Genomic DNA, 111,599 nt, shown 5'->3' on the forward strand with positions numbered 1-111,599 from the left:
GGCGAGGCATGATCGCGGAAAGCGCGAACCATCCTCGCCCGTTCGTATTTTCTGGGGGTGCAACCCCCAGACCCCGCCCGGCGAGGCTCCGCCCCCCGAGACCCCCCGCCTCACACCTCCAGGCCCCCCACCCCAAAGGCCTCACCACCTCACGCCACCCGGCTCACCATGACCGCCCACGAGGCCCGTGGCCCGGACAGTGATCAGCCCGCGGGCGAGTATGTGGACGCCAGATCGCGATTTCGCCGATCGAGCGCGCTGCTGCCCGGCCTGCAACCCGGGCTGCTGCCTACGGCTGAACGCCCCGCGGTCCCACCCGCGGCGACCGTGATCGACGAGAGCGGTCACAGAGCTGCACCCGCGCGGCCGGAGAACCGCAAGCGCTGATCAAGCCTGGGCAGCACGCCCCCGATTCGCCCGTACTCGTGCCGCACGATCGATCATGCCGCGGCCCGGCCTCCGGTAGTGCCCCTACCGCTTGCCGACGGTGTAGGTCAGGTGGGTCACCCGGCTCGAGGCGGCGGTGCGGACCTGGTTCAGGGCCAGGCGGTCGGGGTCCACACGGTCGAACAGGCGGATGCCGGTGCCGAACAGCACCGGCGCGAGCGTGACCGAGAACTCGTCGACCAGGCCGGTGTCCAGGTACTCCTGGATCGTCTCGCCGCCGCCGGCGATGCGGACGTCGCGGTCGCCGGCGGCCTCGCAGGCCTGGTCGAGCGCGCTCTCGATGCCGTCGTTGACGAAGTGGAAGGTGGTGCCGCCCGGCCGCTCCCACGGGTCACGCTCCTCGTGGGTCACGACGAAGACCGGGCTGTGGAACGGCGCCGCCTCCGGCCATGCCTGCTCGCCGAGGTCGAACATGCGCTTGCCCATGACGCTCGCGCCGGTGCGCTCGTACGTCGCCCGTGCGATGTCGTTGTCGAGTCCTTCCTCGCCGCCCTCGCCGAGCTCGAGGTTCTCCCGGAACCAGCGCTGCGGGAACAACCACGCCTGCAGTTCCGACCACTTCGACATCCAGCGCCTGACGCCGGGGTCGTCCTGCTTCTCGGGCGAGAAGGCGTCCTCGGCCGGCACGGCCTCGGGTGCCATGAAACCGTCGAGCGACATCGTCACGCTGAAGAACACCTTCCCGGCCATCAGCTCGCCGCTCCCTTCGGGGTGGTCTCGATCCGGCCGGTGTCGTTCCGGCTGAGATCGGCGACGTACGCCGCCAGGTTGCGCAGGGTCTGCTCCCCGCCCTCGACCGCGTGGTACTTCTCCACCGCCTCGTCGCGGAGTTCCTTGGTGGGGAACACCGTGCGCATCACGAGGCGGGTCTCGTCGCCGGCCTGCTCGAAGGCCAGGACCGACTCGAAGGCGTCGGGGTCGTCGCGGGACTCGCCGTGCAGCAGCGCGATCCGCTCCGGCGGGACGATCTCCCGCCAGGTGATCCACTCCTGGTAGTCGGTCCCGTCCGGCCCGTGCATCACGAAGTCCCAGGCCCCGCCGACGCGGAACTCGAAGGACCGCGTGCTGGTGGAGAACCCCTCCGGTCCCCACCACCGCGACAGGTGCCGGACCTGCGTGAACGCTTCGAACACCAGCTCCCGTGGTGCGCTGATGACCCGGGACATCACGATCTCGCGGTCCGCGGTCGCGTGTTCGGGCTCGCCGCCGCTACTGGTCGTCGCCATCCGGTGGTTCCTCCCGCCTCGCCTGTTCCAGGTTCTGCACGTACTCGTCCAGCCGGTCGAAGCTCCCGCTCCAGAACCGCTCGAAGCCGCCCAGCCACTCGTGCACCGGCCGCAGCCCGCGGGCGTCCAGGCCGTACAGCCGCTGCTTGCCCGCCCCGCGGACCCGCACCAGCCGGACCTCCCGGAGCACCCGCAGGTGCTTGGACGCCTGCGGCTGGCTCATCCCCAGATCCCGCGCCAGCTCGGTCACCGGACGCTCGCCGCCCCGCAGCAGGACCAGGATCTCCCGCCGCTGCGGCTCGGCGATCGCGTTGAACGCATCCGAGGTCGTCGCCGCTCGTGCCACGGTCGCCATCATATGCCTATATCGGAATGCGTCAACGCCTCGTGGTCACCGGCCACGGCGCATCGCCACCGGAGGGCCGGAGGTCAGCCCTGCGCCCTCGTGTTCTGGAAGGCGGCGATCTTCCAGTCGTCCCCCTCCCGCACCAGCAGGAAGGAGACGACCGACGCCCGGTCCGGCGTCATCCCCTCCTGCCCCGGGGGGCGGGTGCCTCCGGCGGCGAGCACGTGGGCGACGCCGCCGCCCAGGTACCGGACGGGGACGGTGGCCGTCGGCGGCTCCATCCGGAAGCCGCGCAGCGGGCCGGCGAAGAGCGCGCGGTGCCCCTCCTCGATGGCTGTGCGGCCGCGCACGACCGTGCCGTCGAAGATCACGTAGGTGGCGTCGGGGGTGAACAGGTCTGCGTAGGCGGTGGCGTCGCCGTCGTTCCAGGCGGCGGCGAGGCGGGTCAGGGTGTCCTCGACGGACGTGGGCATGCCGGGTTCCTTCCGGTGAGTGCGGGATGGACGCGACGCGAGGCCGTACGCTCACCGGTGCAGTTCCCGTGGAGCGCGGCTCGGGTCGCCGAAGCGGTGGTCCGGGCGGGGGCGGGGCAACGCCGCCGCCCGGGCCGTTCTCGGCTACGTCACGGGCGGCACCTCCAGCTCCCGGATGTCGGCGGGCCAGTCGAGCCGGCCGCCGTCGAGGTCGGCGACGAGTGCAGCGACCCAGTCGCGTTCGGCCGAGAGGCGGGCGATCTCGAACTCGGCCTCCACGAGCAGCAGGCGCGGGAGCCCCGACACCCCGGCGAGCGCCGCCCGCACGTCGTCGACCCGCCGCTCCAGCTCGGCCCGGCGCACGTCGAGCGCCGCCCGTGCCTGCGACACCTGCAGGCAGCCGAGGAACGACAGCGCGGCGACGAACAGGGTGGAGTCGGGGTCCGGGTGCTCGAGCAGCCGCCGCACCCGCTCCGCCAGCTCGGCCCGGCCGGTGTCGGTGAGGCCGTACACCGTCCGTTCGGGACGTCCCTCCGCCCGATCGGTGCGCACCACCTCGATCAGCTCGGCGCGCAGCAGCCGCTCGACGGCGTGGTACATGCTGCGCGGCAGCCCGGTCACGAAGTCCTTGTGCGTGTCGACCATCAGCCGGTGCATCTCGTACGTGTGCCGCGGCCCCGTCGTGAGCAGGGCGAGCACCGTGAGCGACGGGAGGTCCCGGTCGGCGCGCTGCAAGGACATCCACGCCTCCTAGTGCAGTCTGCAGTATTGCATTCTGCACTAGAGGCTGTCACCCCTTGACGTAGGACAGCTTCTCCGCGACCCGCCCCCCTCGGACGGCGAACAGGTCCACCCCGCGAACGTGCCCGTCGCTCCACTCGTACCGCCACCGCTGCACGACCCGGTCCCCCGCCGCGAACAGCTCCTCGGCGGTGAAGAGGGCGTTCGGTGCTCCGCCGAACAGCGCCTCCCACGCCGCCCGCACCTCGGCGGCCCCGGTGTGACGGCCGCCGTCCGGGGCCGTGGTGTCCTCGAAGACGCAGTCCGGCGTCATCGCCGCCATGATCGCGTCGACGTCCTTCGCGCCGAACGCGGCGTTGAAGCGCTGCACCGCCGCGAGCGCCGGGCTCCGGCCGAACATCGCGAGCAGCTCGTCCTGCGGGCTCGCGGAACCCGGGAGCGCGGCCCGCGGCCCGATGACGCCGGCCTGCCGGTAGAGCGGTTCGACCGGCGCGAACCACTCGCGGACGGTCGCGACCGCGTCCGCGTCGAGCGCGGTGTCGTCGCCGAGCGCCTGCCCCAGGTCCCAGGCGTGCACCAGGTGGTCGGCCGCGAGCTGCATGACGTACTCGCGACCCGGGACGTCGCCGAACGACAGGTGCACGGTCCGGGTCAGGGCGTCGTCGGGCTCGACGGCATCGACCGCACGCGGCACCGCGTCGTCCACGGCCGCGATCGGGTCGGCCCCGAGGAGGTCGCCGGTGAACCGGTCGCCCACCTCGGCGATCGTCGCGCCGCCGAGGAGGGGCGGGGCCCACCGCTCCTCCTCGACGAGGTGCCGGACCAGCATGCGGACGTCCCAGTCCGCGCACGGGGTCGGGGCGGCCCAGCGGTCGCCGACGCGGTGGACGCGCGCGGAGAACTCCGCGGAGGCGCGCCGGTACAGCTCGCGGGCGTCGAGAGTGGCCATGGAGGTGTCTCGGAGCCAGCCTGTGAGACGTTATGGCTGATCAGCAGGCCGTCTTGTAGAAGTACTGCGACTTCGAGTCCATGTCGGCCTGGGTGATCGCGACCAGGTCCGTCTGGATCTCCCGCTCCACCGGCTTTCCCTCGATCGCCGCCACGACCTGATCCACACCCTCGCGTCCGATCGTGGCCGGGTCCTGGGCGATCAGCGCGGCCACCTCACCCGAGCGCATGGCCTCGACCTGGTTCGGGCTCGCATCGAACCCGACGAGGCGCACCTGGTCGGTCTTGCCCGCGTTGCGCAGCCCGGTGGCCGCCCCCTCGCCGGTGTTCAGGTTGGTGGCGAACACGGCGGCGAGATCGGGGTCGCTCGACAGCTTCGCCGACACCTTCTGCGCCGCCACCGAAGGCTGGTTGTCGGTGTACTCCTGGCCCACGTAGGTGATGCCGGGGTGGCCCGCGATCTCCTCCTCGAACCCCTTCGCCCTGGCGTCGGTGGTGGACGTGCCCGCCTTCGTGTTGAGCACCATCACCTTGCCCTTGTCACCGATCAGCTGCGCCACCGTCTGCGCCGCGAGCCGCCCGCCCTGCTCGTTGTTCGACGACACGGTCGAGAGGGCCACCGACTCGTCCTGGAGCCTGGTGTCCACCTCGACGACCTTGATGCCGGCGCCCTTGAGCTGGGTCATCGGGTTGGCGAGCGCGACGTCGTCGGTGGGCGCGATCAGCACACCGGCCGGGCGGGTGGCGAGCACGCCCGTGACGATCGGGGTCTGCAGGGCCGCCTCGAACTGGTCGGGGGCCTGCGTGCTGAGCTGGTACCCCAGCTTGGCGGCCTCCTCCTGGGCGCCGCACTGCATCGAGATGTAGAACGGCTCGGCCTTGACCCCCGGCAGGAGCACCAGGTTCTTGTTGGCGGGGGCCTCGCCGCCCCCGCCCGAGTTCTGACCGATCGTCCCGCTGCTCCCGCAACCGGCCGCGAGCAGCGCAAACGCTGCCGCGACCACCGCAATACCCACCCGCGTGCGCCTCATCGCAGGCCTCGGTGCGCTCGGCCGGCGCTTCGCGCAGGCGCTGTGACACTGGTTCGCTCGCTCACTGCGCTCCTCCTCACCCGCGGTCCCTGGACCGCCGCCGGACCTGGTCGAACCACACGGCGGCCACCAGCACTGCGCTGATCGCCACCGGCTGCCAGAACTGCTGCACCCCGACGATGACGAAGCCCTTCGTCAGCACCGCGGGGATGAACACGCCGATCACCGTGCCGAAGACCGTGCCGACGCCGCCGAACAGGGAAGTGCCGCCCAGCACCACCGCGGCGATCGCGTTGAGGTTGTCCGTCGAGTGCCCGCTGATCGTGGTGGTGCCGAAGTAGGCGAGCGACATGAACCCGGCGAGCCCCGCCAGCAGCCCGACGCCCGTGTAGACGCGCACGAGGTGGCCGCGCACCGGGATCCCGGCCCGCCTGGCCGCCTCGGCGTTCGACCCGACCGCGAACGTCCGGCGGCCGAACCGGGTGGTGTGCAGCAGCCAGGCGCCCGCCAGCGTCACGACGGCGGCGAGCGCCACCATGTGCGGCACCTGCAGGGTCTGCCCGAAGCCCAGCCCGTCGCGCAGCGCCTTCGGCACCGTGCGCACATCTACGCCGTCGGTGATCAGCTGGGCCGCGCCGAGCGCGGCGCCGAAGGACCCGAGCGTGACGATCAGCGGCGGGATCCGCGCCATCGCGACGAGCAGGCCGTTGAGCAGGCCCCACACGCCGCCGCCGACGACCGCGGCGACCAGGCCGGCGAGCACGACCCCCGGGCCGGCGTCGGACGCGTCCCCTCCGCTGAGCGACTCCATCAGGGTGGCCGCGACGACCCCGGCGAACACCAGGACCGACCCGACGGACAGGTCGATGCCGGCCGTGATGATCACGAACGTCATCCCGACGGACAGCACGAGCAGCACCGACGCCTCGATCAGGAGCGTCTGCAGCGTGAAGAGGGTGGGGAACGCGTCCGGGCGCAGCGCGCTGAACAGCACGCACAGCACCACCAGCACCAGCGCGATCCAGAACGTCGACGCGGCGACCATCCGCTGGACCAGCGACCGTTCCGCGGGCTCCCGGACCTCGGTCTCGGTCACCGCTCCTCCTCCTGGGTGAGCGCACCCGTCATGGCACCGACCAACTGCTCGAGCGTGACGTCGGACGCCGTGAACCGGGCGACGCGCGCGCCGAGCCGCAGCACCTCGATCCGGTCGGCCACGGCGAGCACCTCGGGCATGTTGTGGCTGATCAGCACGACCGCGATGCCCGTGTCGCGCACCTTGCGGACGACGTCGAGCACCCGCTCGCGCTGCACGACCCCGAGCGCGGCCGTCGGCTCGTCGAGGAACACCACGCGGCTGGCCCACACGACCGAGCGGGCCACGGCGACGCTCTGGCGCTGGCCACCGGACAGCGACCCGATCGGCACGTCGATGTCCTGCAGGGTGACGCCGAGGCGCGAGAACTGCTCCGCCGCCTCGCGGCGCATCGCCGCCTTGTCGAGCATGCCGAGCGCGCCGAGCAGCCCGGGGCGGCGCAGCTCGCGGCCGAGGAACAGGTTGGCGGCGGGATCGAGGTCGGGGGCGACGGCGAGGTCCTGGTAGGCGGTCTCGATGCCGTGCGCCCGCGCGGCCGTCGGTGAGTTCAGCACGACCGGCGCACCGTCGATGAGGATCTCCCCCGAGTCCGGCTGCTCCACGCCGGACAGGCATTTGACCAGCGTGGACTTGCCCGCCCCGTTGTCGCCGATGAGGGCCACGACCTCACCGGCCGCGAGGTCGAACGACGCCCCGCGCAGCGCCTGCACCGAGCCGTAGCTCTTGCGCAGGTCGCGCGCCTGCAGCAGCGGGGATGCCCCGTTCCCCGATCCGGTCACGCGCGCCCCCTGGTCCTCGATGATCCGGCGCCCTAGCTTGGACCTCCCGAGCCGTTCTGTCGATCATTCGACCGGTTCGACGTATGACGGTGACGTGCCTCCTCCACCGTCAGCGGCCCGGCGAGCACGCGGCGCCGGGGGTCCACGGCTCGCCGTACCCGGCCTCGAACCGCGCATCCGTCGTGGCGTTCTCCTCGTCACACGATCTACGACCTCGCGGACCGGCGGATGCCTGGGTGCAGCGGGTCCGGGAGGATCATGGTGACGAGAGGAGCCGTGATGGCCGCGGCCGATGCCACGCAGAGCACCGGCGCGCCGGCGTGGCCGCGGGTCGCGCACGCGCTGGCGCCGGCCGGGGTCTACCTCGGCATCAGGGCGGTGGGCGTCGCCGTGCTCGCCCTCATGGCCGGTGGGTCGCGGCTGGTGCCGGAGCTCACCAGCTGGGACGCGGCGTGGCTGCTCGCGATCGCCGAGCACGGCTACGGCGGTGTCCCCTCCGACATGCTCGACGCGTTCGGCAACCACGCGCCGGACACCCCGCTCGGCTTCTTCCCGGGGTACCCCGCGCTCGTCGCCGCCGTGGGCGTCCTGGCCGGCGGCAACCTCGCCGCCGCAGGCCTGCTCGTCGCCGCGGTGGCCGGCGTGGCCGCCGCGTACGGGACGACCCGGATCGGGGAGCTGGTGCCCGGCGGGTCCCGCCGCACCGGGCTGCTGCTCACGGCGCTGTTCGCGGCCACGCCGATGAGCGTCGTGCTGTCGATGGCCTACACCGAGGCCCTCTTCTGCGCAGTGGTGGCGTGGGCGCTGGTCGGCGTGCTGCGCGAGCAGTGGCTGCTCGCCGGGCTCTGCGCGGCCGCCGCCGGGCTGGTGCGGCCCACCGCGTCCGCCGTCGTGGCCGCGGTCGGGCTGGCCGCGCTCGCGGCCGTGCTCGCCCGGCGCGGCGGGTGGCGTCCCTGGGCGGGCGGCCTGCTCGCGGGCAGCGGCGTCCTCGGCTACCTCGGTTGGGTCGCCGCCCGGACGGGCGCGCTCGACGGCTGGTTCCGCATCCAGCGTGGCGGCTGGGGCTGGTACCTCGACGGCGGCGCCGCCACCGCCCGCTACCTCGGCGGCGTGCTCGCCGGGGGCGAGCGCGTGTTCGACGCCGTCACGGCGGTGGCACTCGTCGGCAGCCTCGTCCTGCTCGGCCTCATGGTGACGCAGCGGACGCCGTGGCCGCTGGTCGGGTACGCCGCGTTCGCGCTGCTGCCGGTGTGGGGCACCCACGGGCTGATGAACGCCAAGCTGCGGCTGCTCGTCCCGGCGTTCGTCCTGCTGCTCCCGGTGGCGTCCGGCCTGGCCCGGCGCCGGCCGGGCACCGCCGTAGCGGTGGTGGTGGCCGCGACGCTGGCATCGGCCTGGTTCGGCGGCTACGCCCTGACGATCTGGCGGTACGGCATCTGAATCCGGGGTCGGACGAGGGCCCCGGCGCTCGGACTGCGGGCACGCCGGCTGAGCTCGACCGGCCATCTCGCGCCGCCGGGCCCGTCGCACCCTCCGGTCACGGCGTCGCGCCGGCCGCGTCCCATTCCGGGCTCTCGACGAAGTGGACGTCGTACTGTTCATGGACCCGGGCGACCTCGCCGTCCGGCAGGTTCCCGCGCAGGATCTCCGGCAGTAGTCGGAAGTAGCCGAACCGCTCGACGCCGGGCACCAGCGTGATGAACAGGTCCGCGAACGTGTCCGGGCTCGCGGCGAACGCATGCCGTACCCGGGCCGGGATCACCACGTAACCGCCCCGGTCCACGGTGACCAGCTCGGTCCCGACCAGCATCCGCAACGCCCCGTCCAACACGTAGAAGGCCTCCGCGGATCGCTCGTGGTAGTGCGGCTTGGTGCCGGGTGCCCCGGCCTGGAGGTAGAGCCGGTTCGCGCCGAGCAGCCCTCCGGTGTGGCTGCCGTCCGCCAAGAGCCACAGCGTGGGGCTCTCGACGGTCTCCGCGTCCCTCGCCTGAATCACCCATGCGTCGTTCGACACCGCGACCCCCTTGGTTGAAGCCTTCAACTACCTTACGAGATTTAGTTGAAGATCTCAACTGTTACGCTCTCCGGGTGACCGAGTGGCTGGACGCGGAGCAGCAACGCGACTGGCGAGCGTTCATCGAAGGATCGATCCGGTTCATCGACCTGCTCGACCGGACCCTGCGGGAACAACACGGGCTGACCTTGGCGGACTACGAGATCCTGGTGCGGCTCTCGGAGGCGGAGGGGCAGTCGATGCGGATGGCCGAACTCGCGGCGCTGGCGTACTACTCCCGCAGCAGGCTCTCCCACTGCATCGGCGGCCTGGAGGCACGCGGACTCGTCAGACGGGAGCGGAGCGCCGAGGACAAGCGCGGCGTGCTCGCCCGGATCACCGAGACCGGGTGCGCGACGCTGCAGCGCGCCGCGCCGGACAACCTGCGCACGGTGCGGGAGCACTTCGTCGATGTGATCGAACCGGAGGACCTGCGGGCCGTCGGCCGCGCGCTGCGCGCGGTCACCGACCGGCTGCGGTGACGCCGCGTTGCGGCGGCTACGGCCGAGACCCGCAGAACGCGGCCGTCATCACTCGCGCCCCTCGACCCGGGTGGGCTTGCGCGCCCGGAGCGAGCCCGCGTGCGCGGTGATCGTGGGGTCCTTCCGGGTCTTGATCAGGCTCGCCACCGTGACGATCACCAGCACGCCGATGATGACGCCGAGGCTGACCGGCGTGGTGATCTCGGGGACGGCGGTGGAGATGTCCTCGTGGGCCCAGTGCAGGATCAGCTTGATCCCGATGAAGCCGAGGATGATCGCGAGCCCGGTGGACAGGTAGACGAGCCGGTCGAGCAGGCCCTTCACCAGGAAGTACAGGGCACGCAGGCCGAGCAGGGCGAACGCGTTGGCCACGAACACGATGTAGGCCTCGGAGGTGACGCCGAAGACCGCGGGGATCGAGTCGAGCGCGAACAGCAGGTCGATGCTGCCGATGGCGACCAGCACGATGAACAGCGGCGTGGCCATCCGGCGCCCGTCGACGCGCGTGACGAGCCTGCCCCCGACGTACTCGTCGGTGATCGGGAGCACCCGGCGGGCCGTGCGGACGACCGCGTTGTCCTCGACGTCCGGGTCCTCGTCGCGGTGCCGGAACAGCTGCACCGCCGTGTAGATCAGCAGGACCCCGAACACGAGGAACATGAACGAGAACAGCGACAGCAGGGTGGCGCCGAGCGCGATGAAGATCCCGCGCATGATCAGCGCCAGGATGATGCCGAAGGTCAGCGCCTTGTGCTGGTGCTCCTCGGGCACCGCGAACGTCGTCATGATGATCACGAAGACGAACAGGTTGTCGACCGAGAGGCTCTTCTCGACGATGTAGCCGGCGAAGTACTGGGTGCCGAAGTCGGCGCCGTGGGCCATCGCGAACCAGACCCCGAACGCCACCGCCACCAGGACGTAGAAGACCGACCACGCGGTGGCCTCCCGGAAGCCGACGCGGTGCGGCCGCGCGGCGGCCAGCACCAGGTCGAGCGCGAGGAGCAGCACGACCACCCCGATCGTCCCCGCCCAGGTGAGCCCGCTGATCTCGAGCACGCGTTCCTCCGCCTCGTCCCATTACCCGCCCTTTACCGAACGAGCGTAGCGGCGCTCCGGTTCCGCATCGGCGGACGCTACCGGGGGAGGCTCGCCCCGACCGTGTTAGTCGCCCCTCCGGGTGGGTAGGCCCGGAGCGCCGCCGTCCGGTGGCGCACCCACTCGAGGAGGAACCATGGCTCTCGACGACGACGACATGACCACCACCGGTGGCGGTGGGACCGAGGGTCCGGCGGACGCCGGTGCGAGCGGCGGCACGCCAGGTGTCCACGACGGCGCCGCCGACGGCGGCGCGGAGGGACCGGCCGACGCAGGCGCGGGTGGCACCCCGGGTGTCGAGGACGGGGGCGCCGACGGCGGCGCGGAAGGGCCCGCCGACGCGGGTGCCGGCGGCGGTACGCCGGGCGTCTCCGACGGAGGCGCGGACGGAGGCGCCGACAGCGGTGCCCGCTGAGCGGACCGCACATCCGGCCGGGCGCGCCGACGAGGTGCGCCCGGCCACCCCGCTCAGCCGCGTCACCGGCCTCGCCGCGGCCGAGTTCGCCGAGCGGCACTGGGGACGCACGCCGCTGCTGGCCAGGGGCCGCGACCGCGACGGGTTCCGCGACCTGCTCGACCTCGACGGCGTCGACGAGCTGCTGTCCCGCCGCGGGCTGCGGACGCCGTTCGTGCGGCTGGCCCGCGACGGCGCGGTGGTCGACTCCCGCTCGTTCACCGGCCCCGGCGGTGTGGGCGCGGAGATCGCCGACCAGGTCCGCGACGACGCAGTGGCGGCGCTCTTCGCTGACGGCACCACGATCGTGCTGCAGGCGCTGCACCGCACGTGGCCCGCCGTCGGCGAGTTCTCCACCCGGCTCGGCGCAGAGCTCGGGCACCCGGTGCAGGCCAACGCCTACGTCACCCCGCAGCAGTCGCGCGGGTTCTCCGCCCACTACGACGTGCACGACGTGTTCGTGCTGCAGCTCGCAGGCAGCAAGCACTGGACGGTGCACGCGCCCGTGCACCCCCACCCGCTGCGCGACCAGCCGTGGAACGACCACGCGGACGCGGTCGCAGCCCGCGCCCGCGACGACGCTCCGGCCCTCGACGCGGTCCTCGAGCCCGGAGACGCGCTCTACCTCCCTCGCGGCTGGCTGCACGCGGCCACCGCGCTCGGCGGCGTCTCGGCGCACCTGACCCTCGGCGTACACGTCGTCACGCGGTTCGCGCTGGTCGAGGCGCTGATGGCCGTCGTGGCGAAGGACCCGCGGCTGCGGGCGTCGCTGCCGCTCGGGATCGACGTGGCCGACCCGGCCGCGCTCGCGCCGCACCTCGAGGCCGTGCGCGCCGCGCTCGCCGGCGCGCTGGCGGGCGTCGACGCCGATGAGGTGGTCCGGCACGCCCGGCGCCGGGTGTGGCAGGGCGGGCGGCCGGAGCCGGTGGGCCCGGTCGCGGCGGCCGCGTTCGCGGCGGGCCTCGCCGTGGGCGACGTGGTCCGGCTGCGGACGGGCCTGCGCCACCGCCTCGTCCCGTGCGGGGAGCGGGTGCTGCTGGAGCTGCCCGACCGGCGGGTCGACCTGCCGGCCGCGTGCGCGGAACCGCTGCGCGCGCTGCTCTCGGCAGAGGCGTGTCTCGTGGGTAACCTCCCCGGGATGGACGAAGCCGACCAGCTGGTGCTGGTGCGCCGCCTCCTCCGGGAGGGCGTGCTGGTGCCGGCGTCGCGGGCGTGACGACGCCGTGACGGGCCCCTGGCCGCGTTGCTCGTTCGCCGCCCAGGCGGCGGGCGACCCGCTGGAGGGCACAGCACCGCCCGGCGACCGGTGGCTGCTCGTCGAGCACCCGGGACCGTGGCCCGCGCAGGCGCTGGCCGCGCTGCCGGTCGCGGTGGCGGCCGAGCTGGCCGACTGGGCGGCGCGGGCACGGGCCAGGGTGGTGCTGGTGCGCCGGCCCGGACGGGCGCGTACCGGCGGGCCCCGTCGCTGGTTCCGGGTCGACGCCCGGCCGGGCCGGGAGGCGGTGCTGACGGGCACCTACGCCACCGAGTCGCGGCTGCCGGCCGTCGTCGACGCGCCCGGCGAGCCGTACGACGGGCCGCTGGTTCTCGTCTGCACCCACGGCCGGCACGACACCTGCTGCGCCGTCCGCGGCCGCCCGGTGGCCGCCGCGCTCGCCGCCGAGGACCCCGAGGCCGTCTGGGAGACCACCCACGTGGGCGGGTGCCGCTTCGCGCCCGCCGTGGTGCTCCTCCCCCACGGCTACGTGCTGGCGGGCCTCGACCCGGCCGACGCCCCCGCGGTGGTCGAGGGCTACCGCCGCGGCCGCCTCGAGCCGCGCGTCGTGCGCGGACGGTCGGCGCTGCCGCCCGCGGTCCAGGCCGCGCAGCACCACGCCCGCATGGCCACCGGCGCCTTCGGCGTGGACGACCTGCGTCTCGTGCACGTCACCCGCGACCGGGGCCCGGACGGCGGCACGGACTGGCACGTCGAGCTCGCCGACCCGGACTGCTCCGTGCTGCTGCGGGAGCGGTTCGTCGACACCGGGCGCCCGCTCACCTGCGCGGCTGCCCACTCCGGCCGGATGCGGGTCTTCGACGCCCGCAAGATCGGCCACGAGGAGCAGGAGCGGGCGGGCGCCGAGGCGGACGCGGGCGCGATCGCCGTCCAGGGCAACGCGTCGAACCGCGCGGACCCCGACCGGCCGTGATCCACGACCGGCTGAGACCCACGTCCTACCGGCGATCCCGGCGCTGGTGCGGGGACCACGCGGCGGCACGTGCAGCGGAGCCTCATCACCTCGTGCGGGTGATGCGCGCGGTCACGACGAGCCCGAAGACCGGGCCGCCGATGTCGAGCCGGACCAACACACGGACGAGCGCACGGAGGTCGCCGAGTGCAGATCCGAGAGTTGGAGCAGGCAGCCGCTGACTTCGAACGCACCTGCCGGCCGACTCTTCCGAACACGGGAAGCGCAGGGCGATCTCCATCCCTCACGGGGCGCCGGTGGATGGCACCCGGCGATCCCCTCGCAGCGACGGCCCACGCCCTGAGGAGCGCCGACTGCGGACTGCTCGTCGAACTGGTGCATCCGGTACGCGGCGGTGCTCCTGGTGACCGGCAGGCATTCCGAGCTCCGCCGGGCGCTCGTCAGGCTGGGTGAGCGAGTCGTCGAGAGCGATCCCTGGCTCACCCCCTGCTCCGCGTTGATCCGCATCGAGGACGGGGACACGACCGGATCCTGGCCCGAGGCCGACATCCGGCGCGCTGGTGAGCTGTTCCCCGCTGAACCCGATCCGCGGCTCGCCGTTCTCCGCTCCGTCGCCGAACTGTTCGCCGCGGCATCCGCCGCCGACCTCGCTGGCGATCTCCACTCGCTCGACGACGGGCCGGGACGGTTCGACGCCCCGGGGTGGAGCGCTCTGGCCCTCGTGAGCATCGGTGGCGGGCCCTTCTCGCCGACGCCGCCCCGGAGGCGGCGTCGACGGTACTGGAAGCTGCGCTCGACCTCTCGCGTCGGCACGGCTTCCGCTACCTCGAGATGGAGTGCTCGGCGCTGCTCGCGGGCGCGGCCGGCGTCGCCGGGGACCACCGGACGATGACGGCAGCGGCGACCGGGACCGTCGCATCAGGGACCACCCACGGATGGGATCGATCGCCCTGGTCGGCCTCCGCGCGATGGATGCTCGCCTACTCCGCGCTGATGCGGGCCGAGCCGGTCGAGGCGCGCCGCTACGCGATCGAAGGGCAGCGCCGGGGCGCGACCGCGCTCCGGCCACGGCTCGTGTTCGCGCTGCGGGCCGTGCAGGGCGCCGCGCTGTTCGACGCGGGTCGGCAGCGCGAGGGGCTGCAGCGGATGCAGCAGGCGAGGGCCGACCTCGGGGCCCTCCCGTTGAGCGCCGGACAGGCAGCCTCGCTGGCAGCGCTGGAGCACCACGCGGCGGTGGTGCTCGGCCGGTCGGCCGAAGCCCGCGCCGTCGTCGACTGGCTCTCCGACCGCGCCGACGTGCCGGGGGAAGTACTGCTCATGCGAGCGTGGGCCGAGCTCTCGGCGGGGCGGGGTCAGGCTGCGCGCGCGGACGTCGAGCCCATCCTGGCCGGCACCGTCGCATCGGTCCTGCCGCACACCCTCGTCGAAGCGCAACTGGTGGAGGCAAGTGCCCACCTCGCCGGCGGCGAGGCGCAGGCCCGGATGCGGATGATCTACCGCAAGCTCGGGGTGCGCAGCAGGGCGGAATGCCGTGACCACGGCATTCGAGCGCGGGCTGCTGCGCTGAGCGATCGTGCTCAGTCCGAGTACCACACCTCGGCGAGGTCGACGGCGGCCAGACGCTGGTCGGCGGCGATCCGCTCGAGCGCCGACGCGAGCCTCAGCGACAGATCGACGACGACCTCGGCCAGGCCGTCGATCTCGGCCTCGGCGAGAACGGCAACGGCCACGTTCCGCGCCGCGGACTCGCCTCGCCCCCGGTCGTCGGCCAGCACTGCTCGTACCATGTCGTAAGCTCGCCTTCGGGCGTAGAGATCGATGGACTCGCCCCTACCCGTCCTGTCCTCGCTCACGCGCTGCTCCTCCGGCGCCGGCCGGATATAGCTCGATCGTGTGCCTGCAGCCCCCGAGGCTCCAGGCATCGTAACTCAGCGTACCCACAAAGCAACCGGAGGGCCACGGATTGCGATTCACCATCCGTCGGGTCGGGTGAAGAACAGCTCGGCCGCGCAGACTACAGTCTGCCCGGCCACCCGGTCGAAGACGGTAACGCCCCCCTGCCGTCGGCTTGAGGAGCACGAGCGTGGATCATCCGCCCCCAGAGGCACATTCCCAGCGGAACCTCCTCGATGCCATGCGCGCCGTGCTGTCCGATGACCACAGCTACGAGCGCGGACTGACCGTCCTGCGGGATCTCGTGGACCAGATAGCGGGGAACGAGGGCGCAGCCGGACTCTGCGACTTCGCCGTGGCGCTGTCGCTCGGCCTGGCGGAGGCGCTCGAGCGGATCGCCCAGGATCAGGAGCTCGCCGCAGCGGACCTCGCAGAGATCTGGTTCACGGACTGACGACGGACCGTCACCTCGAGCAGGCACATCCGTCGATCCCCGGGAGCGGAACGTCAGTCCGGCAACCGCTGCAGGGAGACCACTTCCAGCCCCATGGCGCTGCAGAGCGCGAGCAGATCACACAGCTCGGACTGCTCGGCCACCTCGCCGAACACGATCGTCTGTGGAGGGACGAGGCGGACGTCCATCCTGCAGAACGCGCCTCGAGCACGCTCGGAGAGACGGCCGTTCACCCGGACTTCGTACCGCGCATGCACCATCGACCTCGCCTCCTTCTTGCCCGCGCCGGGCGCTGGGGGCCAGCTTCGTCCGGCAGATCCCACCCCGCATCGCCCCGCCCGGATGAACGGAATGCGAACGGCGGCGCGGCGGAGCTCGACCGGCAACACCGTTGGGGCAGGAGTTCTGGCCGACGGGTCCCGAGCCCTCGATCCACCGCAATTGGATCGATATTTCGCGCCACGGGTCCTGCGGAGTCGACATTTTCGTCCGCCGGATCTCAATTCCCGTGGGCGCCGCGAGCCACTTGTCCCGGAATCTCAGGGCGAACGGCCCTACCGACGCGCCCGCCGCATCCGCCACCTGCAGGAAGCCCGGCGAGCCCCACACCCCACGATCTCACTTTGAGACGGATCTACCAGGTCACTCCCCTGGACACCGACAATCGATGGTCCTATCGTGAGTCTCTTCGACCCGGGGCCCTGCACCTGGACCTGGACCCTGCCCGCTTGCTGGCGGACCCGAAAGAAGATCAAAAGTCCTGACCCACCGCTGCAGATATAACTAATCGCTGCACGGGGTGAGCGGTGGGGGGACTGACATTTGGGGGTTGATGGCGGTGCCACCCGTTCCACACGCCAAGATCACGGTGCCGGCGCTCCCCCCGGAGTTCGTGGTGCGGGCCGCTCTCCGGGGGGAGCTCGACGGGGGTGCCACCGCTGACGTGGCGCTGGTGTGCGCCCCCGCCGGCTACGGCAAGACGCTGCTGCTGGCGGACTGGGCACGTTCGAGCACGGCAGCGGATACCGCATGGGTGAGCCTCGATCGCGACGACAACGACCCGGAGAGGTTGTGGGCCTCGATCGTCGCTGCGCTCGCGGCCTGCCCGTCGGTCCCCGGTACCAGCCGCCTCCACGGCCGGTGGGTCTGGCGGGCCGGCGCGCAGCCGGAGTTCCTCGACGAGCTCGTCGACGCCATCAGGACTCTGCCCCGCCCGATCCGCTTGATCCTCGACGACCTGCACGAGCTGGTCGACCAGGAGGTCCTGCACGGCATCCAGATCCTCACCCGGAACCGCCCCGCGGGAATGCAGCTCGTCCTCTCCAGCCGGCTCGATCCCCCGCTGTCCCTCCCCCGACTGCGCATGGCGGGCCGGCTCTGGGAGCTGCGCGCCGCGCAGCTGCGCTTCTCGTTGCCCGACACAGCAGCCCTGCTCGAGAAGTCGGGGCTGCGAATCACGCCCACGCAGGTCGACCTCCTGCACCGGCGCACCGGCGGGTGGGCGGCCGGCCTGCGCCTGGCCGCGGTCGGCATGGCCGAGTCCGCGGACCGCGACGGGTTCCTGTCCCAGTTCACCGGCGACGAGCGCTCGGTCGCCGACTACCTCGTCGGGGAGGTCCTCTGCGGGCTGCCCGAGGACGTGCAGGAGTTCCTGCGCGTGATCAGCATCAGCGAACCCGTCCCGACCGGGCTCGCGGCCGAGCTGTCGGGCCGGGAGGACGCCGGCAGCGTGCTCGACGGGCTCGAGAACCAGACCTCCCTGCTGTCGCCCACCGGCCAGCGGCGCGACGCCTACATCGTCCAGGAGCTCCTGCGGACGCACCTGCTCGCCGATCTCCGGAGACAGGGGCTGAAGCGGGCGGCCGAGCTGCACGGCGTCGCCGCCCGCTGGTGGGCAGGGCGGCCCGAGCCGGTCCATGCCCTCGACCACGCGGCGCAGAGCCTCGACTCCGCCCTGTTGGCGGACCTGCTGCACCGGTTCGCCGTTCCGCTGATCGTGGCCGGGGACCACGAGCCGCTGCGGCGTGCCCTCGCCAGCGCCGGCGCGCACACCGTCGCGGCGGATCCCTGGCTGGCGCTCAGCTCGGCATTGGCTCACCTCGAGGCCGGGGAGTTCCCGGCAGCTCGCGCCGATCTCGGCCGCGCACGGCAGTCCTGGCCGGCCCACAGCCCTGGGAACCTGACCGTGCTGCGCACCGTCGCCGAGCAGCTCAGCGCCGGTGTGGTCGAATCGACCGCGGCCACGCCCCCGCCCGCCCCCAGGATCATCGACGAGCTGCCGGCCGAACCGGAGCTGGAGGCGCTCGCCCGGCTGAGCCGGGGCGCGGCTCGCCTCGAGCGGAACGACCGGGCCGGGGCACGCGCGGAGTTCGAAGCCGCGCTGTTCCTGAGCCACAGCCACGGCTTCGGCTACCTGGCGATGCAGTGCCTCGCCCTCCTGGGCGTCATCGCGGGCGCCACCGGCGATGTGCAGACGATGCGGGCGGTGAGCGTCGAGGCCGTTGCCCTCGCAACCGAGCACGGCTGGGAGCGCTCGGCGTGGTCCTGCGCTGCCACCGCGATGCTGGCCTGGGGCGCCCTCCTGCGAACGGAGACCGCCGAGGCCGAGCGCCTCGCGGCCGAGGGCCTGGCGGTGGGTGCGGCGACATCGAGCCCTCACCTGCGGTTCGCCCTGCAGGACGTCCATGGCGCTGCCGCATTCGATGGCGGGGACCGGGCGGGTGGTCTTGCCGAGCTGCAGCAGGCGCGCTCGGATCTGGGCAACCTCCCGGCGGGCGCCCAGCAGGTTGCCTCGCACGCGATGCTGGAGTTCGGCGCAGCGCTGCAGCTCGGGCACTCCACGGCGGCGCGGACCGTACTCGGGTGGCTGGCCAACCGCACCGGCGACAACGCCGAGCACGTGGTGATGCGGGCCTTGGCCGATGCGGCGGGAGGCCGCCACGAGCACGCGCGTTCGCTGCTCCGGCCGGTGCTGGAGGGAGCGGTGACCGCCCTGCTCCCCCAGACCATGGTCGACGCGTGGTTGCTGGAGACGACGCTCGCCCTCGCCGGCGGCGAACGTCCTGCGGCCCGCCGGGCCCTGCAGACCGCGCTGGGCCTCGCCGAGCCGCTCGACGCACTCCGGCCGTTCACGCACGCCGGGCCCGGCATCCGCGAGCTGCTCGTGCACCAGCACGGCAGCTTCGGAGCGTCGGACGCGTTCGCCGTGCGTGCGCTCGCCGCGGGCGCACGCAGTGGGAGCCGGCAGGCGCTGCTGAGCGAGCGGGAGCTCACGGTGCTCGGGCTGCTCCCGTCGCTGCTGTCGCTGGACGAGATCGCCGATGACCTGACCGTCTCGGTGAACACCGTGAAGAGCCACGTGAGATCGATCTACACGAAGCTCGGGGTGAGCAGCAGGCGGCTGGCCGTGCTCGCCGCCCATGAGCACGGCCTGCTCGCGAGCAGCGTGCGCCAAGGGTGATGCTGGAGGCGGTCACAGGCCGGGTTCGGCGCTGATCCGCCCCGCCGCGATCGCGGCCAGGAGCGACTGGTGGTCACGCTCGTTCTGGTCGGCGTAGCTCGCGGCGAAATCGCCGATGGCCTCGTCGAACGCCTGACCGGAGCCGAGGTAGGCAGCGATCGCAATACGATCTCCGGTGCGGGCGTGCGCACGGGCGAGGGTCCATCCGCACAGCTCTCCGTAGGCACGCATGCCCTTCGGAACCATCACGCCGATCTCGGCGGATCCCTTCCAGTCCCGCAGCTGGCGCAGGTAGAAGTCGCGGGTCTGCCCGTCGAACCCCTGCACACGGACCCAACCGAGGAAGATGTCGCTGACCGTCTGCATGAGCCGCTGCCCGACGACGACCCGCTGGCCCGCGTTGTCGTACTCGCTGCGTCCGGCGAAGTCCTCCAGCACCGACGGGCCTGCTTCCTTGGCCTGCAGGAACAGCGGGTCACGCTCGTCGTCGCCGACCAGGAACGCCATGTAGGAGCGCGTGCCCACGCTGCCGACGCCGACGACCTTCCGAGCGAAGTCCACCAGCCGGTACTGGTCCAGCAGCGCCCGCCGCTCCGGTTCCAGCGTGGCCCGATAGGAGTCGAGGACACCGCGCAGCTGTCGCTCGGCGTCGCCCGGGTCGATCCCGTCGAGCTCGCGCAGCGGCACGATCAGCGGCGGGTCACCTATAATCCGCGGTCGCCTGCCGTCGACTCCGACGAAGCGGCCGAGCGCCCCCAGGTTGTCCTTCGTCTTCGCTTTGGCGAGTGTGCGGGAGAGCGTGCGGCGCCGAGCGGCGCCGAGATTCCGGGCGAACCTCTCGATGACGGACGTATCGGCATGGGCGTACCAGACCTCCAATGCGGTGCCGTCGGCGAACTCCCGCATCGCGCGGCGGTAGGCCGACACGGCGGCCAGGACGGTCGCCCGGCGCTCCTTCGCGGAGAAGTGGTTGTCCCGCCCGGCGACCTCCAAGCTGGTTGCGAGGCGCTTGACGTCCCACTCCCACGGCCCCGGCATGGTCTCGTCGAAGTCGTTGATGTCGAAGACGAGGTTGCGCTCCGGCGAGGCGAACAGGCCGAAGTTGGCCAAGTGGGCGTCGGCGCAGGCCTGGACGGTGAACCCGGTCCGAGGGGTGCCCGCGAGGTCGCTCGCCATGGGCAGCGCCGCGCCCCGGAAGTACGTGAACGCGGAGACCGCCATCCGCCCGTACCGGATGGGGAGGAGCTCGGGCACCCGTGCCGCGGCCTGGCTCTCCAGCGCGCTCACCGGGTCAGGCCGCAGGGCGCCGGGCGTGAACTCGGCGTGACTCGACCGGGGCACCTCAGCACGGACCGCCCTCCCCCGCGCCGCCCTCTGCTCGCGGGTCGGACGGGGCACCTCGTCGGCCGGCCGGGAGCGCCCACGGCGATCTTTCACCTGGGTCATCGCTGGTTCCTCCTCCGGCACCGCGGGACTTCCCTAGCTGCGAGCTGACAGCGCTAGATCATGTGCGAGCTCATTCGAGGTGGGGATCGCTCGCCCCGCTGAGTGCGTGGTGGATCCACCGGCGGGCCCCGGGTTCCAGCCTCAGTGCCTCGACGTCGGCGGGGTCGAACCACGCGGCATCGGCGGTCTCGTGCCCGTCGGGGTGAGGACGTCCCCACACCGCCCAGCCGTGGAAACACACCACGAACTGCTGGCGGATCTCGCGCCCGGTCGCGGCCTCGACGATGTGTGCCGGGTCGGTGAACAGCCCGACCAACCCGGTGATCCGCACGCGCAGGCCCGCTTCTTCGGCCACCTCCCGCACCGCGGCCCCGACAGCGCTCTCCCCGACATCGACGCGGCCGCCGGGCAACTCCCAGCCGCCGCTGTCGCACCGTCGCACCAACAGGAGGCGACCCTGTTCCTCGCGCACCGCGACGAACACCGACGGCGTCACGACAGTGGCCTCCGGGGCCTCGGAGTCATGGACATGCACCCTCCGGAGCTCGAGGCCGGGCCGCATGCTCCCGGCCCCCACGTCCGTCCCCATCGCGGTCCCCTCTCCCGGGCCCGAACGGCCGGGGCAGTCGAGAGCGACGGTCGCGCAGGGGCGGCCAACCGGCATCGCCCCCGAGGGGTGAATGCAGCGGTCATCCGAGCCGGGTGACGACGCGCGGCACGGTGCCGCGCCAGGGTGGCCGTCGCGCAGTCGAACCGGAGAGGCGGCGGCCATGGATATCGAGGCAGCAGGTCGGACGCCCTCGGCACCGACCCCGCCCGCCCGGAGGCGAGCGGCGGCCGCCCTGGCGTTGGCGGCGCTGCTCGCCGCTGTGGTGGTCGTGACCGTGACCTTCCTGCAGGACCCGGGCCGGCTCCTGCTGGCGTTGCTCCTCGTCGTCATCGCTGCCGTCGCCGGGTGGACGGCGCTGGTGAATCGCGGCGGGCGCCGGATCGCGACGACGGTGCTGGCGGGGCTTGCACTGGCCGGGCTGGTCGTGCTGCTGATCGGTTCCGTGCTGCAACTCGCGGTAGCGGTCGGGCTGGTACTCCTCTCGACGGCCGCGGCCCGGGTGGCACTCGGGCACGACATGGCCGAAGCACCAGCCGGCGCGCGGGCGGTCGGCGAGGCCCGGCACGGGGTCCTACTGATGAACCCGTGGTCCGGCGGTGGGAAGGTCGAGCGATTCGCTCTGGAGGACGAGGCGCGGCGGCGCGGCGTCCGACCCGTCGTGCTGCGCCGCGGCGACGACCTGCGGTCGCTCGCCGAGCAGGCGGTCGCCGATGGCGCGGACGTCATCGGCATGGCAGGCGGCGACGGCTCGCAGGCGCTGGTCGCGGACGTCGCTCGGCAGCACGACCTGCCGTTCGTGTGCGTGCCGGCCGGCACCCGCAACCACTTCGCGCTCGACCTCGGGCTCGACCGCGACGACGTCGCGGCCGCGCTGGACGCGTACGGCACGGCGGTGGAGCGGCGCATCGACCTGGCTCTGCTCGGCGACCGCGTGTTCGTGAACAACGCGTCGCTCGGCGTCTACGCAACCGTCGTGCAGTCCGACGCCTACCGGAACGCGAAGCTCGCGACCACGACACAGCTGCTCCCCGACCTCCTCGGTCCGGACGCGCCGCCCTTCGACCTCCGCTTCACCGGCCCCGACGGTGTGGCCGCCCCGGCGGCCGACGTCGTGCTCATCTCCAACGGCGTGTACCGGCTGGACAGGCTCAACGGGTTCGGCACCCGCCAGCGGATGGACGGCGGCGTCCTCGGCGTCGTGACCGTGTCGGTGGACCGGGCCCGGGACCTCCCGGCCCTCATCTCCGCCGAGGCCGCCGGCTGCATCGCGCGCTTCCGGGGCTACCGGGCGTGGACGGCGCCGGCGTTCGAGATCCGCTCCGGGGCCGACCTCATCGACGTCGGCGTCGACGGCGAGGCGTTCGCACTGCCACCGCCGCTGGTGTTCCGCTCGCTGCCCGGAGCGCTGCGCGTCCGCACACCGGTGGACGCGCCCGGCGCCTCACCCGCAGCCATGGCGCCTCCGGGGATCGGGAGCGCGGTCACGGCTCTGCTGCGGGTGCTCGCCGGGCGTCCGGCGCGCTGAGCAGCGGGCCGCTGCTCAGCCGCCAGTTCTCAGGTGTGCGCCCTGGGATGCGCCTTCGCACCCCTCGCGGCGGCCGGCTCGGCCGCGGCAGACGCGTGCGCAGGCGGGGAGGCGGGCGCCGATGCCGCGGTCGACCATTTCAGCTCCACCTCGAACTCCACCTCGTCGCCGTCCACCTCCACCTCCACCTCGCACCGGACGTGGTCCGGGACGTGCAGCTTCACGGTGCCGGCGCCCAGCTCGACCTCCACGTGCCCGTCATCGCCGAGCGCGGCGGCCAGCGCGGCCAGCCGCTTCGCGGCCTGGTGGCGGGTGAGGGACTCGGTGCGGCTGATCTCCACGTCCGACATGTGTGCTCCAAACGGGGTCGGTTCCGGTGCCCGGCCTACTCGGTCTCGGCGAAGGCTTCGCGCAGTCGGGCTTCCTGCTCGTGCGACAGGTTCGTCGACAGGAGGGAGGCACCGGATCCCTTGAACTGCTCCAGCACCTTGTCTTCAACGGCGTTGGACGTCATCACGAACAGCGCCGACGTCCCGGGCGTGACGTTGTCGCGCACCCCGCGGATGAACTCGTCGTCGATGCCCACGTCGGCCATCGAGCCGGCCAGGGCCCCCATCGCCGCGCCCACCGCCAGGCCCAGCAGGGGCACGAAGAAGATGAGGCCGAACAGCAGGCCCCAGAAGCTGCCGCCCAGGGCCGCGGCACCGGCCAGGCTGCGCAGCTGCTGGGTCTTCGGCTTCTTCCGCCCCATCGGCCACGTGACGGTGGCGGCGTCATTGACCGCGATCAGCGATTGCTTCTGCATCCTCTGGAGGAGCTCGAGTGCCTTCTCCGCGCCATCCGGCGAGTCGAACTTCCATACCGTCAAGGTCGCCATGCCCGGCCTCTCTCACAGGGGTCGATGTTCTGACAGGAGGACTCTGGGGGCCGCGACCCGCCCCGCCATCACCCCGGGCAGGTGAGGTCTCACCGCGGATCCGGCGCCACGATCGACCCCCGTCGACGGTCGTCGGCGAACTCGCGGTGCGGGCTCGGGTCCGGCCTTGCTCGCAATGGAGACGTCATGACCGCGTGGCGCCGGCATCGCGATCCTGAACCTCGTCTTCATCGCCGCGTACCCGGTGTGGTCCACCATCATCATCACCCTCGACGTCATCGTGATCTACGCCATCGTGGTGCACGGCCGCGAGCTGAAGAGCACGAGCTGACGCCCACGGACGACTGACCCGACCGCGCTCATCTGCGGCGGGTGATGCCGGTCCGATGCCCTGGGCAGACCGTTGGCCGATCGGCGGTGGCCCCGTGCCAGTAGCGGTGCCCCAGGCACGGATCGAGGAGATCGAGATGCCTTTCTGGGACGTGATCGTATCCATCTTCTGGTTCATGATTCTCATCACGTGGATCTGGCTGCTGATCTCGATTTTCGGCGACATCTTCCGGGACCACGAGCTGGCCGGCTGGGGCAAGGCGCTCTGGATCCTGTTCCTGGTCGTGGTGCCTTGGCTGGGTGCCCTCGTCTACCTGATCGCTCGCGGCCGCTCGATGAACGAGCGCGCTCGAGCTCAGGCCCTGCGCAACGAGCAGGCCTTCGGGCAGTACGTCCGGGAGACCGCCGGAACCGGCACGACGAGCACGGCCGACGAGCTCACCAAGCTCGCCGACCTGCGAGATCGGGGCACCATCTCGGCCGAGGAGTTCGAGCAGGCCAAGGCCAAGGCACTCGGCCGAGGTCCGGTGCAGGCCGCTCCGACGCGCCTCGACGACCAGCGAGCGGCCACCTCCACGCCGTGAGGGAGCCATCCCAGCGCCGGCGCGCCGCCGATGAGAGGGGCGCGCCGGTGTGAGCGAGGCCGGAGGGCCAGTACGGCGATCGGTCGGCCGCCTCCGCTCCAGGTGGGCCGACGAGCGGGAGCTGGCCGACGCCGTCAACGGCACCGTGGTGGGGTCTGCGGTGATGGTGGCCGCGAGCCTGCACGGCTCACTCGGCCAGGTCGTGGCCGCCGTCGTCGCAACGCTGTTCGTCTACTGGGTGACCGAGCGCTACGCTGACGTACTCGCCTCCGGCGTGCACGGTACTGCACCCGACCGGAGCCGCATCGTCGGTGCGCTCCGGAGCGGCTGGCCGATGCTGCAGTCCGCCTACGCTCCGGTGATCGTCCTGCTCGTGACCTCCGCGCTCGGTGCTGAGCTGCGGGGCGCGGTGCTGGCGGCGCTGGGGCTGTCCACCGCGTTGCTCACCTGCCTCGGGTACGAGGCCGCGCGCCGCTCCGGCGCCCCGGTCGCCGCGGCTCTGGGCTGGGCGGCCGGGACCGGCCTGTTCGGCGTCGCCGTCATCGCACTGAAGTTCGCCCTGCACTAGCTAGTTGCTGGTCCTGCTGGGTCCAGCCTCGCGGTTGGCCGAGCACGTCGAGATGAACCCGCGCTCCCGCGAAGTGACCGGCGAGCGGTCATGGGATCACCCGCATCGGGTGAGGACGCTCGTATGGCTCGAGAACACAATCGGGTACAGGCACGCCCGGGTGCGGGAGGTACAGGTGTGTCTGGTGTAGGGGAAGGTCGCGCTTCTTGCTGACGCGGATGAGTCGGAGTCGTTTGAATGCGAGCCTGGTGCATGGGAGGAAGTAGTGGCAACAACTGCACCTGAAGGGCCTCGCCCGGGGGTCAGTGTCGGCCCGACCAGCGAGTTCAGTCTGTTCTTCCGGGTCAGGCCGGGTCATGGGGATACCTTGCGGGAAGCGCTCCGCACGCTGCAGGATCATCCGGGGTATCGGCCCGGCGACTACCACCTGGCGATCACGAGTATTCATGAGGCCCGGTTCGTGCTGTTCGACGACGATACGCGTCTGCTGTTCGCGACGAGTTTCGACGGCCCGTGGGATGCCTACATGGACGACTTCTTCACGTCAGGGCCGACGCTCAGGCTGTTCGATGCCATCTTCCAGCACGTCGAAGGCTACGAAGGCCTGCCGGACGTCGCGGCGGTGAAGGCGTTCGTCCTGGGCGCGCAGGTGAGCGCCGCCGGTTACGCGCGGAACTACCCCGGCACGGTCAAGGAGATCCGGAAAGCCGAGCGCGTGAACGTGGCGTTCCAGCGGGTGCTCGACGACCCGGAGGCCGCTACGGCGCTCCAACAGGCGGCTTTGAAGCCGCTGCTGGATGAGGCCGCCGACTCCGTCTAGCTGGTGGAGCCGATCAGCGGGGGCATGGAGGAGTGCGGTGTCGGACCACATCTCGGGGCCGCGGGCGTTGGCCGAGCCGATTGCGGACATCACCGACGTCTACGCGTTTCCGAGCCCGGAGAGCTCCGGCCACCTCGTGCTGGTGATGGACACCCTGCCGTTCGCCCACCCATCTGCGCGGTTCTCCGACGGCCTGACCTACCGCTTCCGGTTGCGTCCGGTGACCGCGGCCGCCGGGGATGCTCCTGGGCTGTTCGGGATCGGCGCGCAGGAGTTCGCGTTCGACTGCGTGTTCTCCGCGCCGGTCGCCGGCAGCGGCGGCGGGTCCGGCCAGGACGGCGCGTGCACCACGCCGGCGGGGAAGACGGTCCCCTTCCAGGTGGACGACGAGCGGGGTGGCTCGGCTGACGGCGTCCGCGTCTTCGCCGGGCCGCGCTGGGACCCGTTCATCCTGGACGCCCCCGCAGCGCTGAAGACGATCGCCACGGGCAAGCTGGCGTTCACCGATCCGAGTGCGATCTTCCTGGACGGAAAGAACGTGCTCAGCCTCGTCGTCGAGGTCGACTGCGCCCGGCTGCTCGACGGCGCGGAGCTGGTCGGGGTGGTCGCCGAGACCCTGACCCGCGGCCCGATCAGGGTCCGCCTGGAACGCGTCGGGCGGCCCGAGGTGAAGAACCTCCTGCTGGCGCCCAAGCAGTTCGACACCGTCAACCGCGATCTGGAGATCCGTGACCTGTACAACAGCGAGGACGCGTTCCGGCTCGCGGCGGCTTACCAAGGCGCCTATCGGGCGCGGCTGAACGCCAACCTCGCGTTCTGGGACCTCCTGGACGGCACGCAGGACTGGCCCGCGGTCGAGAGCGGTGCGCACCCGCTGACCGAACTGCTGCTGGCCGACTTCCTCGTCGTGGACGCCACCAAGCCCTACGCCGAGCGGGGCTCCTTCCTGGAGATCGAGGTGGCCACCCGGGGGGCCTACCGACACCGGACCTGCGGGGGTCGCGCCCTCAACGACGACGCGATGGACACGCTGTTCACGCTGCTGATCAACGCCGGGAAGGGGCCGACGATCCGCGACGGCGTCGACCAGGCGACGATGCCCGCTTCCCGCACCTTCCCGTATCTGGCGCCGCCGAACCCGGATCCTCCCCAGCCTCCCGAGCACCTCTAGGAATGAGGACGCCCATGGACACTGCGGGCACGCCGGATGCTGTCGGCCTCGAGCTCGACGACATCCAGAGCGGGGTGCTCCACCCCCGACCGTCACCCTATGTCGGCACCTACGTGCTGCTGCGCATCGACGACCGCGCGGCGGGGCGGGAGCTGATGCGGCGACTCGGAACGGTGGTCAGCGCCGACCCGCCCACCTCCGAGCCGGCCCGCGGCGCCTGGGTCACCGTTGCCCTCACCTACCCGGGCCTGCAGGCGCTCGGCGTACCGCGAGAGTCACTCGACAGCTTCGCGCCCGAGTTCCGGGAGGGCATGGCGGCCCGCGCGGCCGAGCTGGGCGACGTCGGCGAGAGCAGCCCGGCCAACTGGGAGGAGCCGCTGGGGTCCCCCGACGTCCACGTGGCGCTGGCGGCGCTGTCGCCCGACGCCGGGCGACTGGCGGCGGTGGTCGAGCGGGCCCGCCACGCCCATCAGGAGCTGCCCGGGGTGGAAGTGATCTGGCGCCAGGACTGCTACCAGCTCCCCACGGGGCGCACCTCCTTCGGCTTCAAGGACGGAATCGGCAACCCGGCGGTCGAGGGCAGCGGGATCCCCGGCTCCAACCCCCGCGAGCGACCGATCAAGGCAGGCGAGTTCCTCCTCGGCTACCCCGACGAGACGGGCGGCCTGCCACCCATGCCGACCCCTGAGCTGCTCGGCCGCAATGGCACCTACATCGTGTTCCGCAAGCTGCACACCCGCGTCGCGGCCTACCGGCGCTACCTCCACGAACGAGCGGCCAGCCGTGAGGAGGAGGCCCTGCTGGGCGCCAAGATGGTCGGACGATGGCACAGCGGCGCGCCACTGGCGCTCTCGCCTGACCGCGACGATCCCGAGCTGGGTGCGGATCCTGCGCGGAACAACGACTTCGACTACCACGACGACCCGCGCGGCTTCAGGTGCCCGGCAGGCGCGCACGCACGCCGGGCGAACCCGCGCGACGCGCTCGACCACGAGGGGAGCGTCAACGTCCGCCTCCACCGCATGATCCGGCGTGGCACCAGCTACGGCCCGGAGCTGCCCGAAGGCGTCCTGGACGACGACGGCGCCGACCGGGGAATCGTCTTCGTGTTCGTCGGTACACACCTGAAGCGCCAGTTCGAGTTCGTCAAGACGCAGTGGTTGAACGGCGGCATCTTCATCGGCACACCGACCGAGAAGGACCCGCTTGTCGGGCCGAACGACGAGTCCGGCGTGTTCACCATCCCGCAGCGGCCGATCCGGCGTCGGTTGCAGGGCCTGCCGCCGTTCGTCGTTGTCCGCGGGGGCGAGTACTGCTTCGTACCGGGCCTGCGAGCGCTGCGCTGGCTGGCCGAACTCAACACCTGAGCGGGCATCGAACTCCAGGAAAGGACGATGACGTGACCACCAGCCCGGCAAGCACCGACCGCTGGAAGGCACTCGACTTCGGCCCGCCACCGTCGGGGCTCGCGGAACCCGACCTGCCGGTGCTCGTCGAGTACGACACCCGCGGGCGGGTGGCGCTCATCACCCTCAACCGGCCGCACGTCGACAACGCGATCACAACGGAGATGGGGGAGCGGCTGACCGAGGTCCTGGAGACGATCGCGGTCCGCCCCGCCGTGCGCGTCGCCATCATCACCGGCGCCGGCGACCGAGCCTTCTCCGTGGGCAGCGACCTGCGCCAGCGCAAGGACATGACCAAGGAGCAATGGCTGCGGCAGCGTCAGGACTTCGACCGCACGCTCTACACCCTGCGCCAACTGCGCAAGCCGATCTTCGCCGCCGTCAACGGAATTGCCTACGGCGGCGGCTGCGAAATCGCTCAGAGCACCGACTTCATCATCGCGTCCGACAACGCGACCTTCGGCCAACCCGAAGCGATGATCGGCCTGGCCGCCGGTGGCGGCTCGCCGGCGCTGCTGCCGCGCCTGCTCCCGCCGGGCAAAGCCCTGCAAATGCTGATGACCGGCGACCCCATCACCGCGCAGGAGGCCCACCGGCTGGGCATGGTCAACGAGCTCTGTTCCCCGGATGAGCTCCTGGACGTTGCCCACCGCATCGCCGGCAAGATCGCCGGCAACTCCCCCACGGCGGTCCAGGCGGTCAAGCGAGCCGTCCAGATGGGCCAGGGGCAGCCGATCGAGCAGGCCATCGCGATCATGATGGAGGCCCACTGGCGCTCCGCCGTGCACCCCGACCGCATCGAAGGGATCGGCGCCTTCAACGACGACCGGGACCCCACCTTCCAGGATCCCGACTACTGAGGCGGAGGCGGAGAACATGACATTGGCAGACGATCTGGAGAAGGCACGTGCAGCGCTCACGATGATCCACCGGGAGCCCTTCAACGCAGAAGCCCCGCCAGATGCCCTGAACGGCGACATCACGCCGACCGAACTCCACTACGTCCGCAGCAACTTCGCCGTACCGGCCCACGACGGAGCGCTCGAGATCGGCGGCGCAGTCGAGCACCCACGGACCCTGACGATCGACGGCCTGCGCGCGATGCCCTCGGTCGAGCGGGTCGTCACGCTGGAATGCGCGGGGAACGGGCGCCTCGCGATGCGACCGCTGCCGGCCGGTGAACCATGGGGTGACTACGCCGTCTCCACGGCTCGCTGGACCGGTGCCCTGCTGCACCAGGTGCTGGAGCAGGCCAATCCGTCCGCCGAGGGCGTCGAGGTTCGCTTCACCGGCGCCGACCACGGCTCGTACTTACTCCATCCGGTCCTCACCGATGTCAACAGCAACGACCTGACCTTCGTGCGGTCCCTGACGCTCGCCCACGCAACAGATCCGGAAGCCGAAATCCTGGTCGCCTACGAGATGAACGGCGAGCCGCTCGATCCCGACCACGGCGCGCCCTTCCGGCTCATCGTGCCCCGCTGGTACGGCGTCGCCTCCGTGAAATGGCTGACGCACGTCGACGTCCTCACCGAGCCGTACGCAGGAGAGTTCGAGACCGGCCACTACATGTACCAATGGGCGGACCGTCCGCCGGAGCGCGTCACCCTCATGCGCGTACGGGCACGGATCACCGATCCCGCCCGCGGCGCGACCATTCCCGTCGGGACCTACACCGTGCGCGGAAAGGCCTGGTCGGGCGCCGGACCGATCACGAACGTCGACGTCAGCGTCACCGGCGAAGGGGACTGGCACACCGCGCAGGTCGAGCCCCCGAAGGGCCCGTACCAGTGGCAGGACTGGTCATTCGCCTGGGAGGCGACCGAACCCGGCCGCCACAGCCTCCGCGCCCGCGCAACCGATGCAGCCGGCGATGTGCAGCCCCACGTCCCACCCTGGAACCGCCTCGGCTACGGCAACAACGCCATCGAGGTCTCCTACGTCGACGTGCGATGAGTGGCCCTGTGTCAAACGCCGCCGGTTGATCTTGGTTGAGGAGTCGTTGCAGGGCTCCATGGCGGGCGGGGTCGTAGGGGGTGTGGTCCTGCCAGCAGTGCCGGATCAGGTAGAGCAGGCGCGGGCGAGGATTCGCACGGCGTGCGGGTGGTTTTGCCGGGGGCGGTGGCCTGGTCGTAGAGGTGGGCGGCCCACGGGTTGGTCTTGCGGGAGTCGGCGGCGAAGTCGCAGACGGCGGCGCGCAGCTCGCGGTTGACTACCCAGCGGAAGGTGACGGCTTCGTGTTTGTCGGATCGGCGGGTGGAGGGGGCTGCGCCGGCCAGGCAGATCAGCGACTCGGGGTCGGGGAAGCGGGCGCGGCAGTCACCGATCTCGGCCAGCAGCCGGGCGGCGCGCACGGTGCCCGAGCGGGGCAGGCTGGTGAAGATCTGCGCGTCGGTGTGCAGGGCGAGTTGCTCGGCGATCTGCTCGGACAGCGTCTTGATCTGCTCGACGAGGCTGGTGAGCACGGCGAGCAGGGCACGGGTGGTGTGTGCGGCCGCGGCGCCGTGCTCGCCGGTCGCCCCGCGGGGCGCGGCGCGCAGGTGGTCGTAGAGGACCGCGGGGTCCTTGCGGCCGCAGTAGCCGACGCTGGCCAGCCAGGCCGCCAGGCGTTTGACCGAGAGCCAGTCGGCGCGGTCCTGGCAGTCGAACCGGGCCAGGAACGCCAGACTGATCGGGGAGTCCAGCTCACGGAACAGGCCGACCGCGCCGGGGAACACGCGCTGCAGGTGCGCACGCAGCTGGTTGCACAACGCCACCCGGTGGGCGACCAGGTCGCGGCGGGCCCGCACGGTGGCTCGCAGGGTCTGGGTGGCCGGGCTGGCCGGGGTCAGCGGGCGGAGTCGGTGCCGGTCGGTGCGCAGGGTGTCGGCCAGCACGTAGGCGTCGAACCGTCGTCCTTGTTGCGGGCCGACCCGTATCGGCTGCGCAGGTTCTTGAGCTGGTTCGGGCTGATCACCACGACGGTCAGCTCGGCGGCTAGCAGCGCCTCGGGCGGCGGGCCGCCGCTGCATTCGATCGCGACCTCGCCCGCCCCGCTCGCTGCAGCTGATAGCAGGGTTTGATCGGCAACCTGGTCGAGCCGGCGTCACGCAGTTCCCGCTCGTTCGCGTGCGCCACGGGGATGACGAAGAGGCAGGTGCACGGACCAACGATGAGCGCCTGGACCCGGGGCGGTCTGGCTCCGCACCGAGGACATCGGAGCTACTACTCCGGAACCGGATGCGCCGACACCAGAGTGATCCCGAGCGCCTGGAGCTGGACGATGATGCCGTGCAGGTGCGACTCGTCGAACACCTCACCGTCGATGACCGTCTCCGTCGGAACCTCGGTGATCCGCATGTCGGCCAAGGCGGTCCTGGCCTCGTCCGTCAGCCGACCTTCCACCCTGAACTCGTAGTGCATCATCACCGGCAGGCCTCCTCTCAGGTCGCGGGTCGGCGACTGACGTCGATCGTTGGTTCTATTCGCGGGCGAGCATGGCGGCCGACTCGCGTTCGAGGTCGATGTGGGGCTGGCCGCTGACTCGACGACCACGCGGTGGAGGGTGCCACCGGTGAACGCCCTCGGTGCGGTGCCCGGGTAGTCGGCGGTCACGGGCTCGCCGGTGTCGCGGCGGTTGCGGAGGTTGACCGCGACCGACTCGGCGAAGTCGATGGCGTGGTGGTACTGGTCCGGCACCGAGTCACGAATGTCCAGGTTCACCGCACCGCGGAACGGCTGAGTCATGACGCCCTCCTCAGAGCGACGACGGTCGTCCAGTGGTCGCTCCCGCCGCATCACCCGAGACGGATGACGGACGGTCTACACCGCGCTCGGTGCGCTGCTGCTCTAACCGCTCCTGGGCGGCAGCCGCTACGTCCACATCGGCCCGGAGTCCTCGGTCGCCATCGTCACCGCTGCCTACGTCGGCGGCCTCGTCGCGGACGCGCCCGAGCGGGCGGAATCGCTCGCCGCGCTGCTCTCCCTCGTCGTGGCGGGGTTTCCTGCTGCTGGGCGCGCTACTCCGGCTGTCCGTCGCGGCCCGGCTCCTCTCCACACCCGTGCTGGCCGGATACCTGACGGGTTCGGCCGTCGTGATCAGTGCCAGCCAGCTGGGCGGGGTCTTCGCCGTGCCGACGCCGGGCGCGCACTGGTGGCAAAAGGTTGCCGAGGTGGTGGCCGCCCACCCGGTGATGAACCTCTGGGCATTGCTCGTCGGCGTGTCGACCCTCGTCGTCGTGGTCGCGCTGCTCCGGTGGGCCCCCCGGGTTCCGGGCATCCTCCTCGCGATCGCGTCGGCCACCGCGGTCGTGGCCATCGCCGGCTGGGAGGGCCGGGTGCCCGTCATCGGCGATGCGCCCTCCGGTGTTCCCGTCCCGACGCTTCCGCGGGTCACCCCCGGCGACGTGGTCGACCTGCTCGGGGCCGGCGCGAGCGTCGCCGTGCTCGTGTTCGCCAGCAGCATGCTCACCGCCGGCGCCCTCGCCCGGCGCGACCGCGAGCGGGTGTCGGGCCGGCGCGAGTTCCTCGGACTCGCGGCGGCGTGTGCCGGATCGGGATTGCTCCAGGGCTTCCCGGCCAACGCGAGCGAGTCCCGCAGCTTCATGGTGGCCGACACGGGCGCCCGGTCGCAGATGGCGAACCTCGTCGCGGTCGGGCTCACCGCCCTGACGCTGGTGGTGCTGACGCCGGTGTTCCGCTTCCTGCCGCAGGCGGCGCTCGGCGCGGTCGTGCTCGTGGCGGCGGCGAGGATGATCGACGTCGCCGCCCTGTGCCGGCTGTGGCGGGTGCGCCGCAGCGACTTCGTCCTCGCGGCGGTCACGGCCGCAGGCGTCCTGGTCGTCGGGGTGCTGCCGGGCATCGGCGTCGGGGTCGCGGTGTCGCTGCTCGAGGTCCTGCGGCGGGCTGTCATGCCACACACGGCTGTGCTCGGCCGGGTCGCGGGCCACGCGACGTGGCGCAGCGCGGACAACCACGAGGGCACCCGGACCGTCCCCGGCCTGCTCGTCTACCGCTTCGACGCACCGCTCTCCTTCGCCAACGCCGACGTGCTGCGCGAGCAGGTCCTCCGGCTCATCGACGAGTCCGACCCACCGGCCCGCGAGGTGGTGCTCGACGCCGAGGGCATCGTCGACATGGACATCACGGGAGCCGAGACGCTCGACGAACTCCTCGACGCCCTCGACGATCGCGGAGTGCGCATGGTGCTGGCCCGGGTGCGCACCTCGGTCCGCACCACCATGCGCAGGCTCGGGTTGGACGAGCGGCTCGGACCGGACGCCTTCCACTTCGAGATCCGCGACGCCGCGGCCGACGTCGTGCGCCGGAACCGGACCACGACGAGCTGACCACGGCTTCCGGCAGGGCCGTCGTTCCAGCTCTGCAGCATCGGCAGTCAGTCCCCCGTTGCCGGAGTGGACGCCACCGGACCCGGACGGCCCAGGAACTCGATCACTCCGAGCACGACGAGCAACACCGCGGCGATGATCAGGATCGTGGTACCGGTGGGCTGGTCGAGGAAGACGAACACCAGTGCGGCCAGTGCGACCGCCCCGATGCGCAGGCCGCGCATGTGCGCGTGGGTCCACGTGCCGACCGCGCCGGTCGAGGACGGGCCGACGCGGATCCGGTTCAGCATCCCGGTGGCCCACCGGCGGACGCCGACGGCCGTCGGCGACCGGCCGGCCAGGAAGGCACCCAGTGCCACGACCAAGGCCAGCACGAGCAGGGATCGGCCGGCGGTTCGCAAGGAGCCCACGATGATGTCGAAACCCGATGCGGCAGCCGGCGCTCCGGCCGTCGGGACGGCACCGACCAGCAGCCCGCGTGCCACGAGCAGTCCGGCCGCGAGCACGACCAGCGCCAGCGCGACGCCCAGGCCCGCGGCGACGACCGCTCGCATCCGCACCCGCGCGAGGTACACACCGACAGCGAGCAGCAGCAGGGTGATCCACGGGAGCACGCCCGCGAGGGAGCGCAGCACGCTGTAGGCGGTCTGCGCGCGCACCAGTCGATCGGCCGGAGCGAGCGCGATCGTCGGGTGCACCTCGGGGACCATGTCGACGACGGTCAACCCTTCCGCGCTCAGCCGTTGCTTCGCCGTGTCGATGAACGGTGCGAGGTCCAGGTACACGGTGTCGCCCTGCACGGCGATGGCCTGGCTGTCGCCGGACAGCACGGTCACGGCCTGCTGGTGGGCCACGCGAACGGCCTGGTCCCACGCCGCCGCGAACCGCGGGCTCGCCACGACCTCACCGACCCTGTCCCGCACGAAACCGGTGGCCGCGTTCGCGAGCGTCGGGGTCAATGCGCGCAGCCGCTGCACGAGATCGGGTGGCAGGCCTTGCGCCGCGAGCGCATCGATCGCCTGGTTCGCCAGTGCCTGCACGTCGACGTGCTCGAACACGGTCGTCGTGATCCGGTTCGTCAGGGCCTCCTGCACCGCGGGATCGGCGGCCAGTGGCCCGACGGTCTCGACGAACTGGTCCGTGTCGGAGACCTGCCGCTCGGTCCACACCGCGACGAGCGCCACCGGCGCCAACGCACAGCCCAGGACGAGCAGCACGGTGGCGAGAACCGACCGCCAGCGGATGCGCCGCCGCGGGGGGCCCGGCCGGGTGCGCAGCGCCGAGTTCTCCGCCCGCAGCCGCTCGAGCTCGGCGCGTTCGTCCACGGTCAGTTCCGCGGTCGATGAGGTGCGGACCTCGTCCGGCACGATCTCGCGGCCATGCGCCTGAGACATGTCAGGCACCTCCCAGCGTCGATTGCGGGAGGGTCGTCCGTCCGCGCGATGCACGCCTCGCCCACGACGGATGAGGGCGGAGTCCTCGACACGCGGAACCATCGATCCCACCTCAGGACGGAGGACCACGATGGTGATCGCCGACACGACTCGCGGAGTCGAAGGCACGGTCTCGGTGAACCCGATGTTCGCGCGTTCCGGCGAGGTCGCCGCCGTGCCGAGGCACCGGCTCCCGGACGGGCCGATGGATCCGGCGACGGCCTACCAGATCGTGCACGACCACCTCATGCTCGACGGGAACGCGCGACTCAACCTGGCCACCTTCGTGACGACCTGGATGGAGCCGGAGGCCGACCGGCTGATGGCCGAGTGCCTCGACAAGAACATGATCGACAAGGACGAGTACCCGCAGACCGCCGAACTCGAGGCGCGCTGCGTGAACATGCTCGCCGCCTTGTGGCACGCCCCCACGAACGGCTCGCCGGCGCTCGGCTGCTCGACGATCGGGTCCAGCGAGGCCGCGATGTTCGCCGGGCTCGCGCTCAAACGGCGCTGGCAGCAGCGGCGCCGCGCGGCGGGCGCCGACACCGCCCGGCCCAACCTCGTCATGGGGATCAACGTCCAGGTCTGCTGGGACAAGTTCTGCAACTACTTCGAGGTGGAGCCGCGGCTCGCACCGATGGAGGGCGGACGGTTCCACCTCGACGCCGAGCAGGCCGTCCGCCTCTGCGACGAGAACACCATCGGCGTCGTCGCGGTGCTCGGCTCCACGTTCGACGGCAGCTACGAGCCGGTCGCCGAGATCGCGGCCGCGCTGGACGAGCTGCAGTCCCGCACCGGCCTCGACGTCCCGGTGCACGTCGACGGTGCGTCCGGGGGGATGGTCGCGCCGTTCCTCGACCCGGACCTGCCGTGGGACTTCCGGCTGCCCCGCGTCGCGTCGATCAACACGTCGGGGCACAAGTACGGGCTGGTCTACCCGGGGGTCGGCTGGGTGGTGTGGCGGGACGCCGAGGCGCTGCCGGACGAGCTGATCTTCAAGGTCAACTACCTCGGCGGGGAGATGCCGACCCTCGCCCTGAACTTCTCCCGGCCCGGCGGGCAGGTGGTGGCGCAGTACTACGCGTTCCTGCGGCTGGGGCAGGAGGGATTCCGGCAGGTCCAGCAGGAGTGCCGGGACGTCGCCGGGTACACGTCGGCACGGATCGCGGAGCTGGGCCCGTTCCGGCTGCTCACCCGAGGTGACGAGCTCCCCGTGTTCGCGTGCACGCTGCACGACGACGTCACGAACTTCAGCGTCTTCGACGTCTCGGCCGGGCTGCGGGAACGCGGCTGGCAGGTGCCCGCGTACACGTTCCCCGCCCACCGGGAGGACCTCGCCGCCCTGCGCGTCGTGATCCGCAACGGCACCAGCCACGAGATGGCCGACCTGCTGCTGGACGACGTCGCCCGCCTGCTGCCCCGGCTGCAGCGGCAATCCGCCCCGGCCAGGGGGTCGGACGCGGCGAGCTTCGACCACGCCTCCGCGCACCGCAAGACCTGATCCGTCACGACGCGACGCCGACGAGGCCGGTCACGCCGACCGCGACCAGGTAGCCACCCACCACGCCGAAGGACACGACGAGGATCACCCGCAGGTGCTCGCGGGTCCAGGCGACGAAGCGCTCGAGGAACTCCCGGGACACGGTCGGCCGGTAGACCGACAGCACCAGCGCCACGATGGCGAGGCTGAACCAGATGCCGTTGTAGAGGACGACCTGCAGGACGCCGCCCGCGAAGCCGCTCCCGGTTGCCGCGATCGCGTTCAGCGCAGCCAGGTAGACCAACCCGGGCAGGTGGGTGAGCACACCGGCCGCCGCGGCGCCGGAGGGCGACAGGTCCCTCAACCGGCGCCGTAGCCAGCTGTCCGGTTCCACCGAGTCACCGTCGACCGGGCCACGGGGCCGGGACCGGGGCAGCCATCCGATCCACGCGCTGACGGCGCCGCCCAGCGCACAGATTCCCAGCACGAGGTCGAGCAGCGGGCGGACCGACGACGCCCGCGCCGACTGCAGCCCGCCGAGGAGGACGACGACCAGCGTCCCGACAGCGACGCTGAACGCGAGCCCCGCCGCGAGATACGCCACCAGCAGGCGCTGCGGACGCCGCGAGGAGACCATCGCGAATACGGCCGCAGCGCTCGTCGGCCGGATCACGGCGGTCAGGGCGAGGAAGACCGCCTCCGTGCTCACGGCGCCCGGAGCGCGGTCACGAGTTCAGGATCCGGCTCTTCTGCTGGTCGAACTCTTCCTCGCTCAGCACACCCTGGCTCTTCAGCTCGCCCAGCTGCCTCAGCTGCGCCAGTTTCTCGTCCATTCCGACCCCGCCGCCCCCACCACTGCCGGGCTCGCGGTCGGCCGGCTCCTCCTGCGCTGCCGGTTCCTGCTGCTCCTCCTGGCGGGCCCACCGGCCGGCCTGCCGCCGCGACACCCGGTTGGACACCGATGTCGCCGTGCCGGCGATGACCGCCGTTCGTGCGATTCCCCGAAGCAGACCGGGCATGGTCATCGTCCTCTCGGTGTCAGGCGTCGGCGGGAGTGGCCGCCTCGACGGCGTCGAGGGAGTCGAGCAGTGCCGCGACCGGGATCCGCCCGCTCGCCACCAGTCCGGCTCCGGCCCGGCGCAGCGCCGACGCGAACGGGATCGCCCACAGGTTCTCGTACAGCACGATCGCCGCCGCCCGACCCGGTTCGATGACGGCGCCGGCCTCGTCCATGTCGTCGCGCCCGACGAGCCCCGACGCGGCACCTTCCAGGACCCGGACGTCGAGCTCACCGTCGCCGTCGAGGTCGGCGACCTCCAGGCCGATGACCGAACCGTCGGCCTCCTTGCGCACGAAGGCCAGATCGAGGATGCGCACGATGCCCTGGTCGACCAGGTCGACGAGCCGCGACAGCACCTCGCTCGGCACCCGCGCCTCCGGGAACTCCACGACGAGGTAGTCGACCGGCCCCATGGTGTCCAGCTCGTCCCTCATCGGGCAATCGTGGTCCCCGGCGATCCCCGGGGCCTCACCTCCGGAGGATGAACGGCTGGAGATCAGGTCTGCGCGGTGTTCAGGTCCGGCTTCTGCTGCTCGCGTTCGCGCCGCCGCTCGCGTCGCGACTTCTTCGCGGGCGCATCCGGGTCCGGTTCCTTCGGGGTGTCCCTCAGCAGCGCGTCAGCCCACTTGGCCTGCGGGTCGATGTCCACCAACAGCGCCTTGGCCAGCAACGTCAGCGGAACGGCCAAGATCGCCCCGAGCGGACCGAGCAACCACGCCCAGAACACCAGCACGACGAACGTCACGGTGACCGACAGCCCCACCGCGTCTCCGATGAACCGGGGCTGGATGATCGACTGGACCACGAAGTTGATCCCGCAGTACACCACGATGACGATCACCATCAGCTGCGGGCCGCCGGTCAGCAGCGCGAGCAGCGCGGGCGGCACGATGCCGATGATGAACCCGACGTTCGGGATGTAGTTGGTGATGAACGACAGCAGGCCCCAGGTGATCGCCAGGGGGATGCCCAGCAGTGCCAGCGCGATCGAGTCGATCACCGCGACGATCAACCCGAAAACGGTCGTCACCAGGAGGTACTGCCGGGTGCCCCAGGCGAAGTGTCCGAGCGCATCGGCGATCTTCGGGCGGTCCGCGGCGATGGAGGCCAGCCGGTCCCCGGTCCCCCCGGCCTCGACGCTGAGGAAGAGCAGCAACGCCAGCAGGAACACGAGGTTGGTCGCCAGCCCGGCCACGCTGCCCAGCAGCGCCCCGAGCACACCGGCGAGGTTGCCGAGGTTGAGGGAGTTCTTCGCCTGCGCGATCTGCTCCGGCCCGATTCCCAGCCTGGCCAGCTCCGCGGTCGCGGACGCCACCAGCCCGTCGGCCTTCGACGCGTACTGCGGCAGCTCGGTCGCCAGCCGGGCGACGGAGAAGATGATCCCCAGGGCGAGCGCGAACATGATCGCGTAGACGAGGAGGATCACCACGAGTGTCGTGGCCCATCCCGGCCACCCGTGGCGCCGTAGCCAGCTCTGCGCCGGCGCCACCGCGATCACGATGATCAGCGCCATGAACGCCGGGCCGATCAGCCACGCGACTGCCTGCACCCCCGCGAGGACGATCACCGTAGCGGCCGCACCAACCAGGATGATCATCGCCCGCGGCATGCTGCCCGGCCGCGAGCGGGCACCGTTCGAGGACGAGCGGGCGGCCGGGACGGCGGGAGTGGCTGCCGGTGTGGTCATCTCCGGACGGTAGGACCGTCGCCTGACCCGGGCGTCACCCGCGGCGGGCGAAAGCAGCTCGTGCGGCTCTGGCCGGCTTCACGCTCGCCTCTTGCCCCCGGCCGACGGCGAGACCCACTGCAAGATCGCCACGAGCCCCAGGAGGATCGCCAGTGCAGCGAGGAACATCCCGGCGTCCGACAGCGCGAGCGCGACGAGCAGGAGGATCGCCGCAACGGTGACGGCCGCCCACGTCGCCCAGCGGATCAGCCGCACGCGCCGCCGCACGGGCCCCCGGCCCAGGAGTTTGGCGAGCGCCGGGTCCTCGACGGCGAGGGCCTCCTCGATCGCACGGAGGGCGCGCTGTTCCCGTGGTGTCAACTGCATCGCCGCCTCCCGCCACTGCCTGTCGACCGCTGTCCGTGCCGCTCGGCCCCTGCGCCGACGGCACCAGGGGCAGCGGGGGTCAGCGCTGCCATGAAACGAGCGATCAGCCGGGCGACCACCCAGGCGAGCAGCAACCACGCCAACCGGGTCATCGCCCGCGGGGACGAGGACGCGGGCGCGGGCTCGATCCGGCGCCCGGCCCCGCTGTCCGGGCCCGCGGCGGCGGTGCGCGGCGGCGGGCCGGGCTCGTCGCCGTCGCCGTCGCCGGGCGCGCCGCTCAGTCGTTTCCGGAACACGTGGTAGGTCCAGCCCTGGTAGCCCAGGACGACGGGCAGCAGCACGACCAGCACGACCGTCATCACCCGCAGCGCGTAGGGCGACGCCGCGCTGCCGGTGACCGTCAGGTCGTTCGCGGCACCGAGGCTCGAGACCATCACCCGCGGGTAGAGCTCGGTGAAGATCGACACGACGACGGCGGCCATCGTGGCCGAGGTGGCGGCGAACGCGGCACCGTCTCGACCCGAGCGGACCAGCGCCGCCGCGGCGACCGCGGCGAGCACCGCGCCGAGCTCGACCACCGACAGCAGCACGCCGGGCCCGGACACGACCCGGGTCCAGGCGACGAACGCGAGCACCACGAGGGCGACGATCGGGCCCAGGATCCTGCCGACGCGCAGCGCCCGCAGTCGCAGGTCGCCGGTCGTCCGGAGGGCCAGGAACGCGGCGCCGTGCAGCAGGCAGATCAGCGTGACCGTCACCCCGGCGGCCACCGCGTACGGGCGGAACAGGTCACCGAGCCCTCCGACGAACTCCTGTCGCGGATCGATGGGGACCCCGCCCAGCAGACCGCCGAGCACGATGCCCAGGCCGAGCGGGACGACCAGGCTGCCCCAGGTCAGCGCGCCGTCCCAGAACCGGCGGCTCCGCTCCCCGGGGGCGTGCGCACGGAACTCGAAGGACACCCCGCGCAGGATCAGCGCGACGAGCACCACGAGGATCAGCGGGTAGAAGCCGGACAGCATCGTCGCGTACCAGGCGGGAAAGGCCGCGAACGTCGCGGCGACCGCGGTGATCAGCCAGACCTCGTTGCCGTCCCACACCGGGCCGATGCTGCGGACGGCGACATCCCGCCCGCCCTCGTCCCTGCCCACCACGCCGTGCAGCATCCCGACGCCGAAGTCGAAGCCCTCCAGCAGCAGGAACCCCGTCCACAGGACGGCGAGGACGATGAACCAGAAGGCGGCGAGGGTCATCAGTAGCTCGGTTCCATGGCGGGTGCGCCGGCCTCGTCCCGGGACGGCTCGGACGCGAGCTCCTTCCGGGCGAAGCGCGCCATCAGCATCCAGTCGACGACGGCGAGCGCGCCGTACAACAGTATGAAGATCACCAGGCTGGTCGCGATCGTCGCCGCACCGACCGACGGCGACGCCGCGTCCCTGGTCTGCTGCAGGCCCTGCACGATCCAGGGCTGGCGCCCGTTCTCGGTGAGGACCCAGCCCGCGGTGTTCACCAGGAACGGCAGCGGCAACGACCAGATGGCGACGCGGAGGAACCACCGCGAGGTCGCCAGTCGCTTGCGCCGCCACAACCCCCACATCCCGACGAGCAGGATCAGGCTGCCGAGGTAGGCCATCGTCCGCATCGCCCAGTACTGGACGAACACGTTGGGCACGTAGTCACCCGGCCCGTACTGCGCGCTGTACTGGGCCTGGAGCTCGTTCAACCCCACCACCTGCCCGTTCCACGAGTTCGTGGCGAGCACCGACAGCAGGTGCGGCACCTGGATGACCTTCGTCGGGGTCTCGTCGTCGCTGCCGCCGCCGATCTGGAACAGCGAGAACGAGCAGGGCTGGCAGGTCTCCCACTGCGCCTCGGCGGCCGCGATCTTCATCGGCTGGTACCGGCCTTCGGTCACCCCGAGCTCGCTGCCCACCAGCAGGTTGAGCGCCGTGACGGGAACCAGCACCGCGAGGGCGATCCGCGCCGAGCGGTCGAACCCCGAGACGCCGGAGCCGCGCCGGAGGTGCCACGCCGAGATGGCCAGCATGACGACGGCGGCGGTGATCAGCGACGCGAGCAGCACGTGCAGGTAGCTGCGCAGGAACACCGGGTTGGTCAGCACGGCACCGATGTCGGTGAGCTGCGCGCGCCCGGTTGCCGGATCGAGCGAGTACCCGACCGGGTTCTGCATCCAGGAGTTCGCGGCCATGATGAACGCCGCCGACAGCACCCCGCCCACTGCCACCGCCCAGATCGTGGCCAGGTGCACCCGCGGTGAGAGCCGGCCCCAGCCGAACAGCCACAGCCCGAGGAACGTCGACTCGAGGAAGAACGCGGCTAGCCCTTCCATCGCGAGCGGCGCCCCGAAGACGTCACCGACGAAGCGCGAGTAGTCCGACCAGTTCATCCCGAACTGGAACTCCTGCACCAGTCCGGTGACCACCCCGACCGCCACGTTGATCACGAGCAGGATGCCGAAGAACCGGGTCAGCCGCAGGTACTCCGCTTCGCCGGTGCGGTGCCACCGCGTCTGGAGCACCGCGGTGAGCAGCGCCAACCCGATCGTGAGCGGCACGAACAGGAAGTGGTAGATCGACGTGCTGGCGAACTGGAGACGCGCCAGGTCGACGGCGGACACCTCACTCCCCCGTCATCGGCCGGCGCTCCGGTCGAGCGCCTCGTCGAGGGTGATCGCGGCGTCGATGAGCGCGAGGTGGGTGAAGGCCTGCGGGAAGTTGCCGATCTGCTCGCCGGTGATGGCGATCTCCTCGGAGAACAGTCCGACGTGGTTGGCGTAGGTGAGCATCTTCTCGAAGGCGAGCCGGGCGTCGTCCAGCCTTCCCGCCCGCGCGAGCGCGTCGACGTACATGAAGGAACAGAGCGAGAACGTGCCCTCGGAGCCGAGCAGGCCGTCCGGCGACGCGCCGGGGTCGTAGCGGTAGACGAGGCTGTCCGTGACCAGCTCGCTGTCCATCGCCCGCAGCGTGGAGGCCCACATCGGGTCCTGCGGGGCGATGAACCCGACGCTGGACATCCGCAGCAGCGACGAGTCCAGCACCTCGCTTCCGTAGTGCTGCACGAACGCCTTCCGGTCCGAGTTCCACCCCTTGGTCATGATCTGGTCGTAGATCGCGTCCCGGGCCCCGCGCCAGCGGTCGACGGCGGCGGGCCGCCCGTGCGTGGCCGCCATCCGGATGCCCCGGTCGAACGCCACCCAGCTCATCAGCCGTCCGTAGGTGAAGTCCTGACGGCCGCCGCGGGTCTCCCAGATGCCCTCCTCCGGCTGGTCCCAGTGCTCGGCGAGCCAGTCCAGGAGTTCGCGGATCGCGATCCAGCCGCGGTGCCCGACCTGCAGGCCGCGGGCGTCGGCGAAGTAGATGCTGTCCAGCGCCTCGCCGTAGATGTCGAGCTGGAGCTGGTCGGAGGCGCCGTTCCCGATCCGGACCGGGCGCGAGCCGCGGTAGCCCGACCAGTTCTCCAGCGACTCCTCCTTGAGGTCGGAGGAACCGTCGACCCGGTACATGATGTTCAGCGGGCCACCCTCGCCCCCGACGCGCTCGGCCACCCGGTCCCGCAGCCAGCCGCTGAACTGCGCCGCCTCCTCGGTGAAGCCCAGCCGTAGCAGGGCGTAGATGGAGAACGAGGCGTCCCGCACCCACGTGTAGCGGTAGTCCCAGTTGCGTTCCCCGCCGACCTGCTCGGGCAGCCCGGTGGTCGGTGCCGCCACCAGCCCCCCGCTCGGCGCGTAGGTCATGAGCTTCAACGTGATCGCCGAACGCTGCAGCGTCTCCCGCCAGCGCCCCGTGTAGGTCGAGCGGGTCAGCCACGACTGCCAGAACGCGACCGTGTCGTCGAATAGCGCCTGGAACTCCGTCACCCGGATCTCCCGGGGCGGGCCGTCGGCCGCCGACTCCAGCACGACGCCGCGCACGTCCCCGGCCTTCAGGTCGATCGACGCCCGCACGTCGCCCTCCTCGACGCGAACCTGTGCCAACCGCGCGTCGTCGGGCTCCCGCACCGCGTGCAGGGTCAGCGTCAGGGCATCGGTGCTGAACACCGCCCCGTGCTCGGTCAGCTCCGTCCGGTGCGCCCTGCGGCCGTACTCGAACCGCGGGGCGATGTCGACCTCGAAGCTCATCTCGCCGCGGATGCAGCGCAGCATCCGCACCAGCCGGTGATTCCTGGTGGCCTCCCGGCCCGAGGGCGGCATGAAGTCGACGACCTCGCCCGCCCCGGCCTCGGTGGTGAAGCGCGTGATGAGCACGGCGGTGTCCGGGAAGTACATCTGCTTCGACTCGTAGTCGTGCCGGGGCCGGACCCGGAAGTGGCCCCCACGCTCGTCGTCGAGGAGGGCACCGAACACGCTCGGCGAGTCGAAGCGCGGGCAGCAGAACCAGTCGATCGACCCGTCCGTGCTGACCAGTGCCGCCGTCTGCAGGTCGCCGATCAGTCCGTGGTCGGAAATCGCTGCCTCGGTCATGGCCGCCTCCTCCGCGATTTTCGAGGAATCCCTCCGCAGGCGAGCCACGCCCACGGCCAGGGACGCCACGGTCCCGGGACGGGATGGCAGAGGCATCACCCGGGACGGACGAGCCACCGCGGCCGCCCCCACAGCCCCGCACGGATTCGGTCCGGGCACGCCTCCTGTCGGATCCGTGCCCGTTCCGATCGACGGGCGCGCGACACCCCGGGGCCCACCCGCCACTCACCTCCGCGAGGTGATGCGTCGCGATCCGCGCCGCCCGACCGTGGGCTTCCTGCACTCGACCGGCACCGGGGAGGCACTGTGTCCGACGACCGCCACTACGAGGTCATCGTCATAGGCACCGGCGCCGGGGGCGGCACTCTCGCCCACCGCCTCGCTCCCTCGGGACGGCGGGTGCTGATGCTCGAACGCGGCGGTTACCTGCCCCGAGAACGCGACAACTGGGACTCGACCGAGGTCTTCGTGAAGGGGAAGTACCGGGCCCCGGAGTTCTGGCTCGACCGCGACGGTGAGGAGTTCCCACCCGAGGTCAACTACTACGTCGGGGGCAACACCAAGTTCTACGGCGCCGCGCTGTTCCGGCTCCGCCCGCAGGACTTCGGCGAGATCCGCCACCACGGCGGGATCTCCCCGGCGTGGCCGCTCGCGTACACCGACCTCGAGCCGTACTACACCGAGGCCGAGGCCCTCTACCTCGTGCACGGCCGGCACGGCGAGGACCCGACCGAAGGGCATGCGAGCGCGGACTACGCCTACCCCCCGGTGAGCCACGAACCACGGATCCAGCAGCTGTCCGACGACCTCGAGAAGCAGGGCCTGCACCCGTTCCACCTGCCGATCGGGGTGCGCCTCACCCAGGATCCGCACGGCATGGCCGCGCACGGCAGCGTGTGCATCCGCTGCGACCGGGTGGACGGCTTCCCCTGCCTGGTGAACGGGAAGGCCGACGCCCAGGTGGTCTGCGTCGACCCCGCCCTGCGCCACGACAACGTCACGCTGCTCACCGGCGCCCACGTGACGCGGCTGGAGACCGACCCGGGTGGCCGAGCGGTCACCGCCGTGGTGACCGAGTTCGGTGACGGGGAGATCGTCCGCTTCAGCGCCGACATCGTCGTGGTCGCGTGCGGCGCGGTGAACTCCGCGGCCCTGCTGCTCCGCTCCGCGAACGACCGGCACCCGGACGGGCTGGCGAACGGCTCCGGCGTGATCGGGCGGCACTACATGCGGCACAACAACCTGGCCATGATGGCCGTCTCGAAGGAGCCGAACTCCACGACCTTCCAGAAGACGCTGGCCCTCAACGACTGGTACCTCGGCTCGATCAACGGCGGCTCCGACGAGTGGGACTACCCGATGGGTGGCGTCCAGATGCTCGGCAAGTCCGACGCAGAACAGATCCGCGCCAACGCCCCGCACTGGGCCGGCCGCATCTCCCCCGAGATGCCCTTCGACGTGCTCGCGCACCACGCCGTCGACTTCTGGCTCTGCGGGGAGGACCTCCCCCAGCCGGAGAACCGGGTGACGCTCGACGGCGACGGGCGCATTCACCTCGCACTGGACGAGAGGAACAACGTCGAGGGCCTGAAGCGCCTGCGGCTCGCCCTGCAGAACCGGCTCGGCGACCTGGGCATGCATGAGAAGCACCTGCTCCACCACAGCATCTACATGCACAAGGGCATGCCCATCGGCGCCACGGCGCACCAGGCGGGAACGGTCCGGTTCGGCACCGACCCGGCGAGCTCCGCGCTCGACGTCGACTGCAAGGCACACGAGCTGGACAACCTCTACGTCGTCGACACCAGCTTCTTCCCCAGCATCGGCGCGGTGAACCCGTCCCTGACGGCCATCGCGAACGCGCTGCGCGTCGGGGACCACGTGCTCGAGCGACTCGGATGATCGACAGGGGTACAACGATGGCAGCCGACCGAGTGGACGCACTGGTCATCTTCGGTGCGACGGGTGACCTGGCGAAGCTGGAGACCTTCCCCGCCCTCGTGGGGCTGGTGGATCGGGGGGTGCTGGACGTCCCCGTCATCGGGGTCGCCAAGAGCGGATGGGACCTCGGCCGCTTCCGCGAGTACGCCGCGCAGTCCCTGCGCGACAACCGCATCGACCCGGAGTCGGCGCCGGCGCGGACGATGCTCGGCCTGCTGCGCTACGTCGACGGTGACCTCGGCGACAACGCCACGTACGAGGCCATGGCCCGGGAGATGGGCGAGGGCCGACGTGCCTTGTTCTACCTGGAGGTGCCCCCGTTCCTGTTCGGCCGCATCGCCGAAGGCATCTCGAAGGCGGGGCGGGCCGAGGGCGCCCGCGTGATGGTGGAGAAGCCCTTCGGCACCGACCTGGCCAGCGCCATCGCGCTCAACGAGACGATGCACCGGTACTTCCCGGAGGAGGCCATCTACCGGGTCGACCACTGGCTCGGCCTCGACCCGCTCAACGACGTGGTGGTTGCCCGGTTCGCCAACTCGATGATCGAACCGCTGCTCAACCGCGATCACGTCGAGATGATCCAGATCACGATGGCCGAGGCCTTCGACGTCGCCGACCGGGGCCGGTTCTACGACGCCACCGGCGCGATCCGCGACGTGGTGCAGAACCACATGTTGCAGGTGCTGGCGACCGTCGTCGCCAACCCGCCGGACAGCTCAGGGCCCGACTCGTGGCTGGACGCCAAGTCCCGCGTGATCTCCGCGCTCCGCCCGTTGACCCCGGAGAACACCGTCCGCGGCCAGTACGACGGCTACCGCGAGGTCGACGGCGTCGACCCGCTCTCCACCGTGGAGAGCTACGTCGCGATCCGGCTCGGGCTCGACTCGTGGCGCTGGGCCGGGGTGCCGATCCTGATCCGCGCCGGCAAGACGATGCCCGTGACCGCCACCGAGATCAGCATCCGGTTCAAGCCCGTGCCGCTCGACGTGTTCGGCGTCGACACGACGCACCTCGCCAACGCGCTGCGGTTCCGGATCTGGCCGGGCACGCAGATCAGCCTCACCCTGGCCGGGAAGAAGCCCGGTGCCGGCATCGAGCCGCAACTGCAGGACCTCGTCTTCGCCGAGGACAGCGGCTCGGACATGCGCCCCTACGACCGGCTCATCGGCGCCGCCCTCGACGGGCGCCGGGTGCTCTTCGCCCGGCAGGACACCGTCGAGGCCGCATGGCGGGTCGTCGACCCCGTGCTCGGCGACGTCGTTCCGGTCCAGCAGTACGCGCGTGGCACGTGGGGGCCCAAGGAGGCCGACGCGCTCCTCCCGAACGGCCTGGGCTGGCACGACCCGGCGTGATCCGCCCACTCGGAGGGACCACCATGGACCGGACAGCAGGAAGCGGTGCGCCACGGCACCGGGTCGTCATCGTCGGGGGCGGCTTCGGCGGGCTCTTCGCGGCGCGGGCGCTGCGCCGTGGTGACGTCGCGATCACGCTCGTCGACCGCGCGCAGCACCACCTGTTCCAGCCGCTGCTCTACCAGGTGGCCACCGGGATCCTGTCCGAGGGCCAGATCGCCGCGCCGTTGCGCGACGTCCTCAAACGCCATCGCAACGTCGAGTGCGTGCTGGCCGACGTCGTCGACGTCGACGTCGCGGGGAAGCAGATCGTCGCGCAGCGACCCGGCGGTGAGCGCATCACGCTGCCCTACGACGACCTGGTCGTCGCCGCGGGCGTCCGCCAGTCCTACTTCGGGCACGACGAGTTCGCGCAGTGGGCACCGGGGATGAAGACGATCGCCGACGCACTCGCGATCCGCCGCAGGGTGTTCGGGGCGTTCGAGCTCGCCGAGACCGCGACCGACCCCGCCGAGCAGCGCCGCTGGCTGACCTTCGCCGTGGTCGGCGCCGGCCCCACCGGGGTGGAGCTCGCCGGGCAGATCCGCGAGCTGGCCACCCGCACCCTGCGCGCGGAGTTCCGCCGCATCCGGCCCGAGGACGCCCGCGTCCTGCTGTTCGACGGTGGCAGCGCGCCGCTCGCGTCCTTCGGCCCCGCGCTGTCGGCCAAGGCGGCCACGTCGCTGCGGGAGCTGGGGGTGGAGCTGCACCTCGGCTCGATCGTCACCGGCGTGGACGGCGAGGGCCTCGACGTCCGGGACCGGGCCGGGACCACCGTCCGCCACGATGCCGGGACCGTGCTGTGGGCGGCCGGCGTCGAGACGCCCCCCGTCGCCAACGCCCTGGCCAAGGCAACCGGGGCGGTGCAGGATCGCGCCGGGCGGATCGAGGTGGAGCCGGACCTCACGATCCCCGGCCACCCCGAGATCTCCGTCGTCGGGGACATGATGAATCGGAACAAGCTGCCCGGCGTGGCGGAGGTCGCCATGCAGTCGGGGCTCTACGCCGGCCGCCGGATCCGGCACCGGATCGGCAGCGGCAACGGCAACGGCAGGGCCAAGGTTCTCGGCCCGTTCCGCTACTACGACCTCGGGTCGGCCGCGTACCTCTCCCGCGGCAACGCGGTCGTGTCGGCCGGCCCCGTCAAGTTCGCCGGGTTCCCGGGCTGGCTGGGCTGGCTGTTCATCCACATCGCCTTCCTCACGGGGTACCGCAACCGCGCCGGCGCGATCCTGACCTGGGCCGCCGCGTTCGCACGCGACGCCCGGCGCGAGCGAGCCTTCACCACCCAGCAGATCGAGCGGCTGCGCGACGTCTACGACACACCGCCCAGCAGGGACTGACAGCCGGGGGGTCATCCGCTCGGGGTGAGGCGCGGGCGGCTCCGGGACACGACGCTGGCCTTTCGGCTCGCGGCCCAGGAGATGGATGGGCAAGGCCAACGACGAGAGGGTGTGCAATGGCGATCGGACCAGTCCAGCTCATCGTGCTGGGATTCAACAAACCGGACTTCCACGGCGAGATCATCGCGGAGCTGGAGCGGCTCCGGGAGAGCGACACGGTCCGGGTGATCGACGCTCTCGCGGTGCACAAGGATGCGTCCGGGGAGGTCGAGGTCGCGCACCTGAGCAATCTCTCCGACGACGAGGCGCGGGAGCTCGGCAGCGCGGTGGGGGCGCTGATCGGGCTCGGCATCGAGGGCGACACGGGCATGGTGGCCGGTGCGCAGGCCGGCGCCGAGGCCGCGGCCGAGGGCATCCAGGTCTTCTCCGACGAGGAAGCGTGGGATGTCCTCGAGGAGATCCCGAACGACTCCGCGGCGGCGCTGCTGCTGATCGAGCACCACTGGGCGGTCCCGCTCCGCGACGCCGTGGCGAAGGCGGGCGGATTCCGCATCGGCGACGGGTTCATCAGCCCGCTCGACCTCGTCGAGATCGGGTTGGTGACGGCGGAGGAAGCCCGGCAGCTGCACGAGCTCGAGCACGCGTCCGCAGGCACTTCCTGACGGGCGGGGACCGCGGTACCGAGGAGGAACGATGTTCGGATCACGACGGGTCGCACGCCGCACCGCACGCCGCACCGCACGCCGGGTCTCACGGCGCCGAGGCTGAGCGGACCGGGCGGGGCGGAGCCCTCCGCTGTCGGATCGATCGGCTACCTACCGGATGGACCGCCGGGGGCAGCGGCACTGGCCCTGCCCTCGGCGAGCCGCTGGACGACGAGCGTCAGCGTCCCGGATGCCACCAACACGCCCACGTTGGCTCCGAGTACGGCCAGCGCGCCCAACGCCGTGGTCGCCTCACCGAGGCCGGCCGCGACACCGAGATAGGCCGCCGCCGGGATCGTGGTGATCGAGATACCCACGCCGACCGCCGCGCTGGCACGGGTCTCCTGGGCGAGCATGCCGGCGACGCCTGCCGCGAGCGCCACGCCGATGGTCGACGCGTTGATCGTCGTCAGCCCGGCCAGTGCGGCCTCGCCGACCACGAACCCGGGCGGCAGGAGACCGAGGGGGCCGAGGCATCCGCTCAGCACCGCCGCGGCGAGGCACGCCGCGCCCATACCGATGGCCAGCGTCGCAAGCGCCCTCAGGAACAGCTGACCACGGCGACTCGCCAAGCCGACGCATGCCGCGGTGATCGGCAGCAGATCGGGGCTCACCGCCATCGCGCCGACGATCAGGATCGTGCTCTCGTCGATCACGCCGAAGCCCGCGATGACGCCTGCCGCAACCAGGAACACGAGGTAGCGCGCGACCGGGCGGGAGTTCGCGCGGGCCTGCCCCAGCACGTCGGCCCAGATCAGGCTCCCTGCCGTGCGCCCCGGCTTGATCGGCCCGATCTCGTCGAGCCGCGCCATCTTGATGTCCTCCTCGGCCACCCCGCTGCGCACGAGCAGCTCGAGCACGGCGTCCGCCGAGTCCGCGACGACCTCCGCGCTGAGGAGGACGTACCCGGCGCGCACCCCTGGGGCGAGGGCGACGTTGCGCGCCGCACCGTGATCCTCGAGGTCGCCGCCGATCCGCGTGAGCGAGTCGGCGTGACCGTAGACCCTGAGGTGGAGCATCTCGCCTACAGGATCGCGATCGGATCGAGCGGTGACCCGGTCCCGCCCGTGATCCGCAGCGGAGCGGCGACGAACAGGAACTCCCAGCGCCCGGTCGCCTCGCAGTGCGGCAGCACATCCTCGAACTGGAGGTAGTCGAGCAGGTGGACACCCATCGCGTTGATCGCGAGGCCCGCCTTCGCCTGACGCCTCCGGAACTCCCGCGCCGTCATGTCCATGCCGGTTACCCCAGCGAAGCGACGGGCCCGCGCAGCACGACCAACGACCTGGCGTTGACGGTGACGGGGTCGCCTGCGCCGAGCTTCACCGGCGACCGGATGCCGGTGGGCTCGAAGCTGTCCAGCTCCGGCTCCCAGACCTGACCGTCCCGGGTCGGCGGTACCACGAACTCCAGCGGCTCCCACCAGGCGTTGACCAGCACGAGGAAGTCGTCGTCGAGGAGCAGGGTGCCGTCCTCGGCATGGTCGGGCTCGTCGACCCCGTCGAGGTAGATCGCCACGCTGCGCGCACCCGGATCAGCCCATTCCTCACCGGTGACGATCTCGCCGCCCGGCGTGTACCAGCGCAGTTGCCGCCAGTCGACCCCGGAGAGGAACCGCCGTCGCCGGAACACCGGGTGCGCTCGCCGGAATGCGATCAGGCGCCGGGTGAAGCCGAACAGTTCCTCGTCGACGTGGTCCCAGTCGAACCAGGTCAACGGGCCGTCCTGGCAGTAGGCGTTGTTGTTGCCCTGCTGGGTACGACCGAATTCGTCGCCGCCGAGCAGCATCGGTACCCCGAAGGACAGCATCAGCGTCGTCAACATCGCTCGTTGCTGGCGCCCGCGCAGTGCGAGCACGTCCGGATCGGTCGTCGGACCCTCGGCGCCGCAGTTCCACGACCGGTTGTCGTCGGTCCCGTCGCGGTTGTCCTCGCCGTTGGACTCGTTGTGCTTGGTGTCGTAGGACACCAGGTCGGCCAGGGTGAACCCGTCGTGCACGGTGATCAGGTTGACCGAAGCGGTGGGGCGGCGGCTGCGGCCACCGTAGAGGTCCGACGAGCCGCTGAAGCGCGTCGCGAACTCGCCGAGCATGCCTTCGTGGCCGCGCCAGAAGTCACGCATGGTGTCGCGGTAGCGGCCGTTCCACTCCCGCCACAGCGGCGGGAACCGGCCGATGTCGTAGCTGTCGGCCTGGCCGACGTCCCACGGCTCGGCGATCAGCTTGGCCCGTGCCACGACCGGGTCCTGCGCGACCAGGTCGAAGAACGCCGAGAGCCGGTCGAAGCCGCCCTGCTCGCGGGCCAGGGTCGGGGCCAGGTCGAAGCGGAATCCATCGACCCGCATCTCGGTGAGCCAGTAGCGCAGCGAGTCCATGATCATCTGCAGGGCGAACGGGTCCGCGGCGTTGAGCGAGTTGCCGCATCCGGTCGTGTCGACGTAATGGCTCGGGTCCGCCGGGTCGAGGCGGTAGTAGGCGGCGTTGTCGATGCCGCGGTGGCAGAGCGTGGGTCCGAGGTGATCGGCTTCGGCGGTGTGGTTGAACACCACGTCGAGCACGACCTCCAGCCCGGCACCGTGCAGGGCGTCGACCATGGCCTGGAACTCGGCGACCTGCCCGCCGGGGCGTCCGGCGCGCACGGCCGCGGAGTAGCCGGCGTGCGGGGCGAAGTAGCCGATCGTGTTGTAGCCCCAGTAGTTGGTCAGGCCTCGCTCGCGCAGGAACGCCTCGGGCACGTTGTGGTGGACCGGCAGCAGCTCGACCGTGGTCACGTCGAGGCTGACCAGGTGGGCCAGCGCGGCGTCGTGCCCGAGGCCTGCGTAGGTCCCGCGGAGCGCGGCAGGCACGTCGGGATGGGTCGCGGTGAAGCCCTTGACGTGCACCTCGTAGAGGATCGTGTCCGAGTACCGGTGCCGGGGCCGAGGTCGGTCGCTCCACCGGAACGCCGGGTCGATCACGACGCTGCGCGGCACGTGCGCCGCGGAATCCAGGTCGCTGCGCGCGTACGGATCATCGGGCCGGTGGCCGAGCACCTCCGGCCCGAACCGCACCTCCCCCCTGATGGCCCGGGCGTAGGGGTCGAGCAGGAGCTTCGCCCGGTTGTAGCGCAGTCCCCGGTGCGGATCCCACGGCCCGGACATCCGGTAGCCGTACGCCTGGCCGGGGCCGACGCCCGGCACGAAACCGTGCCAGACGCCGGCGTCGTACTGGGTGAGCTCGACCTGGGTCTCCCCGCCGTCTTCGACGGGGCCGTCGCCGAACAGGCAGAGGCGCACCGCGTCCGCACCCGAGGCGACGGCGAAGTTCGTACCACCGGCAGTCGGGCTTGCACCCAGCGGGTACATGCTCCCGGGCAGGGCCCGCGTCGTCGCCGTGGTGGTCGCCGTCGTGCTCGCCGTGGTCTTCACCGTCGCACCCCCTCGTCGCGCATCCGGCGCAGCACGGTGCCGATCGATTCGGTCGCGGCGTACCTGCGGCGGATGAGGTCGGCGACCACGCCGGTCCACCCGGTCTGGTGGGACGCGCCGAGCCCGGCCCCGTTGTCGCCGTGGAAGTACTCGTTGAACAGCAGGTTGTCCCGCCATGCCGGATCGTCCTGCAAGCGATCGACCCAGCCGAAGCACGGCCGCCGGCCGTCCGGGCCCCTCAGGAAGATCGATATGAGGCGGTCCTGGAGGTCCTGCACGACGGCGCCCAACGACATCCGGTGTCCCGATCCGGTCGGGTAGTCCACCGCGTAGTCGTCGCCGAAGAACCGGTGGTAGCGATCCAGCGCCTCGACCACCAGGTAGTTGAGGGGGAACCACACCGGGCCGCGCCAGTTGGAGTTGCCGCCGAACATGTCCGTGGTCGACTCCGCCGGTTCGTAGTCGATCGTGGCGCGGACCCCCTGGACGTCGAGCTCGTAGGGGTGCTCGCGGTGGTACGCGGAGATGGCGCGCAGACCGTGCGGCGAGAGGAACTCGGCCGGGTCGAACAGCGTGTGGAAGATCCGCTCCAGCTTGTCCGCGCTGGCCACGCCGAGCAGCAGCTGGCGCTGGTCCGGGCCGCCGCGCAGGAGCCCGAGCTTGACGAGCTTCTCCCGGTCCCGCAGCCCTTCGCGCTCCAGGTACTCGGTGAAGTACTTCCCGGCGGCCTCGACGCGGTCCAGCATCTGCTCGTCGACGACTCCGGCGGCGAGCATCGGGATGATGCCGACCATCGAGCGGGTCCTGACCGGTACCCGCTGGCCGTCGGGCGTGGCGAGCCGGTCGTAGAACAGGCCGTCCGTCTCGTCCCACATCCCCTGGGAGTCGATCGCGTGCCGAATCGCGGCGAAGTGTTCGAGGAACTTCAGCACCAGGTCGTCGGCCGGTCGCTGCCCGGCGCGACGCAGTATCAGCGCGATCGTGCCCATCGACAGGGCGTAGGTGGCCATCCACCCGGTCGCGTCGGACTGCTCCAGCACCCAGCCATCGGGCAGGTGCGAACGATCGATCGGGCCGATGTTGTCCAGCCCGAGGAACCCGCCCTCGAAGAGGTTCGAGCCGTCGGCGTCCTCGAGGTTCACCCACCACGTGAAGTTGACCAGCAGCTTGTCGAACACGCGGCTGAGGAACTCGATGTCCCGGCCGCCGTCGATGGCGAACACCTCGAGGGCTGCCCACGCCTGCACCGGCGGGTTGACATCACCGAAGTCCCATTCGTACGCGGGCAGCGCGCCGTTCGGGTGCTGGAACCACTCGCGGCAGATCAGCAGGAGCTGGGATTTGGCGAACCCGGGATCGACGTGCGCCAACGGGACGCAGTGGAAAGCCAGGTCCCAGGCCGCGAACCAGGGGTACTCCCACTTGTCCGGCATCGACATGATGTCGAAGGCCTTGAACGTGCGCCATCGGGAGTTGCGGCCGGACCGACGGGAGCCGGGCGGGAGCGGTTCGTTCGGGTCGCCGTCCAGCCAGCGAGCCACGTCGTAGTGGTAGAGCTGCTTGCTCCACAACATCCCCGCGAATGCCTGGCGCATCACGGCCGCCTCGTCCGCGGATGCGGCGGGTGGCGTCAGCTCGGCGTAGAACTCGTCGGCCTCGGCCCGCCGTGCCGCCCGGACCTGCTCGAAGTCCGCGCCGACCGTGCCGACCGGTTCCGGCGGCACGCCGGCCGGGCGTAGCCGCAGCCGCAGCTCGGCCGTCTCGCCCGGTCCGACCTCGATCCGGTACCAGGCCGCGCACTTGCTGCCGCGCCGCTCCGGATTGACGGTCGCCGCGCCCGCCACGACGTGGTCGTTGATGCCGTCCTTCGGGAACCGAGGGCCTGCATCCGCTCCGTACAGCCGTGCGGAGTTCGTCTCGTTGTCGCAGAACAGCAGGGTGGGGTCGGCGTCACCGGGACCCGGTCCGGCGACGAGCTCCAGGTCGCCGAGGAACGGGTGCGGCACGACCACCGACCGCGAACCGGTGGCCTCCAGCTCGGGCGCGGGTGCGGCGAGCCCCCAGGACCAGGTGTTGCGGAACCACAGCGTGGGCAGCACGTGCACCACGTCGGCCGCCGGGCCGGCGTTGGTGACCTCGATGGTCATCAGCAGATCGGTCGGGTCGGCCTTCGCGTAGTGCACTTCGACGATCCAGTAGCGGTCGTCGTCGAACGCGCCGGTGTCGAGCAGCTCGTACTCGGGGTCGAACTTGGTCCGCCCACCGTTCTCCGCGCGCAGCTGCTCGTAGGGGAACGCACCTTGTGGGTAGTGGTAGCGGTACCGGTTCCAGGCGTGGCTGGGCACCGCGTCGAGGTACCACCAGTACTCCTTGACGTCCTCGCCGTGGTTGGCCTCCGACCCGGTCAGCCCGTACGCCCGCTCCTTGAGGATCGGGTCGCGGCCGTTCCACAACGCGAGCCCGAGGCACAACCGCTGCTCGGTGTCGCTGAACCCGGCGAGGCCGTCCTCGCCCCACCGGTATGCCTGGGATCGCGCGCGGTCGTGCGGGAGGTAGGTCCAGGCCTCGCCGTCGGCGCTGTAGTCCTCGCGGACCGTGCCCCACTGCCGCTCGCTGAGGTACGGCCCCCAGAGGTACCAGGGGCTCGGCTGTCCCGACCCGTTCTCCACGTGCTCGAAACCCTGCACCCGTTCGCGTTCGACTCCCACCGCGACCTCCCTGGTTCGCCTCACGGCGGCGCCGAGTCTCCGGCCTCGGCATCGCCGGGAACTCATCCGCTGCAGGCGAACCGGTCATCTCGGGGAGGTGATGCGGCGCGGCCTCGGGCCGCAGCACGGTGGTCCGCGTCGACCGCTACCGAGGAGGCCGCCTTGCCATGACCGCCCTCGGCCGGCGACTGCTGTGGCACGCCCCCGCGATCCGCGGCTTCGTCGGGTTGAGCGCCGGGATCGGGGTGGCCACGGCGCTGCTGGTGATCACCCAGGCCGGGCTGCTCGCGGAGGCGATCGCCGCGGCGTTCCTCGACGGCGCCGGGCTCGCCGACCTCGCCGTGCCGCTCGTGGCCCTGGCCTGCGTCGTCCTGGCCAGGGCGGCGCTGGGTTGGGCCGGGGAGGTCGCCGCCCAGCGCGCCGCGGCGGCCGTCGTCGCGCAGCTGCGCGCCACCCTGCTCGACCACGTGCTGCGGCTGGGGCCGCGCCACCCCGAGCTCCCGTCCGTCGGGCAGCTGGCCACGCTCGCGAGCCGCGGCGTCGACGGCCTCGACGGGTACGTCGGCCGCTACCTCCCCCAAGTGGTGGTCGGCGCCGTGGTCCCACTCGTCGTCGGCGTCCGGATCCTCACGGCCGACTGGGTCTCGGCGCTGCTCGTCGGCGTCACGGTCCCGCTGATCCCGCTGTTCATGGTGCTGATCGGGTTGCACACGAAGGCCCGGACCGCCCGTCAGTGGCGGGCGCTCGCCGTACTCGGCCACCACTTCCTCGACGTCGTGGCCGGGCTGGACGTCCTGATCGCGTTCGGACGCGCACGCCGGCAGGGGCAGCAGATCGCGGCGATGTCGGAGCGGTACCGGCTCGAGACGATGCGCGGCCTGCGGGTGGCGTTCCTGTCCTCGCTCGCGCTGGAGCTGCTGGCCACGCTGTCGGTGGCGCTGGTCGCGGTGTCGGTGGGGCTGCGGCTGGTGGCGGGTCAGCTGGACCTGGCGACCGGCCTGCTGGTGATCGTGCTGGCTCCCGAGGTGTACCTGCCGCTGCGGGCCGTGGCCGCCCGGTTCCACGACAGCGCCGAGGGTGCGGCCGCGGCCGGCGACGTCTTCGCCGTGCTGGATGTGCCGGCCGACCGGCCGGCGAACGCGCTGCCCGCCCCCGACCCCACCGCCGGGCCGGTGCGGCTGAACGCGGTCGGCGTGGACGGCCGGGCCGGGCGGGTCCTCGACGCGGTCTCGATCACGATCGCCCCCGGCGAGGTGCTCGGGCTCACCGGTCCCAGCGGCGCGGGCAAGTCGACCCTGCTCGACCTGTTGCTGGGCTGGCGCCGCCCGGACCGGGGCGCGGTGACCGTCGACGGCGTCGACCTCGGCGACGTGGACCGGGACGCGTGGCTGCGCCGGGTGGCCTGGGTACCGCAGCGCCCGGTGCTGATCGCCGGGACCGTCGGGGACAACGTCCGGCTGGGTGCCCCGCACGCCACCGACGCCGAGCTCACCGCCGTCGCCGCGACGGCGGCGCTGGACCTCCCGCTGGACACGCCGGTGCACGAGCGCGGGCAGGGGCTCTCCACCGGTCAGCAGCGCCGCGTCGCGCTCGCCAGGGCCCTGCTCGCCGACCGTCCGCTCCTGCTGCTCGACGAGCCCACCGAGGGCGTCGACGCCGACACGGAGGTGGCCGTGCTGGCCGCGCTCCCGGCGGCGCTCGCCGGACGCACCGCCGTCGTGGTCAGCCACCGGTCCGCGGTACTCGGGCTGACCGACCGGGTGATCGCACTGCCCGGATGCCCCGCGCCCCCTGCCCTGCCGCACCCGGCGCCGGTGCCCGGGCCTCCGGAGACCGCACCCGATCACCCGCCGGACCCGACCATCGCCGCTCACCGCACCCCGGATGCGTCCCGGGGCGACCTGCGCGCGCTGCTCGCCGTGGTGCGCCCGGACCGCGGGCGGCTCGCCGCTGCCGTGCTCGCGGGCAGCGGGTCGCTCGGGTGCGCGGTGGCGCTCACCGCCACCTCGGCGTGGCTGATCTCGGCCGCGGCGCTGCAGCCGCCGGTGCTCACGCTCATGGTCGCCATCGTCGCGGTCCGCACGTTCGGGCTGGCCAAGGGCATCTTCCGCTACGCCGAGCGGTTGGCATCGCACGACGCAGCGTTGCGGTTGCTCGCCACCTTGCGGGTCCGGGTCTGGGAGGCGCTCGTCCGGCTGGGCCCGGCGGTCAGCGGGCGGTTGCGGTCGGGCGAGCTGCTGGCCCGGATGGTGGGCGACGTCGACGCGCAGCAGGACGTGCTGGTGCGGGCGCTCGTGCCCGCCGCGTCCGCCGCTGTGGTGGGCCTCGGCACCGCGACGGCGCTCGGCGTGCTGCTCCCGTCAGCAGGCGTGGTGCTCGCGGCGGGGCTGGTCTGCGCGGGGATCCTCGCGCCCGCACTCACCGTGTCGCTCGCCCGGCGGGCCGCGCGGCGGACCGCGGCAGCACGGGGCGCGGTGGTCGGCGCCGTCGTCGAGCTGCTCGACGGGGGCCCCGACCTGCTCGCCTTCGGCGCCGCCGACGGGCGCCGCCGCACGGTGGCCGCGCTCGACCATCGGCTCCTCGCCTTGCACCGCCGGGCCGCCGGAGCCACCGGGCTCGGCGTCGCGCTGACGGTGCTGGCCGTCGGGGGCGCCACCGTGTGCTGCACGGCACTCGGGGTGGCCGCACTGCGGGCCGGCGTCCTGCCCGGCACGGCGCTGGCCGTACTGGCGCTCACCCCGCTGGCCACCGCCGAGCTGGTCGCCGCACTGCCGGACGCCGCCCAGCGACTGGTGACCGCGCTGCCGGCGGCGCGTCGGCTCGCCGAGCTGGAGCGGGTGCCCGCCGCGGTGTCCGAACCGGACGACCCACGCCCCCTGCCACCCGGACAGCGCCTGGACACGCACGGGCTGGCCGTGCGGTGGCCGGGTTCCGACCGGGACGCGGTGGCCGGCGTGGATCTCCGGCTCCCCGCCGGAGGGCGGCTCGTCCTGACCGGTCCGACCGGCTGCGGCAAGAGCACGGTGCTGGCCGCGCTCCTGCGCACGATCGAACCGCGCGCCGGGGTGGTGCGCATCGACGGGATCGACACGCGGGAGGTCCTCGGCGACGAACTGCGCGCCCGCATCGCCTGGTGCGATCCGGCCGCTCACCTCTTCGACAGCACCCTGCGGCAGAACCTGCTGCTCGCCCGCCCGGACGCCCCGAAGGACGAGATCGTCGACGCCCTGTGCCGCGCAGGGCTCGGCGACTGGCTGGCCGGGCTGCCCGAGGGGCTGGAGACCCCGGTGGGGCGGCACGGCGGTGCGGTCTCCGGCGGGGAGCGGCAGCGCATCGGGCTCGCCCGGGCACTGCTCGCCGACCGGCCGGTGCTGCTGCTCGACGAGCCCACCGCGCACCTCGACGCCGGTACCGCCGCGCTCGTGTGCGCCGACCTGCTGCGCGTGACGGCGGGGCGCACGGCACTCGTCGTCACGCACCGCCCCGAGGAGCTGCCGGGGCTGCCCCGCATGTGCCTGCCCGCCGCCGTCCGTCGGCTCAGCTGAGGAGACCGCTCGTGCGGTTCTTCGGCCTGAGCACGTGGGTGCCGGCGCTCGTCCTGGCGGCGGTGATCGTCGGTGCCACCGTGGTGGGCCACCTGGTCGGAGAGCCTCAACGAGACGTTCGACGCCCAGTCCACCCGCGTCTACGGCCTGCTCAACCGGGTGCGGACCCAGCGCCGGGCTGACGTCACGGAGCCGGCACCGACGACCGCGGGGTGTAGACGTTCTTCTCCGCGTCGCACCACGCGCCCGCGCCCGCGCCCACCGCGGCCTTGGCCTGCTGCCACTTCAGGTTCGCGATGTGGTGGGGCGGCAGGTCCACGCGGCGGTACCAGCGCCTGGCGGCGGCGATCACGGCTGCGCCGCACATCGCGAAGCCGGCCAGCCCGGTCACGCTCGCGACTGCGAGCAGCGCTCCGGCGCCGATCAGGAGCCCGCGGGGGAGGTCCTGCAGTGAGGGGTCGGTCCGACGATCGGTCATCTCTCGCGCTCCTCCGGCTGGTCACGATCACGACGTGCGGCGCTCAGCGTGGCAACGGCCGCCGCGGGCCGGCATCACCCGGCGGGGATGACGGGGGTTGTCTCGGTGCCAGCCATGCGGACACCACGTGCGCGACCACGACGGCGACGATGACGAGCGGCATGACGGCGAGGCCGTCGGCGAACAGCAGCAGCGTCGCCAGCATCACCGCGGTCAGGGGCAGCCTCAGCATCACCGCGCACATCGCACCGATCCCCATGGCCACCCCGGCGACCATCGGCAGCCCGGGCAGGTGCGACAGCACGATCCCGCCCGCCGCGCCGATGTACAGCGCCGGGAACACCGGTCCGCCCCGGAAGCTGCTCATCGACAGGCCGTAGGCGAGCCCCTTGCACACCAGGAGCATCAGCAGGGCACCGACCGAGTAGCCGGCACCGTCCTGCAGCAGCGGGCCCAGTTCCGCCTGCCCCGAGAACAGCACGTCCGCGAACCCGTGCCCGGTCACGGCGAGGTAGGCGATCGCGAGCCCCGCAACGGCCAGCCCGACCACCGACGTGAGCAGCACCGTGTGGCGCTCGACGTGGGGCCGCAGCGCGGTCGCGAGCCACCGGATGCCCGACCCGACGAGCGCGGCGAGCACCCCGATGACGAGCGCCCAGCCGAACTGCGCAATGTCCGGGTGGGCGAACGGCGGGAGGCCGGGCACCGCCAGCGCGACCGGGCCGAGGCCGGTCAGCTGATCGAGCCCAACGAAGATCAACGAGCCGATCCCCGCGGCCAGCAGGCCTGGGAGCAGTACCAGCCCGAGCGTGGGCCCGCCGAGCCCGGAGGCCTCCATCAGCAGGAAGGCACCGGTGATCGGTGACCCCAGCAGCGCGCTGATCGCCGCGAAGCTCCCGGCCGACGCGACCACCGCGCCGACCCGCTCGGGCACGTCTCGCCGGGAGAGGCGCACCGCGCAGACGGCGAGGCCCCCACCGAGAGCGATCAGCGGCGCCTCGGGCCCCAGCACCACCCCCAGGCCCAGGCTCGCGAGCGCCGCCAGCAGGACGCCGGGCAGCTCGACCGGTTTCGGCACACCACCCGGGTTGAACCCGTCGACCGGCGAGTGGCCGCCCCTTCCCGGCAGGTGCTGGATGGTCAGGCCGACGAGCACACCGGAGATCCCGAGCATCGGCAACGGCCACCACAGCGGCGCCGTGGCGAAGCCGACCGCCCGCGGCAGGTCTTCGTACACCCAGCTCTGCAGCATGCCGACCAGCTGCAGGAAGAAGTAGGCGGCCGCCGATACGGGCGCCCCGATGATCGCCGCGAGGACGAGCAGGCGCGCATACGCCGCCGACCGGAGTCGCGCTGCGGCATCCACCGGCGCCGCCGTGGCGCGCGACGCCGCATCCCCCGCCAGAGGCGCCGCCGGGCCGGTGGTCGACATGGCGTGCTCCCTCCCGTGACCGCTACTCGCTGCCTCCCTCCGTTGCAGCATGCCGCGCGCCGGCGCCGTGGCCCTCACCTCGCCGAGGTGAGACCGGTACCCAGCGGGATCACACCGACCCGACGACCGGTACGAAGGGGCCGGCCATCCCCCGAGGGTGATGCCGGCGCCGGTCCGGGCAGCCCACACTCCGCCGGCGGCGCGCGCGAGCCCGCCACGCCGTCCGCCAGCTGCTGCGCCGCCCGACGTCCGAGCTGCCGGTCGGCCACGAAGGAGAACTCGGATGACCACCGAGCCCAGCGCGAACACCACGGACGTCCAGCTCGGTTCCCCATCCCGGCGTTCTGGAAGGCGCGGTACATGGAAGTATCCGTCATCGTCGTGGTGGTCGTGGTAACGGCATTGATCTTCGATTTCACGAACGGCTTCCACGACACGGCGAACGCGATGGCGACGTCCATCGCGACCGGTGCGCTCCGCCCCAAGGTCGCTGTCGCGATCGCGGGGCTCCTCAACCTGGCCGGTGCCTTCGTCTCCGTCGAGGTGGCCAAGACGATCTCCGGTGGGCTCGTGACGGAGGCCCTGATCACCCCGGTCGTGATCTTCGCCGGGCTCGTCGGAGCAATCCTCTGGAACCTGCTGACCTGGCTGCTCGGACTGCCCTCCAGCTCGTCGCACGCGTTGTTCGGCGGGCTCATCGGTGCCACCCTGGTCGGGGCGGGGCCGAGCGCGGTCAACGGCACGGCCGTCCTCTCCAAGGTCCTCCTACCCGCGGTGGTCTCACCCGTTCTCGCAGGCCTCGTGGCCGTCAGCGCGACGTTCCTCGCCTACCGGATCACCGCGAAGGCCGACGGCCCCACGGTCCGGCGCGGCTTCCGGATCGGCCAGGTGGCGTCGGCATCGATGGTCGCGCTCGCCCACGGCACGAACGACGCGCAGAAGACGATGGGCGTGATCACCCTGACGCTGATCACGGCGGGGGCGCTCGCCCCCGGCTCGGCGCCCCCGTTCTGGGTGGTCCTCACCGCGGGTCTGGCGATCGCGCTGGGAACCTACGTCGGCGGCTGGCGGATCATCCGGACGCTGGGCAGGCGGGTCAGCGACATCCAGACGGCCCAGGGATTCACCGCCGAGACCACCAGCGCCACCGTCATCCTGGCCTCCAGCCACCTCGGCCTCCCGATCTCCACGACGCAGGTGTGCACCGGCGCGATCTTCGGTGCCGGGGCGGGACGCAGGCTCGCCACGGTGCACTGGAGCGTCGCAGGCCGGATGGCAGTGGCGTGGGCGGTCACCCTTCCCGCCGCCGCGGTCGTCGGGGCGGCCGCGTCCTGGACGGCGGCGAGCGGGCCGTTCGGCGTCGTCGTGGTCGCAGTGGGCGGACTTGCGCTGGCGGCCGGCATCTACGCCGCGTCGCGCCGGAACCCGGTGAACGCCGTCAACGTCAACAACGTGGTCGCGCTGCCGGCCCCACGCACGGCCTCCCGGACGGACCAGGAGTCCGCATGAGCATCGACTGGGGTTCCCTCGTCCTCGCCGCGATCGTCTCCGCCGCCGTCACCATGGGCGTGGTGTCGCTGGTGGCGTTCGCTCTCGTCGGGCTCTCGGCACGCACCCACCCACCCATCGGTGGCCGCGACGACGGCGCCACACCACCGGTGCGACCCGCGGTGGGAGCCGCCATCGCCGCGGTCTGCACGTTGGCCGTCGCACTGATCGTCGCGTACGGGCTGTTCCTGGTCCTGACGTGAGACGGATACCGGAGGAGCACGGAGCATGGGCTCACTGAAGAACAAGCTGTCGAAGTTCGCGAACTCGACGAAGGGGAAGGAACTGCGGGACAAGGCCATGCGCAAGGCGAAGGACCCCGAGACGCGAGCGAAGATCGCCAAGAAGTTCGGCAAGTCCAAGAAGTTCGGCAAGAAGTGCTGATGGGGACCGGTTACGGCCTGCCCCGACCGGGGCCGCGGGTCACGCCGTGATCGTCCGGCGCCTGCGGCCGCCGTACACGCCACCGCCCGCGTAGCCGGCGATGTCGGCGAGCACCGCGAGCCCCATCCAGAGGAGGTCCAGGCCGACGAGCCCGCCCGGCGCCACGATCACGTACACCAGCGTCGTCCACGGGAGGAACAGGAACCCCAGGAACGGCAGGACGAACGAGCCGTAGACGGCGTCCCAGCGCATCGGCTGGAGCAACCACCAGATGACGATCACGGACCGCGGGCCGAACAGCAGCAGGATCAGGAACAGGCACATGGCAGTCCTCCCGGGGAGTGTCGCGCCAGTGCCTCAGCGCTCATCGCCACTGCTCACCGATCCAGGCGCGCGCTCGATGCCGATGGTGGGGCGGCGATGCGAGCGCGGCCTCATCCCTGGCGGATGAGGCGCCGCGCCGCAGTCGTCGGGCACGTTCGGCGCCCATCGCAGCCAACATCGGAGGCGGACCGGTGATCACGCCGATCCACATCGTCAGCAGGCGGGCAGCCGCCGGGCTGATCGCAGCCGCACTGCTCGTCATGGGCGGCGCAGGCTGCTCCGCAGCCGCATCGTCCGCCCCACCCGCCCCACCTGCCGCGCCGGCGCCCACAGCCGCGAACACCTCGGCCGGGTTCTGCACAGCGGTGGCCGACTTCCGCACCTCCGCCACCCAGCTCATGCGGCTCGACGCAGCGGCAGTGGGGCCCGGCGGCGTGAAGGCCGCCCTGCAGAACCTCAGCGCCGCCGCGAGCGAGGTGGCGAACACCGCAGCGGGCGAGTTCGCCCCTCAGACCCAGGATCTGAACGAGGCGATCTCCAGCCTCGGCAGCACGATCGAGGGCCTGCAGGACCAGGCCGACCTCCGCGCGAAGTTCGGTGCCATCGCAACGGCCGCCCGCGAGGTCGAACAGGCCATGACACCCATCCTGGACAAGGCCAGGACGGCGTGCCCGTCAGGCTCGACCCGACCCACCACGTAGCGGCCGGATGGACACCCGACGTCGTAGCCGCCGCTCCCCGCCCACGGTTGGCTGCGAGGACGGAGCGGGCAGGTGACGAGAAAGCGCTACGACGAACTGACCCCGGGCGCCCGCAAGCGCATGGTCGTGGCGTCCCTGCTGCGGGCAACCGCATCGGTGACGGTGCTGCTGCTCGTGTACTACAACCTCCCGCTGGACCGGCCACTCGATGCCGGCACCTGGATCGGCTTCGGGCTCGGCCTGCTGGCCTTCGCCGCGGTCGTCACCTGGCAGGTGCGGGGCATCGTCGTCTCCGACGTCCCGCGGCTCCGTGCGATCCAGGCCGTCGCCAGCGGCCTTCCGATGCTCCTGCTGCTGTTCGCCACGACCTACCTCCGGATCTCCCAGGATGCGCCGGGCAGCTTCACCGAGACGTTGGGCCGGACCGACGCGCTCTACTTCACGGTCACCGTCTTCTCCACCGTCGGCTTCGGAGACATCGCACCGCGAAGCGAGCTCGCACGGATCCTCACGATGTTCCAGATGGTCACGGGCCTCGTGGTCGTCGGTCTGGTCGCGAAGATCCTGTTGGGCGCAGTGCAGACGGCGGTGCGACGGCGGGAGAGCGAGGGACCGGCGACGGAGGTGGCCCCGGAAGTCCGGAAGCCGGATGCGACCGACCGCGGGTGACCTGCTCCCGCCGTGGCCGTCCCGCCCGCCACGGGTGAAGCCACCACCCACGGATCCGGTGGATCCTCGGGAGGACGCCGTCGACGGAGGTCCCCTGATGCGAACCGTGCTCAACGTCATCTGGTTGCTGCTGTGCGGGATCTGGCTCGCCATCGGCTACGTGCTCGCCGGGGTGATCTGCTGCCTCCTCATCGTGACGATTCCGTTCGGGCTCGCGTCGTTCCGGATCGCGGACTTCGCGCTGTGGCCCTTCGGCCGGCAGCTCGTGCGTCGCGAGGACGCCGGGGCGCCGTCCACGATCGGCAACATCATCTGGTTCATATTCGCCGGCTGGTGGCTCGCGCTCGCGCACCTCGGCACGGCCGTCGCACTGGCCGTCACGATCATCGGGATCCCGCTGGCCTGGGCCAACCTGAAGCTCATCCCCGTCTCGCTCGTCCCGCTCGGGCGGGTCATCGTGCCCACGGACGCCGCGCGGGCCACGCGGTACCCCGTGGTGCGCTGACCGTCGCGTCCGGTCGTACGGGGGGACGGCCCCGATGTCCGGCGGCTCGGCGGCCGAACGAACGCCGAGGTCGCGCCGTCCGTCGTAGATCACGACCGAGCCGACGACGAGATCCTGTACCGAACGGCGCGTCGTGCTGATCGCGCACCACAGCAGGCCGGCGGGGAACAGGACGCACGCCAGCGCGCGCACCGACGCCCGGGCCCAACCGAGCCGTCCGCCCCGTCGTACGAGCACCCGGACCCCGAGCAGGCCGGCGCCGTAGGTGCACCCGGTCGTTGCCCACGCCACGGCGAGGTAGGCGGTTGCGATCAGTCCGGCAACGACAACGGTGACCTCCGTCGTCGGCCGGGGCCACGTGAAAGCGAGGGGCGACCACACGAACCGCGCGCCCGCGATCGTGAGGTACACCAGGACGGTCAGCAGCACGACCACGACGAGGTCCGCGGCGGCGGCGAGCGTCCGCGTGACCACGCCGGCGCGCTCCGGTCCGGTGCTCATCACAGCGCATGCCGCCCGGCATCCGGGCGCCGCAACACCCGGCCGACGAAACGGGCAACGGCGTCGTCGGCGTGCATCCCCTCCGCCCGGAGCCCGTGCACGGTCTCCGAGGACAACGCCCTGGTGGACTCGCGGATGATCTCGGGCAGATCGATGGCGTCGATGACCTGGCGCGCGATCCCCGCGAGGTCGAGGCGGGCGACCACGGCGTCGAGATCGACCCGCCCGACGACGGCGTCCGCGTCGAGATGTCCCGCGATCTCGTCGAGATCGAGTCGGGACGTGACGGGCTCCAGATCGACCCTGGCCACGATCGCGTCGAGGTCGAGACGACCGATGATCGCGTCAAGGTCCACCCGGGCCACCACGGCGTCCAGATCGGCGCGGCCCACCACGGCGTCGACGTCGGCGCGGGCAACGATGGCGTCCACGTCGATTCCGCGGGCGAGCGCGTCGAGATCGACGTTCCGGCGGACGAGCTCGGTGAGGTCGACCACCTCGACCACCGCCCACACGATCCGGCGGACGTTCGCCCGCACCGCGTGCTCCAGCCCGGCCCGGACCCGTTCCCCGCGATCGGCGAGGCTCGCCATCACCCGCTCCCCCGGTCCGACGCGGGACAACCTCATGCCGAGCGCGAAGACCGCGCCGGCCGTGGCGAGGACGGGCCCGGCGAGCGTGCCCACCAGGTCGGCCACGGCCGCTCCGGCACCCAGCGCCGCGTCTCCGGTGCCGCCGGGTCCATCGGCCCGCTGCTCGTCATCGCGCACACCGCCCTCATCGCGCACACGCCCACGCTCCGGCGGACTCCACGTCCCGGCCTCACCCGGAGCAGGCGAAATCTGCACAGCCGCGGCCCGGTCGAGCGCTGGGCGAGCTCCGCGGGTCCGGAGCTACGACGGGCCCGGACCGCGACCTGCCTCCAGCGCCTCCCTCGCGCCGGTCACCCGTCACGGATGAGGGAACCGCGGCCTCCGAGCGCGACGATCGCCGCGAACGACACGAGGAGGAGGAAAACCCGATGTCCACATCGCACCAGGCCAACCCGAGCGGCCAGGCCGACTATCCCGCTGCCGCAGCGCGCAGCGCGACCGGCATCTCGCCATTCGCCAGCGGCCTCGCCCTGTTCGCCGGAACCCTTATGATCATCGCAGGGGTCTTCCAGGCCGTCTCAGGGCTGGTGGCGCTCTTCCAGAACCAGCTGTACGTCGTCGGTGTCAGCTACGTGTTCTCCTTCGACGTCACGACCTGGGGCTGGATCCACCTGCTCGTCGGTATCCTCGTCGCCGTCGCCGGCGTCGCGGTGCTGACCGGCCAGCTGTGGGGACGCATCGTCGGGATCGGGCTCGCCATCCTGAGCATGATCGCCAACTTCCTCTTCATCCCCTACTACCCGATCTGGTCGTTGCTGGTGATCGCGCTGGACGTGCTCGTGATCTGGGCCCTCTGCTCGTACAACCCCGAAGCCGCCCGTCGCTGACGAGCCGTCGGCGACCGGACCGACCCCGTTCCCAGCCCTGGAGTGTCCGATGAGGAGACCCGAGGTGCGTCCTGCCCGCCGTCCACCGGCCTTGCGACTGGCCTCCGAGCCCGAACCTGCCCTCGATGGCCGGGACGCTCCTGAGCGCGGCCCCCGTCCGGCACCACCGGCAGCAGACCGCTACGGCGCAGCCACGCTCGAGAGCTGGGCCCGCGCGTGCTGGCCGATGCATCTGAACGCGGTGCTGCAGGAGGAGGTCGGCCGAGCCGTCGAGGCCGGCGTCCTGACGGTCCCGGAAGGCGAGTTCCTCGTCGCGCGGCTCACCGTCGTGATCGACCAGGCCATGGGCGTCGACGAGAACCGATGATCCCGGTAGCGGGGGCGACTGCGGCGTCGCCGTCGAGTCCCGATGCACCGGGTCGCGGACCTCCACCGCGAGGGACGCTGCATCCCCCGCAATCACCCCGCCGTGGTGACGGCACGTCGTCGGCGGGTGCGGACGATCGCGGTGTGACGACAACTCCGGAGGTGACGGCGGGCTCGGCAAGGCTGCCACGGCGTCGTTCGATCGTGCTGATCCGATTCACCCGGCGGGTGTAGGTGTTCTGCCGTGAGGAGCTGGTCCGGCGACTCGGCGGGTGGTTTCCCGTGCGGGTCGCCGCGCGCTACGTCGCGATCGGCGGCTACGACCGCGCACTCGCGCTCACCACCCAGGTTTTCGTGGCGCTCGTACCGATGCTCATCGTGGTGGCGACAGCTGTGCCGGACCGCGATCGCCCGGCGACCGGGGACCTCCTGGTCGACCGGTTGCAGCTGTCCGGCTCGGCGGCGGCCGACCTGCAACTCCTCATGCAGCGTCCGCCCGGCGCCACCGAGCCGGTGACGCTGCTCAGCGCGGCCCTGCTCGTCGTCTCCATCATCGGATTCACCCGGACGCTGCAACGGACGTACCAAGCGGCGTGGCTACTGCCGGCGCAGGGATTGCGCGGGTTCGTCCACGGCCTGCTCGGCGCAGGGGCGCTGGTCGCCGAGGTGGTCCTGGTCCTCCTCATCGGTCTGCTCGTCGACGGCTTCCGCGGCGCAGCGCTCGTCGCGGTCGCGGTGAACCTGGTCCTCTCCGTGTTGCTGTGGTGGCCGGTGCAGAGGCTGCTGCTGGGCGGCCGCGTGACCTGGCGGCAGCTGCTGCCGGGTGCCGTTCTGGCGGGTACGGGCCAAGTCGTCGTCGTCACCCTTTCCGGCGCCTACCTCCAGGCCGCCATCGAGACCCAAGCCGCGCGGTACGGCCTGATCGGGGTGGCCTTCGTCCTGGTGTCCTGGATGGTCGTGCTGGGGCTGCTGCTCGTCCTAGGTGCAGCCCTCGGTGCCGAGGCCGCACACGACCCGCACTCCCCGCCGGTGCCGGCTGTCGGCGAACGGGTGCCGGAATGCGGCACGAAGCCGACGCCGCAAGGCGCAGGCCGCCGACGGTCCGTCGACGGGTAGCGCGAGCCGAGCCGAGACCCGGGATCCGCCGGGCGCGGCGAGTCAGCTGGAGCGCACCTCGTCGAGGGCGGTGGCGTCGAGCAGCCCGAGCTGCGCCGCGTGCGTGGCGATCTGCACGCTGTCGTCGACGGCGAGCATCGGCACCCCGGCTCCGGTGACCTCGGCGGCCAGCGCGTCCACCTCGGCGAGCCGGCCGGGGAGGGCGTGGCGGGTGCGGCGGATGTAGACGGCGCGGATGCGGTCCGGGTGCGCGCGGGCGAGGGCAGCGTAGATCTCCGGGTCGAGCTGGCCGCTGTCGCCCACGAGCACGAGCCCGAGCTGCGGGTGCTCCGCCAGCATCCGCTCGACCAGCCCGGCCTTGTGCTCCTGCGCACCGATGCGGAACAGGCCGCTGCGCGAGGGACCCCAGTCGGTCAGCACCAGCGGGCCGAGCGGGAACCGGCGCAGCGCCACGAACTCCAGCAGCATCTCGTGCAGGTTCCACGGGCTCGTCGACACGTAGAAGACGGGCCGGACCGGACCCCCGGCCGGCTCCACGAGTGCGCGGTAGAGCGCCGCGGCGCCGGGGAGGGGCGTGCGCTCGCGCACCGGGGTGAGCAGGGTGGCCCGCACGAACTCGATCCCCCGGGTCAGGCCGGTCTCGACGATGGTGTCGTCGACGTCGCTCACGAGGCCGATCCGCGCCTCCGGGTCGACCACGAGCACCTGCGCCGACACCGCGGCCCCGTCGCGAAGCCGCATCTCGAACGCGTGCCACCCGGGGCGCAGGGGCTCGGCGAGGTCGAGCACCGCGTCGAGGTAGCCGTCGCGGTCGCTGCGGATCTGGGTGACGACGCCGGGCCCGCGCACGGTCACGACGGCCCCGGGGACCTCCACGGTGAGGAAGCGGGCGACCGTCGCCCGCAGCACCGCCCGCCGCGACCGCGGGGTGGGCTCCGGTGCCTGCGGCACCCCGACCGCGGGCGCCGCGGCCTCCGGCCTGCCGAGCACGACCCGGCCGCCCACCCGCACGCGGCGGGTGGTGCCGTGGCCGATGAACGGCACGATCATCGGCAGGTGCCGGCCCCGGACCCGCAACGCGAGCAACACCCCCGCCTGGATCGCGGCCTCGGCGGCCATCGCGGCCCTGACGACCAGCTTGCGCACCAGCACGGAGCAGACCTACCGCACGCCGCCCGCCGGGGCCACCGCGGCCCCCACGTACCATGCGATCAGTGCGCACCGTCCTCCTCGACGTCGACGGCACCCTCGTCGACTCGGCCACCACGATCGTCGAACACCTCGCCGCGGCCATCGCCGAAGTCGGCTTCCCGGTGCCGGACGACGCCCGGCTGCGCCGGTTCGTCGGCCCGCCGTTCGAGACCGCCCTGCCCGAGCTGGGCCTGACCCAGGAGCAGACGGCGGCGGCGATCGTGGCGTACCGGCGCTCGTACGACGCGGTCGCGGCCACGGTCACACCCGTCTACCCGGGGATCCCCGCGTTCCTCGAACGGCTGCGCGAGGACGGGATGCGCCTGGCCACCGCGACGTCCAAGCCGGAGGAGCTGGCCCGCAAGATCATCGCCGGCACCGGGCTCGCGGGCTACTTCGACCTGGTCGGCGGCGCCGACCACGTGGCGGGCCGGGTGGGCAAGGCCGCCGTCGTCGGGTCCGTGCTCGAGCGGCTGCGCCTCGACCCCGGGCGTGACCCGGTGGTGCTCGTCGGCGACCGCCACCACGACGTCGAGGGTGCCGCCGCGCACGGCGTGCCCACGATCGGCGTCGCATGGGGGTACGCCGAGCCCGGCGAGCTGGCAGGCGCCCGCCGAATCGCGGCGGACCTCGACGAGCTGGCCGCCGTGCTGCGCGGCGACGACGTGTGGTCGACAACGGCTCCGCGGGACGCGGCCTGACCGGCGCGGGCGAGGCGGCGGAACGAGCGGCCGGTCCGTTCCTCGAGGCGGGCCTGCGCTACTTCCTCGCCGTGGCGCAGGCGGGCTCCATCGCGGAGGCGTCCGCCGAGCTGCACGTGGCGGCCTCGGCGATCAGCCGCCAGATCACCCGCCTCGAGCACGAGATCGGGGTGCCGCTGTTCGAGCGGCAGCCCCGCGGGATGCTGCTCTCCGACGCAGGCGTGCGGCTGGCTGCCGTCGTCCGGCGCAACGTCGCCGACGTCGAGCAGGTGATCGGCGACATCCGCCGGTCCCGGGGCGGCCACCGCACGCGGATCCGGGTGGCCAGCGCCGAGGGCTTCGCGTGGGACCTGCTCCCGGAGGCGATCGCCTCCTTCCACCGCGACCACCCCGACGTCGGCTTCGACCTGCACGTCACGTCGTCGGCCGCGGCCACCGAGCGGGTCCGCGACGCCGCCGCGGACCTCGCGGTGACCTTCAACCTCACGCCCGCCCGAGACGTCCGGGTGGAGTACTCGCAGCGCGAGTACGTCCACGCCGTCGTGGGCGCCACGCACCCCGTCGCCGGTCGGCCCGCCGTGTCGCTCGCCGAGCTGCGCCCGTACGCGCTCGCGATCGTCGACGACTCCACCACCGTGCGCCAGCTGTTCGACGTCTGCTGCAGTGCCGAGGGGCTGACCTTCGACCCGGTGTTCGAAACCGACTACTCCGGCGCGCTCTACACGTTCGCGAAGCTCGCGGACGCGGTCACGCTCACCGGCAGGTTGCCGGCCCGGCGCCGCCTCGCGGCCGACGGGCTCGTCGCCGTCCCCCTCACCGACCGGGGGATGCACCGGCGCTACGTGCAGATCCAGTCCACGGCCGGGCGTGAGCTGCCGCCGGTCGTGCAGCAGTTCGTCTCCCACCTCGTCGGACGCGTGCAGGCGCCCTGACGAGCGCCTGAAGGACCCCGACCCACAGGGCGACGCCCAGGCCGCCATCGCTCCTCAGCGAGCAACCGGTTGCGGGCACGATCAGCGCGGTCGGCGCCACGCCCGGGTGGACGCGATCCACTCGAGGGTGGCGCGAGGGTCCTCACCCAGCTCCCGGGACAGTCGTATGACCGCCTCACCGGCGATGGCGGTGACCTCGCTCAGCACGTGCTCGGCATCGTTGCTGGTGGCGACCGAATCGACGAGGGCTGCGAGGTCCAGGCCTTCCGCCGTGGGCCGCTCGTCGGTGCGGTGGGTGAGCGCATCCTCGACCTCCGCGGCCACCAGCCGCCGAGCCAGATCGGCCCACCGGTTCTCGTCTTCGGTGTTCACCACCTGCATCAGCCTCTCACACCCTCGATCAGGGCCCGGCCGCACAGGGGAGCGGCCCTCCCGGGCGATACCGCCGCACGAGCGCCGGAGCCGGGCGTGCCTCGGCCCGGGCACCCGCAGGATCAGATTCACGATGTGCCCTTCCGGCCGGTCCACTTCCGTGATGACGACCGCAGCCTCGACGAGCTGAAGCTGTTCGTCCCGCAGCGCTCGCCCGGGGGCACCGCCGCTACTCCCGCTGTCAACCGCGGTTGGCCGCTCGGGTCCGGGCGCTGGTCGACGACGGCACGCGGCTGAGCCGCTACGGCCGGAGTCCTTCAGCGCGCTCCTGGCCGTGCCGGTGCGGCAACGGTCGTTGCCGGATCGGTGATGGTCGCCGGCCCGCGGCGCTCCTACGCTTCGCCGAAACCGGTTCAGGTGGAGGGATGCTCGTGACCCGCAGCGACGCCATCGGGCGCGCAGCCACGTACGTCGACTCGGGCGCGTTCCAGGACGAGCTCGGCCGCCGGGTCGCCCTGCGCACCGAGAGCCAGGACCCGGCCGCGCTGCCTCAGCTGCACCGCTACCTCACCGACGAGATCGGACCGGCGCTCGACCGGATCGGCGCCCGGTGGCACGTGGTCGAGAACCCCCTCCCCGGGGGTGGCCCGTTCCTCGTTGGCCACCGGGGTGAGGACCCGGCCCGGCCGACCGTGCTCGTCTACGGGCACGGCGACGTCGTGCTGGGCCAGCCGGAGCGGTGGCGCGCCGGGCTGTCGCCGTGGTCGATCACGGTCGAGGGCGATCGCTGGTACGGCCGCGGCACCGCGGACAACAAGGGCCAGCACACCCTCAACCTCGCGGCCCTGGAGCAGGTGCTCGCCGCGCGCGGCGGGCGGCTGGGGTTCAACCTCAAGGTCCTCGTCGAGACCGGCGAGGAGGCCGGATCGGCCGGGCTGCGCGAGATGGCCGCCGCGCACGCCGACGAGCTCGCCGCCGACGTGCTGATCGCCTCCGACGGCCCGCGCCTGGCGGCGGACCGGCCGACGGTGTTCCTCGGCTCGCGCGGGGCGGTCGGCTTCACGCTGAGCCTGGGCCTGCGCGAGGGCACCTACCACTCCGGCAACTGGGGCGGGCTGTTGCGCAACCCGGCCACCGTGCTCGCGAACGCGATCGCGTGCCTCGTCGACGGCCGCGGGGTGATCCGGGTGCCCGGCCTTCGCGCACCCGCGATCCCGGAGTCCGTGCGCCGGGCGCTCGCCGACATCTCCCCCGGCGGCGGCCCGGACGACCCGGCCATCGACGAGGGGTGGGGCGAGCCGGACCTCAGCCCCGCCGAGCGGCTGCTGGGCGCGAACGCCCTCGAGGTGCTCGCCTTCACGGCAGGCACCCCGGACGAACCGGTCAACGCGATCCCGGCCACCGCGCGGGCGCACTGCCAGCTGCGCTACGTCGTCGGCACGCCCGCGCAGGACCTGGAGCGGATCGTGCGCGAGCATCTCGACGCCCACGGCTTCGGGATGGTCGCCGTGCACGTCGACCACCTCATGGCCGCCACCCGCGTCGACCCGGACCACCCGTGGGTGCGCTGGGCCGTCGGGTCGATCGCGCGCACCACCGGGGCGCCGCCCGCCGTGCTGCCCAACCTCGGCGGCTCGCTGCCCAACGACGTGTTCACCGACGTCATCGGGGTGCCGACGGTGTGGGTCCCGCACTCCTACCCGGCCTGCGCCCAGCACGGGCCGGACGAACACCTGCTCGTGCCCGTCGCCCGCGAGGGCGCGCAGATCATGGCCGGCCTGTTCTGGGACCTCGGCGAGCCCGGCCCCGACGGCCCGCCCGCCTGACGACAGCGGAAGGGACGCCCGGATGTCGGATGCTCCAGAGTCGGTGCAGCGGACGCGGCAGCCGAGCGCTGCGCGGATCATCACGGCGGCCTGCGTCGGGAACGCCCTCGAGTGGTACGACATCGCCGTCTACAGCTACTTCGCGGTGTACGTCGCGAAGGTGTTCTTCCCCTCGGAGGACCCGACCACCGGCCTGCTGCTCGCGCTCGGCACGTTCGCCGTGTCGTTCCTGATCCGGCCGATCGGCGCGATCGTCCTCGGCTCGTACGCCGACCGGGCGGGCCGCAAGCCCGCGCTCGCGCTGTCGATCGCGCTGATGGTGCTCGGCACGCTGATCATCGTCGTCATGCCGTCGTACGAGGCGGTGGGGCTGCTCGCGCCGATCGGGATCCTCGTGGCGCGGCTCGTCCAGGGCTTCTCGGCGGGCGGTGAGTTCGGCAGCGCCACGGCGCTGATGGTCGAGCACCTCCCCGGGCGGCGCGGCTACGCCGCCAGCTGGCAGTTCACCAGCCAGTCTGCGTCGACGCTGCTCGCCGCCACGCTCGGCACCGTGCTGACGTCCGCGCTGTCGGAGGACCAGCTGCTCTCGTGGGGCTTCCGGGTCCCGTTCGCGGTCGGGCTGCTGGTCGGGCCGGTGGGCTGGTACATCCGGCGGCACGTGCCCGAAGCGCCGGAGTTCGCCCGCGCGGACGCGGTGGCGCCCGACCACCGGCCAGGACTCGTGCTGCTGCGCGAGCAGAAGGTGCGCGTGCTGCTCACGATCGGCGTGCTCGCCGCGACGACGTGCCTCAACTACCTGATCACCTACATGCCGACGTTCGCGATCAAGAACCTCGGACTGCCCGCGTCGACCGGCTTCGCGGGGGTCCTCGTGGGCGGGATCGCGCTGCTGATCGCCACACCGCTGGCCGGGCACTTCTCGGACCGGGTCGGCCAGATCAGGATCATGGTGCCGGCCGCGGTCCTGATCCTCGTGCTGATCTACCCGCTGTTCGCACTGCTCGTCGCCGTTCCGGGGCTGACCGTCATGCTCGGCATGCTGGCGGTGCTCGGCGTGCTCAAGGCCGCGTACTTCGGGCCGATGGGCGCGCTCATCGCGGCCCTCTTCCCCGCCGAGACCCGCGCCACCGGCATGGCGGTCGGCTACAACATCGGCGTCGCCGTCTTCGGCGGTTTCACCCCGCTCATCGCCGCCTGGCTGATCGCCACCACCGGGAGCCCGCTCGCCCCCAGCTTCTGGGTGATGGTCACCGCCGTGCTGAGCCTCGCAGCGCTCGCCGTCATCCGCCGCCGGGTGGTACTCCACTCCTAGCAGACGGTCGCACCGGGTCGCCGATCAAGGGGAGGTGGTGCCCAAATGATCTTTGGGAGCGACCATTTGCCCTTGATCACCACTGCAAAGCGGCCATGTGCCCTCGGGCTGCGAGAGGCGGCCCCGCACACTGCGCGGTGCCGCCAGGAGGCCCGGTAGGCACGAAGATCCAATAGGAGGGTCGACCGGCCAGGAAGCGTCAGTCGGCGCTCGGGGACTGCACCCAGCCGTAGCTGCGGTTGACCGCGCGGCCCCAGTTCTCGTGCTCGCGGCGGCGCAGGGCGTCGTCCATCGCCGGTTCCCACGCCGCGGCGCGGTGCCAGTTGGCGCGCAGCACCTCGACGTCCGGCCAGTAGCCGACGGCGAGGCCCGCCGCGTACGCCGCCCCGAGGGAGACGGCCTCCGACCCGAGCGGGCGCTCCACGGGCACGTCCAGGACGTCGGCGACGAACTGCATGAGGAGGTGGTTGGCCGTCATCCCGCCGTCGACCTTGAGCCGGGTGACCGGCACGCCCGAGTCGGCGTTCATCGCGTCCACCACCTCGCGCGTCTGCCAGCCGGTGGCCTCCAGGACCGCCCGCGCCAGGTGGCCGCGGTTGATGAACGAGGTGAGCCCGACCATCACCCCGCGTGCCTCGGGGTGCCAGCGCGGCGAGTAGAGCCCGGAGAACGCCGGGACGATGTAGCAGCCGCCGTTGTCGGGGACCGTGCTGGCGAGCGTCTCGATCTGGGCGGCGGTCCCGATCATGCCGAGGGAGTCGCGGAACCATTGCACGAGCGAACCGGTGACCGCGATCGCGCCCTCCAGCGCGTACACGGGCGAGTCGCCGAACAGGTAGCCGACGGTCGGGATCAGCCCGTGCGTCGACTCGGCGAGCCGGTGCCCGGTGTTCATCAGCAGGAACGCACCCGTCCCGTAGGTGCACTTGATCTCGCCGGGCGCGAAGCACGCCTGCCCGACGAGCGCGGCCTGCTGGTCGCCGAGTGCCCCCGCTACCGGGACGCCCGGCAGCAGCGTGGTGCAGGTGCCGTAGACCTCGGCGTTCGGGCGGATCTCCGGCAGCATCCGCCGCGGCACCCGCAGCACGTCGAGCAGCTTGTCCGACCACTGCAGCGTGCGGACGTCCATGAGCATCGTCCGGCTCGCGTTCGTGACGTCGGTGACGTGCCGGCCGGTGAGCCGCCAGATCAGCCAGCTCTCCATCGTGCCGAACAGCACGTCGCCCGCCTCCGCGCCCTCGCGCGCGCCCGGCACGTGGTCGAGCAGCCAGCGCAGCCGGGGGCCCGCGAAGTAGGTGGCGGGCGGGAGCCCGCAGATGTCGGTGATGAGCGGGCCGTGCCCGTCCTCGGCCAGCCGCGCGACGATCCCGTCGGTGCGCGTGTCCTGCCAGGTGATCGCCCTGGCCAGCGGCACCCCGGTGTGCCGGTCCCAGATCACGGTGGTCTCGCGCTGGTTGGCGATGCCGAGGCCCACGATGTCGTCCGGGGTGAGCCCTGCGCTCTTCAACGCGGCGGGCACGACGCGGGTGACGTTGCGCCAGATCTCGGCGGCGTCGTGCTCCACGAGCCCCGGCCGCGGGTAGTGCTGCCGGTGCTCGCGCTGCGCGACGGCGAGCATGCGGCCCGAACGGTTGAACAGGAGGCACCGGGTGGAGGTGGTCCCCTGGTCGATGGCGGCGACGACGCGCTCAGTCACGGCAGCACCCGCCCCGGGGTCGTCACGGGCTCGCCACCAGCGCCGCCGAGACCTCGCGCGCCGCCGCCACCAGCTGCTCCGCCAGCCACGGGCGCAGCTCGCCACCGATGCCGTAGAGCTCCTCGACCGGGCCGACCACGCCGAGCGCGCCGACCACGATCCCGCCGCTCGCCCGCAGCGGGGCCGCCGCGCCGCCGGTGTCGGGCTCGTACTCCCCGGTGTCGCTCGCCCATCCTCGCCTTCTGGCGAGGACGAGCTGAGCCTCCAGCGCGGCGACGGTGACGCAGGTGCGCCCGGTCCAGCGCTGCAGGTCCAGGTCCCGGGCGGGCGGCGTGGCGACCGGGGCGAACGCGAGGAGGCATTTGCCGAGCGCGGTGGCGTGCAGCGGCTGTTCCTCGCCGGTGCGGATGCGCTGCGGGGTGCCGTCGGGGCGGAACACGTGGTGCACGAGCCGGACCGCACCCGTGGCCGCGACGCCGAGGTGGACGGCGAGGCCGGTGCTCCCGGCGAGCGAGTCGGCCCAGTTCATGGCGCGGGCCCGCAGGTCGTGGCGGTCCCAGCCGCCGCGGCCGAGCTCGTGCAGGGCGGAGCCGAGCCGGTATCGGGCCGATGCGGCGTCCTGGTCGACGAAGCCGACGTCGCGCAGCGTCCGGACGATCCCGTGGGCGGTGGGCCGGGGCAGGTCCAGCGCGGCCGCGAGCTCGTTCAGCCCGAGCGGCCGGTCGGTGCTGCCCAGCAGCCGCAGCACCGCGGCGGCCCGCTCGATGGACTGGATGGCGCCGGGCACGCCGCGACCCTACCCCTGAATGTGATGTTCGCCCGATCGGTGGTTCGACAATGCCGAACACCCGGCGTTGACCAGCTCGCCGCGCCTACCTAGCGTCCGCTCTCACCCCGTCCGGGGGGCACCCGGATCTTCCAAGGAGGACTTCGATGGCGAAGAACTCATACCTCGCGGAGTTGAGTGCCGAATTCTTCGGCACCATGATCCTCATCCTGTTCGGCGTCGGCGTGGTGGCCCAGGTGGTGACCGCCGTCCCGTCCGGGAACCTGGGCGGGCACGATGCGATCACCTGGGCCTGGGGCATCGGCGTGATCCTGGGTGTGTACGTGTCCGGTCGGATCAGCGGCGGGCACATCAATCCGGCGGTCACGATCGCCCTGGCGGTGTTCCAGGGCTTCCCGTGGCGCAAGGTGGCGCCGTACATCGTCGCCCAGACGGCCGGGGCGTTCGTCGCGGCGCTGATCGTCCGGTTCGTCTACGCCGATCTCATCGACATGTACGACCCGGGCCACACGATCAAGTCGCAGTTCATCTTCTCGACGCTGCCCGGCAACGGCGTGCACGGGGTCACGGTCACCACGGCGTTCTTCGACCAGATCGTCGGCACCGCGATCCTGGTCTTCGTGGTCTTCGCGCTGGTCAACGCGCGCAACAACCCGCCGCTGTCCAACCTGGCCCCGGTGGTCATCGGGCTGCTGGTGGTCGGTATCGGCATGGCGTGGGGGGCGAACGCCGGCTACGCGATCAACCCGGCCCGTGACTTCGGCCCACGGCTGGCGTCGTTCATCACCGGGTACGGGACGGCGTTCACGGACCAGTACGGGACACCCTACTTCTGGGTGCCGATAGTCGCGCCGATCATCGGCGGACTGATCGGCGCCGCACTGTTCCAGTTCTGCATCGACCGCTTCATCCCCGTCGAGGCCGCGCCCGAGCCCATCGGCCGCGACGTGCCCCGCTAAGGAAGAGAGGACTCAATGGCCGAGTTCGTCGGTGCCATCGACCAGGGCACGACCAGCACGAGATTCATGATCTTCGACCACTCCGGCAACGTGAAGGGCATCCACCAGCTGGAGCACGAGCAGATCCTCCCGGAGGCCGGCTGGGTGGAGCACAACCCGGTCGAGATCTGGGAGCGCACCACGGCGGTCGTGCAGACCGCGCTCAACAAGACGGGCCTCGGCGCGTCCGACCTGGCCGCGCTCGGCATCACCAACCAGCGCGAGACCGCGGTGGTGTGGGACCGCAACACCGGGCGCCCGCTCTACAACGCGATCGTCTGGCAGGACACCCGCACCGACCGCATCGCCTCCGCCCTCGACCGCGACGGGCGCGGCGACGTCATCCGGCGGAAGGCAGGCCTGCCGCCCGCCACGTACTTCTCCGGCGGCAAGATCCAGTGGATCCTGGAGAACGTCGACGGGGCCCGGGAGGCGGCCGAGCGCGGCGACGCGATCTTCGGCAACACCGACACGTGGCTGCTGTGGAACCTCACGGGCGGCCGGGACGGCGGCGTGCACGTCACCGACCCGACCAACGCCAGCCGCACGATGCTGATGAACCTCGAGACGCTCGACTGGGACGACGAGCTGCTCGGGTTCTTCGGCATCCCGCGCTCGATGCTGCCGGAGATCCAGCCGAGCTCGCACCCGCGGGGCTACGGCACGACCCGGGCGAACGGCCCGTTGAGCGGCGAGATCCTGCTCACCGGGGACCTCGGCGACCAGCAGGCCGCCACCGTCGGGCAGGTGTGCTTCGCCCCCGGCGAGGCGAAGAACACCTACGGCACGGGCAACTTCATGCTGCTCAACACCGGCACCGAGCTCGTCCGCTCGGAGTCCGGGCTGCTCACCACCGTCTGCTACAAGTTCGGTGACGAGCCCGCGGTGTACGCGTTGGAGGGCTCGATCGCCGTCACCGGGTCGGCCGTGCAGTGGCTACGCGACCAGCTCGGCATCATCTCCGGTGCCGCGCAGAGCGAGTCGCTCGCCCGGCAGGTCGAGGACAACGGCGGCGTGTACTTCGTCCCGGCGTTCTCCGGGCTGTTCGCGCCGTACTGGCGGTCCGACGCGCGCGGCGCGATCGTCGGGCTCTCCCGGTACAACACGAACGCCCACCTGGCCAGGGCCACGCTCGAGGCGATCTGCTACCAGAGCCGCGACGTCGCCGATGCGATGGAGAAGGACTCGGGTGTGCACCTGGAGGTCCTCAAGGTCGACGGCGGTGTCACGGCCAACGAGCTGTGCATGCAGATCCAGGCCGACGTGCTCGGCGTGCCGGTGAGCCGGCCCGTCGTCGCGGAGACCACGGCGCTGGGCGCGGCGTACGCGGCCGGCCTCGCCGTCGGGTTCTGGAAGACCACCGAGGAGCTGCGCTCCAACTGGAACGAGTCGAGGCGCTGGGAGCCGCAGTGGAGTGACGAGCAGCGCACGACCGGGTACGAGCGCTGGAAGAAGGCCGTGACCAGAACGTTGGACTGGGTAGACGTCGACTGAGTTCCGATCGACGCTTCGAGGAAGGGAACCACCATGAGATCGGTCGCGCTCTCCCCGCAGGCCCGTGAGGCCGCGCTCGACGCGATGAGCTCGACCGAACTCGACGTTCTGGTCGTCGGGGGCGGTGTCGTGGGCAGCGGTGCCGCCCTCGACGCCGCCACCCGCGGCCTCACCGTCGGGCTCGTCGAGGCCCGCGACTTCGCCTCCGGCACCTCGAGCCGGTCGAGCAAGCTGATCCACGGTGGCCTGCGCTACCTGGAGATGCTGGACTTCCGGCTCGTCGCCGAGGCGCTGCAGGAGCGCGGACTGCTCATCCAGACGCTCGCGCCGCACCTCGTGCGGCCGGTGCCGTTCCTCTACCCGCTCACCCACCGCTGGTGGGAGCGGTTCTACGCGGGCACGGGCGTCGCTCTCTACGACACGCTGGGCCTGCTGTCCGGCCGCTCCCGCGGTCTGCCCGCGCACCGCCACCTCACCCGCAGGGGCGCGCGCAAGGTGGTGCCGTCGCTGCGCAAGGACGCGCTGGTGGGGGCGCTGCTCTACTTCGACGCGCAGGTCGACGACGCGCGGCACACCATGTTCGTCGCTCGCACGGCGGCGGCGTACGGGGCGCACGTGGCGTGCCGGTCCCGCGTGGTCGGGCTGCTCCGCGAGGGCGAGCGGGTCACCGGCGCCGAGGTGCACGACCTCGAGTCCGGGCGCACGCTGCAGATCCGCGCCCGCCAGGTGATCAACGCGACCGGGGTGTGGACCGACGAGACGCAGGGGCTGGTCGGCGAGCGCGGCCAGTTCCACGTGCGGGCGAGCAAGGGCATCCACCTCGTCGTCCCGCGCGACCGGATCCGCGGGGACGCCGGTCTGATCCTGCGCACCGAGAAGTCGGTGCTCTTCGTCATCCCGTGGGGCCGGCACTGGATCATCGGCACCACCGACACCGACTGGAAGCTCGGCCTCGCCCACCCCGCCGCGAGCGCCGCTGACATCGAGTACCTGCTCGACCACGTCAACGCGGTGCTGGAGCAGCCGCTCACCCACGAGGACGTCGAGGGTGTCTACGCCGGCCTGCGGCCGCTGCTCTCCGGCGAGTCGGAGTCGACGTCGAAGCTGTCCCGCGAGCACGCCGTGGCGCACACGGTGCCGGGGCTGGTGGTCGTCGCGGGCGGGAAGTACACCACGTACCGCGTGATGGCCAAGGACGCCGTCGACGCGGCCGTGCACGGGCTGCACATCAAGGTGCCGCCGTCGGTCACGGAGAACGTGCCGCTGCTGGGGGCCGACGGCTTCGCCGCGGTGAAGAACGCGGCGCCGCTGCTCGCCGAGCAGTACGGGCTCCACGAGGCGCGCATCCTGCACCTGCTGGGCCGCTACGGGTCGCTGATCCACGAGGTGCTGGAGCTCGTGGTGGCCGACCCCGGCCTCGGCGAGCCGCTCGCGGGCGCGCCCGACCACCTCCGCGCGGAGATCGTCTACGCCGCATCGCACGAGGGTGCGCGGCACCTCGACGACGTCCTCGCCCGCCGCACCCGCATCTCGATCGAGACGTTCGACCGGGGCATCGGCGCGGTGGAGGAGGCCGCGCGGCTCGTCGCGCCCGTCCTCGGCTGGAGCGAGGCGCAGATCGAGCGCGAGGTCGAGCACTACCGCAAGCGCGTGGAGGCGGAGCGGGAGAGCCAGAAGATGCCCGACGACGAGACGGCGGACTCGGCCCGGATGGGCGCCCCGGAGGTAGTGCCGGTGGTCTAGTGGCCCGAACAACTCCGGCCGTAGCGAGCGTCGCGCAGTAGGCCCGAGTTGTTCAGGGCTCCTGGGCCTCACCCGTCCGGTTGCAGGGAAAGGTGTGGGGCCAGGTGTTCATGCAGTACTACTTGCAGGTATGACCGACGAGAAGCCCGCCCGGGGTCGGGAACACATCGACCTGTCCCGCGACCCCACCCCTGGGGTGGCCGACCACGCAGCGCCCGAGGGCGCCGAGCTCGACCCGCTGATCGACCTGTCCCGCGACCCCAGCCCCGGGGTGGCCGACCACGCCGCACCGGAGGACGACGACGGCTCGGCCGGGCGGCACCACCGGCCCGCCGACTAGTCCTCGTCCCACACCGCGAGCAGGCTGACCAGCACGAAAACCTGAACCGCCAGCGGCAGGCCGGGCAGCTCCGCCTCGGCCTCGCCGAACCACGCGCTCGTGCGCCGGACGGCGCCGACGGGCTCGCCGTCGCGCACGAGCACCTGGTCACGCCGCCACGGGGAGGGCCGCTCGAACGCGTGCACCTGCCCGCCGGTCTCCACCGTCCAGGCCGACCGGCCCACGCCGTCGGCGAGCGCGACGAGGCTGCCGGACTCGTCGCGCAGCCGGTAGCGCCTGCCGGTCCAGCCGCCGCGGGCGACGTCGTAGCGGTGGCCGTCCAGCTCGAAGCTCCCGCCGCCGAGGAAGGCCGACGGCTTCCACGTGCAGATCGCCCTGTCGTCGCGGGTGATGTCGTAGCGGGTGCTCAGCAGCCCGGCCCGGGACGCGCGCAGCACGCTGCCACCCCATCATCCGGCGGCGTGATCCGCCAGCCCCTCCGTACCGTGAGGGACGTGCCGGATCTGATCTCCCTCGACCACATCACCGCGGCGGCGGAGCGCATCGCGCCCCACGTGCTGCGCACCCCCACCGTGCCCAGCCCCGGCCTCGCCGACCACCTCGGCGTCCCGGTCGCCTGCAAGCTGGAGCTGCTGCAGCGCACGGGCTCGTTCAAGCCGCGCGGCGCGACCCACAAGCTGCTCGGGCTCTCCGCGGCCGAACGGTCGGCCGGGGTGGTCGCCGTCAGCGGCGGCAACCACGGCGTCGCGGTGGCCGACGCCGCCGCCGCGCTCGGCGTGGCGGCCACGGTGGTGATGCCGGAAGCGGCGCCGCAACGCTCGATCGCGGCCGCGCGGGCCCGCGGCGCCGAGGTCCGGCTCACCCCGGACGTGTCGGCGGCCTTCGCGCTCCTCGACGAGCTGGTCGCAGCAGGCCGCACGCTCGTGCACCCGTTCGACGACCCGGCCGTGATCGCCGGGCAGGGCACCGTCGGGGTGGAGCTGGCGGCCGACGCACCGGACGTCACCGACGTGCTGGTCAGCATCGGCGGCGGCGCGCTGATCGCCGGCGTCGCCACCGCTGTGCGCGCCATGGTCCCGGGCGTGCGGGTCTGGGGGGTGGAGACCGAGGGCGCGGACTCGATGTCCCGAGCGCTCGCCGCCGGCACGCCGGTGCCGACGACACCGACCTCGATCGTCACCACGCTGGCGCCGCCGCACGTCTCCGCGCTGACGCTCGCGCACGTCTCGGCGCTCGTCGAGGACGTCATCGTCGTCCCGGACGCCGAGGCGGTGCGTGGCTGCCTCACCTTCGCCGAGGAGGCGAAGATCTGGACCGAGCCCGCGGCGGGCTGCCTCGTCCCGGCCGCGCACCGGGTTCTCGACCGGGTCGGACCGGACGCCCGGCTCGGCCTCGTGGTGTGCGGCGGCAACGCCACCACCGCCGACGTCACCGGCTGGGTGCAGCGCTTCGGCGCGACGCCGCTGCCGAGCCGCCGGGACTTCTCCACGCCCCGCCCGCGTTGAGACCGGGCGTGCGGGCTGAGAGCGATGTCGTCGTCATCGGGGCCGGGCAGGCGGGGCTGTCCGCCGCCTACGGGCTGCGCCGGGCCGGGCTCGCACCCGGCCCCGGTTTCGTCGTGCTGGACGGCGAGGACGGCCCCGGTGGCGCGTGGCGGCACCGCTGGCGCACGCTGCGGGTCGACCGCGCGCACGGCATCGCGAGCCTGCCGGGGCTGCCGTTCGAGCCCGCCGACCGGACCCGGCCGGCGGCCGAGATCGTGCCGGCCTACTTCGACGCGTACGAGCGGGTGTTCGACCTGCAGGTCCGACGGCCGGTGCGGGTCGGCGCCGTCCGCTCGACCGGGCCGGATCTCCAGGTCGAGACGGACCTGGGCACCTGGACCACCCGCGCCCTGATCAATGCAACCGGCACCTGGACGCGACCGTTCCGCCCCCGCTACCCGGGTGCGGAGACCTTCCGCGGCCGCCAGCTGCACACCGTCGACTACGCCGGGCCGGACGAGTTCGCCGGCAAGCGGGTGGTCGTCGTCGGCGGGGGGACGTCCGCGGTGCAGCTGCTGATGGAGATCGCCACCGTCGCCGCCGCCACCACGTGGGTCACCCGGCGCCCGCCGGAGTTCCGCGACGAGCCGTTCGACGACGAGTACGGCCGCGCCGTCGTCGCCCGCGTCGAGGAGCGGGTGCGGGCCGGGCTGCCGCCGCAGAGCGTCGTGAGCGCCACCGGGCTCCCGCTCACGCCCGAGGTGCGGGCCGCGCGGGCGGCGGGCGTGCTGGAGCGGCTGCCGATGTTCGAGCGGATCACCCCCGACGGCGTCGCGTGGGCCGACGGCACCTCGGTGGCCGCCGACGTGATCCTCTGGGCCACCGGGTGGCGCGCCGCGCTCGGCCACCTCGCCCCGCTGCGGCTGCGCGGGCCGGGCGGCGGCATCGCCGTCGACGGCACCCGGGTGGTCGCCGACCCGCGGATCCACCTCGTCGGCTACGGGCCCAGCGCCAGCACGATCGGGGCGAACCGCGCCGGGCAGTCGGCGGCCCGCGAGGTGGTCGCGCTGCTGCGGGAGCCGGCCGCGGCGTAGCCGCGCGTTCCGGCCCGGACCGTCGATGCCGCGTGCCACACTGGCCGCCATGACGGCCCTCCCGCTGCAGCCTCCGCGCCGCCTGCTGACCGTCGCCGAGTTCGCCGCGTTCCACGAGGCCACCGAGGGGCGCTTCGAGTTGCAGGAGGGCAACGTCGTCGTGTCCCCGAGCCCGACGCCCGAACACCAGGTCTGCCTGCAGGAGCTGCTGCACCAGTTGCGTCCCCAGGTCCCCGATCATCTGAGGACCGTGCCCGAGGTGGACATCGACCTCGTCCTCGTTCCGTCGCACCGCCCCGGTTTCGTCCGGATCCCCGATCTGGTCGTGGTCACCCGCGAAGGGCTGAAACGGCGCCGGGCCGAGGGCGGGCTCCTGCGCGCCGACGAGGTTGTGCTCGCGGTCGAGATCGTGTCCGACGGTTCGCAGCGGACGGACCACACGATCAAGCACGGCGAGTACGCCGATGCGGGCGTCCCGCACTACTGGATCCTCGAGCTCGACGCCCGTCCCGCGCTCATCGCGTGCCACCTGGCCGGCGAGTTCGGCTACGTCGACGCGGCGCCGGTCAGCGGGATCTTCACCGCCGACGAGCCCTTCCCGGTGCGGCTGGATCTCGACCAGCTCGGCTGAGCCCGGTCCTGCCGGCGCGCGAGGCGACTCTCACACCACCTCGACCTCGGCACACCCCTCCCGTAATATTCGGCGTGGAGTAATCGGTGCGGAGTGATCAGGGGGATCGGCGATGACGACGGTGACCCCACTGGGCATCTCCGTGCTGGCGCTGCTCGCCGAACGCCCCATGCACCCGTACGAGATGTACCGGCTTCTGCTGGAGCGGCACGAGGACCGCCGGGTGAAGGTCCGGCCCGGCTCGCTGTACCACACCGTGGCCCGGATGGCCGAGATCGGCCTGGTGGAGGCCACCGGCACCGACCGCGACGGCGGCCGTCCGGAGCGGACCACCTACCAGATCACCGATGCCGGCCACCAGGCCCTCACGGACCGGATCCGCGCGCTGCTCGCCACACCGGAGTACGAGTACCCGCAGTTCCCGGTCGCCCTCGGCGAGGCGCACAACCTGCCGCGGCACGAGGTGGTCGAGCTCCTGACGGCGCGGGTACGCCGGATCGAGGGCGAGCTCACCGAGAGCGCCTCGCTGCTGCGCACCGCCGCGGATCGCAAGGTCGAGGAGGCGTACCTCCTCGCCGCCCGCTACCTCCAGGCGCAGCTCACTACCGAGCTGACCTGGCTCACCGACCTCATCGGTCGGCTCGAACGCAAGGAGCTGCGATGGCCGAACGAGGACGCGCTGTGACCGGCGCGCCCGTCAACCCGTGGCATGCGCTGTGGGCGCTCGTCATCGGGTTCTTCATGATCCTGGTGGACGCGACGATCGTGTCGGTGGCCACGCCCGCGATCATGCAGGACCTCGGTGCCGACGTCGCCTCGGTCGTGTGGGTCACCAGCGCCTACCTGCTCGCGTACGCCGTGCCGCTGCTCGTCACCGGCCGGCTCGGTGACCGCTTCGGCCCCAAGCAGGTCTACGCCGTCGGGCTCGTGATCTTCACGCTGGCGTCGCTCTGGTGCGGGCTCACCACGACCGTCGCGCAGCTGATCGTCGCACGGATCGTCCAGGGCCTCGGCGCGTCGATGATGAACCCGCAGACGATGTCCGTCATCACCCGCACCTTCCCCGCCGACCAGCGGGGGCGCGCGATGAGCCTGTGGGGCGCAGTCGCCGGCATCGCCACCCTCGTCGGCCCGATCCTGGGCGGGGTGCTGGTCGACGGCCTCGGCTGGGAGTGGATCTTCTTCGTCAACGTGCCGGTCGGTGTGGTCGGCCTCGTCCTCGCGCTGCGGCTCGTGCCGGACCTGCCCACCCACGTCCACCGGTTCGACCTGCTCGGCGTGCTGCTCTCCGGCGTGGGGATGTTCCTGCTGGTGTTCGGCATCCAGGAGGGGCAGGCGTTCGGCTGGGGCCGGATCGCCGGGCCGATCTCGGTGTGGTCGCTGATCATCGCCGGGATCCTCGTGCTCGCCGGGTTCGTGTTCTGGCAGGTCCGCAACCGGGGCGAGCCGCTGCTGTCGCTCGCGCTCTTCCGCGACCGCAACTTCAGCCTGGCCAACATCGCCATCACCACGGTCGGGTTCACCGTCACGTCGCAGGCGTTCCCGATCATGCTGTACGCGCAGGGCGTGCGCGGGCTCAGCCCCACCGAGGCGGCGCTGCTCCTCGCCCCGATGGCCGTGTTCTCCGGGGTGCTGGCGCCGGTGGTCGGCCGGCTGGCCGACCGCCACCACCCGCGCCACACCGCCGGCGTGGGGCTCCTCGGCGTCACCGTCGCGCTGGTGTGGCTGGCGGCGGTGATGGTGCCGAACGCGCCGATCTGGCAGCTGCTGCTGCCGCTGGGACTGCTCGGCGCCGCGAGCGCGTTCGTCTGGGCGCCGATCGGGAGCACGGCCACCCGCAACCTGCCGATGGCGCACGCCGGTGCCGGTTCTGGGGTCTACAACACCACCCGACAGGTCGGCGCGGTGCTCGGCAGCGCCGGGATCGCGGCGATCATGGAGGCGCGGCTGGCCGCACTGCTACCGGGCATGTCCGGGGACGCCGAGGCCGCCGTCGGCGGGCTGCCGCCCGCGCAGCACGGGGCGTTCGCCGCCGCGATGGCACAGTCGCTACTGCTGCCCGCGGGCGTCCTGCTGGTGGGGCTGGTCGCGGTGCTGTGCTTCGCCCGGCCAACCCACCTGCGCCGGGCGCCCGCGGGGGCGGCGGTGTCCGGAGCCGGCGACCGCTAGCGGCGCCGCCGGTGCAGCCAGACCCCGCCGGTGATCGTCGCGGCCAGGGACAGGACGAAGACCGCCGGCAGCACCACGAGCACCGAGATCAGCACCCCGAGCAGCCCGACGACGAGCACGAGAACGGGCCACAGGCGTGACGTGCGGGTGCCCGGCGGCCGCCATCGCGCCAGGCGGCGGGCGAACTCGGGATCCTCCTCGTGCAGCCGGCGTTCGATCTCCTCGAGCCGGCGCCGGTCGTTCTGGTTGAGCATCGCATCGTCTCCCCCGACAGCAGCCCCGCGCACGCACATCCGGCCGGGGTGACACGCGAGTTCCCACTGGCGGAGCGCTCAAACGGAGGGGCGGCCGATCTCCGTTGACGACCTGTCACCGGACCGTGCTGCACACCTGGACCTCGGGCCGCACTTCCGCGAGACTCTGACAGCCCCGGACGATGCTCGTCCCACGGCACAGGAGGTCGCGATGCCTTCTCGGCTCAACCCCTACCTCAGCTTCGCAGGCGATGCGCGGGCGGCCATGGAGTTCTACGCCGACGTCTTCGGCGGCACCCCCACGCTGAACACCTACGGCGAGTACGGCTCCCCGGACGCGCCGGAGGCCGACAAGATCATGCACGGCATGCTGGAGACGCCCGCCGGCTACACGCTCATGGGTGCCGACAACCCGCCGGGGATGGACCTGTCCCCCGGCAACGACGTCTCGCTGAGCCTCAGCGGCGACGACGCGGACGAGCTGCGCGGCTACTGGGCGAAGCTCGCCGACGGCGGCACCGTCACCGTCCCGCTCGAGAAGCAGATGTGGGGCGACGAGTTCGGGATGTGCGTCGACCGCTTCGGCGTCCGGTGGATGGTGAACATCAGCCGGTGACCGGCCCCTCCGGCGCCGGTGGTGAACTTCTCGCCGGGGGGCTGCGTGTCCCCTGTGGCGGGCCGCGCGGGCCCGCGCCGACCCGGAGGTGGGCGAGAAGATGATCCTGCGACGCCGGGCGGGCACCGAGGCGGAACGCACCCGATGGCGCCCACCCGCGGCGCGGCTGGTCACGGTGCTGGCCGCCCTGCTCGTGCTCGCCGTCCTCGTCGCGCCCGATACGATCACCGACCTCACCCCCGCCGCCTTCCTGCGGCTGCCCCTCGAGGTGCTCGTCGGCGTCGCCGTGCTGCTCGTACTCCCCGACCGGGCACGCCGGCCCGTGGCGGTGACCGCCGGCGCCGTGCTGGGCCTGCTCACCGTCCTGAAGGTCCTCGACCTCGGCTTCTCCGCCGTGCTCGCCCGCCCGTTCGACCCGGTGCTCGACTGGGCGCTGCTCGACGACGGCCTCGGCTTCCTGGGTTCGTCCACCGGCCCGGCCGGTCAGGTCGCAGCGGTCGTCGCGGCGATCGTCGTCACGATCGCGGTGCTGGTCCTCGTGACGCTCGCGGTCGTGCGGCTGGCCGGTGTCACGGTCCGCCACCCGCGACCCGCGACCCGCGCGCTCGCCGTGCTCACACCGGCCTGGGTGGCGTGCGCGGTGCTCGGCGCGCAGCTCGTCCCGGGCGTGCCCGTGGCGGCGGCCTCCGCCGCGGTCGCCGCCGAACAGCGGGCGGTGCAGGTGCCCACGAGCCTGCTCGACCAGCGGTCGTTCACGGCGGCGCTCTCCGCCGACCCCTTCCGCAACGTGCCCGCCGACCAGCTGCTCAGCGCGCTGCACGGCAAGGACGTCGTGCTCGCGTTCGTCGAGAGCTACGGGCGCAGCGCGCTCGAGCGGCCCGAGCTCGCGGGGCCCGTCACCGCCGCGCTCGACGCGGGGGACGCGCAGCTCGCCTCGGCCGGTTTCGCGGCCCGCAGCGGCTTCCTCACCTCGCCGGTGGCGGGCGGCAGCAGCTGGCTCGCGCACGCCACCATGCTGTCCGGCACGCGGGTCGCCAACCAGGCCCGCCACGACGCGCTGATGGCGAGCGACCGGCTCACGCTCGTCAGCGCGTTCGCCGGGGCCGGCTGGCAGACCGTCGCCGTCATGCCGGGCACCACCGGCGAATGGCCGGAGGCGCGGTTCTACGGCCACCAGCGCGTCGACGACTTCCCGGCACTCGGCTACCGCGGCCCCGACCTCGGCTGGGCGAGCGTGCCCGACCAGTACACGATGTCGGCGTTCGAGCGGATGGAGCACGGGCGGACCGACCGGCCGCCCCTCTTCGCCGAGATCGCGCTCGCGTCGAGCCACGCACCGTGGCCGCTCATCCCGCCGGTGATCGGGTGGGACCAGGTCGGGGACGGCTCGATCTTCCAGACGTTCGCCACGGGCGAGCCGCGGGACGCCGTGTGGGCCAAGGGAACCGACGCGGTCCACTCCGCGTACAGCCGCTCGATCGCCTACTCCCTGCAGACGCTCACCTCGTGGGTGCAGGCCTCTGGCGACGACGACCTGGTGCTCATCGTGCTCGGCGACCACCAGGCGGCGCCGCTGATCGTCGGGCCCGACGCGGGGCGCGACGTCCCGATCTCGATCGTCACCCGGGACCGGGCCGTGCTCGACCGGATCGACGGCTGGGGCTGGGAGGACGGCCTGCACCCGAGATCGGACGCCCCCGTCTGGCCCATGGAGGACTTCCGGGACCGGTTCCTCACCACCTTCGGCCCCCAGGACCCGACCGCGCACTGAACGCGGCGAGCGCCTCCACGAAGGAGGTTCCGGGCCTTAGGGTGACGGCGTGAACCGGGCGCTCGCGGTGCTGACGGCCGGCGCGTTCCTCACGCTGGTGATCGGGATCGCGGGGACGGGCGGGCCCGTGGCGGCGGTGCCGCTCGGCGCGGCGTACACGCTCGTGGCCACGGCCGGCTTCTGGTGGGTGCGCAGGCGGGGGCACCGGGGCTGGTCCGCGGGGTACGCGGCGATCCAGCTCGCACTGGCCTTCGCGACGTTCGCGCTCGAGCCGGGCGTCGCCACCACGCTCTTCTTCGTGGTGCTGGTGAGCCAGTGCGTGCTGGTGCTCCCGCGGCCGGCCACCGTCGTGGTGGTCCTGCTCGTCCCGTTCGCGCACGCGCCGATGGACTCGTGGCAGGCGGCGTTGCGGGAGGGTGTCGGCCTGTTCGCCTCGGTGGTGTTCGCGGCGGTCATCACCGAGCTGCTGCAGCGGGAGCAGCAGCTGCGGCGCGAGCTGGCCGAGGCGCACGAGCAGCTGCGCGACTACGCCGCGCAGGCCGAACGGCTCGCCACGGCCCAGGAGCGCAACCGGGTGGCCCGCGACATCCACGACGGGCTCGGCCACTCGCTCACCGTCGTCCAGATGCAGGTCAAAGCGGCGCGAGCGGTGCTGTCGACCGACCCGGCCAAGGCCGACGACGTGCTCGCGAAGGCGCAGCACCAGTCGGAGGAGGCGCTCGGTGCGGTACGCCGGTCGGTGCGCGCGTTGCGCGAGCCGCGGTCGACCGGCCCGCTGCCGGAAGCGCTGGGCGCGCTCGCCGAGGAGGCCTCGGCCGCGGGCCTCCCCACCCGGCTCCAGGTGTCGGGCACGCAGCGCCCGCTCCGCGACGACGCCCGGGAGGCGCTGTACCGCGCCGCCCAGGAGGGCCTGACGAACGTCCGCAAGCACGCCAGGGCCGACCGGGCCGACCTGCTGCTGGACTACGGCGAGTCCGCCGTCCGCGTGGCGGTCCGCGACGACGGCGTGGGCACCGGCGACGGGCAACCGGGCTTCGGCCTGGTGGGGCTGCGGGAACGGGCCGCGCTGCTCGGCGGCCGGCTGCGGGTCGAGTCGGCGCCCGGTGCGGGCTGCACGCTGACGATGGAGGTGCCGGGGTGACGGGCGTCCGGGTCCTGCTGGTGGACGACCAGACCCTCTTCCGGGAGGCCCTCGCCACGCTGCTCGCCGTGCACGACGGCGTCGAGGTGGTGGGCGAGGCGGGCGACGGCGACGAGGCTCTGCGCAAGGCCGCGGAGCTCGCGCCCGACGTCGTGCTCATGGACCTGCGCATGCCCGTGCTCGACGGCATCGGGGCCACCCGGAGGCTGCGCGTCGAGCAACCGGGGGTCCGGGTCATCGCGCTCACCACGTTCGACGACGACGAGGACGTCTTCGCGGCGCTGCGCGCGGGCGCGGTCGGCTACCTGCTCAAGGACGTGTCCTCGGCGCGGCTGGTCGAGGCCGTGCACGCGGCCGCCCGCGGCGAGTCGGTGCTGCAACCGTCGGTGGCGGCGAAGGTGGTGGCCCGGTTCGCCCAGCTGCCCGACGCCGCCGCGGAGCCGCGCCCCCAACCGCTGGTCGTGCCGCTGTCGGACCGCGAGCTCGACGTGCTCCGCCTGGTGGCCGAGGGCCGCAGCAACCGGGAGATCGCCGCGGAGCTGTTCCTCGCCGAGGGCACCGTGAAGAACCACGTGACGAACGTGCTGGCGAAGCTCGGTGCCCGCGACCGCACCCAGGCGGCGCTGCGCGCCCGCGCCCTCGGTCTGCTGTAGACGGTTGCTCCTGGGTTCTCAGTGGTCGAGGGCGATCGGGGAGCGCTCGACGGGGGCGCCGTCGCGGCGGTCGGGGCGCACGACGGTGATACCCGGGGCCGCCATGCACGTGGTGTCCTCCGAGGTGCGGCACGCGCACCGGATCGCCGATCAAGGCAAAATGGCTGCCGAATGATCTCCGGGAGCGACACCTACCGAAACGGCGATCACGACCACGGGAGTCCCTGACGATTGCGGCCAGGACGGTGCCGAGGTCGGTCTTCACGAACTCTGATTCCCCCACACCACTCCCCCGGGCAACGAAGTCCCGATGGGAACCAACGGTCCGAAGGAGCGCGCTCGTCATGCCGACGTCATGACCCCGGGTCATGACTTCCGGCACCTGGCAGTAAGGCCCGGCCGCACGACCCTTGCGGCCATGACAACCACGCAGACCCGCCCCCACTCCCGCCCGCTGCTGCGCTTCGTCGCCCACTACGTCGAGATGGTCGTCGCCATGATCGTCGGGATGGTGGCCCTCGCCCCGCTCTGGCCCGCCGAATGGGTCGCCCGGCCCGACGTCCACGCGATGTCGATGGCGATCGACATGACGATCGTGATGGGGCTCTGGATGCGCGTCCGGCACCACTCGTGGCCCCGCACCGCCGAGATGAGCGCGGCGATGTTCCTGCCGTTCGTCGTGCTGCTCGTGCCGTACTGGCTGGGCGCGATCTCCGCGATGACCGTCATGGTCGGCGCCCACGTGATCATGTTCCCGCTGATGCTGGCCGTCATGCTGTGGCGGCGCGCGGACTACTGGCACTGACCGGGGCAGCCGTGCTCCCGGTGTCCTTGCCGACATGATCTCTCTTACATCAAATCATCACCAAGATCCTCGACCGCCCGCGTGGCAGCCGTCACACTCACTCGCCATGGTGGACTCAGCCCCGGCCCATGCCCAACCCGAGCTCAAGCGCGCGATCGGTCCTGGTCTCCTGCTCTTCTTCGTGGTCGGCGACATCCTCGGCACGGGGATCTACGCCCTGACCGGCTCTGTGGCCGCCGAGATCGGCGGCGCGCTCTGGCTACCGTTCCTCGGCGCTTTCGTGGTCGCGTTCCTGACCGCGTTCAGCTACCTGGAGCTCGTCGGCAAGTTCCCGGGAGCGGGCGGGGCGGCGCTGTACACGCACCGCGCGTTCGGTGTCCAGTTCCTGACGTTCATGGTGACGTTCACGGTGATGTGTTCGGGCGTGACGTCCGCGGCATCCGCGGCCAAGGCGTTCGGCGACACCTACCTGAGGCAGTTCGCGGTGCTGCCGCTCTGGATCGTCGCGCTGGTCTTCATCGCGGGCCTCGCGCTCATCAACTTCCGCGGCGTGGGCGAGTCGGTCAAGGCGAACGTGCTGCTCACCTGCATCGAGGTGAGCGGCCTGGCGATCATCATCATCGCCGGCCTCTTGGCCATCGGCGGCGGGCAGGGCGACGCCGGCCGGCTCGTCGAGATCAACACCGCGGACAGCGGGCCGGTGCTGGCGATCACCACCGCCATCTCGCTCGCGTTCTTCGCCATGGTCGGGTTCGAGGACTCGGTGAACATGGCCGAGGAGACCAAGGACCCGGTGAAGATCTTCCCGCGCGCGATGCTGCTCGGCATGGCCGTCGCGGGCTCCATCTACGTGGTCGTCGCGATCGTCTCCTCGATGCTCATGCCGGCGAACGACCTGGCCGAGGCCGGGAGCGGCGCGCTGCTCGCGGTGCTGGAGGTCAGCGCGCCCGGCTTCCCGCTGCAGCTGTTCGCCGGGATCGGCCTGCTCGCCGTGATCAACTCGGCGTTGATCAACATGCTGATGGCGAGCCGGCTGCTCTACGGAATGGCCAACGAGCGCGTGCTGCCCAGCGTGTTCGCCACCGTGCACGCCGGCCGGCGCACGCCGTGGGTGTCGATCGCGTTCACGAGCGTGATCGCCTACATCCTGGTCGTGAGCGTCGACCTGAGCGCGCTGGGTGGCACCACCGCGCTGCTGCTGCTCGCCGTGTTCACGATCGTCAACATCGCGGTGCTGGTGCTGCGCAAGCACAAGGTCGAGCACAAGCACTTCCGCGCGCCGACCTGGGCACCCGTGCTCGGCATCTTCCTGTGCGGCTTCCTCGCCACGCCGCTGTCCGGCCGCCCCACGATCCAGTTCGTCATCGCCGGCATCCTGCTCGCGGTCGGTGGGGTGCTCTGGCTGGTCAACCACCTGGTGGTGGGCCGGGTGGAGTTCGACCCGTCGCACCTGGACGAGAGCCGCGAGCACCCGCACCCGCGCGACCCGCAGTAGCAGCGCACCACGAGTCGAGTCCGGGCTCCGCACGGGCGTGTGGAGCCCGGACTCGTCATGCGGTGGGGACCAGCTCGAAGTGGACGGTCCGGCCGGTCCGCCTGCGCCCCACGCGGTGGGCCAGCGGCACGAGGATGCCGTGCAGGAACGGGTGCTTGCGCCGCAGCAGCCGCGCGGCGTCGTCCGCCTCGTCCCCGTCGAGCAGCCGGGCGGTGGCGCGGATCGCGGGCCCGGTCGGCCGGCCGCGGAACGTGGACGGGGCCACCTCGACGGTCGGGTCGCGCCGCAGCCGGCGAGTCTTGCCCGCCTCGGCGAAGGAGCGGAACACCGCGCGGTCACCGTCCACCGCGATGCTCACCGGGGTGCTGACCGGCGTGCCGTCGCGCCGGAACGTCGTGAGCGCCACGGTCCGCTGCGTCGCGAACGGCTCGAGTGCGATCGACATCAGGGCCTCCATCTGGTCGGGTCACGACCTGAGACGGATCACCCCCCGAGCCCGTGACATCCCCGACCGGTCGGCCGCGCCTGCGCAACGGCGCCGGCCGGACCGACTGGACCGCCGCGTTGAGGTACGCGCCGAGGATCACGGCCAGCGCGATGAAGTACATGCCGAGCAGGAAGGCGATCGGCGCCGCCAGCGCTCCGTAGGTGTAGCCGGTGCTGGTGATCCAGTCGAGGTACAGCCGCAGGCCGGTGGCCCCCACCAGGAACACCACCGCGGCCAGCACCGCCCCGGGCAGGCCGCGGTACCACGGCGGTTTCAACGGCAGCGCGATCTTGTACAGCGAGGTGAGCGCCAGCACGAGCACCACGACGACCACCGGGAGGTAGACGGCGTTCACCGCCGTCCGCGCGGCCGGCTCGACCGCCTCGGGCACCAGCGACAGCAGGCGGTCGGGACCCAGCGCCGCGACCGGCAGCAGCACGATGCCGACGGCGAGGCCCGCCAGGTAGAGCAGGATCGCGAGGGTGCGCTGCCACACCCATCCGCGCACCGGGTACTGGTCGTGGGCCCGGGTGATCGCGTCGACGAACGTCGCCATCGCCGAGGAGCCCGACCAGAAGCTCAGGACGAACCCGACCGACACGAGCTCGCCGCGGGACGTCGTGAGGATCTCGGCCACGGTGGGTACGATGATCTCGTCCACGGCGTTGCGGCTGAACACGCCGCTGGTGATCCGGGTGATCCACTCCTGCACGGCGACCACCGTGTCCGGACCGAACCAGCGCTCGGCGTACCCGAGCAAGCCGAACAGCCCGAGCAGCAGCGGGGGCAACGAGAGCGTCTGCCAGAACGCCGCCGAGGCGGACTGACCGAGCACGTCGTCGTTCCACGCCCGGGTCAGCAGCCGGGTGATCACGCGCCGGTGCGGGCTCCGTTCCCGCGCGGCGCCCGGCGCGGCCGGGCCGCGCCGCGGCATCTCCGGGCTCAGCCGGGTGGCGCGGGCCGCGGCTGCCCGCCGTTGGTGTTCGGGATGCCGTCGGGCACGGCGGCGTCCGCGACGGCCTCGGCCGCCGCCTCCTCGGCCTGCGCGGCGTCCTCCGCTGCCAGCTCCGCGAGCCCGTCCGACGACGTCGGCTCACGGGTGGCGGGCGAGCGCGGGACGGACTCGCTGAAGGCCTTCGACACACCCTGCAGCGCGGAGGTGACCTCGCTGGGGATCACCCAGAACGTGTTGCCCTCGCCCTGCGCGAGCTGCGGCAGCACCTGCAGGTACTGGTACGCGAGCAGCTTCGGGTCCGGATCGTTGCGGTGCACCGCCTGGAACACCTGGTCGATCGCCCGGGACTGGCCCTCGGCCTTGAGGATCGCCGATGCCCGCTCCCCCTCGGCGCGCAGGATCGCGCCCTGCTTGTCGCCCTGCGCGGTGAGGATCTGCGACTGCCGCTGGCCCTCGGCCGCGAGGATGGCGGCGCGCTTGTCCCGCTCGGCGCGCATCTGCTTCTCCATCGCGTCCTTGATGGTCTTCGGCGGGTCGATGGCCTTGATCTCCACGCGGTTGACCCGCAGGCCCCACTTGCCGGTGGCCTCGTCGAGCACGCCGCGCAGGAGGCTGTTGATCCGGTCCCGCGAGGTGAGCGTGACCTCCAGATCCATCGAGCCGACCACGTTGCGCAGGGTAGTGACGGTCAGCTGCTCGACGGCCTGCAGGTAGCTCGCGATCTCGTACGCGGCGGCGCGCGGGTCGGTGACCTGGAAGTACAGGACGGTGTCGATCTCGACGACCAGGTTGTCCTCGGTGATCACCGGCTGCGGGCGGAACGACACGACCTGCTCCCGAAGGTCGATCACCGGGTAGACGCGGTCGATGTAGGGGATCACGAAGTTGAGGCCGGGCTGCAGCGTGCGCTGGTAGCGGCCGAGCCGTTCGACGTTGCGGGCACGGGCCTGCGGCACGATCCGGACGGTCCGCATCACGGTGATGACGGCGAACAGCGCGATGAGCAGCCCGACGATGATCAGGGCCAGGTCCATGGTCACTCCCTGGGGTAGACGACGGCGGTGGCCCCGTCGATCTGCAGGACGCCGACGGTGGCGCCGGCCGGGATGACGACGCTGTCGTCCATCGCGCGGGCGGTCCACTCCTCGCCGCCGATCCGCACCCGGCCCTCGCGGCCGTTGACCTCCTGCACGACGTACCCCGGCTTGCCGAGCAGCGCGTCGACCCCGAACGGGGCGCCACCGCGCGGTCCCGTCAGGTGCCGCCGCGCGACCGGGCCCAGCAGCCCGACCCCGGCCACCGCCGCGCCGGAGAACACGACCAGCTGCAGCGGCAGCGGCAACCCGAGCGCCGCCGCGAGCGCGGTGATCAGTCCGGCACCGCCCAAGATGCCCAGCGCCGCGGTGAGCGTGAAGACCTCGAGCACGATGAGACCCACCGCGGCGATCAACCAGACGACCCACATGTCCACGGGCATCGACCCTCCCGCCCACGACAACGGGGGCTGACCACCCCAGTATGCGCCCCGGGACCAGGGAGAAGAAGGCCGGAGCTTTCCGGCCCCCGGCCTTCTGCGGCACGCTCTGCCGGTGCGGGTGCTGGTGGTCGAGGACGACGACGGGGTGGCGGGCGCGGTCGTGGAGGCGCTCGCGACGCACGGTCACCGCGTCGAGCGGGTGGCGCGGGCAGCGGACGTGTGGCCGCACCTGCGCGACGCCGACCTCGTTCTGCTCGACCTGGGCCTACCCGACGCCGACGGCATGGACGTGCTGCGCAGGCTGCGCCGGGTCGCCGGCACCCCCGTGCTGGTGCTCACGGCCCGTGACGCCGAGCGGGACGTCGTGCGTGGTCTCCGGCTCGGCGCCGACGACTACCTCGTGAAACCGGTGCGGCTGCGGGAGCTGCTGGCGCGGGTCGACGCGGTCGTGCGGCGCACGCGGGCCGCGGACGCGGCCAGGACCGACGTCGTGGAGGTCGAGGACCTGCGGGTGGACATGAGCGCCCGCCGCGCCACGATCGCGGGCGACGAGGTCGCGCTCACCGCCAAGGAGTTCGACATCCTCGCCGCGCTCGCCCGCAGGCCGGGGGCGGCGGTGAGCCGGCAGCAGCTGCTCGACGAGGTCTGGGGCGACGCGTACCTCGCCGTCTCCCGCTCGTTGGACGTGCACCTGGCATCGCTGCGGAACAAGCTGGGGCGTCCCGGGCTCGTGTCGACGATCCGCGGCTTCGGCTACCGGCTGGGCCGCTGATGGAGCGAGGGGCACCTTCGCTCGCACATTGCGCGCCAACGGCACTTCCGCTCCGTGGGGGGCAGTAGCGTGCGGCGCCGGTTGCTCGTCGTGCTCCTGGCGTTCGCGCTCGCCGCCGTCGCCGGGTTCGCGGTCCCGCTGCTGCAGAGCACCGCGGCCGGCCGCACCCAGGAGTTCGTGCTCACCCGCGGGGGCGACCTCGACCGGTTCGCCGCCCTCGCGCAGCAGGCCACCGGCCCGGCCGGGGCGGGCACGCTGGCCCAGGAGGTGCAGGCCCACCAGGCCGTCTACGGCGAGGGGGTCGCGGTCGTCGACCGCTCCGGTCGGGCGATCGTCGAGGCCGGGCTGCGCGCCGACGACCCGGCTGTCGTCGCCGCGGTGGACGCGGCGCTGCGCAACCAGCCCGCGGCGCGGCCGACCGGGCTGCGGCCGTGGTCCACCGCGCCGATCCTGCTCGCCCGCCCGATCGGCACCGGGACGGAGGTGGGCGGAGCCGTCGTGCTGCGGGCCGAACCCGCCGCCGCGGCGGCCGACATCGCCACCGCGTGGGCGGCCGTGCTGTCGGGGGCGCTGCTGGCGGCCCTCGCGTGCGCGGCGCTCGCGCTGCTGCTGGCCCGGTGGGTGCTGCGCCCGATCCGGGAGCTCGCGGCGGGCGTCGGGGAGGTCGCGGCGGGCCATCCGGGGGCGCACGTGTCCCCGCGGGCGGGCCCCACCGAGCTGCGTGAGCTCGCCGCGGCCTTCAACCGGATGTCCGACGCCGTCGCGACCAGCGCGGAGGAGCAGCGCAGGCTCGTGGCCGACACCTCGCACCAGCTGCGCAACCCGCTGGCGGCGCTCCGGCTGCGCGTCGACACGCTCGACCCGCACGTCGCGGCGCCCGGCCGCTCGACCTACCGGTCCACCGTGGTGGAGCTCGACCGCCTCGAGGCGCTGCTCGACGGGCTGCTCGACCTGGCGTCGGCGGAGAGCCGGGCCACCGCCCTGGCCGCCGTGGCCCGGCCGGACGACCGGGCCGAGCTCACGGCCGTCGTCGCCGAACGCCTCGACGCATGGCGGCAGGCCGCACGGGAGGCCGGTGTCCGGCTGCACGCCGCGTCGGCCGCGAAGCCGGTGGAGGCGGCCTGCACGGCGTCGGAGGTGGAGCAGCTGCTCGACGTCCTGCTGGACAACGCCGTCAAGTACGCGGGCCGCGGCGCCACCGTCTCGGTCGCGCTCCGTGCGGCCGACGGACGCGCGCTGCTCGAGGTGCGCGACGACGGTCCCGGGCTGCCGGCCGAGCAGCTGGCGCAGGCGACGCAGCGGTACTGGCGAGCGCCCGGCAGCACTGCGCGCGGCTCCGGGCTGGGCCTGCCGATCGCGGAACGCCTCGTCACCGCCCGGGGCGGCGCCCTGAGCATCTCGTCCCCGCCGGACACGGGCCTCGTGGTGACGATCGAGCTGCCGGCATGACCCCCTCGACCACCCCGTCCCGCCGGGCGCTCCTGCGCGGGCTGCTCGCCACGCCGCTGGTCGCGGGCTGCGCGGTCGGTGCGGCGCCGCCCCTCGCGCTGGCCGCGGGCGAGCCGGGCGGGTTCTACGTCGAGTTCGGCGAGCTGCTGGGCGCGGCGCTCCGGGCGGCGGGCCTGCCCGTCGCGGTCGTGAGCACCGGCGGCAGCGTCGAGAACATCGAACAGCTCCGCGGCGGCAGGGCCGCGCTCGGGCTCGCGCTCACCGACATCGCGCTCGCGGCTCGCATCGGACAGGAGCCCTTCGGCGCGCTGGTGCCGCTGCAGGCGATCGGCCGCGTCTACGAGAACTACATGCAGCTGGTGGTGCGCGCCGAGGACCCCGCGACCGGCACCGCCGACCTGGCCGGTCGCCCGGTCTCGCTCGGCGCCGTGGGATCGGGCGCGGCCGTGTTCGGCGACCGGCTGCTCGCGGCGGCCGGGATCGCGGCGGACGTGACGCACCGCCCGCTGCGCGACGCCGTCGCCGCGCTCGAGGCGGGTGCGGCCGACGCGCTCCTGTGGTCGGGCGGGGTGCCGACGCCCGCGCTCGCCGAGCTCGCCGCCCGGCGCCCCGTGCGCCTGCTGCCGCTGATCGAGCACCTGCCCCAGCTGCGGTCGCGGCACGGCGGCGTCTACGGCCCGGTCACCGTGCCCGCCGACGCGTACGGACCCGCCGCGCCGGTCCCGACCGTCGGCGTGGCCAACCTGCTGGTCTGCACCCCCGCCCTGCCACCCGCCACCGCGGGCGCCGTGGCGCGGACGCTCGTGGCCGCCGCACCCGACCTGGTTCCGGAGTCGGCGCTGGGCACCCAGTACCTCGACCAGCGCTCGCTCATCGGCACCGGCGAGATCCCGCTCCACCCCGGCGCGGTGGCCGCGTACCGGGAGCTCCACGGGTAGCAGGGGCGTCGCCTAAGAGCCCGTAAAGATCGCGCACGGCCGCCGCCCGGCCGATCTACGGTCGGCGGGCGACAATCCCCGACATCGACGAGGAGCGGGAGCTCATGAGCGAGCTTGCGAGCGGATCATTGTCACAGCGCCCGTGCGAAGCGCCGGACGAGCGCAGCGAGGCCGAGCGATGAGCACGTCCGACACGACAACGGTGAGCCCACCCACCGGGTTCGCTGCCAAGGTCAAGCAGGTCGGGCCGGGGCTGCTCGCCGCGGCCGCGGGGGTCGGCGCGGGCGACCTGGTCGCCACGATGGTCGCGGGAGCCCGGTTCGGCACGGTGCTGCTGTGGGCGGCCGTGCTGGGTGCCGTCCTCAAGCTCGCGCTCGCCGAGGGGGTGGGCCGCTGGCACCTCGCCTCGGGTTCCACCCTGCTCGACGGCTGGCGGCGGCTCGGCCGCTGGGCCACCGTCTTCTTCGGCGTCTACATCGTGATCTGGGGCTTCGTGTACGGCGCCACCGCGATGTCGGCGGTGGGGCTGCCGCTGAACGCGCTGTTCGGCGGCCTCGACGTCCGGTACTGGGCCATGATCGCCGGCGTCGTGGGCCTCGTGCTGGTGTGGCTGCAGCGCTACCAGATCTTCGAGAAGTTCATCACCGTCCTGGTGCTGATCAAGTTCGTCTCGGTGGTGTCGGTGGCCTTCCTGGTGGCGCCCGACCTCGTGGCCCTGGCCGGCGGCCTGGTCCCCCGTCTGCCCGACGGTTCGGTGATCTACGTGCTCGGCCTGGTCGGCGGCGTCGGCGGCACGATCACGATGGCCGCGTACGGCTACTGGATGATCGCGAAGGGCTGGAAGGGCACCGGCTGGCTGTCGATGATGCGGCTCGACAACGCCGTCGGCTACACGATGACCGCGATCTTCGTGATCGCCATGCTCATCGTCGGCGCCAACCTGCTGCTCGGCCAGAACCTCACCGAGAACGACAAGGGCCTGCTCATCCTCGGCACCGAGTTGGGGAACCGCTACGGCGACTGGGCGCGGATCCTGTTCCTCGTCGGGTTCCTCGCGGTGACCACCACGTCGCTGCTGGGCGTGTGGAACGGGGTCAGCCTGCTGTTCACGGACTGGACGCGCACGATCCGCATGCCGCACGGCGCCGCGGCCGAGGTGAGCGCCGAGTCGCTGCGCACCGAGCACTCGACCGCGACCGAGACGGGCTACGAGGCCAGGGCGGCCGAGCGCAGCACGCCCTTCCGCGCGTACCTGGTCTGGCTGACGATCCCGCCGATGGCGCTGCTGTTCTTCGACAAGCCGTTCGCGTTGACGCTGATCTACGGCGTACTCGGCGCCGCGTTCATGCCCTTCCTCGGGGTCACCCTGATCCTGTTGCTGAACTCGAAGCGGATCGCGGCCGACGGCCGGTCGGGATGGCTCTCGAACGTGCTGCTCGCGGTGGCGTCGGCGCTGTTCGTGGTGCTGCTGGTGATCGACGTCTGGGGACGGGTCAGCTAGGAGCGCGCCCGCACGCATGGACAGAGCTTGAGCCTGCCAGTGCATGACTATGCACCCTTGCGCAGCAGGAAACCTACAGCTATCATTGCAGATATCCGAGCGGCACCCAGCGCTCGGGAGGCATCGCCGCACTGTCGTCGATCATGGAAGGAGTGGCCTGCGATGCTGATGCGCACCGACCCGTTCCGCGAGCTGGACCGGCTCACCCAGCAGGTCTTCGGCAACGTCCCCGGCACGTGGTCCCGACCCGCCGCCATGCCGATGGACGCGTTCCGGGACGGTGACCAGTTCGTCGTCTGCTTCGACCTGCCCGGGGTGAACCCCGACGCGATCGAGCTGGACGTGGAGCGCAACGTGCTCACCGTCAAGGCGGAGCGGCGGCCGTTCAGCGGTGAACAGGTGGAGATGCAGGTGGCCGAGCGACCGCTCGGGGCGTTCTCGCGGCAGCTGTTCCTCGGCGACACCCTCGACACCGACCACATCGACGCCTCGTACGACGCGGGCGTGCTGACGCTGCGGATCCCGATCGCCGAGAAGGCGAAGCCGCGCCGGATCTCGATCGGCGGCACCGAGAGCGCGCCCAAGCAGATCGACGCCTGACGGCCCTCCGAGAGAACGGCCCCGACCGGTCAGCGGTCGGGGCCGTTGCCGTTCTGCCCGCCGAGCCGGGCCTCGAGCTCCGCGATGCGCGCGAGCGCCGCGCTCAACTCGTCCTGCAGGGCCACGATCCTGGCCGCAGCTTCGAGCGTGAGACCTTCGTCGAACAGCGCGCGCATCCGCGTGGCGAGCACCAGCTGGCGCCGCGAGTAGCGCCGATGGCCGCCACCGGAGCGGACCGGCGTGAGGACGCCCGCGGCGTCGAGGCTGCGCAGGAACGCCGGCTGCACGTCGAGCAGCTCGGCGGCCTGCCCCATCGTCATCGCGGGGTAGTCCTCGTCGTCGAGCCGGTCGACACCCACCTGACGACAACCCTCCCCACACATGACCGGGCCCGGTCGAATGACCGGGCCCGTGGATCAACATGACAACGGTATAGATGATCTCGATGCTCGACTGCCGTCCAGGCGACCACCTCCCGAGCCACTCGTGCTTCCGTCGGAAGCTCCGTGCAACTGCCCAAAACTGTAGTTCGCAGTGGAGATCGCGTCAAGCCCGCACAGCAGAAAGCATGAGGCTCAGCGGAGGGCTTCCAGATCGATCTCGACCGGGAAGGGGTCTGTGGCCGCGAACCTGCCGGTCACCGAGCCGCCGTCCGCGTAGCCGAACTCGCCCGCCAGGTGGCAGGCCAGCACCGAGATCGGCTCGGTGGGGTCGACGATCCAGTAGTGCGGGATGCCCGCATCGGCATACTCGCCGCGCTTGTGCACGTAGTCGGTGCGGGTGGAACCAGGCGAGACGACCTCGACGACGAGCAACACATCGGATGCCCGGAGAACGCCGCCATCGTGGCGCACCCGTTGCACCGCCTCCTCGCGCACCACCACCAGGTCGGGCCGCCGGACGGTGCCCGGCGCATCCGGTGGAGCCAGCTGCAGGTCGACGTCGATGTCGAGGATGACACGCATGCCCTCGGGCAACCCCGCGCGCAGGACGACAGCCAGCTCCAACCCCGCGCTGTTGTGGTCCGGAGCCGGGCTCGGGGACATCAGCAACCGCCCTTCCACCAGCTCGCTGTAGCCGAGCTCGATCTCCCCGATCTCGAGGTACTCGGCCACGGTCAGCAGGTGCCGCGGGGCGACCGGCTGGATCGTCACGGGACCTCCTCCCAGTTCGACGTCGAGTCTGGCAGCTGCCGCGGCCCGAACGCCCGCAACCCGCCGTTCGTCCGGTGGATCCGCGGGTACTTGCGTTCCCATGGCGAGCATTCAGGGCAGGGAGCACGCGGTGGTGGCGACTCGGGCGTCCGTGGGCGACACGCTGCGGACGGTGGGCACCGCGCTCGCCCCCGTCGCCGCCCGCGGGGTGATCGTCCGGCGGCCCTGGGTGATGGCGGCCGCCGAACGGATGGATGCCGACCACCGGCTCGTCCGCACGCTGCAGCGGCTCCGCGCGCGGTACGGGCCGGCGCCGCTGCGGCTGCGGGTGCCGGGACGGTCGGTGGTGCTCGTACTCGACGCCGCCGACGTCGACGACGTGCTGGCCCGGTCCCCCGAGCCGTTCGCGACCGCCACACCGGAGAAGCGCGGCGCGCTGGCACACTTCCAGCCGGGCAACGTGCTGATCTCGCACGGCGCCGACCGCGCCGACCGCCGCCGCTTCACCGAGTCGGTGCTCGAGCCCGAACGCCCGCTGCACCACCTGGCCGAGCCGATGGTCGGCGTGGTGCGGCAGGAGGCTGCCGACCTGCTCGGGCACCACGGGCTGCTCGACTGGGACACGCTCGCGACGACGTGGATGCGGATCGTGCGGCGCGTGGTGCTCGGCGACTCGGCCCGCGACGACGCCGAGCTCACCGAGCTGCTCGCCCGGCTGCGCGGCGCCGCCAACTGGTCGCTGGCCCATCCTGGGCGGCCCCGCCTGCGCGCCGAGTTCCTCGACCGGCTGCGCGAGCGGCTGGCCACGGCCGATCCGGGCAGCCTCGGCGCCGTCGTCACCGAGACGCCCGTGACGGCGCGGACCCGCCCGGTCGAGCAGGTACCGCAATGGCTCTTCGCCTTCGACCCGGCCGGGATTGCGACCTTCCGGGCGCTCGCGCTGCTCGCCACGCATCCGGCGGAGCTGGACGCCGCGCGGAGCGAACTGGCGGGCCACGGTCCCGACGCCCCTCGGGACCTGCCCGGTCTGCGCGCCGCGGTGCTCGAGTCGGTGCGGCTCTGGCCGACCACGCCCGCGATCCTGCGCGAAACGACGACGCCCACCGAGCTGGGCGGGCGCACCCTGCCGGCCCGCACCCTGGTCGTCGTGCTCACGCCGTTCTTCCACCGCGATGACCAGCGCCTGCCCGACGCGGACCGCTTCGCCCCGCAGCTGTGGCGGGACGGTGGGCCGCCGACGGGTCTGGTGCCGTTCAGCGCGGGGCCTGCGATCTGCCCGGGCCGCAGCGTGGTGCAGTTCGTGGCGAGCACCTTCCTCGCCGCCGTGCTGGAGCACCACGACGTGCGACTCGACGCAGGCCCGCCGCTCGGGCCGGAGCGGCCGCTGCCGGGCACGCTCGACCCGTACCGGCTGCGGTTCACCGTCACCAGGCGGTGACGCGGGTCAGTCCTCCGCGCTCTCCCGGTCCTCGAGGCCCACGGCGGCGCGCAGCTGCTTGCGGTCGTCGCGCAGGTCCGGGTGGTCGGCGGCGAGCCGCGCCATCAGGTCCGACATCGCATCGGCGATGGCGTTCAGCTTCTTCTGCGACGCGTCGTCGGCGCGCTTCTGGGTGTTCTGCAGCAGCGCCACCAGCAGGAACGTCACGATCGTCGTGGCCGTGTTGATGATCAGCTGCCAGGTGTCGATGCTCGGCAGCACCAGGAAGGACGGCACCCACAGCACCACCAGCAGCACGCAGAACATGAAGAACCACGCCCGCGAGACGAACTCGTTCACCGCTGTCGCGAAGCGGTCGAAGATCGACAGCTTCCCCGTTACCCCGGCGGGCATCTCGTCGTGGTCCCGCCGCTCCTGAGTGGTCGCCATCGCCGTCCCCTTCGGCCCCGTGCCGTTGACCAGGGCTACCCACCCCCAGCACGAACGAACTTCAGTCGCGCGCAGCCGCGGCGAGCCCCGTGACCATGCCGCGGAAGATCCGGGTCAGCACGAGGCGGTAGATCCAGCCCGTGCCGGGGCGCCCGGGGAAGAACGACGCGCTCCACCGGATGCGCGTACCCGTCCCCGTCGGGGTCAGCTCCACGACGGCCCGGTAGTTGCGCAGCGGCAGCCCGGAGAGCAGCGCGTAGCTCAGTCGCCGCGGGGGCTCCCGCTCGACGATCTCCTCCCGCACGCAGTTCCGTCCGGTGACGAACTGCGCGATACCGCCGAGCCCGTCGGGGGCACCGTCCCGGCCGGGCCGCACGCCGGAGTGCGAGCCGAGCGGCGACCAGCTCGGCCACGTCGAGCGGTCGGAGAGCAACGCCCAGACCGCGTCGGGTGCGGCCTCCGTGGTGGTTTCGGCGGCGATCCGCTGGATCTTCATGTCACCCTCCTGATGAACAGCTCGTGAGCCGCGTCGGCGGCCGCGCGGTCGCCGGTGGCCAACAGGTCGAGCAGGAGCCCGCGCACGGTCGCGAGACCGAGCCGCGCGGTGGCGCGCGCCTGGTCGGCGGGCAGCCCGCGCTGGACGAGCAGCGTGGTGAGCTGGTCGACCCAGGTCGGCACGACCCACTCCAGCATCGGTGCCGCTCCGGGGTCGCCCTGGAGCGCCCGGCCGTACAGCTCGAAGAACAGCCGCTCGTGCGGGTGCAGCCGCGGATCGGCAACGCGCTCCCACATGCGGCGCGCCAGTTCGGCCGTCGACGCGCCGGCGTCGGCGGCGAGCTCGGCCAGCGCGGCGCGCTGCTCCTCCTCGACGCTGCGGACGATCGCGAGCACGAGCCCGTCGCGGGACCCGAAGTGGTAGATCAGCATCCGGTGGCTGGTGCCGATCGCCGCCGCGATGCCGCGCAGGGTGGCGCCGCCGAGGCCGTGCTCGGCGAGGTGCCCGATCGCGGACCTCAGCAGCGCCGCCCGTGCGTCCCCCTCCACACCGAGGAATGTACCACTTGGTACAGGCCGTCAGGCCGCGCAGATGCCCGGAACGGCCTCCCTGCGCGGCAGGTGCGGGGGTGGCGACCGTGCCGTCGGGGTAGCGCTCGCGGTGACTCTGGAACTGCGGGTCGGAGAAGGCAGCGCGACACCAGCGACCTGACGAGCGTCAGGCGATCGGCATCCGCACCGCAGCGAGGACGTCCGCCACCCGCACCGGGACGCCCGTGCGGGCCGACTCGTACACCGCCCGCACGGTGGCCAGCGCGAGCAGCGCGTCGTCGAGGGTGACGCCGGGGCGCCGGCCGGTGCGGATCGCCTCGACGACGTCGCGGTACTGCCGGGCGTGGCCGGTGAACATCGGACCGTGCGCCGGGTCCGGCTCCTCGGCCGGCAGGACGCGCGCGGTCTGGTCCGCGCGGTCGCCCTGGTCGGCGCTGACCCCGGCGTCCCCGGCCGCCTCGGCCGACGCCAGCTCCTTGCTGTGGAAATACCCGAGCCGGTCGTCGTCGATCACCGCGGAGCCTGCGTCGCCCAGCACCTGCAGCCGGACGGAGAGGCCGGGGTAGGCGGCCGTGGTCGCGTGCAGGGTGGCCAGTGCGCCGGACTCGAACCGGACGACCGCGGCCACGGTGTCCTCCACCTCGACGCGCTCGTGCGCGAGCAGCCCGGTCAGCGCCATGACCTCGACCGGCGTGCCGAGGAACCACAGCAGCAGGTCGACGGTGTGCACCCCCTGGTTCATGAGGGCGCCGCCACCGTCGAGCTCCCAGGTGCCACGCCATGCACCGGAGTCGTAGTAGCCCTGGCTGCGCCACCACGACACCGTCGCCACCGCCGACGTGATCCGGCCCAATCGGCCCGCGGCGATCGCCTCGCGCACCACCACGCTCGCGGGGTCGAAGCGGTGCTGGCTGATCACCGTGACCACGGTGCCCTCCGGCGCAGCTGCGGCCGCCGCCGCGATCGGCGCGGCCGCCTCGACGGTGACGTCGACCGGCTTCTCCACCACCACGTGCCTGCCCGCCCCGAGCGCGGCCACCGCGACCTGCGCGTGCGCCCCGCTGGGCACGCAGATCGCCACCGCGTCGACGTCGTCGCGGGCCAGCGCCTCGTCCACCGACGTCGTGACGAACGGCGCCGGGTCGAGGCGTTGGGCCAGCGCCTCGGCAGCGGCCGCGTCGACGTCCACCAGCACGCTGACAGTGGTGTCCGGGTCGGCCGCGAGCACCTCGGCGTGCAGCTTCCCGATCACCCCGCAGCCGACCACCGCGAAACGCAGCGTCACCGGTACTCCACCCCCACCGTGTCGAGGATCCGCGTGAACGCCGTGGTGGCCCGCCGGAAGTGGTGCTCACCGGAGAACCCGCCGAGCGTCCCCGCGGTGGCCAGGTGCGGCTCCATCGAGCAGAACCCGTCGTAGCCGTCGGCCCGGAGGGCGCGCACGGTGGCCTCGACCTCGCCGTCGCCCTCCCCGGCCGGCACGACCGTGCCGTCGGCCAGCAGCGCGTCCTTCACCTGCAGGTACTCGAGGTACGGGCGCAACGCCTCGTAACCGTCGGTGAACGGGGTGACGCCCACCTGCACGAAGTTGGCCGGGTCCCAGGCCAGCCGCAGCGTCGGCGACCCGACCGCCTCCACGATGTCGAGGCAGCGCTGCGGGATGTCGCCGTAGATCTCCTTCTCGTTCTCGTGCAGCAGCACGACGTCGTGGTGCCGCGCCTCCGCGGCGAGCGCTGCCATCCGGCGCAGCACCTCGTCGCGGTGCACCGCGGGGTCGTCGCCCTTCGGGATGAAGAAGGAGAAGATCCGGATGTAGGGCGCCTGCAGCACCCGGGCCACGTGCAGGGCGCGGCGCATGCGCACCAGGTGGGCGTCGAAGTCGTCGAGCACCCCGATCTTGCCGATCGGCGAGCCGACCGACGAGCTGCCGATGCCGGCGCGCTCCAGCGTGGCACGCACCTTCTCCAACTGGTCGTCGTCGAGGTCCAGCACGTTGGTGTCCCACGCGCTGCGGAACTCGATGTGCCGGATCCCGAGGTCGGTGAGGACCCGGCACTGCTCGTCGAGATCGGGGGAGATCTCGTCGGCGAAGCCGGAGAGGGTCCACATGCTGTTACGCTCCCGTCTGGGCGCCGACCGATCGGGCGCCCGGCAACCGAGCGTAGTGGGGCTCGGCGCGGCGATTGCCGATCCAGGGGCCCGGGTAGGCGAGGCCATGACGTCGACAGATGCGGAAGCCCGGCCGCGGGTCGTGATCGTCGGAGGCGGGTTCGCCGGGCACACGGCGGCACGCGGGCTCGCGAAGCGGATCGGCCACACCGCCGAGATCGTGCTGATCAACCCCACGGACTACTTCCTCTACCTGCCGCTCCTGCCCGAGGTGGCGGCCGGTGTGATCGACCCGCGACGGATCACGGTGCCGCTCGCGGCCACCCTGCCCGGCGTGCGGGTGGCGCTCGGGGAGGTCGACACGATCGACCTCGACGCCCGCACGGTCGGCTGGACCGACCCCGAGGACGGGCGGGGCGAGCTGCGGTACGACCGGCTCGTGCTCGCCGCAGGCAGCGTCAACAAGCTGCTCCCGATCCCCGGCGTCGCCGATCACGCCCACGGCTTCCGCGGCATCCCGGAGGCCCTCTACCTGCGCGACCACATCACCCGCCAGATCGAGCTGGCCGCTTGCGCCACCGACCCCGGTGAACGCGAGGCGCGCTGCACGTTCGTCGTGGTGGGCGCCGGCTACACCGGAACGGAGGTCGCCGCCCAGGGCCCGCTGCTCACCGACGCGCTGGTCCGCCAGCACGCGGAGCTGAACGACCAGCCGGTGCGCTGGCTGCTGCTCGACCTCGCCGAGCGCGTTCTGCCCGAGCTGGACCCGCGGCTCTCGCACACCGCCGACCAGGTGCTGCGCGAGCGCGGGGTCGAGGTGCGCACCGGGCAGTCGGTGCAGGAGGCCACCCGCGAGCACGTGTGCCTCACCACGGGGGAGAAGGTGCCCACCCGCACCCTGGTGTGGTGCGTCGGGGTGCGGCCCGACCCGCTCGTGGAGGGCCTCGGGCTGCCCACGGAGAAGGGCAGGCTCGTCGTCGACACGCAGCTCACGGTCCCCGGCCACCCCGACGTGTTCGCCTGCGGCGACGCGGCCGCTGTGCCGGACCTCACCCGTCCCGGCGAGGTCACGGCGATGACCGCACAGCACGCCACCCGGCAGGGCAAGCTCGCCGCGCGCAACGTCGCCGCGTCGCTCGGGGTCGGCTCACCCCGCGGCTACCGCCACCACGACCTCGGATTCGTCGTCGAGCTCGGCGGGCACGACGCCGCGGCCAACCCGCTGCACGTGCCGCTCTCCGGGGTCGTGGCCAAGGCCGTGACCCGCGGCTACCACCTGCTGTCGATGCCGACCAACCGCGCCCGCACCGCCGCCGACTGGCTCCTCGACGCGGTGCTGCCCCGCCAGACCGTGCAGCTCGGGCTCGTCCGCGGGCCCGACGTACCGCTCGAGACGACGTCACCCGAGGTGGGGAGGCCGAAGGGCACGATCGGGAGCCGGTGATCGGGTAGCTTCCGCGGCGTGGAGCGGGAGAAGGTCACGCTGACCGGGGCGCCGGAGACGCTGCTCGCCACGCTGTACGGGAGGGCGCTCGACAGCCGCGCACCCCGCTCCGTCCTGCACGATGAGGCGGCGGCCCGCGCCGTCGAGCGGATCGACTACGACTTCCGCCGCACCGGGATCACCGCCACCACCGCGGCGGGCGTCGCGCTGCGGGGCCGCCAACTCGACGCGTGGACGCGTGAGTTCCTCGACGCCCACCCCGAGGCCACCGTCCTGCACCTCGCCTGCGGGTTGGACACCCGCACGCAGCGGCTGGCCACGGGCCCGTCCGTCCGGTGGATCGACCTCGACCACCCCGATGTCGTCGCACTGCGGGAGCGGCTGCTGCCGCCCCCGGCGGGCGACTACCGCCTCGTCGGCGCGTCCGTCACGGACGACCGCTGGCTCCAGGCGGTGCCGGCCGACCGCCCCACCGTCGCCGTGTTCGAGGGCCTCACGATGTACCTGCGCGAGGAGGACGGGCGGCGGCTGATCGAGCGGATCACCGGCCGATTCCCGGGCGGGCAGCTGTTGTTCGACTGCTACGGCACCATCGGCATCCGGCTGCAGAAGCTCGTGACGGCCGTGCGCAACTCCGGCGCCACCCTGCACTGGGGAATCGACGACCCACGCGAACTCGAGGCGTGGCACGACGGCCTGGTGCTGCTCGACGCGCTGCGCAGCGTCGACATGCCCGGCCTGGACCTGCTCCCCCGCGCGGGCCGCGTCGAGATGCGGGTGCTCGCGCTGCTGCCCAAGCTCCGCGACGTCGGCCGGATCCTGCGCTACCGCTTCTGAGGGCCGCTCGCACACCAACTGCGTCCAACTATTGCGTTCGCCACCAGCACCCCTTCGCATCGATCATCAACCAGCCATCGCCGGTCAGCACGAGATGATCGATGTTCGTGCCACCTGACTGCATCGGAGTGGGGCAGGAGTGGTGCTCGCTCAGCCGCGCAGCCGCATCTCAGCTCTGTGCACGAGGTACTTGGTGGCCGGGTTGTCCCGGGAGAATTCATACGCCAGTCGCAGTACCCCGGGACGAACGAGTTCGACCGCCGCTGGGTAGCGGAACGGCAGTGCCCCCCATCCGAGTTTAGCCAGCGCCGTACTCGGCCAATCTGAATTGTATTTCAGGCCGCGGTCGAGCATGTCCGAGAGAACCTGCTCAGGGAGGCCACCCATGTCATACCAGCGGAGACCGTGCCTCCTCGCCCACTGGATACCGGCCCAGGTAACGGCCGCCGGAACAGCCGTTCGCGCTGCCCCGCCCGACCGGTCGAACCCGACAAATCGACCGCGTAGCATCTCCGCGTTGACGGTCAGTAGGTCGGCAGCCAGCGGAACGCCATCAACCTCCCCTATGAGGAGCAC

113 protein-coding genes and 1 pseudogene (1 of these 114 only partly in view) are annotated in these 111,599 nt (G+C 72.4%); 59 read left to right on the top strand and 55 right to left on the bottom strand.

Translation table 11 applies throughout. From position 1 onward, the window contains the following. Positions 1 to 471 precede the first annotated feature (471 nt). The 9 genes from ABEA81_RS00515 to ABEA81_RS00555 form a co-directional block, all read right to left on the bottom strand. Positions 472 to 1,137, bottom strand: a complete 666-nt coding sequence (locus ABEA81_RS00515) for a dihydrofolate reductase family protein (protein ID WP_345602445.1) — start codon at positions 1,135 to 1,137, stop codon at positions 472 to 474. After that, positions 1,137 to 1,673 (bottom strand): SRPBCC family protein, encoded by a 537-nt coding sequence (locus ABEA81_RS00520; protein ID WP_345602446.1) that lies wholly within the window; start codon positions 1,671 to 1,673, stop codon positions 1,137 to 1,139. The genes ABEA81_RS00515 and ABEA81_RS00520 overlap by 1 nt, the downstream gene beginning before the upstream one ends. After that, positions 1,657 to 2,019: an ArsR/SmtB family transcription factor gene (locus ABEA81_RS00525; RefSeq protein WP_345602448.1), complete on the bottom strand. Its 363-nt coding sequence runs from the start codon at positions 2,017 to 2,019 to the stop codon at positions 1,657 to 1,659. Before ABEA81_RS00525 ends, ABEA81_RS00520 begins: the two co-directional genes overlap by 17 nt. Positions 2,020 to 2,102: 83 nt before the next feature. Next, positions 2,103 to 2,492, bottom strand: a complete 390-nt coding sequence (locus ABEA81_RS00530; protein ID WP_345602451.1) for an SgcJ/EcaC family oxidoreductase — start codon at positions 2,490 to 2,492, stop codon at positions 2,103 to 2,105. Positions 2,493 to 2,636: 144 nt separating this feature from the next. After that, the gene (locus ABEA81_RS00535; protein ID WP_345602452.1) at positions 2,637 to 3,233 is read right to left on the bottom strand and encodes a PadR family transcriptional regulator; all 597 of its coding nucleotides are present in this window, start codon (positions 3,231 to 3,233) and stop codon (positions 2,637 to 2,639) included. A 49-nt stretch (positions 3,234 to 3,282) separates the two neighbouring features. Further along, the gene (locus ABEA81_RS00540; protein WP_345602454.1) at positions 3,283 to 4,182 is read right to left on the bottom strand and encodes a TIGR03086 family metal-binding protein; all 900 of its coding nucleotides are present in this window, start codon (positions 4,180 to 4,182) and stop codon (positions 3,283 to 3,285) included. A 40-nt stretch (positions 4,183 to 4,222) separates the two neighbouring features. Next, positions 4,223 to 5,212: an ABC transporter substrate-binding protein gene (locus tag ABEA81_RS00545; RefSeq protein WP_345602456.1), complete on the bottom strand. Its 990-nt coding sequence runs from the start codon at positions 5,210 to 5,212 to the stop codon at positions 4,223 to 4,225. 76 nt (positions 5,213 to 5,288) lie between these two features. Beyond that, a complete protein-coding gene (locus ABEA81_RS00550; RefSeq protein WP_345602768.1) occupies positions 5,289 to 6,257 on the bottom strand; it encodes an ABC transporter permease in 969 nt (322 codons plus the stop codon). A gap of 47 nt (positions 6,258 to 6,304) precedes the next feature. After that, positions 6,305 to 7,087 carry an ATP-binding cassette domain-containing protein gene (locus ABEA81_RS00555; protein WP_345602457.1) on the bottom strand — a complete coding sequence of 261 codons (783 nt, stop codon included), beginning with the start codon at positions 7,085 to 7,087 and terminating at the stop codon, positions 6,305 to 6,307. 279 nt (positions 7,088 to 7,366) lie between these two features. On the opposite strand from ABEA81_RS00555, the gene ABEA81_RS00560 reads away from it, so the two are divergent. Next, positions 7,367 to 8,527, top strand: a complete 1,161-nt coding sequence (locus ABEA81_RS00560; protein ID WP_345602458.1) for a hypothetical protein — start codon at positions 7,367 to 7,369, stop codon at positions 8,525 to 8,527. A gap of 97 nt (positions 8,528 to 8,624) precedes the next feature. On the opposite strand, the gene ABEA81_RS00565 is transcribed toward ABEA81_RS00560, so the two are convergent. Further along, the gene (locus ABEA81_RS00565) at positions 8,625 to 9,083 is read right to left on the bottom strand and encodes a cupin domain-containing protein (protein WP_345602459.1); all 459 of its coding nucleotides are present in this window, start codon (positions 9,081 to 9,083) and stop codon (positions 8,625 to 8,627) included. Between the two features lie 92 nt (positions 9,084 to 9,175). On the opposite strand from ABEA81_RS00565, the gene ABEA81_RS00570 reads away from it, so the two are divergent. Further along, positions 9,176 to 9,622: a MarR family winged helix-turn-helix transcriptional regulator gene (locus ABEA81_RS00570; RefSeq protein ID WP_345602460.1), complete on the top strand. Its 447-nt coding sequence runs from the start codon at positions 9,176 to 9,178 to the stop codon at positions 9,620 to 9,622. A 48-nt stretch (positions 9,623 to 9,670) separates the two neighbouring features. Here the strand turns inward: ABEA81_RS00570 and ABEA81_RS00575 are convergent, their stop codons facing one another. Beyond that, positions 9,671 to 10,678: a TerC family protein gene (locus ABEA81_RS00575; protein ID WP_345602461.1), complete on the bottom strand. Its 1,008-nt coding sequence runs from the start codon at positions 10,676 to 10,678 to the stop codon at positions 9,671 to 9,673. Positions 10,679 to 10,853: 175 nt separating this feature from the next. Between ABEA81_RS00575 and ABEA81_RS00580 the strand changes: the two genes are divergently transcribed. From ABEA81_RS00580 to ABEA81_RS00600, 5 genes are all read left to right on the top strand, one after another. Further along, positions 10,854 to 11,132 (top strand): hypothetical protein, encoded by a 279-nt coding sequence (locus tag ABEA81_RS00580; protein ID WP_345602462.1) that lies wholly within the window; start codon positions 10,854 to 10,856, stop codon positions 11,130 to 11,132. Further along, positions 11,122 to 12,387 carry a cupin domain-containing protein gene (locus ABEA81_RS00585; RefSeq protein ID WP_345602463.1) on the top strand — a complete coding sequence of 422 codons (1,266 nt, stop codon included), beginning with the start codon at positions 11,122 to 11,124 and terminating at the stop codon, positions 12,385 to 12,387. Before ABEA81_RS00580 ends, ABEA81_RS00585 begins: the two co-directional genes overlap by 11 nt. Positions 12,388 to 12,394: 7 nt before the next feature. Beyond that, positions 12,395 to 13,360 (top strand): sucrase ferredoxin, encoded by a 966-nt coding sequence (locus ABEA81_RS00590; protein WP_345602464.1) that lies wholly within the window; start codon positions 12,395 to 12,397, stop codon positions 13,358 to 13,360. A gap of 702 nt (positions 13,361 to 14,062) precedes the next feature. After that, entirely contained in the window at positions 14,063 to 15,154 is a 1,092-nt protein-coding gene (locus tag ABEA81_RS00595; RefSeq protein ID WP_345602465.1) for an ATP-binding protein, read from the top strand. 289 nt (positions 15,155 to 15,443) lie between these two features. Next, a complete protein-coding gene (locus ABEA81_RS00600) occupies positions 15,444 to 15,707 on the top strand; it encodes a hypothetical protein (RefSeq protein WP_345602466.1) in 264 nt (87 codons plus the stop codon). 53 nt (positions 15,708 to 15,760) lie between these two features. Here ABEA81_RS00600 and ABEA81_RS00605 read toward each other — a convergent pair whose 3' ends face one another. Then, the gene (locus ABEA81_RS00605; RefSeq protein WP_345602467.1) at positions 15,761 to 15,967 is read right to left on the bottom strand and encodes a hypothetical protein; all 207 of its coding nucleotides are present in this window, start codon (positions 15,965 to 15,967) and stop codon (positions 15,761 to 15,763) included. A 578-nt stretch (positions 15,968 to 16,545) separates the two neighbouring features. On the opposite strand from ABEA81_RS00605, the gene ABEA81_RS00610 reads away from it, so the two are divergent. Further along, positions 16,546 to 19,167 (top strand): LuxR C-terminal-related transcriptional regulator, encoded by a 2,622-nt coding sequence (locus ABEA81_RS00610; protein ID WP_345602469.1) that lies wholly within the window; start codon positions 16,546 to 16,548, stop codon positions 19,165 to 19,167. Positions 19,168 to 19,179: 12 nt separating this feature from the next. Here the strand turns inward: ABEA81_RS00610 and ABEA81_RS00615 are convergent, their stop codons facing one another. Then, positions 19,180 to 20,508: a DUF2252 domain-containing protein gene (locus ABEA81_RS00615; protein WP_345602470.1), complete on the bottom strand. Its 1,329-nt coding sequence runs from the start codon at positions 20,506 to 20,508 to the stop codon at positions 19,180 to 19,182. A gap of 175 nt (positions 20,509 to 20,683) precedes the next feature. Beyond that, complete coding sequence (locus ABEA81_RS00620; RefSeq protein ID WP_345602471.1) at positions 20,684 to 21,109, bottom strand: NUDIX hydrolase; 426 nt, start codon at positions 21,107 to 21,109, stop codon at positions 20,684 to 20,686. 274 nt (positions 21,110 to 21,383) lie between these two features. Between ABEA81_RS00620 and ABEA81_RS00625 the strand changes: the two genes are divergently transcribed. Next, positions 21,384 to 22,748 carry a diacylglycerol/lipid kinase family protein gene (locus ABEA81_RS00625; protein WP_345602472.1) on the top strand — a complete coding sequence of 455 codons (1,365 nt, stop codon included), beginning with the start codon at positions 21,384 to 21,386 and terminating at the stop codon, positions 22,746 to 22,748. Positions 22,749 to 22,777: 29 nt separating this feature from the next. On the opposite strand, the gene ABEA81_RS00630 is transcribed toward ABEA81_RS00625, so the two are convergent. The 3 genes from ABEA81_RS00630 to ABEA81_RS00640 form a co-directional block, all read right to left on the bottom strand. Beyond that, positions 22,778 to 23,098, bottom strand: a complete 321-nt coding sequence (locus tag ABEA81_RS00630) for an amphi-Trp domain-containing protein (protein ID WP_345602474.1) — start codon at positions 23,096 to 23,098, stop codon at positions 22,778 to 22,780. Between the two features lie 35 nt (positions 23,099 to 23,133). Further along, complete coding sequence (locus ABEA81_RS00635) at positions 23,134 to 23,625, bottom strand: DUF1269 domain-containing protein (protein ID WP_345602476.1); 492 nt, start codon at positions 23,623 to 23,625, stop codon at positions 23,134 to 23,136. A 184-nt stretch (positions 23,626 to 23,809) separates the two neighbouring features. Beyond that, on the bottom strand, positions 23,810 to 24,133 hold the full coding sequence (locus ABEA81_RS00640; RefSeq protein WP_345602477.1) for a hypothetical protein: 324 nt from the start codon (positions 24,131 to 24,133) through the stop codon (positions 23,810 to 23,812). Here ABEA81_RS00640 and ABEA81_RS00645 point away from each other — a divergent pair. The 7 genes from ABEA81_RS00645 (at position 24,132) to ABEA81_RS00675 (ending at position 30,460) form a co-directional block, all read left to right on the top strand. Further along, positions 24,132 to 24,539, top strand: a complete 408-nt coding sequence (locus ABEA81_RS00645; RefSeq protein WP_345602478.1) for an SHOCT domain-containing protein — start codon at positions 24,132 to 24,134, stop codon at positions 24,537 to 24,539. The genes ABEA81_RS00640 and ABEA81_RS00645 overlap by 2 nt on opposite strands. A gap of 49 nt (positions 24,540 to 24,588) precedes the next feature. Beyond that, the gene (locus ABEA81_RS00650; protein ID WP_345602479.1) at positions 24,589 to 25,107 is read left to right on the top strand and encodes a hypothetical protein; all 519 of its coding nucleotides are present in this window, start codon (positions 24,589 to 24,591) and stop codon (positions 25,105 to 25,107) included. 367 nt (positions 25,108 to 25,474) lie between these two features. Continuing rightward, positions 25,475 to 25,927 carry a hypothetical protein gene (locus ABEA81_RS00655; protein WP_345602481.1) on the top strand — a complete coding sequence of 151 codons (453 nt, stop codon included), beginning with the start codon at positions 25,475 to 25,477 and terminating at the stop codon, positions 25,925 to 25,927. Between the two features lie 37 nt (positions 25,928 to 25,964). Next, on the top strand, positions 25,965 to 27,098 hold the full coding sequence (locus ABEA81_RS00660) for a DUF4331 family protein (RefSeq protein ID WP_345602482.1): 1,134 nt from the start codon (positions 25,965 to 25,967) through the stop codon (positions 27,096 to 27,098). Positions 27,099 to 27,112: 14 nt separating this feature from the next. Continuing rightward, positions 27,113 to 28,465, top strand: coding sequence for a Dyp-type peroxidase (locus ABEA81_RS00665; RefSeq protein ID WP_345602484.1), 1,353 nt, complete (start codon positions 27,113 to 27,115; stop codon positions 28,463 to 28,465). A 32-nt stretch (positions 28,466 to 28,497) separates the two neighbouring features. After that, positions 28,498 to 29,364 carry an enoyl-CoA hydratase/isomerase family protein gene (locus ABEA81_RS00670; RefSeq protein ID WP_345602485.1) on the top strand — a complete coding sequence of 289 codons (867 nt, stop codon included), beginning with the start codon at positions 28,498 to 28,500 and terminating at the stop codon, positions 29,362 to 29,364. A gap of 61 nt (positions 29,365 to 29,425) precedes the next feature. Further along, the gene (locus ABEA81_RS00675; RefSeq protein ID WP_345602486.1) at positions 29,426 to 30,460 is read left to right on the top strand and encodes a sulfite oxidase; all 1,035 of its coding nucleotides are present in this window, start codon (positions 29,426 to 29,428) and stop codon (positions 30,458 to 30,460) included. Positions 30,461 to 30,471: 11 nt separating this feature from the next. Here the strand turns inward: ABEA81_RS00675 and ABEA81_RS00680 are convergent, their stop codons facing one another. Both ABEA81_RS00680 and ABEA81_RS00685 read right to left on the bottom strand, forming a co-directional pair. Further along, positions 30,472 to 31,380 carry a transposase gene (locus ABEA81_RS00680; RefSeq protein WP_345602487.1) on the bottom strand — a complete coding sequence of 303 codons (909 nt, stop codon included), beginning with the start codon at positions 31,378 to 31,380 and terminating at the stop codon, positions 30,472 to 30,474. Positions 31,381 to 31,708: 328 nt separating this feature from the next. Beyond that, positions 31,709 to 32,230, bottom strand: a complete 522-nt coding sequence (locus ABEA81_RS00685) for a hypothetical protein (protein ID WP_345602488.1) — start codon at positions 32,228 to 32,230, stop codon at positions 31,709 to 31,711. Between the two features lie 89 nt (positions 32,231 to 32,319). Here ABEA81_RS00685 and ABEA81_RS00690 point away from each other — a divergent pair, with 89 nt between their 5' ends. Then, the gene (locus ABEA81_RS00690; protein WP_345602489.1) at positions 32,320 to 33,831 is read left to right on the top strand and encodes a SulP family inorganic anion transporter; all 1,512 of its coding nucleotides are present in this window, start codon (positions 32,320 to 32,322) and stop codon (positions 33,829 to 33,831) included. Between the two features lie 47 nt (positions 33,832 to 33,878). Here ABEA81_RS00690 and ABEA81_RS00695 read toward each other — a convergent pair whose 3' ends face one another. Beyond that, complete coding sequence (locus ABEA81_RS00695) at positions 33,879 to 35,225, bottom strand: hypothetical protein (RefSeq protein WP_345602491.1); 1,347 nt, start codon at positions 35,223 to 35,225, stop codon at positions 33,879 to 33,881. A gap of 130 nt (positions 35,226 to 35,355) precedes the next feature. Here ABEA81_RS00695 and ABEA81_RS00700 point away from each other — a divergent pair, with 130 nt between their 5' ends. Next, a complete protein-coding gene (locus ABEA81_RS00700) occupies positions 35,356 to 36,768 on the top strand; it encodes a glutamate decarboxylase (protein ID WP_425570408.1) in 1,413 nt (470 codons plus the stop codon). Positions 36,769 to 36,772: 4 nt separating this feature from the next. Here the strand turns inward: ABEA81_RS00700 and ABEA81_RS00705 are convergent, their stop codons facing one another. From ABEA81_RS00705 to ABEA81_RS00740, 8 genes are all read right to left on the bottom strand, one after another. Continuing rightward, positions 36,773 to 37,456, bottom strand: coding sequence for a GAP family protein (locus ABEA81_RS00705; RefSeq protein WP_345602492.1), 684 nt, complete (start codon positions 37,454 to 37,456; stop codon positions 36,773 to 36,775). 16 nt (positions 37,457 to 37,472) lie between these two features. Next, complete coding sequence (locus ABEA81_RS00710; RefSeq protein ID WP_345602493.1) at positions 37,473 to 37,766, bottom strand: SHOCT domain-containing protein; 294 nt, start codon at positions 37,764 to 37,766, stop codon at positions 37,473 to 37,475. Positions 37,767 to 37,785: 19 nt separating this feature from the next. Continuing rightward, a complete protein-coding gene (locus ABEA81_RS00715) occupies positions 37,786 to 38,241 on the bottom strand; it encodes a DUF6325 family protein (RefSeq protein WP_345602494.1) in 456 nt (151 codons plus the stop codon). A gap of 62 nt (positions 38,242 to 38,303) precedes the next feature. Then, positions 38,304 to 39,494: an AI-2E family transporter gene (locus tag ABEA81_RS00720; RefSeq protein ID WP_345602496.1), complete on the bottom strand. Its 1,191-nt coding sequence runs from the start codon at positions 39,492 to 39,494 to the stop codon at positions 38,304 to 38,306. A gap of 78 nt (positions 39,495 to 39,572) precedes the next feature. Continuing rightward, positions 39,573 to 39,860, bottom strand: coding sequence for a DUF3040 domain-containing protein (locus tag ABEA81_RS00725; protein ID WP_345602497.1), 288 nt, complete (start codon positions 39,858 to 39,860; stop codon positions 39,573 to 39,575). Next, on the bottom strand, positions 39,851 to 41,113 hold the full coding sequence (gene cydB / locus ABEA81_RS00730; protein WP_345602498.1) for a cytochrome d ubiquinol oxidase subunit II: 1,263 nt from the start codon (positions 41,111 to 41,113) through the stop codon (positions 39,851 to 39,853). Before cydB ends, ABEA81_RS00725 begins: the two co-directional genes overlap by 10 nt. Further along, a complete protein-coding gene (locus ABEA81_RS00735; protein WP_345602500.1) occupies positions 41,113 to 42,498 on the bottom strand; it encodes a cytochrome ubiquinol oxidase subunit I in 1,386 nt (461 codons plus the stop codon). Before ABEA81_RS00735 ends, cydB begins: the two co-directional genes overlap by 1 nt. Before the next feature lie 12 nt (positions 42,499 to 42,510). Then, positions 42,511 to 44,340, bottom strand: coding sequence for a glycoside hydrolase family 15 protein (locus ABEA81_RS00740; protein WP_345602502.1), 1,830 nt, complete (start codon positions 44,338 to 44,340; stop codon positions 42,511 to 42,513). A 306-nt stretch (positions 44,341 to 44,646) separates the two neighbouring features. Here ABEA81_RS00740 and ABEA81_RS00745 point away from each other — a divergent pair, with 306 nt between their 5' ends. The 4 genes from ABEA81_RS00745 (at position 44,647) to ABEA81_RS00760 (ending at position 49,677) form a co-directional block, all read left to right on the top strand. Further along, positions 44,647 to 46,242, top strand: coding sequence for a GMC family oxidoreductase (locus ABEA81_RS00745; RefSeq protein ID WP_345602503.1), 1,596 nt, complete (start codon positions 44,647 to 44,649; stop codon positions 46,240 to 46,242). A 17-nt stretch (positions 46,243 to 46,259) separates the two neighbouring features. Then, positions 46,260 to 47,633 (top strand): glucose-6-phosphate dehydrogenase, encoded by a 1,374-nt coding sequence (gene zwf, locus ABEA81_RS00750; protein WP_345602505.1) that lies wholly within the window; start codon positions 46,260 to 46,262, stop codon positions 47,631 to 47,633. Between the two features lie 23 nt (positions 47,634 to 47,656). After that, positions 47,657 to 49,015, top strand: coding sequence for an NAD(P)/FAD-dependent oxidoreductase (locus ABEA81_RS00755; RefSeq protein ID WP_345602506.1), 1,359 nt, complete (start codon positions 47,657 to 47,659; stop codon positions 49,013 to 49,015). A 116-nt stretch (positions 49,016 to 49,131) separates the two neighbouring features. Beyond that, a complete protein-coding gene (locus ABEA81_RS00760; RefSeq protein WP_345602507.1) occupies positions 49,132 to 49,677 on the top strand; it encodes a hypothetical protein in 546 nt (181 codons plus the stop codon). A gap of 149 nt (positions 49,678 to 49,826) precedes the next feature. On the opposite strand, the gene ABEA81_RS00765 is transcribed toward ABEA81_RS00760, so the two are convergent. From ABEA81_RS00765 to ABEA81_RS00780, 4 genes are read right to left on the bottom strand one after another with little or no spacing between them, the layout of a single operon-like run. Further along, positions 49,827 to 50,738, bottom strand: coding sequence for a DUF389 domain-containing protein (locus ABEA81_RS00765; protein WP_345602509.1), 912 nt, complete (start codon positions 50,736 to 50,738; stop codon positions 49,827 to 49,829). A gap of 5 nt (positions 50,739 to 50,743) precedes the next feature. Next, positions 50,744 to 50,956, bottom strand: a complete 213-nt coding sequence (locus ABEA81_RS00770; RefSeq protein WP_345602510.1) for a hypothetical protein — start codon at positions 50,954 to 50,956, stop codon at positions 50,744 to 50,746. A 5-nt stretch (positions 50,957 to 50,961) separates the two neighbouring features. Continuing rightward, positions 50,962 to 53,124: a glycogen debranching protein GlgX gene (gene glgX, locus ABEA81_RS00775; RefSeq protein ID WP_345602511.1), complete on the bottom strand. Its 2,163-nt coding sequence runs from the start codon at positions 53,122 to 53,124 to the stop codon at positions 50,962 to 50,964. Then, positions 53,121 to 55,832 (bottom strand): MGH1-like glycoside hydrolase domain-containing protein, encoded by a 2,712-nt coding sequence (locus ABEA81_RS00780; protein ID WP_345602512.1) that lies wholly within the window; start codon positions 55,830 to 55,832, stop codon positions 53,121 to 53,123. Before ABEA81_RS00780 ends, glgX begins: the two co-directional genes overlap by 4 nt. Positions 55,833 to 55,999: 167 nt before the next feature. Between ABEA81_RS00780 and cydD the strand changes: the two genes are divergently transcribed. After that, a complete protein-coding gene (gene cydD, locus ABEA81_RS00785; RefSeq protein WP_345602513.1) occupies positions 56,000 to 59,377 on the top strand; it encodes a thiol reductant ABC exporter subunit CydD in 3,378 nt (1,125 codons plus the stop codon). Positions 59,378 to 59,561: 184 nt separating this feature from the next. On the opposite strand, the gene ABEA81_RS00790 is transcribed toward cydD, so the two are convergent. Further along, positions 59,562 to 59,855 (bottom strand): hypothetical protein, encoded by a 294-nt coding sequence (locus ABEA81_RS00790; RefSeq protein WP_345602514.1) that lies wholly within the window; start codon positions 59,853 to 59,855, stop codon positions 59,562 to 59,564. Positions 59,856 to 59,898: 43 nt separating this feature from the next. Next, positions 59,899 to 61,287 (bottom strand): chloride channel protein, encoded by a 1,389-nt coding sequence (locus ABEA81_RS00795; RefSeq protein WP_345602515.1) that lies wholly within the window; start codon positions 61,285 to 61,287, stop codon positions 59,899 to 59,901. A 360-nt stretch (positions 61,288 to 61,647) separates the two neighbouring features. On the opposite strand from ABEA81_RS00795, the gene ABEA81_RS00800 reads away from it, so the two are divergent. The 3 genes from ABEA81_RS00800 to ABEA81_RS00810 are packed head-to-tail and all read left to right on the top strand — an operon-like array spanning position 61,648 to position 63,219. Next, on the top strand, positions 61,648 to 62,796 hold the full coding sequence (locus ABEA81_RS00800; protein WP_345602516.1) for an inorganic phosphate transporter: 1,149 nt from the start codon (positions 61,648 to 61,650) through the stop codon (positions 62,794 to 62,796). Next, a complete protein-coding gene (locus tag ABEA81_RS00805) occupies positions 62,793 to 63,038 on the top strand; it encodes a hypothetical protein (RefSeq protein WP_345602517.1) in 246 nt (81 codons plus the stop codon). The genes ABEA81_RS00800 and ABEA81_RS00805 overlap by 4 nt, the downstream gene beginning before the upstream one ends. 25 nt (positions 63,039 to 63,063) lie before the next feature. Beyond that, a complete protein-coding gene (locus tag ABEA81_RS00810; RefSeq protein ID WP_345602518.1) occupies positions 63,064 to 63,219 on the top strand; it encodes a hypothetical protein in 156 nt (51 codons plus the stop codon). 39 nt (positions 63,220 to 63,258) lie between these two features. Here ABEA81_RS00810 and ABEA81_RS00815 read toward each other — a convergent pair whose 3' ends face one another. Continuing rightward, positions 63,259 to 63,543 carry a hypothetical protein gene (locus ABEA81_RS00815; protein ID WP_345602519.1) on the bottom strand — a complete coding sequence of 95 codons (285 nt, stop codon included), beginning with the start codon at positions 63,541 to 63,543 and terminating at the stop codon, positions 63,259 to 63,261. A gap of 191 nt (positions 63,544 to 63,734) precedes the next feature. Here ABEA81_RS00815 and ABEA81_RS00820 point away from each other — a divergent pair, with 191 nt between their 5' ends. The 3 genes from ABEA81_RS00820 (at position 63,735) to ABEA81_RS00830 (ending at position 65,418) form a co-directional block, all read left to right on the top strand. Next, the gene (locus tag ABEA81_RS00820) at positions 63,735 to 64,244 is read left to right on the top strand and encodes a hypothetical protein (protein ID WP_345602520.1); all 510 of its coding nucleotides are present in this window, start codon (positions 63,735 to 63,737) and stop codon (positions 64,242 to 64,244) included. Positions 64,245 to 64,316: 72 nt separating this feature from the next. Next, positions 64,317 to 64,913, top strand: a complete 597-nt coding sequence (locus ABEA81_RS00825; protein ID WP_345602521.1) for a potassium channel family protein — start codon at positions 64,317 to 64,319, stop codon at positions 64,911 to 64,913. A 97-nt stretch (positions 64,914 to 65,010) separates the two neighbouring features. Beyond that, complete coding sequence (locus ABEA81_RS00830; RefSeq protein ID WP_345602523.1) at positions 65,011 to 65,418, top strand: YccF domain-containing protein; 408 nt, start codon at positions 65,011 to 65,013, stop codon at positions 65,416 to 65,418. A gap of 117 nt (positions 65,419 to 65,535) precedes the next feature. Here the strand turns inward: ABEA81_RS00830 and ABEA81_RS42495 are convergent. Both ABEA81_RS42495 and ABEA81_RS00835 read right to left on the bottom strand, forming a co-directional pair. Continuing rightward, positions 65,536 to 65,919 (bottom strand): annotated as a pseudogene (locus ABEA81_RS42495) (RDD family protein); the annotation flags it as partial. Further along, positions 65,919 to 66,707, bottom strand: coding sequence for a hypothetical protein (locus ABEA81_RS00835; RefSeq protein WP_345602524.1), 789 nt, complete (start codon positions 66,705 to 66,707; stop codon positions 65,919 to 65,921). The gene ABEA81_RS00835 and the pseudogene ABEA81_RS42495, both read right to left, overlap by 1 nt. A 233-nt stretch (positions 66,708 to 66,940) precedes the next feature. Between ABEA81_RS00835 and ABEA81_RS00840 the strand changes: the two genes are divergently transcribed. The 3 genes from ABEA81_RS00840 to ABEA81_RS00850 all read left to right on the top strand — a co-directional run bounded on the left by ABEA81_RS00840 (position 66,941) and on the right by ABEA81_RS00850 (position 68,881). Beyond that, positions 66,941 to 67,399 carry a DUF7144 family membrane protein gene (locus tag ABEA81_RS00840; RefSeq protein WP_345602525.1) on the top strand — a complete coding sequence of 153 codons (459 nt, stop codon included), beginning with the start codon at positions 66,941 to 66,943 and terminating at the stop codon, positions 67,397 to 67,399. 226 nt (positions 67,400 to 67,625) lie between these two features. Continuing rightward, entirely contained in the window at positions 67,626 to 67,766 is a 141-nt protein-coding gene (locus ABEA81_RS00845; RefSeq protein ID WP_345602526.1) for a hypothetical protein, read from the top strand. A 281-nt stretch (positions 67,767 to 68,047) separates the two neighbouring features. After that, positions 68,048 to 68,881, top strand: a complete 834-nt coding sequence (locus tag ABEA81_RS00850; RefSeq protein WP_345602527.1) for a YhjD/YihY/BrkB family envelope integrity protein — start codon at positions 68,048 to 68,050, stop codon at positions 68,879 to 68,881. Positions 68,882 to 68,923: 42 nt separating this feature from the next. On the opposite strand, the gene ABEA81_RS00855 is transcribed toward ABEA81_RS00850, so the two are convergent. Further along, positions 68,924 to 70,033 carry an App1 family protein gene (locus tag ABEA81_RS00855; RefSeq protein ID WP_345602528.1) on the bottom strand — a complete coding sequence of 370 codons (1,110 nt, stop codon included), beginning with the start codon at positions 70,031 to 70,033 and terminating at the stop codon, positions 68,924 to 68,926. Positions 70,034 to 70,095: 62 nt separating this feature from the next. Between ABEA81_RS00855 and ABEA81_RS00860 the strand changes: the two genes are divergently transcribed. Continuing rightward, the gene (locus tag ABEA81_RS00860) at positions 70,096 to 70,773 is read left to right on the top strand and encodes an HAD hydrolase-like protein (protein WP_345602530.1); all 678 of its coding nucleotides are present in this window, start codon (positions 70,096 to 70,098) and stop codon (positions 70,771 to 70,773) included. Continuing rightward, positions 70,740 to 71,705 carry a LysR family transcriptional regulator gene (locus tag ABEA81_RS00865; RefSeq protein WP_345602531.1) on the top strand — a complete coding sequence of 322 codons (966 nt, stop codon included), beginning with the start codon at positions 70,740 to 70,742 and terminating at the stop codon, positions 71,703 to 71,705. The genes ABEA81_RS00860 and ABEA81_RS00865 overlap by 34 nt, the downstream gene beginning before the upstream one ends. 81 nt (positions 71,706 to 71,786) lie before the next feature. On the opposite strand, the gene ABEA81_RS00870 is transcribed toward ABEA81_RS00865, so the two are convergent. Beyond that, the gene (locus tag ABEA81_RS00870) at positions 71,787 to 72,080 is read right to left on the bottom strand and encodes a hypothetical protein (RefSeq protein ID WP_345602533.1); all 294 of its coding nucleotides are present in this window, start codon (positions 72,078 to 72,080) and stop codon (positions 71,787 to 71,789) included. Positions 72,081 to 72,502: 422 nt separating this feature from the next. On the opposite strand from ABEA81_RS00870, the gene ABEA81_RS00875 reads away from it, so the two are divergent. After that, positions 72,503 to 73,903 (top strand): M20 family metallopeptidase, encoded by a 1,401-nt coding sequence (locus ABEA81_RS00875; protein ID WP_345602534.1) that lies wholly within the window; start codon positions 72,503 to 72,505, stop codon positions 73,901 to 73,903. A gap of 22 nt (positions 73,904 to 73,925) precedes the next feature. Then, entirely contained in the window at positions 73,926 to 75,215 is a 1,290-nt protein-coding gene (locus tag ABEA81_RS00880; protein WP_345602535.1) for an MFS transporter, read from the top strand. A gap of 199 nt (positions 75,216 to 75,414) precedes the next feature. On the opposite strand, the gene glpK (ABEA81_RS00885) is transcribed toward ABEA81_RS00880, so the two are convergent. Beyond that, complete coding sequence (gene glpK / locus ABEA81_RS00885) at positions 75,415 to 76,911, bottom strand: glycerol kinase GlpK (protein ID WP_345602536.1); 1,497 nt, start codon at positions 76,909 to 76,911, stop codon at positions 75,415 to 75,417. 22 nt (positions 76,912 to 76,933) lie between these two features. After that, the gene (locus ABEA81_RS00890) at positions 76,934 to 77,698 is read right to left on the bottom strand and encodes an IclR family transcriptional regulator (protein ID WP_345602538.1); all 765 of its coding nucleotides are present in this window, start codon (positions 77,696 to 77,698) and stop codon (positions 76,934 to 76,936) included. A 146-nt stretch (positions 77,699 to 77,844) separates the two neighbouring features. Here ABEA81_RS00890 and ABEA81_RS00895 point away from each other — a divergent pair, with 146 nt between their 5' ends. The 4 genes from ABEA81_RS00895 (at position 77,845) to ABEA81_RS00910 (ending at position 82,273) form a co-directional block, all read left to right on the top strand. Further along, entirely contained in the window at positions 77,845 to 78,657 is an 813-nt protein-coding gene (locus ABEA81_RS00895) for an MIP/aquaporin family protein (protein WP_345602539.1), read from the top strand. A gap of 15 nt (positions 78,658 to 78,672) precedes the next feature. After that, on the top strand, positions 78,673 to 80,190 hold the full coding sequence (gene glpK, locus ABEA81_RS00900) for a glycerol kinase GlpK (protein WP_345602540.1): 1,518 nt from the start codon (positions 78,673 to 78,675) through the stop codon (positions 80,188 to 80,190). A 33-nt stretch (positions 80,191 to 80,223) separates the two neighbouring features. Further along, positions 80,224 to 81,933 carry a glycerol-3-phosphate dehydrogenase/oxidase gene (locus tag ABEA81_RS00905; protein ID WP_425570409.1) on the top strand — a complete coding sequence of 570 codons (1,710 nt, stop codon included), beginning with the start codon at positions 80,224 to 80,226 and terminating at the stop codon, positions 81,931 to 81,933. A gap of 130 nt (positions 81,934 to 82,063) precedes the next feature. Further along, positions 82,064 to 82,273: a hypothetical protein gene (locus tag ABEA81_RS00910; RefSeq protein WP_345602779.1), complete on the top strand. Its 210-nt coding sequence runs from the start codon at positions 82,064 to 82,066 to the stop codon at positions 82,271 to 82,273. On the opposite strand, the gene ABEA81_RS00915 is transcribed toward ABEA81_RS00910, so the two are convergent. Further along, positions 82,270 to 82,710, bottom strand: coding sequence for a hypothetical protein (locus tag ABEA81_RS00915; protein ID WP_345602542.1), 441 nt, complete (start codon positions 82,708 to 82,710; stop codon positions 82,270 to 82,272). The two genes, ABEA81_RS00910 and ABEA81_RS00915, sit on opposite strands and share 4 nt — an antisense overlap. 57 nt (positions 82,711 to 82,767) lie before the next feature. On the opposite strand from ABEA81_RS00915, the gene ABEA81_RS00920 reads away from it, so the two are divergent. The 5 genes from ABEA81_RS00920 (at position 82,768) to ABEA81_RS00940 (ending at position 87,651) form a co-directional block, all read left to right on the top strand. Then, positions 82,768 to 83,778 (top strand): threonine/serine dehydratase, encoded by a 1,011-nt coding sequence (locus tag ABEA81_RS00920; protein ID WP_345602543.1) that lies wholly within the window; start codon positions 82,768 to 82,770, stop codon positions 83,776 to 83,778. Positions 83,779 to 83,786: 8 nt separating this feature from the next. Beyond that, complete coding sequence (locus ABEA81_RS00925; RefSeq protein WP_345602544.1) at positions 83,787 to 84,851, top strand: NAD(P)-binding domain-containing protein; 1,065 nt, start codon at positions 83,787 to 83,789, stop codon at positions 84,849 to 84,851. A gap of 49 nt (positions 84,852 to 84,900) precedes the next feature. Next, positions 84,901 to 85,482 (top strand): Uma2 family endonuclease, encoded by a 582-nt coding sequence (locus ABEA81_RS00930; protein WP_345602545.1) that lies wholly within the window; start codon positions 84,901 to 84,903, stop codon positions 85,480 to 85,482. 112 nt (positions 85,483 to 85,594) lie between these two features. Then, complete coding sequence (locus tag ABEA81_RS00935) at positions 85,595 to 86,167, top strand: PadR family transcriptional regulator (RefSeq protein ID WP_345602547.1); 573 nt, start codon at positions 85,595 to 85,597, stop codon at positions 86,165 to 86,167. Next, entirely contained in the window at positions 86,143 to 87,651 is a 1,509-nt protein-coding gene (locus tag ABEA81_RS00940) for a DHA2 family efflux MFS transporter permease subunit (protein WP_345602548.1), read from the top strand. The genes ABEA81_RS00935 and ABEA81_RS00940 overlap by 25 nt, the downstream gene beginning before the upstream one ends. Here the strand turns inward: ABEA81_RS00940 and ABEA81_RS00945 are convergent. Further along, positions 87,648 to 87,905: a DUF3040 domain-containing protein gene (locus ABEA81_RS00945; protein ID WP_345602549.1), complete on the bottom strand. Its 258-nt coding sequence runs from the start codon at positions 87,903 to 87,905 to the stop codon at positions 87,648 to 87,650. The genes ABEA81_RS00940 and ABEA81_RS00945 overlap by 4 nt on opposite strands. Before the next feature lie 211 nt (positions 87,906 to 88,116). On the opposite strand from ABEA81_RS00945, the gene ABEA81_RS00950 reads away from it, so the two are divergent. The 6 genes from ABEA81_RS00950 to ABEA81_RS00975 all read left to right on the top strand — a co-directional run bounded on the left by ABEA81_RS00950 (position 88,117) and on the right by ABEA81_RS00975 (position 94,386). Continuing rightward, positions 88,117 to 88,521: a VOC family protein gene (locus tag ABEA81_RS00950; protein ID WP_345602550.1), complete on the top strand. Its 405-nt coding sequence runs from the start codon at positions 88,117 to 88,119 to the stop codon at positions 88,519 to 88,521. 100 nt (positions 88,522 to 88,621) lie between these two features. After that, positions 88,622 to 90,292 carry a sulfatase gene (locus ABEA81_RS00955; protein ID WP_345602551.1) on the top strand — a complete coding sequence of 557 codons (1,671 nt, stop codon included), beginning with the start codon at positions 88,622 to 88,624 and terminating at the stop codon, positions 90,290 to 90,292. A gap of 49 nt (positions 90,293 to 90,341) precedes the next feature. Next, entirely contained in the window at positions 90,342 to 91,433 is a 1,092-nt protein-coding gene (locus tag ABEA81_RS00960) for a sensor histidine kinase (RefSeq protein ID WP_345602552.1), read from the top strand. Then, positions 91,430 to 92,086, top strand: coding sequence for a response regulator transcription factor (locus tag ABEA81_RS00965; protein WP_345602553.1), 657 nt, complete (start codon positions 91,430 to 91,432; stop codon positions 92,084 to 92,086). Before ABEA81_RS00960 ends, ABEA81_RS00965 begins: the two co-directional genes overlap by 4 nt. A gap of 418 nt (positions 92,087 to 92,504) precedes the next feature. Next, entirely contained in the window at positions 92,505 to 92,891 is a 387-nt protein-coding gene (locus ABEA81_RS00970) for a hypothetical protein (RefSeq protein ID WP_345602554.1), read from the top strand. Positions 92,892 to 92,997: 106 nt separating this feature from the next. Next, a complete protein-coding gene (locus ABEA81_RS00975) occupies positions 92,998 to 94,386 on the top strand; it encodes an APC family permease (protein WP_345602555.1) in 1,389 nt (462 codons plus the stop codon). A gap of 55 nt (positions 94,387 to 94,441) precedes the next feature. Here the strand turns inward: ABEA81_RS00975 and ABEA81_RS00980 are convergent, their stop codons facing one another. The 4 genes from ABEA81_RS00980 to ABEA81_RS00995 are packed head-to-tail and all read right to left on the bottom strand — an operon-like array spanning position 94,442 to position 97,305. Next, complete coding sequence (locus tag ABEA81_RS00980) at positions 94,442 to 94,831, bottom strand: PPOX class F420-dependent oxidoreductase (RefSeq protein ID WP_345602556.1); 390 nt, start codon at positions 94,829 to 94,831, stop codon at positions 94,442 to 94,444. Next, positions 94,722 to 95,807, bottom strand: a complete 1,086-nt coding sequence (locus tag ABEA81_RS00985) for a YihY/virulence factor BrkB family protein (RefSeq protein ID WP_345602557.1) — start codon at positions 95,805 to 95,807, stop codon at positions 94,722 to 94,724. The genes ABEA81_RS00980 and ABEA81_RS00985 overlap by 110 nt, the downstream gene beginning before the upstream one ends. Positions 95,808 to 95,815: 8 nt before the next feature. Next, the gene (locus ABEA81_RS00990) at positions 95,816 to 96,862 is read right to left on the bottom strand and encodes an SPFH domain-containing protein (protein WP_345602558.1); all 1,047 of its coding nucleotides are present in this window, start codon (positions 96,860 to 96,862) and stop codon (positions 95,816 to 95,818) included. A gap of 2 nt (positions 96,863 to 96,864) precedes the next feature. After that, a complete protein-coding gene (locus ABEA81_RS00995; RefSeq protein WP_345602560.1) occupies positions 96,865 to 97,305 on the bottom strand; it encodes an NfeD family protein in 441 nt (146 codons plus the stop codon). Between the two features lie 112 nt (positions 97,306 to 97,417). Between ABEA81_RS00995 and ABEA81_RS01000 the strand changes: the two genes are divergently transcribed. The 5 genes from ABEA81_RS01000 to ABEA81_RS01020 all read left to right on the top strand — a co-directional run bounded on the left by ABEA81_RS01000 (position 97,418) and on the right by ABEA81_RS01020 (position 102,565). Next, positions 97,418 to 98,077, top strand: a complete 660-nt coding sequence (locus tag ABEA81_RS01000; RefSeq protein WP_345602561.1) for a response regulator transcription factor — start codon at positions 97,418 to 97,420, stop codon at positions 98,075 to 98,077. A 90-nt stretch (positions 98,078 to 98,167) separates the two neighbouring features. After that, positions 98,168 to 99,526 carry a sensor histidine kinase gene (locus ABEA81_RS01005; RefSeq protein ID WP_345602772.1) on the top strand — a complete coding sequence of 453 codons (1,359 nt, stop codon included), beginning with the start codon at positions 98,168 to 98,170 and terminating at the stop codon, positions 99,524 to 99,526. After that, positions 99,523 to 100,464 (top strand): TAXI family TRAP transporter solute-binding subunit, encoded by a 942-nt coding sequence (locus tag ABEA81_RS01010; protein WP_345602563.1) that lies wholly within the window; start codon positions 99,523 to 99,525, stop codon positions 100,462 to 100,464. The genes ABEA81_RS01005 and ABEA81_RS01010 overlap by 4 nt, the downstream gene beginning before the upstream one ends. A gap of 178 nt (positions 100,465 to 100,642) precedes the next feature. Next, positions 100,643 to 101,965, top strand: a complete 1,323-nt coding sequence (locus ABEA81_RS01015; RefSeq protein ID WP_345602564.1) for an Nramp family divalent metal transporter — start codon at positions 100,643 to 100,645, stop codon at positions 101,963 to 101,965. A 162-nt stretch (positions 101,966 to 102,127) separates the two neighbouring features. Next, a complete protein-coding gene (locus ABEA81_RS01020; RefSeq protein WP_345602566.1) occupies positions 102,128 to 102,565 on the top strand; it encodes an Hsp20/alpha crystallin family protein in 438 nt (145 codons plus the stop codon). 29 nt (positions 102,566 to 102,594) lie between these two features. Here the strand turns inward: ABEA81_RS01020 and ABEA81_RS01025 are convergent, their stop codons facing one another. Continuing rightward, complete coding sequence (locus ABEA81_RS01025; RefSeq protein WP_345602567.1) at positions 102,595 to 102,924, bottom strand: helix-turn-helix domain-containing protein; 330 nt, start codon at positions 102,922 to 102,924, stop codon at positions 102,595 to 102,597. Positions 102,925 to 103,140: 216 nt separating this feature from the next. Further along, the gene (locus tag ABEA81_RS01030) at positions 103,141 to 103,719 is read right to left on the bottom strand and encodes a Uma2 family endonuclease (RefSeq protein ID WP_345602569.1); all 579 of its coding nucleotides are present in this window, start codon (positions 103,717 to 103,719) and stop codon (positions 103,141 to 103,143) included. A gap of 130 nt (positions 103,720 to 103,849) precedes the next feature. On the opposite strand from ABEA81_RS01030, the gene ABEA81_RS01035 reads away from it, so the two are divergent. Beyond that, positions 103,850 to 105,157 (top strand): cytochrome P450, encoded by a 1,308-nt coding sequence (locus ABEA81_RS01035; protein ID WP_345602570.1) that lies wholly within the window; start codon positions 103,850 to 103,852, stop codon positions 105,155 to 105,157. Between the two features lie 6 nt (positions 105,158 to 105,163). Here the strand turns inward: ABEA81_RS01035 and ABEA81_RS01040 are convergent, their stop codons facing one another. The 5 genes from ABEA81_RS01040 to ABEA81_RS01060 form a co-directional block, all read right to left on the bottom strand. After that, complete coding sequence (locus ABEA81_RS01040; RefSeq protein WP_345602571.1) at positions 105,164 to 105,586, bottom strand: low affinity iron permease family protein; 423 nt, start codon at positions 105,584 to 105,586, stop codon at positions 105,164 to 105,166. A 61-nt stretch (positions 105,587 to 105,647) separates the two neighbouring features. Then, a complete protein-coding gene (locus ABEA81_RS01045) occupies positions 105,648 to 106,082 on the bottom strand; it encodes an SRPBCC family protein (RefSeq protein ID WP_345602572.1) in 435 nt (144 codons plus the stop codon). After that, entirely contained in the window at positions 106,079 to 106,630 is a 552-nt protein-coding gene (locus ABEA81_RS01050) for a TetR/AcrR family transcriptional regulator (RefSeq protein ID WP_345602573.1), read from the bottom strand. Before ABEA81_RS01050 ends, ABEA81_RS01045 begins: the two co-directional genes overlap by 4 nt. A 169-nt stretch (positions 106,631 to 106,799) precedes the next feature. After that, positions 106,800 to 107,918: a Gfo/Idh/MocA family protein gene (locus tag ABEA81_RS01055; RefSeq protein ID WP_345602574.1), complete on the bottom strand. Its 1,119-nt coding sequence runs from the start codon at positions 107,916 to 107,918 to the stop codon at positions 106,800 to 106,802. Beyond that, positions 107,915 to 108,742 carry a sugar phosphate isomerase/epimerase family protein gene (locus tag ABEA81_RS01060; protein WP_345602575.1) on the bottom strand — a complete coding sequence of 276 codons (828 nt, stop codon included), beginning with the start codon at positions 108,740 to 108,742 and terminating at the stop codon, positions 107,915 to 107,917. The genes ABEA81_RS01055 and ABEA81_RS01060 overlap by 4 nt, the downstream gene beginning before the upstream one ends. Positions 108,743 to 108,848: 106 nt before the next feature. On the opposite strand from ABEA81_RS01060, the gene ABEA81_RS01065 reads away from it, so the two are divergent. Both ABEA81_RS01065 and ABEA81_RS01070 read left to right on the top strand, forming a co-directional pair. Then, the gene (locus tag ABEA81_RS01065; protein WP_345602577.1) at positions 108,849 to 110,186 is read left to right on the top strand and encodes an NAD(P)/FAD-dependent oxidoreductase; all 1,338 of its coding nucleotides are present in this window, start codon (positions 108,849 to 108,851) and stop codon (positions 110,184 to 110,186) included. Between the two features lie 18 nt (positions 110,187 to 110,204). Next, the gene (locus ABEA81_RS01070; protein ID WP_345602578.1) at positions 110,205 to 111,023 is read left to right on the top strand and encodes a class I SAM-dependent methyltransferase; all 819 of its coding nucleotides are present in this window, start codon (positions 110,205 to 110,207) and stop codon (positions 111,021 to 111,023) included. A gap of 150 nt (positions 111,024 to 111,173) precedes the next feature. Here ABEA81_RS01070 and ABEA81_RS01075 read toward each other — a convergent pair whose 3' ends face one another. Then, positions 111,174 to 111,599 carry the 3' end of a GNAT family N-acetyltransferase gene (locus ABEA81_RS01075; protein ID WP_345602579.1) on the bottom strand. 531 nt of this gene lie beyond the right edge of the window, so 426 of the gene's 957 nt are visible here — the last part of the coding sequence; its start codon lies beyond the right edge, outside the window — the gene reads right to left on this strand; it ends in the stop codon at positions 111,174 to 111,176.

This window comes from Pseudonocardia adelaidensis, assembly GCF_039543345.1.
In the GTDB taxonomy this organism is placed as follows: Bacteria; Actinomycetota; Actinomycetes; order Mycobacteriales; family Pseudonocardiaceae; genus Pseudonocardia; species Pseudonocardia adelaidensis.

Bases quoted from the DNA above. Each gene is read 5' to 3' on its own strand.
- ABEA81_RS00990 (WP_345602558.1), bottom strand. From the start codon at position 96,862: ATGGACCTGGCCCTGATCATCGTCGGGCTGCTCATCGCGCTGTTCGCC.
- ABEA81_RS00715 (WP_345602494.1), bottom strand. From the start codon at position 38,241: ATGAGGGACGAGCTGGACACCATGGGGCCGGTCGACTACCTCGTCGTG.
- ABEA81_RS00930 (WP_345602545.1), top strand. From the start codon at position 84,901: ATGACGGCCCTCCCGCTGCAGCCTCCGCGCCGCCTGCTGACCGTCGCC.
- ABEA81_RS00880 (WP_345602535.1), top strand. From the start codon at position 73,926: ATGTCGGATGCTCCAGAGTCGGTGCAGCGGACGCGGCAGCCGAGCGCT.
- ABEA81_RS00545 (WP_345602456.1), bottom strand. From the start codon at position 5,212: ATGAGGCGCACGCGGGTGGGTATTGCGGTGGTCGCGGCAGCGTTTGCG.
- ABEA81_RS00955 (WP_345602551.1), top strand. From the start codon at position 88,622: ATGATCCTGCGACGCCGGGCGGGCACCGAGGCGGAACGCACCCGATGG.
- ABEA81_RS01010 (WP_345602563.1), top strand. From the start codon at position 99,523: ATGACCCCCTCGACCACCCCGTCCCGCCGGGCGCTCCTGCGCGGGCTG.
- ABEA81_RS01045 (WP_345602572.1), bottom strand. From the start codon at position 106,082: ATGAAGATCCAGCGGATCGCCGCCGAAACCACCACGGAGGCCGCACCC.
- ABEA81_RS00530 (WP_345602451.1), bottom strand. From the start codon at position 2,492: ATGCCCACGTCCGTCGAGGACACCCTGACCCGCCTCGCCGCCGCCTGG.
- zwf (WP_345602505.1), top strand. From the start codon at position 46,260: ATGGCAGCCGACCGAGTGGACGCACTGGTCATCTTCGGTGCGACGGGT.
- ABEA81_RS00875 (WP_345602534.1), top strand. From the start codon at position 72,503: ATGCTCGTGACCCGCAGCGACGCCATCGGGCGCGCAGCCACGTACGTC.
- ABEA81_RS00695 (WP_345602491.1), bottom strand. From the start codon at position 35,225: ATGTCTCAGGCGCATGGCCGCGAGATCGTGCCGGACGAGGTCCGCACC.
- ABEA81_RS00910 (WP_345602779.1), top strand. From the start codon at position 82,064: ATGACCGACGAGAAGCCCGCCCGGGGTCGGGAACACATCGACCTGTCC.
- ABEA81_RS00765 (WP_345602509.1), bottom strand. From the start codon at position 50,738: ATGCTCCACCTCAGGGTCTACGGTCACGCCGACTCGCTCACGCGGATC.
- ABEA81_RS00830 (WP_345602523.1), top strand. From the start codon at position 65,011: ATGCGAACCGTGCTCAACGTCATCTGGTTGCTGCTGTGCGGGATCTGG.
- ABEA81_RS00905 (WP_425570409.1), top strand. From the start codon at position 80,224: ATGAGATCGGTCGCGCTCTCCCCGCAGGCCCGTGAGGCCGCGCTCGAC.
- ABEA81_RS00815 (WP_345602519.1), bottom strand. From the start codon at position 63,543: ATGTGCCTGTTCCTGATCCTGCTGCTGTTCGGCCCGCGGTCCGTGATC.
- ABEA81_RS00795 (WP_345602515.1), bottom strand. From the start codon at position 61,287: ATGTCGACCACCGGCCCGGCGGCGCCTCTGGCGGGGGATGCGGCGTCG.
- ABEA81_RS00755 (WP_345602506.1), top strand. From the start codon at position 47,657: ATGGACCGGACAGCAGGAAGCGGTGCGCCACGGCACCGGGTCGTCATC.
- ABEA81_RS00560 (WP_345602458.1), top strand. From the start codon at position 7,367: ATGGCCGCGGCCGATGCCACGCAGAGCACCGGCGCGCCGGCGTGGCCG.
- ABEA81_RS00665 (WP_345602484.1), top strand. From the start codon at position 27,113: ATGGACACTGCGGGCACGCCGGATGCTGTCGGCCTCGAGCTCGACGAC.
- ABEA81_RS00685 (WP_345602488.1), bottom strand. From the start codon at position 32,230: ATGACTCAGCCGTTCCGCGGTGCGGTGAACCTGGACATTCGTGACTCG.
- ABEA81_RS00700 (WP_425570408.1), top strand. From the start codon at position 35,356: ATGGTGATCGCCGACACGACTCGCGGAGTCGAAGGCACGGTCTCGGTG.
- ABEA81_RS00800 (WP_345602516.1), top strand. From the start codon at position 61,648: ATGGAAGTATCCGTCATCGTCGTGGTGGTCGTGGTAACGGCATTGATC.
- ABEA81_RS01065 (WP_345602577.1), top strand. From the start codon at position 108,849: ATGACGTCGACAGATGCGGAAGCCCGGCCGCGGGTCGTGATCGTCGGA.
- ABEA81_RS00720 (WP_345602496.1), bottom strand. From the start codon at position 39,494: ATGACCACACCGGCAGCCACTCCCGCCGTCCCGGCCGCCCGCTCGTCC.
- ABEA81_RS00740 (WP_345602502.1), bottom strand. From the start codon at position 44,340: ATGACCGAGGCAGCGATTTCCGACCACGGACTGATCGGCGACCTGCAG.
- ABEA81_RS00710 (WP_345602493.1), bottom strand. From the start codon at position 37,766: ATGCCCGGTCTGCTTCGGGGAATCGCACGAACGGCGGTCATCGCCGGC.
- ABEA81_RS00760 (WP_345602507.1), top strand. From the start codon at position 49,132: ATGGCGATCGGACCAGTCCAGCTCATCGTGCTGGGATTCAACAAACCG.
- ABEA81_RS00975 (WP_345602555.1), top strand. From the start codon at position 92,998: ATGGTGGACTCAGCCCCGGCCCATGCCCAACCCGAGCTCAAGCGCGCG.
- ABEA81_RS01020 (WP_345602566.1), top strand. From the start codon at position 102,128: ATGCTGATGCGCACCGACCCGTTCCGCGAGCTGGACCGGCTCACCCAG.
- ABEA81_RS00580 (WP_345602462.1), top strand. From the start codon at position 10,854: ATGGCTCTCGACGACGACGACATGACCACCACCGGTGGCGGTGGGACC.
- ABEA81_RS00995 (WP_345602560.1), bottom strand. From the start codon at position 97,305: ATGCCCGTGGACATGTGGGTCGTCTGGTTGATCGCCGCGGTGGGTCTC.
- ABEA81_RS00895 (WP_345602539.1), top strand. From the start codon at position 77,845: ATGGCGAAGAACTCATACCTCGCGGAGTTGAGTGCCGAATTCTTCGGC.
- ABEA81_RS00950 (WP_345602550.1), top strand. From the start codon at position 88,117: ATGCCTTCTCGGCTCAACCCCTACCTCAGCTTCGCAGGCGATGCGCGG.
- cydB (WP_345602498.1), bottom strand. From the start codon at position 41,113: ATGACCCTCGCCGCCTTCTGGTTCATCGTCCTCGCCGTCCTGTGGACG.
- ABEA81_RS00805 (WP_345602517.1), top strand. From the start codon at position 62,793: ATGAGCATCGACTGGGGTTCCCTCGTCCTCGCCGCGATCGTCTCCGCC.
- ABEA81_RS00675 (WP_345602486.1), top strand. From the start codon at position 29,426: ATGATCCACCGGGAGCCCTTCAACGCAGAAGCCCCGCCAGATGCCCTG.
- ABEA81_RS00725 (WP_345602497.1), bottom strand. From the start codon at position 39,860: ATGCAGTTGACACCACGGGAACAGCGCGCCCTCCGTGCGATCGAGGAG.
- ABEA81_RS00770 (WP_345602510.1), bottom strand. From the start codon at position 50,956: ATGGACATGACGGCGCGGGAGTTCCGGAGGCGTCAGGCGAAGGCGGGC.
- ABEA81_RS00940 (WP_345602548.1), top strand. From the start codon at position 86,143: ATGGCCGAACGAGGACGCGCTGTGACCGGCGCGCCCGTCAACCCGTGG.
- ABEA81_RS00840 (WP_345602525.1), top strand. From the start codon at position 66,941: ATGTCCACATCGCACCAGGCCAACCCGAGCGGCCAGGCCGACTATCCC.
- ABEA81_RS00945 (WP_345602549.1), bottom strand. From the start codon at position 87,905: ATGCTCAACCAGAACGACCGGCGCCGGCTCGAGGAGATCGAACGCCGG.
- ABEA81_RS00625 (WP_345602472.1), top strand. From the start codon at position 21,384: ATGGATATCGAGGCAGCAGGTCGGACGCCCTCGGCACCGACCCCGCCC.
- glpK (WP_345602540.1), top strand. From the start codon at position 78,673: ATGGCCGAGTTCGTCGGTGCCATCGACCAGGGCACGACCAGCACGAGA.
- ABEA81_RS00845 (WP_345602526.1), top strand. From the start codon at position 67,626: ATGCATCTGAACGCGGTGCTGCAGGAGGAGGTCGGCCGAGCCGTCGAG.
- ABEA81_RS00810 (WP_345602518.1), top strand. From the start codon at position 63,064: ATGGGCTCACTGAAGAACAAGCTGTCGAAGTTCGCGAACTCGACGAAG.
- ABEA81_RS00520 (WP_345602446.1), bottom strand. From the start codon at position 1,673: ATGGCGACGACCAGTAGCGGCGGCGAGCCCGAACACGCGACCGCGGAC.
- ABEA81_RS00970 (WP_345602554.1), top strand. From the start codon at position 92,505: ATGACAACCACGCAGACCCGCCCCCACTCCCGCCCGCTGCTGCGCTTC.
- ABEA81_RS00535 (WP_345602452.1), bottom strand. From the start codon at position 3,233: ATGTCCTTGCAGCGCGCCGACCGGGACCTCCCGTCGCTCACGGTGCTC.
- ABEA81_RS00540 (WP_345602454.1), bottom strand. From the start codon at position 4,182: ATGGCCACTCTCGACGCCCGCGAGCTGTACCGGCGCGCCTCCGCGGAG.
- ABEA81_RS01040 (WP_345602571.1), bottom strand. From the start codon at position 105,586: ATGGCGACCACTCAGGAGCGGCGGGACCACGACGAGATGCCCGCCGGG.
- ABEA81_RS01015 (WP_345602564.1), top strand. From the start codon at position 100,643: ATGAGCACGTCCGACACGACAACGGTGAGCCCACCCACCGGGTTCGCT.
- ABEA81_RS00605 (WP_345602467.1), bottom strand. From the start codon at position 15,967: ATGGTGCATGCGCGGTACGAAGTCCGGGTGAACGGCCGTCTCTCCGAG.
- ABEA81_RS00980 (WP_345602556.1), bottom strand. From the start codon at position 94,831: ATGTCGATCGCACTCGAGCCGTTCGCGACGCAGCGGACCGTGGCGCTC.
- ABEA81_RS00515 (WP_345602445.1), bottom strand. From the start codon at position 1,137: ATGGCCGGGAAGGTGTTCTTCAGCGTGACGATGTCGCTCGACGGTTTC.
- ABEA81_RS01060 (WP_345602575.1), bottom strand. From the start codon at position 108,742: ATGTGGACCCTCTCCGGCTTCGCCGACGAGATCTCCCCCGATCTCGAC.
- ABEA81_RS00550 (WP_345602768.1), bottom strand. From the start codon at position 6,257: ATGGTCGCCGCGTCGACGTTCTGGATCGCGCTGGTGCTGGTGGTGCTG.
- ABEA81_RS00645 (WP_345602478.1), top strand. From the start codon at position 24,132: ATGATTCTCATCACGTGGATCTGGCTGCTGATCTCGATTTTCGGCGAC.
- ABEA81_RS00985 (WP_345602557.1), bottom strand. From the start codon at position 95,807: ATGCCGCGGCGCGGCCCGGCCGCGCCGGGCGCCGCGCGGGAACGGAGC.
- ABEA81_RS00935 (WP_345602547.1), top strand. From the start codon at position 85,595: ATGACGACGGTGACCCCACTGGGCATCTCCGTGCTGGCGCTGCTCGCC.
- ABEA81_RS00640 (WP_345602477.1), bottom strand. From the start codon at position 24,133: ATGAACCAGAAGATGGATACGATCACGTCCCAGAAAGGCATCTCGATC.
- ABEA81_RS00790 (WP_345602514.1), bottom strand. From the start codon at position 59,855: ATGACCGATCGTCGGACCGACCCCTCACTGCAGGACCTCCCCCGCGGG.
- ABEA81_RS00635 (WP_345602476.1), bottom strand. From the start codon at position 23,625: ATGGCGACCTTGACGGTATGGAAGTTCGACTCGCCGGATGGCGCGGAG.
- cydD (WP_345602513.1), top strand. From the start codon at position 56,000: ATGACCGCCCTCGGCCGGCGACTGCTGTGGCACGCCCCCGCGATCCGC.
- ABEA81_RS00630 (WP_345602474.1), bottom strand. From the start codon at position 23,098: ATGTCGGACGTGGAGATCAGCCGCACCGAGTCCCTCACCCGCCACCAG.